The sequence below is a fragment of the Sulfitobacter sp. NFXS29 genome (assembly GCF_040148765.1).
In the GTDB taxonomy this organism is placed as follows: Bacteria; Pseudomonadota; Alphaproteobacteria; order Rhodobacterales; family Rhodobacteraceae; genus Sulfitobacter.
On the sequence record NZ_JAGDED010000002.1, the window covers coordinates 1 to 110,600 of the forward strand.

General features: G+C 62.6%; 117 protein-coding genes, 1 tRNA gene and 1 riboswitch. Of the genes, 58 read left to right on the forward strand and 60 right to left on the reverse strand.

Annotated elements, in window-relative coordinates:
- Window positions 1–486: 486 nt before the first annotated feature.
- Complete coding sequence (locus J3456_RS04735) at window positions 487–1,386, reverse strand: mechanosensitive ion channel family protein (RefSeq protein ID WP_349579141.1); 900 nt, start codon at window positions 1,384–1,386, stop codon at window positions 487–489.
- Window positions 1,387–1,571: 185 nt separating this feature from the next.
- Here J3456_RS04735 and J3456_RS04740 point away from each other — a divergent pair, with 185 nt between their 5' ends.
- The gene (locus J3456_RS04740) at window positions 1,572–1,730 is read left to right on the forward strand and encodes a YqaE/Pmp3 family membrane protein (protein WP_243265093.1); all 159 of its coding nucleotides are present in this window, start codon (window positions 1,572–1,574) and stop codon (window positions 1,728–1,730) included.
- A gap of 63 nt (window positions 1,731–1,793) precedes the next feature.
- Here J3456_RS04740 and J3456_RS04745 read toward each other — a convergent pair whose 3' ends face one another.
- From J3456_RS04745 to J3456_RS04775, 7 genes are all read right to left on the reverse strand, one after another.
- Window positions 1,794–1,967, reverse strand: coding sequence for a CsbD family protein (locus J3456_RS04745; RefSeq protein WP_349579142.1), 174 nt, complete (start codon window positions 1,965–1,967; stop codon window positions 1,794–1,796).
- Between the two features lie 122 nt (window positions 1,968–2,089).
- Window positions 2,090–2,164, reverse strand: a tRNA-Phe gene (locus J3456_RS04750).
- 115 nt (window positions 2,165–2,279) lie between these two features.
- Window positions 2,280–2,471, reverse strand: a complete 192-nt coding sequence (locus J3456_RS04755; protein WP_349579143.1) for a DNA gyrase inhibitor YacG — start codon at window positions 2,469–2,471, stop codon at window positions 2,280–2,282.
- Window positions 2,468–3,502, reverse strand: coding sequence for a ribonuclease E/G (locus J3456_RS04760; protein ID WP_349579144.1), 1,035 nt, complete (start codon window positions 3,500–3,502; stop codon window positions 2,468–2,470). Before J3456_RS04760 ends, J3456_RS04755 begins: the two co-directional genes overlap by 4 nt.
- Window positions 3,499–4,077 carry a Maf family protein gene (locus tag J3456_RS04765; RefSeq protein WP_349579145.1) on the reverse strand — a complete coding sequence of 193 codons (579 nt, stop codon included), beginning with the start codon at window positions 4,075–4,077 and terminating at the stop codon, window positions 3,499–3,501. The genes J3456_RS04760 and J3456_RS04765 overlap by 4 nt, the downstream gene beginning before the upstream one ends.
- A gap of 89 nt (window positions 4,078–4,166) precedes the next feature.
- Window positions 4,167–4,385: a translation initiation factor IF-1 gene (gene infA / locus J3456_RS04770; RefSeq protein WP_005978431.1), complete on the reverse strand. Its 219-nt coding sequence runs from the start codon at window positions 4,383–4,385 to the stop codon at window positions 4,167–4,169.
- Window positions 4,386–4,466: 81 nt separating this feature from the next.
- The gene (locus tag J3456_RS04775; RefSeq protein ID WP_349579146.1) at window positions 4,467–5,342 is read right to left on the reverse strand and encodes a carbon-nitrogen hydrolase family protein; all 876 of its coding nucleotides are present in this window, start codon (window positions 5,340–5,342) and stop codon (window positions 4,467–4,469) included.
- Window positions 5,343–5,533: 191 nt separating this feature from the next.
- Here J3456_RS04775 and J3456_RS04780 point away from each other — a divergent pair, with 191 nt between their 5' ends.
- On the forward strand, window positions 5,534–6,529 hold the full coding sequence (locus J3456_RS04780; RefSeq protein ID WP_349579147.1) for a LysR family transcriptional regulator: 996 nt from the start codon (window positions 5,534–5,536) through the stop codon (window positions 6,527–6,529).
- A gap of 6 nt (window positions 6,530–6,535) precedes the next feature.
- The gene (locus J3456_RS04785) at window positions 6,536–7,234 is read left to right on the forward strand and encodes an NAD-dependent deacylase (RefSeq protein ID WP_349579148.1); all 699 of its coding nucleotides are present in this window, start codon (window positions 6,536–6,538) and stop codon (window positions 7,232–7,234) included.
- A gap of 21 nt (window positions 7,235–7,255) precedes the next feature.
- Here the strand turns inward: J3456_RS04785 and J3456_RS04790 are convergent, their stop codons facing one another.
- Together J3456_RS04790 and rpmB are read right to left on the reverse strand one after the other, a co-directional pair.
- Complete coding sequence (locus J3456_RS04790) at window positions 7,256–8,908, reverse strand: BCCT family transporter (RefSeq protein ID WP_349579149.1); 1,653 nt, start codon at window positions 8,906–8,908, stop codon at window positions 7,256–7,258.
- 256 nt (window positions 8,909–9,164) lie between these two features.
- Window positions 9,165–9,464 (reverse strand): 50S ribosomal protein L28, encoded by a 300-nt coding sequence (rpmB, locus tag J3456_RS04795; RefSeq protein ID WP_067625199.1) that lies wholly within the window; start codon window positions 9,462–9,464, stop codon window positions 9,165–9,167.
- A 268-nt stretch (window positions 9,465–9,732) separates the two neighbouring features.
- Here rpmB and J3456_RS04800 point away from each other — a divergent pair, with 268 nt between their 5' ends.
- Window positions 9,733–10,428, forward strand: coding sequence for a CDP-alcohol phosphatidyltransferase family protein (locus J3456_RS04800; protein WP_349579150.1), 696 nt, complete (start codon window positions 9,733–9,735; stop codon window positions 10,426–10,428).
- Between the two features lie 15 nt (window positions 10,429–10,443).
- On the opposite strand, the gene J3456_RS04805 is transcribed toward J3456_RS04800, so the two are convergent.
- Entirely contained in the window at window positions 10,444–10,899 is a 456-nt protein-coding gene (locus tag J3456_RS04805) for a methylated-DNA--[protein]-cysteine S-methyltransferase (RefSeq protein WP_349579151.1), read from the reverse strand.
- 227 nt (window positions 10,900–11,126) lie between these two features.
- Complete coding sequence (ileS, locus tag J3456_RS04810; RefSeq protein WP_349579152.1) at window positions 11,127–14,048, reverse strand: isoleucine--tRNA ligase; 2,922 nt, start codon at window positions 14,046–14,048, stop codon at window positions 11,127–11,129.
- A 371-nt stretch (window positions 14,049–14,419) separates the two neighbouring features.
- Here ileS and J3456_RS04815 point away from each other — a divergent pair, with 371 nt between their 5' ends.
- On the forward strand, window positions 14,420–15,169 hold the full coding sequence (locus J3456_RS04815; RefSeq protein WP_349579153.1) for a Crp/Fnr family transcriptional regulator: 750 nt from the start codon (window positions 14,420–14,422) through the stop codon (window positions 15,167–15,169).
- Here the strand turns inward: J3456_RS04815 and J3456_RS04820 are convergent.
- From J3456_RS04820 to J3456_RS04835, 4 genes are read right to left on the reverse strand one after another with little or no spacing between them, the layout of a single operon-like run.
- Window positions 15,166–16,323, reverse strand: coding sequence for a glycosyltransferase (locus J3456_RS04820; RefSeq protein ID WP_349579154.1), 1,158 nt, complete (start codon window positions 16,321–16,323; stop codon window positions 15,166–15,168). The two genes, J3456_RS04815 and J3456_RS04820, sit on opposite strands and share 4 nt — an antisense overlap.
- Complete coding sequence (locus J3456_RS04825) at window positions 16,320–17,264, reverse strand: glycosyltransferase family 2 protein (RefSeq protein WP_349579155.1); 945 nt, start codon at window positions 17,262–17,264, stop codon at window positions 16,320–16,322. Before J3456_RS04825 ends, J3456_RS04820 begins: the two co-directional genes overlap by 4 nt.
- Window positions 17,236–18,393: a glycosyltransferase gene (locus tag J3456_RS04830; RefSeq protein ID WP_349579156.1), complete on the reverse strand. Its 1,158-nt coding sequence runs from the start codon at window positions 18,391–18,393 to the stop codon at window positions 17,236–17,238. The genes J3456_RS04825 and J3456_RS04830 overlap by 29 nt, the downstream gene beginning before the upstream one ends.
- The gene (locus J3456_RS04835; RefSeq protein WP_349579157.1) at window positions 18,390–20,441 is read right to left on the reverse strand and encodes an HAD-IIB family hydrolase; all 2,052 of its coding nucleotides are present in this window, start codon (window positions 20,439–20,441) and stop codon (window positions 18,390–18,392) included. The genes J3456_RS04830 and J3456_RS04835 overlap by 4 nt, the downstream gene beginning before the upstream one ends.
- A gap of 146 nt (window positions 20,442–20,587) precedes the next feature.
- Between J3456_RS04835 and J3456_RS04840 the strand changes: the two genes are divergently transcribed.
- Window positions 20,588–21,367 (forward strand): sulfotransferase family protein, encoded by a 780-nt coding sequence (locus J3456_RS04840; protein WP_349579158.1) that lies wholly within the window; start codon window positions 20,588–20,590, stop codon window positions 21,365–21,367.
- Window positions 21,368–21,371: 4 nt separating this feature from the next.
- Here J3456_RS04840 and J3456_RS04845 read toward each other — a convergent pair whose 3' ends face one another.
- From J3456_RS04845 to J3456_RS04855, 3 genes are read right to left on the reverse strand one after another with little or no spacing between them, the layout of a single operon-like run.
- Window positions 21,372–22,376, reverse strand: coding sequence for a YcjF family protein (locus J3456_RS04845; protein ID WP_322344040.1), 1,005 nt, complete (start codon window positions 22,374–22,376; stop codon window positions 21,372–21,374).
- A complete protein-coding gene (locus tag J3456_RS04850; RefSeq protein ID WP_349579159.1) occupies window positions 22,376–22,840 on the reverse strand; it encodes a GNAT family N-acetyltransferase in 465 nt (154 codons plus the stop codon). The genes J3456_RS04845 and J3456_RS04850 overlap by 1 nt, the downstream gene beginning before the upstream one ends.
- Entirely contained in the window at window positions 22,837–24,264 is a 1,428-nt protein-coding gene (locus tag J3456_RS04855; protein WP_349579160.1) for a YcjX family GTP-binding protein, read from the reverse strand. Before J3456_RS04855 ends, J3456_RS04850 begins: the two co-directional genes overlap by 4 nt.
- A gap of 89 nt (window positions 24,265–24,353) precedes the next feature.
- Between J3456_RS04855 and truA the strand changes: the two genes are divergently transcribed.
- Window positions 24,354–25,127, forward strand: a complete 774-nt coding sequence (gene truA, locus J3456_RS04860) for a tRNA pseudouridine(38-40) synthase TruA (protein WP_349579161.1) — start codon at window positions 24,354–24,356, stop codon at window positions 25,125–25,127.
- A 175-nt stretch (window positions 25,128–25,302) separates the two neighbouring features.
- On the opposite strand, the gene gnd is transcribed toward truA, so the two are convergent.
- Window positions 25,303–26,751: an NADP-dependent phosphogluconate dehydrogenase gene (gene gnd, locus J3456_RS04865; RefSeq protein WP_349579430.1), complete on the reverse strand. Its 1,449-nt coding sequence runs from the start codon at window positions 26,749–26,751 to the stop codon at window positions 25,303–25,305.
- A gap of 136 nt (window positions 26,752–26,887) precedes the next feature.
- Between gnd and J3456_RS04870 the strand changes: the two genes are divergently transcribed.
- Window positions 26,888–27,349 carry an NUDIX hydrolase gene (locus J3456_RS04870; RefSeq protein ID WP_349579162.1) on the forward strand — a complete coding sequence of 154 codons (462 nt, stop codon included), beginning with the start codon at window positions 26,888–26,890 and terminating at the stop codon, window positions 27,347–27,349.
- 164 nt (window positions 27,350–27,513) lie between these two features.
- Window positions 27,514–28,995 (forward strand): inorganic phosphate transporter, encoded by a 1,482-nt coding sequence (locus J3456_RS04875; RefSeq protein WP_259948694.1) that lies wholly within the window; start codon window positions 27,514–27,516, stop codon window positions 28,993–28,995.
- Between the two features lie 19 nt (window positions 28,996–29,014).
- On the opposite strand, the gene J3456_RS04880 is transcribed toward J3456_RS04875, so the two are convergent.
- From J3456_RS04880 to J3456_RS04890, 3 genes are all read right to left on the reverse strand, one after another.
- Window positions 29,015–30,049 carry a 2-dehydropantoate 2-reductase gene (locus J3456_RS04880; RefSeq protein ID WP_349579163.1) on the reverse strand — a complete coding sequence of 345 codons (1,035 nt, stop codon included), beginning with the start codon at window positions 30,047–30,049 and terminating at the stop codon, window positions 29,015–29,017.
- A complete protein-coding gene (argF, locus tag J3456_RS04885) occupies window positions 30,046–30,951 on the reverse strand; it encodes an ornithine carbamoyltransferase (protein ID WP_349579164.1) in 906 nt (301 codons plus the stop codon). Before argF ends, J3456_RS04880 begins: the two co-directional genes overlap by 4 nt.
- A 72-nt stretch (window positions 30,952–31,023) precedes the next feature.
- Window positions 31,024–32,199 (reverse strand): aspartate aminotransferase family protein, encoded by a 1,176-nt coding sequence (locus tag J3456_RS04890; protein WP_349579165.1) that lies wholly within the window; start codon window positions 32,197–32,199, stop codon window positions 31,024–31,026.
- Window positions 32,200–32,548: 349 nt separating this feature from the next.
- Here J3456_RS04890 and J3456_RS04895 point away from each other — a divergent pair, with 349 nt between their 5' ends.
- The gene (locus J3456_RS04895; RefSeq protein ID WP_209217338.1) at window positions 32,549–33,163 is read left to right on the forward strand and encodes a GcrA family cell cycle regulator; all 615 of its coding nucleotides are present in this window, start codon (window positions 32,549–32,551) and stop codon (window positions 33,161–33,163) included.
- Between the two features lie 74 nt (window positions 33,164–33,237).
- Here J3456_RS04895 and J3456_RS04900 read toward each other — a convergent pair whose 3' ends face one another.
- Window positions 33,238–34,020 (reverse strand): SseB family protein, encoded by a 783-nt coding sequence (locus tag J3456_RS04900; protein WP_349579431.1) that lies wholly within the window; start codon window positions 34,018–34,020, stop codon window positions 33,238–33,240.
- Between the two features lie 28 nt (window positions 34,021–34,048).
- A complete protein-coding gene (locus tag J3456_RS04905; RefSeq protein ID WP_209217339.1) occupies window positions 34,049–34,648 on the reverse strand; it encodes a uracil-DNA glycosylase family protein in 600 nt (199 codons plus the stop codon).
- 103 nt (window positions 34,649–34,751) lie between these two features.
- Here J3456_RS04905 and J3456_RS04910 point away from each other — a divergent pair, with 103 nt between their 5' ends.
- The 3 genes from J3456_RS04910 to J3456_RS04920 are packed head-to-tail and all read left to right on the forward strand — an operon-like array spanning window position 34,752 to window position 36,257.
- Window positions 34,752–35,093 (forward strand): ArsR/SmtB family transcription factor, encoded by a 342-nt coding sequence (locus tag J3456_RS04910; protein WP_259981992.1) that lies wholly within the window; start codon window positions 34,752–34,754, stop codon window positions 35,091–35,093.
- Window positions 35,086–36,117 (forward strand): permease, encoded by a 1,032-nt coding sequence (locus J3456_RS04915; protein ID WP_349579166.1) that lies wholly within the window; start codon window positions 35,086–35,088, stop codon window positions 36,115–36,117. Before J3456_RS04910 ends, J3456_RS04915 begins: the two co-directional genes overlap by 8 nt.
- Complete coding sequence (locus J3456_RS04920; RefSeq protein WP_349579167.1) at window positions 36,117–36,257, forward strand: hypothetical protein; 141 nt, start codon at window positions 36,117–36,119, stop codon at window positions 36,255–36,257. The genes J3456_RS04915 and J3456_RS04920 overlap by 1 nt, the downstream gene beginning before the upstream one ends.
- 23 nt (window positions 36,258–36,280) lie before the next feature.
- Here the strand turns inward: J3456_RS04920 and J3456_RS04925 are convergent, their stop codons facing one another.
- On the reverse strand, window positions 36,281–37,684 hold the full coding sequence (locus tag J3456_RS04925; protein WP_349579168.1) for a sensor histidine kinase: 1,404 nt from the start codon (window positions 37,682–37,684) through the stop codon (window positions 36,281–36,283).
- A 495-nt stretch (window positions 37,685–38,179) separates the two neighbouring features.
- On the opposite strand from J3456_RS04925, the gene J3456_RS04930 reads away from it, so the two are divergent.
- The 5 genes from J3456_RS04930 (at window position 38,180) to J3456_RS04950 (ending at window position 43,744) form a co-directional block, all read left to right on the forward strand.
- A complete protein-coding gene (locus J3456_RS04930; protein ID WP_317391119.1) occupies window positions 38,180–38,773 on the forward strand; it encodes an acyl-homoserine-lactone synthase in 594 nt (197 codons plus the stop codon).
- 244 nt (window positions 38,774–39,017) lie between these two features.
- Window positions 39,018–39,677, forward strand: a complete 660-nt coding sequence (locus J3456_RS04935; RefSeq protein WP_067628983.1) for an ABC transporter ATP-binding protein — start codon at window positions 39,018–39,020, stop codon at window positions 39,675–39,677.
- Window positions 39,655–41,391 carry a KpsE/RkpR family capsule polysaccharide export protein gene (locus J3456_RS04940; protein WP_349579169.1) on the forward strand — a complete coding sequence of 579 codons (1,737 nt, stop codon included), beginning with the start codon at window positions 39,655–39,657 and terminating at the stop codon, window positions 41,389–41,391. Before J3456_RS04935 ends, J3456_RS04940 begins: the two co-directional genes overlap by 23 nt.
- Complete coding sequence (kdsA, locus tag J3456_RS04945) at window positions 41,388–42,221, forward strand: 3-deoxy-8-phosphooctulonate synthase (protein WP_349579170.1); 834 nt, start codon at window positions 41,388–41,390, stop codon at window positions 42,219–42,221. Before J3456_RS04940 ends, kdsA begins: the two co-directional genes overlap by 4 nt.
- A 26-nt stretch (window positions 42,222–42,247) precedes the next feature.
- Entirely contained in the window at window positions 42,248–43,744 is a 1,497-nt protein-coding gene (locus tag J3456_RS04950; protein ID WP_349579171.1) for a phosphomannomutase/phosphoglucomutase, read from the forward strand.
- A gap of 77 nt (window positions 43,745–43,821) precedes the next feature.
- On the opposite strand, the gene J3456_RS04955 is transcribed toward J3456_RS04950, so the two are convergent.
- The 5 genes from J3456_RS04955 to J3456_RS04975 form a co-directional block, all read right to left on the reverse strand.
- Window positions 43,822–44,469, reverse strand: a complete 648-nt coding sequence (locus J3456_RS04955; protein WP_349579172.1) for a phosphoribosylanthranilate isomerase — start codon at window positions 44,467–44,469, stop codon at window positions 43,822–43,824.
- Between the two features lie 9 nt (window positions 44,470–44,478).
- Window positions 44,479–44,829 (reverse strand): lipopolysaccharide assembly protein LapA domain-containing protein, encoded by a 351-nt coding sequence (locus J3456_RS04960; protein WP_067626059.1) that lies wholly within the window; start codon window positions 44,827–44,829, stop codon window positions 44,479–44,481.
- Window positions 44,829–45,113 carry an integration host factor subunit beta gene (ihfB, locus tag J3456_RS04965; protein WP_067626061.1) on the reverse strand — a complete coding sequence of 95 codons (285 nt, stop codon included), beginning with the start codon at window positions 45,111–45,113 and terminating at the stop codon, window positions 44,829–44,831. The genes J3456_RS04960 and ihfB overlap by 1 nt, the downstream gene beginning before the upstream one ends.
- Window positions 45,114–45,397: 284 nt before the next feature.
- Window positions 45,398–47,341 carry a 30S ribosomal protein S1 gene (gene rpsA / locus J3456_RS04970; RefSeq protein WP_348160585.1) on the reverse strand — a complete coding sequence of 648 codons (1,944 nt, stop codon included), beginning with the start codon at window positions 47,339–47,341 and terminating at the stop codon, window positions 45,398–45,400.
- A gap of 170 nt (window positions 47,342–47,511) precedes the next feature.
- Window positions 47,512–48,273 carry a response regulator gene (locus J3456_RS04975; protein WP_349579173.1) on the reverse strand — a complete coding sequence of 254 codons (762 nt, stop codon included), beginning with the start codon at window positions 48,271–48,273 and terminating at the stop codon, window positions 47,512–47,514.
- A 130-nt stretch (window positions 48,274–48,403) separates the two neighbouring features.
- On the opposite strand from J3456_RS04975, the gene trmB reads away from it, so the two are divergent.
- The 4 genes from trmB to J3456_RS04995 all read left to right on the forward strand — a co-directional run bounded on the left by trmB (window position 48,404) and on the right by J3456_RS04995 (window position 51,696).
- A complete protein-coding gene (trmB, locus tag J3456_RS04980) occupies window positions 48,404–49,105 on the forward strand; it encodes a tRNA (guanosine(46)-N7)-methyltransferase TrmB (RefSeq protein ID WP_349579174.1) in 702 nt (233 codons plus the stop codon).
- A 106-nt stretch (window positions 49,106–49,211) separates the two neighbouring features.
- Window positions 49,212–50,564: a 3-phosphoshikimate 1-carboxyvinyltransferase gene (gene aroA, locus J3456_RS04985; RefSeq protein WP_349579175.1), complete on the forward strand. Its 1,353-nt coding sequence runs from the start codon at window positions 49,212–49,214 to the stop codon at window positions 50,562–50,564.
- A complete protein-coding gene (locus tag J3456_RS04990; protein WP_349579176.1) occupies window positions 50,561–51,064 on the forward strand; it encodes a hypothetical protein in 504 nt (167 codons plus the stop codon). Before aroA ends, J3456_RS04990 begins: the two co-directional genes overlap by 4 nt.
- Window positions 51,061–51,696 carry a (d)CMP kinase gene (locus J3456_RS04995; RefSeq protein WP_349579178.1) on the forward strand — a complete coding sequence of 212 codons (636 nt, stop codon included), beginning with the start codon at window positions 51,061–51,063 and terminating at the stop codon, window positions 51,694–51,696. Before J3456_RS04990 ends, J3456_RS04995 begins: the two co-directional genes overlap by 4 nt.
- A gap of 47 nt (window positions 51,697–51,743) precedes the next feature.
- Here the strand turns inward: J3456_RS04995 and metK are convergent, their stop codons facing one another.
- The 7 genes from metK to J3456_RS05030 all read right to left on the reverse strand — a co-directional run bounded on the left by metK (window position 51,744) and on the right by J3456_RS05030 (window position 57,959).
- A complete protein-coding gene (metK, locus tag J3456_RS05000; RefSeq protein WP_349579179.1) occupies window positions 51,744–52,925 on the reverse strand; it encodes a methionine adenosyltransferase in 1,182 nt (393 codons plus the stop codon).
- 4 nt (window positions 52,926–52,929) lie between these two features.
- A riboswitch (SAM-SAH riboswitch) is annotated at window positions 52,930–52,978 on the reverse strand.
- Window positions 52,979–53,009: 31 nt separating this feature from the next.
- Window positions 53,010–54,509, reverse strand: coding sequence for an apolipoprotein N-acyltransferase (gene lnt / locus J3456_RS05005; RefSeq protein ID WP_349579180.1), 1,500 nt, complete (start codon window positions 54,507–54,509; stop codon window positions 53,010–53,012).
- Window positions 54,506–55,408 carry a hemolysin family protein gene (locus J3456_RS05010; RefSeq protein ID WP_067939931.1) on the reverse strand — a complete coding sequence of 301 codons (903 nt, stop codon included), beginning with the start codon at window positions 55,406–55,408 and terminating at the stop codon, window positions 54,506–54,508. Before J3456_RS05010 ends, lnt begins: the two co-directional genes overlap by 4 nt.
- A gap of 26 nt (window positions 55,409–55,434) precedes the next feature.
- Window positions 55,435–55,980 carry an rRNA maturation RNase YbeY gene (gene ybeY, locus J3456_RS05015; RefSeq protein ID WP_349579181.1) on the reverse strand — a complete coding sequence of 182 codons (546 nt, stop codon included), beginning with the start codon at window positions 55,978–55,980 and terminating at the stop codon, window positions 55,435–55,437.
- Entirely contained in the window at window positions 55,955–56,932 is a 978-nt protein-coding gene (locus J3456_RS05020; RefSeq protein WP_349579432.1) for a PhoH family protein, read from the reverse strand. Before J3456_RS05020 ends, ybeY begins: the two co-directional genes overlap by 26 nt.
- A gap of 147 nt (window positions 56,933–57,079) precedes the next feature.
- The gene (locus J3456_RS05025; RefSeq protein ID WP_386283760.1) at window positions 57,080–57,382 is read right to left on the reverse strand and encodes a hypothetical protein; all 303 of its coding nucleotides are present in this window, start codon (window positions 57,380–57,382) and stop codon (window positions 57,080–57,082) included.
- Between the two features lie 34 nt (window positions 57,383–57,416).
- The gene (locus tag J3456_RS05030) at window positions 57,417–57,959 is read right to left on the reverse strand and encodes an OmpA family protein (RefSeq protein ID WP_386283763.1); all 543 of its coding nucleotides are present in this window, start codon (window positions 57,957–57,959) and stop codon (window positions 57,417–57,419) included.
- Between the two features lie 465 nt (window positions 57,960–58,424).
- On the opposite strand from J3456_RS05030, the gene J3456_RS05035 reads away from it, so the two are divergent.
- Window positions 58,425–58,769, forward strand: a complete 345-nt coding sequence (locus J3456_RS05035) for a hypothetical protein (RefSeq protein WP_349579182.1) — start codon at window positions 58,425–58,427, stop codon at window positions 58,767–58,769.
- Window positions 58,770–58,822: 53 nt separating this feature from the next.
- On the opposite strand, the gene miaB is transcribed toward J3456_RS05035, so the two are convergent.
- The gene (miaB, locus tag J3456_RS05040) at window positions 58,823–60,127 is read right to left on the reverse strand and encodes a tRNA (N6-isopentenyl adenosine(37)-C2)-methylthiotransferase MiaB (RefSeq protein ID WP_349579183.1); all 1,305 of its coding nucleotides are present in this window, start codon (window positions 60,125–60,127) and stop codon (window positions 58,823–58,825) included.
- A 122-nt stretch (window positions 60,128–60,249) separates the two neighbouring features.
- On the opposite strand from miaB, the gene J3456_RS05045 reads away from it, so the two are divergent.
- From J3456_RS05045 to J3456_RS05060, 4 genes are all read left to right on the forward strand, one after another.
- Entirely contained in the window at window positions 60,250–61,119 is an 870-nt protein-coding gene (locus J3456_RS05045; protein ID WP_349579184.1) for a hypothetical protein, read from the forward strand.
- Between the two features lie 275 nt (window positions 61,120–61,394).
- The gene (locus tag J3456_RS05050) at window positions 61,395–62,087 is read left to right on the forward strand and encodes a phosphatidylserine decarboxylase (RefSeq protein ID WP_067627309.1); all 693 of its coding nucleotides are present in this window, start codon (window positions 61,395–61,397) and stop codon (window positions 62,085–62,087) included.
- Window positions 62,088–62,097: 10 nt separating this feature from the next.
- Window positions 62,098–62,877 (forward strand): CDP-diacylglycerol--serine O-phosphatidyltransferase, encoded by a 780-nt coding sequence (pssA, locus tag J3456_RS05055; protein ID WP_259948618.1) that lies wholly within the window; start codon window positions 62,098–62,100, stop codon window positions 62,875–62,877.
- A gap of 1 nt (window position 62,878) precedes the next feature.
- Complete coding sequence (locus J3456_RS05060) at window positions 62,879–63,496, forward strand: class I SAM-dependent methyltransferase (protein ID WP_349579185.1); 618 nt, start codon at window positions 62,879–62,881, stop codon at window positions 63,494–63,496.
- Between the two features lie 31 nt (window positions 63,497–63,527).
- Here J3456_RS05060 and irrA read toward each other — a convergent pair whose 3' ends face one another.
- Window positions 63,528–63,947, reverse strand: a complete 420-nt coding sequence (irrA, locus tag J3456_RS05065) for an iron response transcriptional regulator IrrA (protein ID WP_120350574.1) — start codon at window positions 63,945–63,947, stop codon at window positions 63,528–63,530.
- Between the two features lie 163 nt (window positions 63,948–64,110).
- Between irrA and fabA the strand changes: the two genes are divergently transcribed.
- Window positions 64,111–64,620 carry a bifunctional 3-hydroxydecanoyl-ACP dehydratase/trans-2-decenoyl-ACP isomerase gene (gene fabA, locus J3456_RS05070; protein WP_349579186.1) on the forward strand — a complete coding sequence of 170 codons (510 nt, stop codon included), beginning with the start codon at window positions 64,111–64,113 and terminating at the stop codon, window positions 64,618–64,620.
- Window positions 64,621–64,687: 67 nt separating this feature from the next.
- Here the strand turns inward: fabA and J3456_RS05075 are convergent, their stop codons facing one another.
- Both J3456_RS05075 and J3456_RS05080 read right to left on the reverse strand, forming a co-directional pair.
- Entirely contained in the window at window positions 64,688–65,290 is a 603-nt protein-coding gene (locus J3456_RS05075) for an SDR family oxidoreductase (protein WP_502989491.1), read from the reverse strand.
- A gap of 67 nt (window positions 65,291–65,357) precedes the next feature.
- Complete coding sequence (locus J3456_RS05080) at window positions 65,358–66,737, reverse strand: NAD-dependent succinate-semialdehyde dehydrogenase (RefSeq protein ID WP_349579187.1); 1,380 nt, start codon at window positions 66,735–66,737, stop codon at window positions 65,358–65,360.
- 164 nt (window positions 66,738–66,901) lie between these two features.
- On the opposite strand from J3456_RS05080, the gene fabB reads away from it, so the two are divergent.
- Together fabB and J3456_RS05090 are read left to right on the forward strand one after the other, a co-directional pair.
- Entirely contained in the window at window positions 66,902–68,131 is a 1,230-nt protein-coding gene (fabB, locus tag J3456_RS05085) for a beta-ketoacyl-ACP synthase I (RefSeq protein WP_349579188.1), read from the forward strand.
- A 9-nt stretch (window positions 68,132–68,140) separates the two neighbouring features.
- Window positions 68,141–68,932, forward strand: coding sequence for an enoyl-ACP reductase FabI (locus J3456_RS05090; RefSeq protein ID WP_349579189.1), 792 nt, complete (start codon window positions 68,141–68,143; stop codon window positions 68,930–68,932).
- Between the two features lie 184 nt (window positions 68,933–69,116).
- On the opposite strand, the gene J3456_RS05095 is transcribed toward J3456_RS05090, so the two are convergent.
- Window positions 69,117–70,232, reverse strand: coding sequence for a THUMP domain-containing class I SAM-dependent RNA methyltransferase (locus tag J3456_RS05095; RefSeq protein WP_349579190.1), 1,116 nt, complete (start codon window positions 70,230–70,232; stop codon window positions 69,117–69,119).
- 108 nt (window positions 70,233–70,340) lie between these two features.
- A complete protein-coding gene (locus J3456_RS05100; protein WP_349579191.1) occupies window positions 70,341–70,769 on the reverse strand; it encodes an FKBP-type peptidyl-prolyl cis-trans isomerase in 429 nt (142 codons plus the stop codon).
- Between the two features lie 192 nt (window positions 70,770–70,961).
- Between J3456_RS05100 and J3456_RS05105 the strand changes: the two genes are divergently transcribed.
- From J3456_RS05105 to J3456_RS05130, 6 genes are all read left to right on the forward strand, one after another.
- Window positions 70,962–71,648, forward strand: a complete 687-nt coding sequence (locus tag J3456_RS05105) for a haloacid dehalogenase type II (protein ID WP_349579192.1) — start codon at window positions 70,962–70,964, stop codon at window positions 71,646–71,648.
- Window positions 71,648–72,466, forward strand: coding sequence for an alpha/beta fold hydrolase (locus J3456_RS05110; protein ID WP_349579193.1), 819 nt, complete (start codon window positions 71,648–71,650; stop codon window positions 72,464–72,466). The genes J3456_RS05105 and J3456_RS05110 overlap by 1 nt, the downstream gene beginning before the upstream one ends.
- Complete coding sequence (locus tag J3456_RS05115) at window positions 72,466–73,437, forward strand: threonine ammonia-lyase (RefSeq protein WP_349579194.1); 972 nt, start codon at window positions 72,466–72,468, stop codon at window positions 73,435–73,437. The genes J3456_RS05110 and J3456_RS05115 overlap by 1 nt, the downstream gene beginning before the upstream one ends.
- A 107-nt stretch (window positions 73,438–73,544) precedes the next feature.
- On the forward strand, window positions 73,545–74,348 hold the full coding sequence (gene pcaD / locus J3456_RS05120; protein WP_349579195.1) for a 3-oxoadipate enol-lactonase: 804 nt from the start codon (window positions 73,545–73,547) through the stop codon (window positions 74,346–74,348).
- 159 nt (window positions 74,349–74,507) lie between these two features.
- Window positions 74,508–75,728, forward strand: coding sequence for a TCR/Tet family MFS transporter (locus J3456_RS05125; RefSeq protein ID WP_349579434.1), 1,221 nt, complete (start codon window positions 74,508–74,510; stop codon window positions 75,726–75,728).
- A 72-nt stretch (window positions 75,729–75,800) separates the two neighbouring features.
- Complete coding sequence (locus J3456_RS05130; protein ID WP_348409674.1) at window positions 75,801–76,889, forward strand: zinc-binding dehydrogenase; 1,089 nt, start codon at window positions 75,801–75,803, stop codon at window positions 76,887–76,889.
- Window positions 76,890–76,906: 17 nt separating this feature from the next.
- Here J3456_RS05130 and J3456_RS05135 read toward each other — a convergent pair whose 3' ends face one another.
- The 4 genes from J3456_RS05135 to J3456_RS05150 form a co-directional block, all read right to left on the reverse strand.
- Window positions 76,907–78,184: a glycerate kinase type-2 family protein gene (locus J3456_RS05135; RefSeq protein ID WP_349579197.1), complete on the reverse strand. Its 1,278-nt coding sequence runs from the start codon at window positions 78,182–78,184 to the stop codon at window positions 76,907–76,909.
- 47 nt (window positions 78,185–78,231) lie between these two features.
- Window positions 78,232–79,221 (reverse strand): glucokinase, encoded by a 990-nt coding sequence (locus tag J3456_RS05140; protein WP_349579200.1) that lies wholly within the window; start codon window positions 79,219–79,221, stop codon window positions 78,232–78,234.
- Window positions 79,222–79,343: 122 nt separating this feature from the next.
- Window positions 79,344–79,562, reverse strand: coding sequence for a hypothetical protein (locus J3456_RS05145; protein WP_067935872.1), 219 nt, complete (start codon window positions 79,560–79,562; stop codon window positions 79,344–79,346).
- A 115-nt stretch (window positions 79,563–79,677) separates the two neighbouring features.
- Window positions 79,678–81,036 carry a formimidoylglutamate deiminase gene (locus J3456_RS05150; protein ID WP_349579201.1) on the reverse strand — a complete coding sequence of 453 codons (1,359 nt, stop codon included), beginning with the start codon at window positions 81,034–81,036 and terminating at the stop codon, window positions 79,678–79,680.
- A gap of 86 nt (window positions 81,037–81,122) precedes the next feature.
- On the opposite strand from J3456_RS05150, the gene hutI reads away from it, so the two are divergent.
- Genes hutI through hutU form a run of 4 tightly spaced genes read left to right on the forward strand, consistent with a single transcriptional unit; the run spans window position 81,123 to window position 86,327 of the window.
- Window positions 81,123–82,331 carry an imidazolonepropionase gene (gene hutI, locus J3456_RS05155; RefSeq protein ID WP_349579202.1) on the forward strand — a complete coding sequence of 403 codons (1,209 nt, stop codon included), beginning with the start codon at window positions 81,123–81,125 and terminating at the stop codon, window positions 82,329–82,331.
- On the forward strand, window positions 82,328–83,866 hold the full coding sequence (gene hutH, locus J3456_RS05160) for a histidine ammonia-lyase (protein ID WP_349579203.1): 1,539 nt from the start codon (window positions 82,328–82,330) through the stop codon (window positions 83,864–83,866). The genes hutI and hutH overlap by 4 nt, the downstream gene beginning before the upstream one ends.
- Complete coding sequence (gene hutG, locus J3456_RS05165; RefSeq protein ID WP_349579204.1) at window positions 83,863–84,663, forward strand: N-formylglutamate deformylase; 801 nt, start codon at window positions 83,863–83,865, stop codon at window positions 84,661–84,663. The genes hutH and hutG overlap by 4 nt, the downstream gene beginning before the upstream one ends.
- Complete coding sequence (gene hutU, locus J3456_RS05170; RefSeq protein ID WP_349579205.1) at window positions 84,660–86,327, forward strand: urocanate hydratase; 1,668 nt, start codon at window positions 84,660–84,662, stop codon at window positions 86,325–86,327. Before hutG ends, hutU begins: the two co-directional genes overlap by 4 nt.
- 34 nt (window positions 86,328–86,361) lie before the next feature.
- Here the strand turns inward: hutU and hutC are convergent, their stop codons facing one another.
- Window positions 86,362–87,051, reverse strand: a complete 690-nt coding sequence (hutC, locus tag J3456_RS05175; protein WP_349579206.1) for a histidine utilization transcriptional repressor HutC — start codon at window positions 87,049–87,051, stop codon at window positions 86,362–86,364.
- Window positions 87,052–87,235: 184 nt separating this feature from the next.
- Here hutC and J3456_RS05180 point away from each other — a divergent pair, with 184 nt between their 5' ends.
- Window positions 87,236–87,757, forward strand: coding sequence for a cell wall hydrolase (locus J3456_RS05180; protein WP_349579207.1), 522 nt, complete (start codon window positions 87,236–87,238; stop codon window positions 87,755–87,757).
- Between the two features lie 3 nt (window positions 87,758–87,760).
- Here the strand turns inward: J3456_RS05180 and J3456_RS05185 are convergent, their stop codons facing one another.
- The 6 genes from J3456_RS05185 to J3456_RS05210 form a co-directional block, all read right to left on the reverse strand.
- Entirely contained in the window at window positions 87,761–88,264 is a 504-nt protein-coding gene (locus J3456_RS05185; RefSeq protein ID WP_502989492.1) for a YqaA family protein, read from the reverse strand.
- A 51-nt stretch (window positions 88,265–88,315) separates the two neighbouring features.
- Window positions 88,316–88,480: a hemin uptake protein HemP gene (locus tag J3456_RS05190; protein WP_082849466.1), complete on the reverse strand. Its 165-nt coding sequence runs from the start codon at window positions 88,478–88,480 to the stop codon at window positions 88,316–88,318.
- A gap of 5 nt (window positions 88,481–88,485) precedes the next feature.
- Window positions 88,486–88,662, reverse strand: a complete 177-nt coding sequence (locus J3456_RS05195) for a hypothetical protein (RefSeq protein ID WP_349579208.1) — start codon at window positions 88,660–88,662, stop codon at window positions 88,486–88,488.
- A gap of 163 nt (window positions 88,663–88,825) precedes the next feature.
- Window positions 88,826–89,143, reverse strand: a complete 318-nt coding sequence (gene hmuQ, locus J3456_RS05200) for a heme-degrading protein HmuQ (RefSeq protein WP_349579209.1) — start codon at window positions 89,141–89,143, stop codon at window positions 88,826–88,828.
- Window positions 89,144–89,154: 11 nt separating this feature from the next.
- Window positions 89,155–89,916 carry a ChaN family lipoprotein gene (locus tag J3456_RS05205; RefSeq protein ID WP_349579210.1) on the reverse strand — a complete coding sequence of 254 codons (762 nt, stop codon included), beginning with the start codon at window positions 89,914–89,916 and terminating at the stop codon, window positions 89,155–89,157.
- Entirely contained in the window at window positions 89,913–90,167 is a 255-nt protein-coding gene (locus J3456_RS05210; protein ID WP_349579211.1) for a hypothetical protein, read from the reverse strand. Before J3456_RS05210 ends, J3456_RS05205 begins: the two co-directional genes overlap by 4 nt.
- Window positions 90,168–90,601: 434 nt before the next feature.
- Here J3456_RS05210 and phnC point away from each other — a divergent pair, with 434 nt between their 5' ends.
- The 5 genes from phnC to J3456_RS05235 all read left to right on the forward strand — a co-directional run bounded on the left by phnC (window position 90,602) and on the right by J3456_RS05235 (window position 95,217).
- Complete coding sequence (gene phnC / locus J3456_RS05215; RefSeq protein ID WP_349579212.1) at window positions 90,602–91,396, forward strand: phosphonate ABC transporter ATP-binding protein; 795 nt, start codon at window positions 90,602–90,604, stop codon at window positions 91,394–91,396.
- Between the two features lie 45 nt (window positions 91,397–91,441).
- Window positions 91,442–92,350, forward strand: a complete 909-nt coding sequence (phnD, locus tag J3456_RS05220) for a phosphonate ABC transporter substrate-binding protein (protein WP_349579213.1) — start codon at window positions 91,442–91,444, stop codon at window positions 92,348–92,350.
- A gap of 73 nt (window positions 92,351–92,423) precedes the next feature.
- The gene (phnE, locus tag J3456_RS05225; RefSeq protein WP_349579214.1) at window positions 92,424–93,302 is read left to right on the forward strand and encodes a phosphonate ABC transporter, permease protein PhnE; all 879 of its coding nucleotides are present in this window, start codon (window positions 92,424–92,426) and stop codon (window positions 93,300–93,302) included.
- 65 nt (window positions 93,303–93,367) lie between these two features.
- On the forward strand, window positions 93,368–94,603 hold the full coding sequence (gene phnE / locus J3456_RS05230) for a phosphonate ABC transporter, permease protein PhnE (RefSeq protein ID WP_349579436.1): 1,236 nt from the start codon (window positions 93,368–93,370) through the stop codon (window positions 94,601–94,603).
- On the forward strand, window positions 94,603–95,217 hold the full coding sequence (locus J3456_RS05235; protein WP_349579215.1) for an LbetaH domain-containing protein: 615 nt from the start codon (window positions 94,603–94,605) through the stop codon (window positions 95,215–95,217). The genes phnE (J3456_RS05230) and J3456_RS05235 overlap by 1 nt, the downstream gene beginning before the upstream one ends.
- Here J3456_RS05235 and phnF read toward each other — a convergent pair.
- A complete protein-coding gene (phnF, locus tag J3456_RS05240; RefSeq protein WP_349579216.1) occupies window positions 95,214–95,927 on the reverse strand; it encodes a phosphonate metabolism transcriptional regulator PhnF in 714 nt (237 codons plus the stop codon). The genes J3456_RS05235 and phnF overlap by 4 nt on opposite strands.
- Window positions 95,928–96,028: 101 nt before the next feature.
- Here phnF and phnG point away from each other — a divergent pair, with 101 nt between their 5' ends.
- The 7 genes from phnG to phnN all read left to right on the forward strand — a co-directional run bounded on the left by phnG (window position 96,029) and on the right by phnN (window position 101,134).
- Window positions 96,029–96,487: a phosphonate C-P lyase system protein PhnG gene (gene phnG, locus J3456_RS05245; RefSeq protein WP_349579217.1), complete on the forward strand. Its 459-nt coding sequence runs from the start codon at window positions 96,029–96,031 to the stop codon at window positions 96,485–96,487.
- On the forward strand, window positions 96,487–97,047 hold the full coding sequence (phnH, locus tag J3456_RS05250) for a phosphonate C-P lyase system protein PhnH (RefSeq protein WP_349579219.1): 561 nt from the start codon (window positions 96,487–96,489) through the stop codon (window positions 97,045–97,047). Before phnG ends, phnH begins: the two co-directional genes overlap by 1 nt.
- Window positions 97,047–98,150 carry a carbon-phosphorus lyase complex subunit gene (locus tag J3456_RS05255; protein WP_349579221.1) on the forward strand — a complete coding sequence of 368 codons (1,104 nt, stop codon included), beginning with the start codon at window positions 97,047–97,049 and terminating at the stop codon, window positions 98,148–98,150. Before phnH ends, J3456_RS05255 begins: the two co-directional genes overlap by 1 nt.
- Window positions 98,151–98,197: 47 nt before the next feature.
- Window positions 98,198–99,067 carry an alpha-D-ribose 1-methylphosphonate 5-phosphate C-P-lyase PhnJ gene (locus tag J3456_RS05260; protein WP_349579437.1) on the forward strand — a complete coding sequence of 290 codons (870 nt, stop codon included), beginning with the start codon at window positions 98,198–98,200 and terminating at the stop codon, window positions 99,065–99,067.
- A complete protein-coding gene (gene phnK, locus J3456_RS05265; protein ID WP_007117460.1) occupies window positions 99,064–99,834 on the forward strand; it encodes a phosphonate C-P lyase system protein PhnK in 771 nt (256 codons plus the stop codon). Before J3456_RS05260 ends, phnK begins: the two co-directional genes overlap by 4 nt.
- A 71-nt stretch (window positions 99,835–99,905) precedes the next feature.
- Entirely contained in the window at window positions 99,906–100,589 is a 684-nt protein-coding gene (phnL, locus tag J3456_RS05270) for a phosphonate C-P lyase system protein PhnL (protein ID WP_067935921.1), read from the forward strand.
- Window positions 100,586–101,134, forward strand: a complete 549-nt coding sequence (gene phnN / locus J3456_RS05275) for a phosphonate metabolism protein/1,5-bisphosphokinase (PRPP-forming) PhnN (RefSeq protein ID WP_349579223.1) — start codon at window positions 100,586–100,588, stop codon at window positions 101,132–101,134. The genes phnL and phnN overlap by 4 nt, the downstream gene beginning before the upstream one ends.
- Here phnN and J3456_RS05280 read toward each other — a convergent pair.
- The gene (locus J3456_RS05280; RefSeq protein ID WP_349579225.1) at window positions 101,110–101,787 is read right to left on the reverse strand and encodes a DUF1045 domain-containing protein; all 678 of its coding nucleotides are present in this window, start codon (window positions 101,785–101,787) and stop codon (window positions 101,110–101,112) included. The genes phnN and J3456_RS05280 overlap by 25 nt on opposite strands.
- A gap of 47 nt (window positions 101,788–101,834) precedes the next feature.
- Between J3456_RS05280 and J3456_RS05285 the strand changes: the two genes are divergently transcribed.
- The 5 genes from J3456_RS05285 (at window position 101,835) to J3456_RS05305 (ending at window position 107,715) form a co-directional block, all read left to right on the forward strand.
- Entirely contained in the window at window positions 101,835–102,983 is a 1,149-nt protein-coding gene (locus J3456_RS05285; RefSeq protein WP_349579226.1) for an alpha-D-ribose 1-methylphosphonate 5-triphosphate diphosphatase, read from the forward strand.
- A 208-nt stretch (window positions 102,984–103,191) separates the two neighbouring features.
- Complete coding sequence (locus tag J3456_RS05290) at window positions 103,192–105,591, forward strand: PAS domain S-box protein (RefSeq protein WP_349579227.1); 2,400 nt, start codon at window positions 103,192–103,194, stop codon at window positions 105,589–105,591.
- 61 nt (window positions 105,592–105,652) lie between these two features.
- Entirely contained in the window at window positions 105,653–105,940 is a 288-nt protein-coding gene (locus J3456_RS05295; protein WP_349579228.1) for an SH3 domain-containing protein, read from the forward strand.
- 242 nt (window positions 105,941–106,182) lie between these two features.
- Complete coding sequence (locus tag J3456_RS05300) at window positions 106,183–107,118, forward strand: class II glutamine amidotransferase (protein WP_317389706.1); 936 nt, start codon at window positions 106,183–106,185, stop codon at window positions 107,116–107,118.
- A 30-nt stretch (window positions 107,119–107,148) separates the two neighbouring features.
- Window positions 107,149–107,715 carry a poly-gamma-glutamate hydrolase family protein gene (locus J3456_RS05305; RefSeq protein WP_349579229.1) on the forward strand — a complete coding sequence of 189 codons (567 nt, stop codon included), beginning with the start codon at window positions 107,149–107,151 and terminating at the stop codon, window positions 107,713–107,715.
- Window positions 107,716–107,752: 37 nt separating this feature from the next.
- Here J3456_RS05305 and J3456_RS05310 read toward each other — a convergent pair whose 3' ends face one another.
- From J3456_RS05310 to J3456_RS05320, 3 genes are read right to left on the reverse strand one after another with little or no spacing between them, the layout of a single operon-like run.
- On the reverse strand, window positions 107,753–108,604 hold the full coding sequence (locus tag J3456_RS05310) for an ABC transporter permease (protein WP_349579230.1): 852 nt from the start codon (window positions 108,602–108,604) through the stop codon (window positions 107,753–107,755).
- Between the two features lie 4 nt (window positions 108,605–108,608).
- A complete protein-coding gene (locus J3456_RS05315) occupies window positions 108,609–109,466 on the reverse strand; it encodes an ABC transporter permease (protein WP_349579232.1) in 858 nt (285 codons plus the stop codon).
- Complete coding sequence (locus J3456_RS05320; RefSeq protein ID WP_349579233.1) at window positions 109,466–110,551, reverse strand: ABC transporter ATP-binding protein; 1,086 nt, start codon at window positions 110,549–110,551, stop codon at window positions 109,466–109,468. The genes J3456_RS05315 and J3456_RS05320 overlap by 1 nt, the downstream gene beginning before the upstream one ends.
- Window positions 110,552–110,600: the final 49 nt, after the last annotated feature.

Sequence of the window (110,600 nt, forward strand, 5' to 3'; positions counted from 1 at the left end):
GTGAAGCTGACACTCTATCATCGGGCCTAAACCCTAAGAGCGCGATATACAGACGTTGATCCATCGAATGAACCAAACCGCCCACATATCTCTTCAGATATCAAATTTTCAAACAGCGTTGAGACAAAAGAAACTGAGATGCGCCCTATAACCTTGGCGCGCCCCGCCTCTAGTACCTCGAATTTTCCCGCTTTACCGAACCAAACTTCCGCGTCTCCGCTTCCGTCCGCCCCGTCTGGCGCCCCGTCGCTGCATCTCTGCGCCGCCGGTAGAGGGGGTTCTAAGGTGAGTGACAGAAACCCGCAAGCAGAAAGTTGAGAAAAGTGAGGGTTTTGGGGAACCGTTGGGCAAGTCGCTGAAATGACGCCCTATTTTTGAGCTTCCGAAGGGCAGGATCCGGCCTCCCTGCCCCGCTTCCGACGGGAGATCGGCCAGATTCCAATGAATCACCCAGTTTTCAGAGCCACGAAGCCCCTATTTGGTGAATCAAATGGAATGCGTGCACCCCTTCATAATGCTGTCGTCCTCACCCCTTTGTTCATCATCCTCTGAGCGGCTGAGCGGCAGAGGTTCCTTGAAGGTGAGCGTACGGTAAGGGAATGGTATCTCAAGCCCGGCGTCATCCAACGCCCGCTTCACTGCTGTAACGACCTCATCTCGGGAGCGGCGCTGTTCCACCGGAGCCGAGCCTGTCCACCAAGTCACTTCGAAATTGATCGAGGAATCCCCAAACTCTTGGGCGAAGATCTGAATGGGGTGGTCCCCCTGCTCGACCGTCTCACAGCCCTCGACGGCTTTGGAGATGACAGTGCGCGCTTCATTCAAGTCTACATCATAGGCCACGCCGCAGATCACTGTTTGACGGCGGTGTTTTTGATCCGTGCGAACATAGACAGGATTTTTGAACAGCATCGCGTTCGGGACGATCACAAGTTGCCCGTCCGTCTGGCGAATGTGGCTCTCTCTGATGGCGATATGGGCGACTTTGCCCTCGATCCCCTCACATACGATATGATCCCCCATGCGCATCTCGCGGCGAAAGAGGATGATGATCCCGGCGAGGAAGTTTTCAAAGACATCCTTAAAGGCAAAGCCGATGGCGACCGACCCGATGCCCAGGCCAGCCAGAATGCTGGCGGGGGTAAGACCGGGGAAGACGATCACGGCCGCGACCATAATGCCAAAGACCCAAATGAGTATCGACGTCAGGAGCGTAAAGAGGTCTTGCAGGCTTGGGCGGAGCTTGGTTCGCGACAGGGTTCTAGTGACCAGCGAACGGCCAAGCGCGGCGATCGCCCAAGTCAGTATCAATACAAGGGTGGCAACGGCAATCTGCGGCAATAGCGCAATCGTATCCCGCGCCATCTCCATGATCTGGCGCCACATAATCCTGACTGGCTCCACCCTGCCCCTCCTCCTGCTTTTCGATAGATTGCCGCAAAACCCGTGCTGCGGCGAGTGTTAATTGCCCGCGCCTGTCACGACATCCCTGGCCGCTTGGCCGATGAGGGCTATCTTAGACCATCTACTAACCCACCCAGAAAGGAGCCCGGCGGCCCCGGCGTGACACTATGGACATCATTCGCATTATCATCGCTATTCTATTACCCCCTCTTGGGGTGTTCTTGCAGGAAGGTCTAGGAAAGCACTTCTGGATTAATATCATCCTAACGCTACTGGGCTACATCCCCGGGATCGTCCATGCGATCTATATCATTATCAAGAGGTGAGCGCGCCTAACCTTGCAGGTCAGACAGAAAAGTGCGCCTCCGATCAGAGGCGCGCTTTTGCAATTAGTCTGATAGCTTATCTTTGGCGTCGCCGACGCCCTTTTGCACTTTGCCTTCAGCCTGATCGGCCTGACCTTCGTGCTTGAGGTCGTCGTTGTCTGTGGCATCGCCGGCTTCTTCTTTCAGCTTGCCACCGATGTCTTTCGCTTTGCCTTTAGCTTGGTCGTCATTCGCCATGGTTGCTCTCCTCTATATGGGTAGAGGGACAACGTTAGAAAGCTGGCGGAGGTTCCGAGCCGGGTGCGGAAGTCGCGCGCGCCGCGGGGGCGGAGCCTGCGATTTGTTTGGTTTGGTAAAAGTGGTGCCCGGGGGCGGAATCGAACCACCGACACGAGGATTTTCAATCCACTGCTCTACCCCTGAGCTACCCGGGCACGGGTCACCTCTTTCGAGGTCGGGTGAGCGGGTTCTAGGACCTGTAGCGCAGGGTGTCCAGCCCCATTTTGCCCTGAAACCCACTTCTTTTCACAAAACGCAAATTCTCCTGTCTTAATGGGGCTTTGCGGGGCGGTCTTGCGCTGCTTCGGCGGCCTCGATGGCTGCTTCAACGTCTTCTGGATCAAGCGGGGGGACGGCGTAGCTTCCACTGAACCAACGACCCAGATCGATGTCGGCGCAGCGGCGCGAGCAGAAGGGGCGGTGTGCCTTGACGGTTTCGGCTTTGCAGATGGGACAGCTCATTGCCCTGCCCCTGCAAGCACCTCCGCCAGCACCGGTCGGGCGCGTTTACGCTGCAATTCGTAGTGACCCAAAGGCGTCCAACCGACCAGCGTCGTGTCCACATCATCGGCGCGGAAGGCGGCGCGCAGCGCGCTTTCGAAGGTGCGGCGGTCTTTCTTGGGCATGGGGGCGAGATCGAGTGTGATCTGCCCGCCTAGCCCGCGCAGGCGCAACGCGCGGGGCAGCGCCTTGGCGCAGGCCATATTGGCTTTCACCCCAGCCGCGAGCGAGGCGTCGCTGCCCGTGTTCACATCCACGGCTACCAACGCGCGGGTCGGCTCGACAAAGATCGACGCCCCGCCACCGAGCGACACTTGAGAGGAGGACAGGCGGTCAAGCTCTTCCAATACCCCATGATCGGCAAAGCCCCCGGCATCGGTCACCACCTCGGCGGGCGCGGTCCAATCGCGCCATGCGAGCAGATGCGGCCCGTCGCCTTCGCTCAGCACCTCCATCTCCTGCGCGTCATCATTGGCCACAGTATCCGCAAGCGCCAACATATTCGCGATATCCTCGGCAATATCTTCGCCATCGGCCCCGGCGCAGGAGGACCGCAGGATCAGCCCCAAATCGGCACCGCCCGCGGCCTCATGAGCGATTTCAAGCAGTCGGTCACGTTCTTCTTCGTCTTTGATAGAGCGCGAGATGTTCAGCCCCGGCGCATCTGGCGTTACGATGGCATAGCGCGATTTGAACAGCAGCTTATTGGTCACCGGGATCGCCTTGCCCGGCTCGGCATGACCCGAGACTTGCACGAGGATCGTCTGGCCGGGGGCCAGCCCTTTGATCTGGCGCAGAAAAGCCGGCCCATCAGGGGTCTTGAGGAACATCCCCCCCTGCCCCTTTACCGGGCGGTCGGCAATCGCGCGATATACGGTGCCAACGCGCGGCGCGTCGCTGTCGACCAGAAAATCGTCCAGCTTGCCATCCACCATGAGGGCTGCGGCTTCAACATCGCCAAGATGGTCAAGAATGATTGTACGGCCCTTCATGCGGCACCTCCGTCAAATGGGTAGCCTGCCGCTTGCAGCAGGTTCGCAGCCTCGGCCAATGGCAGGCCGACGATTGCGGTGAATGAGCCGCTGATCCATGGGATCAGCGCGCCAGCGGGGCCTTGGATGCCATATCCACCCGCCTTGCCGCGCCAATCGCCGGTGGCGAGGTAGCGGCGAATCTCAGGCTCAGATAAAGATTTCATCTTCACGTTGCTTTGCACATCGCGCTGCCAGAGCTTTTCACCCCGTTTCACGGCAACGGCAGTGACCACCCTATGCCGACGGCCCGACATCAACCGCAGGAAAGCTTCGGCTTCGGCCTCATCCTCGGGTTTGCCGAGGATGCGCCGCCCGAGCGCCACAGTGGTATCAGCGCAGAGCACGATGTCATCCGCACCAGCGGGCACGGCTGCCACCTTTTCACGTGCCATACGGGCGCAATAGGGGCGCGGCAGTTCGGCCTTGCGGGGTGTCTCGTCAATGTCGGGAGCGCGGATGGCATCGGGGACCACGCCGATCTGGGCCAAAAGCTCCAACCGGCGCGGTGATCCTGATCCGAGAATGAACTGCATCTTATGGGCCTCTTTGCCTGAGGCCGGCAGCCCGGTCGGGGCCGCGCACGGCCCCGCCTGCGCCGCGCAACGCGCGCACGCGGTGCCGCTTACTTGAAGCGATAGTTGATCCGACCTTTGGTCAAATCATAGGGTGTCATTTCCACCTGAACCTTGTCGCCAGCCAGAACACGGATGCGGTTTTTCCGCATCTTGCCTGCCGTATGCGCGATGATCTCATGGCCGTTTTCCAGCTCGACCCGAAACGTCGCGTTAGGCAGGAGTTCCTTCACGACACCGGGAAATTCGAGCGTATCTTCCTTGGCCATGGTCTCTCCTTGAGCACAAAACCCTCCAATTTGAGGGCGCAGGCTTAAATGGGCGCATTTTTGCGCTTTTTCAAGGGGGATTCAGCGCAAAGCGACGTTTATCGCTTTTCCGTCGCGGCCGATCTGGTCTTGCCAGTCCCTTCGGTTCAAAACGATGCCATCTGCGCGCACCTCGGCGACCTGCGCCAAATCAGCTTGTGCAATGGTCCAGCCGGGTGCGTTCACCTCACATAGGCCCAAAATGCCCGTCGGCGGGAAGCCCCGATCCGGCGGGCAGAAAATCCCTCCCGCGCCAAAAGATTGGCCCAAAGCCTCGGACCAATCCGCCGCGCCCACCACCGAAGACATCGCTGTGATGCACTGATTCTCCAGCGCGCGGGCCATGGAGCCGATGCGCACCCGCCAATAGCCCGCCAGCGTTTCGGTGACACTGGGCACGCAGATCACATCGCAATCGCTCAGCGCCCGGCCCAGCAGGGGAAACTCACTGTCATAACAGATCAAAATCCCGATCTTGCCAATCGCCGTCTCGAAAACCTGAAGCGCATTGCCTCCGATCACGCCCCACTCTTCACGCTCGAAACGGGTCATGATCTGCTTGTCCTGCACCCCCACCTGCCCTGTAGGCGTGATCAGCCGGGCACGGTTGACCGGACGGCTGTCGGTCGCCGCGGGGCCAGAGCCTGCCACAATATGCACATTGTGCTCGGCGGCGAGCTTCACATGCAGCCGGTCCGCTTCCTCAAGCTTGTCCGAGACCGAGAAAAGCGAGCGCTCCAAATCGGCGGCCACTTCGACCCCATCCAGCGTGGCCAGTTCCATCGCGGCATATTCGGGAAAGACCAGCAGTTCCGCCCCCTGCACCGCGGCCTCGGCGACCCAATGGGCCAGCTTGTCTTCATACTGCGCCCATGAGGTCAGAACATCGAGCGGATAGGCGGCTGTGGCGATTTTCATTCGGAGAGGCTCCTGAGGGCTGTTTGCCCGCAGTCTGCGCAGCTTTGGCGGCGGCTTCAAGGGGGCGGCCCGTGGGCCCGAAGCGCCTCCCGCCGCTTTTCCGAATGCGACAGATATGCTGCCACTTCCATGGGCAAATGCTTGACCTGAGCCGCCCGTGGTATCACAAGATCCGAAAGAGTTGGGACCACATGCTGAACAAAGGCATCACCCTTCGGGGCATTGAAGTGTTTGAGGCGCTCGCGCGTAGCGGATCGGTGGCGCAGGCAGCAGGGGCCACGGGGCTCAGCCAGCCTGCCGTCAGCCAGCAGATGCGCAACCTCGAAGCCGCCATCGGGGCGGAACTGGTCGATCACACCCGCCGCCCCATGCGATTGACCCAAGCCGGCCAGATGTTTCTGCGCCGGGCCGAACAGGCGCTCAGCGAATTGCGGCAAGCGCAGAGCGAAGTCACGGTGATGGATCTGGCCCATCTGGAGGCGCTGAACCTCGGTGTGATCGATGATTTCGACGATGACCTGACCCCGCGCCTCGCCACAATCCTTGGCGACAGCCTGACCGGGTGCCGCTTTCGCATGATCACCGCAGGCAGCAACGAACTGGCTCAGGCGCTCCGCGAACAAAGCCTGCATATGGCGCTTTCGGCGCAGATCGACGGACCGATTGACGGGGCTTTGGAATACCCACTGGCCCGCGACCCCTTCATCCTCGTCACCCCGGCCGGCGCGCCCTATGCCCCTGAAGCCCTGCTGCACGGCAGCACCGATCTGCCCTTTCTACGCTACGCCGCCGACCAGTTGATCGCGCGACAGTTCGAGGCACATCTTACCGCGCAGGGCCACAACCTACGCGCACGGTTCGAGATCGGCAGCCATCTGGCGCTGATGGCCATGGTGGCACGGGGCATCGGCTGGGCGATGACCACGCCTTTGGGCTACATGCGCGCCGCCCGTTTCCACGACCGGCTGGCCGCGCACCCCCTGCCCGCCCCTGTGGGTGCCCCCGTGCCCGCGCGAACCATTTCGCTCTTTGCCGGGACCGAATGGTCCGGCCCGGTGCCGCGCGACATTGCCCAGACCATGCGGCAGTTGATGCAGACGCATATGATCGCCCCTGCCATCGCGCAGCTGCCGTGGCTGTCGGATGGGTTTCACCTGCTTGAAGCCGAAGACCCGATCGGAGAATAATACCCCATGACCAAGATCGTGATCCTTACCGGCGCGGGGATTTCTGCCGAAAGCGGGCTCGAAACCTTCCGCGCCTCCGATGGCCTTTGGGCGCAGCACCGCGTCGAAGACGTGGCCACCCCCGAAGGCTTCGCCCGCAATCCAAAACTGGTGGTCGATTTCTACAACGCCCGCCGCGCACAGGCGGCCGAGGTGTCACCCAACGCCGCGCATCGCGCCCTCGCCCGGCTAGAGGCCGAGCTTGACGGCGAGGTGGTCGTCATCACCCAGAATGTCGATGATCTGCACGAACAGGGCGGCTCGCGACAGGTGATGCACATGCATGGTGCCCTCAAAGGCGCGCTCTGCGCCGCCTGCGATCACCGCTGGCCTGCGCCCATGGTCATGGCGCCGGGCGATCCCTGCCCCGCCTGCAACGCCCCCGCTGCACGGCCCGATATCGTCTGGTTTGGCGAGATGCCCTATGAGATGGACGCACTTTTTGATCATCTGGCCGAGGCGGATGTCTTTGCCGCAATCGGCACCTCGGGCAACGTCTACCCCGCCGCCGGTTTCGTCGCCGAAGCCCGCCGCGCCCGGGCGCATACGATTGAATTCAATCTCGAACGCTCTGCCGTGGGCAATCAGTTCGCCGAACATCGCATCGGGCCAGCCAGCCAGACGGTGCCCGAATGGGTGGCAGAGGTTTTGGCGGCGCGCCGCTAAGTCACGGCGCGCCAGATAGTCTCAGCGCGGTTCGCTGCGCAGCCCCTTGTAGACCGTATAGCACATCACCAGCATCAAGATCGCAAAGGGCACACCCGTCGCCGTGACCCCGGCCTGCAGGGCCGAGAGCCCGCCGCCGATCAACAGCACGATGGCAATCAACCCTTCGACAATGCACCAAAAGATACGCTGCGGCACCGGCGCGTCGATTTTGCCCCCCGCCGTGATCGTATCGACAACCAGCGACCCCGAATCCGATGAGGTGACAAAGAACACCAGCGCCAAAAGAATGGCGATGGTCGAGGCCACTTTGGTGAAGGGCAGCTCATTCAACATCCCGAAAAGCGACAGTTCCGGCGAATAGCTGTCGATCACATTGGCCTTCACCAACGATGTTTCGGGGCTGGTGAGAATCTGTTCAATCGCGATTCCGCCAAAGACGCCCATCCAGATAAAGATGATCAGGGAGGGGATCAGCAGCACGCAGATGATAAATTCCCGCACCGTGCGCCCGCGCGACACCCGCGCGATGAACATGCCCACAAAAGGCGCCCAAGAGACCCACCACGCCCAATAGAACGCCGTCCACCCTTCGCGGTAGGCATCGTCATCGCGGCCAAAGGGGTTGGAAAGGGGAATGATCTCTTGCGTATAGGCCACCAAGCCGGTCCAGAAGCCATCAAGCCCCACCAACGTTGGGCCCACGAACAGCACAAAGAGGAAGAACAGGACCGCCACGATCATGTTCACCTCCGACAGGATCTTCACCCCGCCATCCAACCCGCGCCAGACCGAAACCAGCGCTACGGCAGTAACCAAAAGGATGATGACCACCTGCACGTTGGTCGAAATCTCAAGTCCGAAGGCAAAGTTGAACCCCGCGTTGGCCTGCTGCGCGCCCAAGCCAAGCGATGTAGCAAGACCAAAGAGTGTTGCAAAAACCGCCAAGATATCAATGATATGCCCCGGCCAGCCCCAGACACGATCGCCCAGAAGCGGATAGAAACAAGACCGGATCGAGAAGGGCAGCCCCTTGTTATAGGTAAACAGGGCCAAGGCCAGCGCCATGATCGCATAGACCGCCCAGCCATGCAGCCCCCAGTGGTAGAAGGTCGCCGCAAGCCCCATGGCGCGGGCCGCCTCGACATTCTCAGGTATGATCGACCCATCTTCGGCAATCGGCAGGGGCACCCCCAACGGGCCAGAGACGTTCATATGATACACCGGCTCAAGCACGCCAAAGAACAAAAGTCCGATGCCCATGCCCGCGGCAAAAAGCATGGCGAACCAAGCAAGGTAGGAATATTCGGGCACGGCCTCTTTCCCGCCCAGCCTGACTTTGGAGATGGGCAAGAAAATCAGCACGATACAAAAGATAACGAAGATGTTCACAATGATCATGAACAGCCAGTCCAGCTTGGTCGTGGCAAAATCCCGAACGGCAAGGAAGACCACCCCGGCTTGATCCGGGAAAAGCATCGTTAGCAGCACAAAGGCCACCGCCGTCAGGCCGGATACCATGAAAACCGGGTTATGGATGTCAAAGCCCAGCGGACCCAAGGTCCCGTCGATGTTGTCTTGGCCAACCTCGAAATCAGTCTCGATCTCATTCGCGTCAGCGGGCGTGCCCGAGGGCGGGCTAGAGTTTGGCGTGCCGGGGGTGGGGTCAGTCATGGAATCTCCGATCTTGATGCACGGTCTGAGCCCCGCTTGGCAGGTAGCATGGCCAGAACAACAAATGTCAGAAGATCAATTAGCGCGCATTTCCAAGGTTTCCCAAATAAAAACATACCCCTGCGCAACAAAACCGCCAATGGCAGCGCGGGGTGCCATCCTGATAGCCCCGAAAACCTTAAGAAAGTTCTAAACCCAAAACGAAAAAGGCCCCGATCCTTTCGGATCGAGGCCCCAATCTGGTTTGTGGTAAGCCTTAGCTCAGCACATCGGCGGTCGCGCTGGTTTTCGCGATGGCCTTTTTGATTTTCAACGCATTGTCGGACAGTTCAACGTCCTTGGCTTTCGCCAGGAACTTGTCCAGACCACCGCGGTGGTCAACGCTGCGCAGGGCCGCGGCAGAGATGCGCAGCTTGAACGCGCGGCCCAGTGCTTCGGACTGCAACGACACGTCGTTGAGGTTCGGCAAGAACCGACGGCGTGTACGGTTGTTGGCGTGGCTTACATTGTTGCCCGTCATCGGGCCTTTTCCGGTCAATTCGCAACGGCGCGACATGGGTTCATCCTTTTGCTGTTGTGTCCTTCCAGCGATCCGGAAAAACACATAACGTGGGGGCCGCGCAGAGCCGACCCTGAATTGGTTCGCTGGCTTTAAGGGGAATCGCGGTAGCCGTCAACCCGAAGCGCGGGACTTGGGCATATTTCCTGCGCAACGCCCGGCCCCGTCAACTGCGCCCCCGCTGACCCGCCTTTGCTACGCTGGTTTTTGCCGCCCGCGCCAGAGTTTCCTTTGCATCCCCCCGGCGGATTTGCGATGCAGACACATGACCATACAGATGCGCGCCCTCTTCGTTCACCTTTTCACTGCCACCGGTGCGGTGCTGGCAATGCTCGCCATGCTCGCCGCCGTGGAAGAGAAATGGGACCTGATGTTCCTTTGGCTGGTGATCGCCTTCTTCGTCGATGGTATCGACGGCCCGCTGGCGCGCAAATACGATGTGAAGACCAACGCCCCCGAATTCGATGGCGTCTTGATGGACCTCATTATCGACTATCTCACTTATGTTTTCATCCCGGCCTTCGCGCTGTTCACCTCGGGCCTGATGGATGGCTGGAGCGGTTGGGCGATGATCATTATCATCACCTTTGCCAGCGTCATGTATTTCTCCGACACCCGCATGAAAACAAAGGACAATTCCTTTAAAGGTTTTCCTGGCTGCTGGAACATGCTGGTGCTGGTGCTCTTTGCGTTGCAGCCCGAATGGTGGATCAGCCTGATTGTGGTCACGATCCTTGCCGCGGCGATGTTTCTGCCGATCAAATTCGTGCACCCCGTTCGGACCGAGCGTTGGCGCCCCGTGACATTGCCCATGGCGCTGGCATGGACCTTCTTCGCGGGCTGGTCGGCTTGGGTGAACTTTCACCCCGAAAGCTGGGCCCACTGGGGTTTGGTTGTGACATCAATTTACCTTGTTTTCGCTGGCGCTGCGCAGCAGTTGATCCCCCTCGTCGAAGACTGAGCCTGCCTCGCGGAGTTAAATCAACAGCCCCGCCGCGCCCTCATGGCGCAGCAGAGCGACTTTGGTTTCGACCGCGCCTGCCCCGCTAAAGCCGGTCAGACCCTTCGCCCCCATCACCCGGTGGCATGGGATAATGACCGGGATCGGATTGCCGCCACAGGCCCCGCCCACGGCTTGCGCAGGCACGCCGAGGTCGCGGGCAATCTCTCCGTAGGTGCGGGTGTAGCCAAAGGGAATCGCAAGAATCGCGGTGCAGACCGCGCGCTGAAAATCGCTCCCCATAACGCGCAGCGGTAGGTCAAAGCTTTGACGCTCGCCGGTCGCGTATTCCTTGAGTTGGCGCAGCGCGACATCAAGCAGGTCCGAGCGTTGCTGCCGCGCTGCCTGCCCCCACCCAAGCGCCGTGATCGCGCCGTCCTCTTCGGTCAGGGTCAGATCGCCGAAGGGCGTGGAGAGGGAGGCTTGTTTCATCGCCCCACTCTGCGCCAGAAATCACACGTGCGAAAGAGCGCTGAGGGCATCGCCTTCCCTAGGGGGCGTTCCTACCTTTCCGGCGGGCATGGGCGTGCAAGAGGCGCTGCAAAATAGCCCACCGGGAGCCCGGCGTGCCACTGGGCAGGGCATATGATCAGGGCCCCGCAAAGAAAAACGGGCGACAGATAAACCGCCGCCCGCCTTTATCAGCACTAATGCGAACCTCAGGCGTCCGCCAAAGCCTCACGCACCGCCTCATCACAGCGCCCGCAAACGCCGGGATGCTCATGGGTACCGACATCCGGCAGCACCTTCCAGCAACGCTCGCATTTGGCGCCTTCGGCCTTTTCGAACACCACGGCGACGCCTTGGGTCTCAGGCATGCGGAACGCCTCAGCCGGGGCGGCATCGCCGGTTACGGTGATGTCCGAAGTGATTGCCACATCCTCGAAAGACACGCTCTGCAACGCCTCGCGCTGCGCCGCATCATCGACATGCACCACGGGCGCGGCTTCAAGCGAGGCACCGATCATCTTCTCGGTCCGCTGCACCTCCAGCGCCGCCGTCACCACACGGCGCGCGGCACGGACCTTGGCCCATTTCGCGGCCAGCTCCGGGTTCAGCCATGCCTCGGGCGTCTCGGGCATATCCACCAAATGCACCGAGGATTCGTCGCCGGGGAACCGCTCCAACCAGACTTCTTCCATGGTGAAGACCAACACCGGCGCCAGCCATGTGGTCAAACGATGGAACAGGATATCCAGCACCGAGCGCGCGGCGCGGCGGCGCAGGGTGTCACCGTCGCAATAAAGCGCATCCTTGCGGATGTCGAAATAGAAGGCCGAGAGATCGACCGTGGCAAAGGTAAAGACCGCCTGAAACACGCCTTGGAAGTCAAAGCGCGCAAAGCCGTCACGCACGACCTTGTCGAGCTCCGCCACCCGGTGCAGCACCCAACGCTCCAACTCGGGCATGTCGGCGGGATCAACCCGATCCGCCTCGCTGAAATCATTCAACGCGCCGAGCATATAGCGCATGGTGTTGCGCAGGCGGCGATAGCTGTCGGCCACGCCTTTGAGGATCTCATCCCCGATCCGCTGGTCGGCGGTGTAATCAGTCTGTGCAACCCAAAGACGCAGGATATCCGCGCCATACTGCTGCACGATTTTCTCAGGCACGATGGTGTTGCCGATGGATTTGGACATCTTCATGCCCTTCGCGTCCAGCGTGAAACCGTGCGTCACCACGTTGCGGTAAGGCGCGCGGCCCGTGGTGCCCACAGACTGCAACAGCGAGGAGTGGAACCAGCCCCGGTGCTGGTCGGTGCCTTCCATATAGACATCCGCGATACCGTCCTCGGTCCCGTCTTCACGGTCGCGCAGGGTGAAGGCATGGGTCGAGCCGCTGTCAAACCAAACGTCGAGGATGTCGGTCACCTGATCGAACTCTGCCGGATCAACGATGCCTTCAAGGAAGCGTTCTTTCGCGCCTTCCGCATACCACGCATCCGCGCCTTCGGCCTCGAAGGCCTCAACGATGCGCTGATTGACATCCGTGTTGCGCAGCAGGAAGTTCTCATCCGTCGGAGCGACGCCCTTGCGCACGAAACAGGTCAGCGGCACGCCCCACGCCCGCTGGCGGCTGAGCACCCAGTCGGGCCGCGCCTCCATCATCGAATGTAGGCGGTTGCGGCCCGATTTCGGCACCCAGTTGACCTTGTCGATGCAGGTCAGCGCACGTTCGCGGATGGTCTTGCCGTTTTGGTCCAGACCGTCGCCCACCTCCTTGTCGATGGCGGCGAACCACTGCGGCGTGTTGCGGTAGATCACCGGCGCCTTGGAGCGCCAGGAATGCGGATAGCTGTGCTTAATCTTGCCGCGCGCCAGCAGACCGCCGACTTCGACCAGCTTGTCGATGATGGCACTGTTGGCATTGCCCTCCTTGCCGTTGGGCTTGAGGATCGCCTTGCCGCCGAAGAACGGCAGATCGTCGCGGAAACGCCCGTCTTCCATGACGTTATAGGTGATGACCTGGGGCAGCATGCCCAGATCGCGGTAGAGCTCATATTCCTCAAGGCCGTGGGACGGCGCACAGTGGACAAAGCCCGTGCCCTCATCCGAGGTCACGAAATCAGCGGCACGGAAATCGCGCAGGTCGTCCCATTCGCCGTCTGCGCCCTCGGCACCCGCCAGCGGGTGCAAGAGCGAGATTTTGGCCAGTTCGTCATTCTCGACACCGCGCAGGCGCTGCCACATGCCGTCTTCCAGACGCGCCCGGGCAAAGACATCCGCCGCAAGATCATCGGCCAGCAGGAAGCGCTCGCCGACACTGGCCCAGCACTCATCCGGTGTGGCGGTTACTTCATAGAGGCCATAGGAAATGCCCTCGCCGTACACCACGGCCTTGTTGCTTGGCATGGTCCAAGGCGTCGTGGTCCAGATCACCACCTGCGCGCCGTCCAGATCGCCTTCGGTACCGACGACCTTGAACTTCACCCAAACGGTGTGGCTTTCCTTGTCGTGATACTCAACCTCGGCCTCGGCCAGCGCGGTTTTCTCAACCGGCGACCACATCACGGGTTTGGAGCCTTGATAGAGCGTGCCGTTCATCAAGAACTTCATGAATTCCTCGGCAATGACACGCTCGGCGTGGAAATCCATGGTCAGATAGGGGTTTTCCCAATTGCCGGTGATGCCCAGACGCTTGAATTCCTCGCGCTGCACGTCGACCCAACCGCGGGCGAATTCGCGGCACTCGGCGCGGAATTCGTTAATCGGCACCTGGTCCTTGTCGCGGCCCTTCTTGCGGTACTGCTCTTCGATCTTCCATTCGATCGGCAGACCGTGGCAATCCCAGCCGGGGATATAGCGCGCGTCATAGCCCATCATCTGATGGCTGCGCACGATCATGTCCTTGATCGTCTTGTTCAGCGCGTGGCCGATGTGCAGATTGCCGTTGGCGTAGGGAGGGCCGTCATGCAGCGTGAAAGGCTGGCGCCCCTCTTTCTCGCGCAGACGGTCATAGACGCCGATCTTCTCCCACCGCTCCAGCCAGCCGGGCTCGCGCTTGGGCAGTCCGGCGCGCATCGGGAAATCGGTCTTGGGCAGGTTCAGCGTGGCTTTGTAGTCGGGGGTCTCGGCGCACATGGGGAGCGTCCTTTAGGCATATGGGGGTTATTCAATCTCGGTCGGTGCGAATGGCTCAAGCACCTCGGCCCGGCGTCTCAATTGCTCAGAGCGCCGGGGATATAATTCGAATAATGATCGCGGTGAGGCGTGTCATAGGGGCGCTTATAAACAGCCCCCCCTGCCCCGACAAGCCCCGGAAGAAGCGCAACAATCCGTGCCGAAAATCCTGCCACTTGCACCGCCCGCCAAACTTAACATTTTTTATGATCCCCGGCCTTCCCTTGAATTTTTCGGCAAAAACAGCATCATAGGCCTTTCGATAAAGCATATAGCCCGCGGACCCTGCATTTAAGGACCCGCGTCATTTTCAATGGGCGAAAGACTTACGTGTGACGATCAAAGACACCTTTTTCAACGATATGTCGGTCAAGCCCTGTGGCATGGTGGACCATCTAAACGGTGCGCAATGGGCGAAGCTTGCGCCGCTGTTGACCCAGCACAAGCAATTCACGCCCGGCGCCGTAATCAGCCGCAGGGGTGATTTCTTGGATCATAGCCTGTTGCTGCTGGATGGGCTGATCGCCCGCAGCGTGCCCCGCGGGCAGCGCGCGCGGAGCACGTTCGTCGCCCTGCAGTTCCCCGGGGAATTCGTCGATCTGCACGCCTTTCCGCTTAAAAAGCTAGACCATGACGTTATTTCACTGACCGATACGCGGGTCGCCATGATTGCGCATGAGCCGCTGCGCGAGTTGCTGAATGGCGATGTGGAAATGGCCCGGAACCTCTGGCTCATGACCTTGGTCGATGCCTCCATCCACCGCCATTGGGTGATGCGCAACAGCGCCATGCGCGCGCTCGCGCGGGTCGCGAATTTTCTGAGCGAGTTTGATGCCCGCATGTCCGCCGCCTACGGTATGGAGCGTCAAAGCTTGCCCTTCAGCCTGCGCCAGACCGACATCGCCGATGCAACCGGCCTCACCTCGGTGCATGTCAGCCGGACATTACGCGAATTGCGCGAACACGGCTGCTGTGTCGTGACAGGTGGCAAACTGCTGATCCATGACCGCGCAGGGCTGCATAAAGTCGGCCAGTTCGAGCCTGCCTACCTCTATATGCCGCAGTCCGAAGCGGCCCTTTAACCCGCCTCTGCCAAAGGCTGTGCCGCCCCCTCTACGTGCAGCGCAATCGACGGATATGTTCTATGCGGCATTGCCGCGTCGCCCTGTGCTAGGGCCGCGTGATAAAGCCACTCGAACTTTGCCACCATCGCCTGCGCGTCAAACAGCCGCGCCACACGGGCGCGCGGCACCTCGGCGGGGATCGCGAGCGCCTGTCGCAGTGCTTCGGCCAAGCCCTCGGGGCTGTCATCCAAAGCAATGACGCCCGCCTCTCCCAACACTTCTTCAACCGCCCCATGCGGCGTTGCGGCCACTGGCAGGCCCGTCGCCATCGCCTCTACCGCCGCGAGGCCAAAGGGTTCCTCCCACTGCGGGGTGAAAAGCGCCACCGACGCCCCGCCATAGGCCTGCCCAAGGGCCTGTGTATTCAAATGCCCAACATAGGCCACATCGCCATAAAGATGCGGTCCTACCATATCGTTAAAGTAGTCCTGATGCTCCACCACGCCGTAGATACGCAGCGGCACTCCTGCGATCTGCGCCGCCTCTGCCGCCAAATGGGTGCCCTTGGTCGGGGTAATGCGCCCGGCCCAGACAGCGCTGCCATCGCCCGGCCCGCCTTGGGGCCATTCGGAAAGGTCGATCCCGTTGTGTACCACATGCGCCGTTTCCGGCGCGCCCTCGGGCCACCAGATACCGCGCTGCCGGGCCGACACCACAGAAGACAGATGCCATGGCGCCGCCCCATCCATCAGCGCGCCGCGCAGCACCTTGAAGGGCGGAATATGCAACGAGGTGACCATCGGCACCCGCTCTGCCCGCGACAGCCGCGGCAAATAGCGGTGCAGCGCGTTATTATGCACCACGTCAAAATGCCCCTCCAGCAGCAGCCTCGCGGCGCGGGCATAGCAGGCATCAAGGTGGTCGTTCAGCGCATCAGTGCCGTGAAACTCATGCCACGGATAGCGCGCGTCGTAATGTGTCTCGCAAAGCGGCAGCAGTTTGACCCCCGGCGGCAGGCCCGCCGCACTATCGCCACTGGCCAACAGGGTCACGTCATGGCCCCGCTCGGCCAGCATACGGGCAAGGCTATGGGTAAAAGCCTCCATCCCGCCTTTGAACGGCGGGGCGATGGGGTGCCGAATATGGCCGACAATGGCGATGCGCAGGGTCATTCCGCCGCGATCCGCTCTTCGCCGCGCAGATAGCGCAGCACACGCGCGGTATTGGCATAGGGCTGGTCCGACTGCTGCTCACAAAGCGCAAAATCATCCGCATCAGGTTCGCGCAGCTGCACCAGCGCATCGCCATCAGCCCCCACCAGCCCCATCAGGCGAAAAGCGGTGAGCCAGTGGTTCATGGTACGGTGGCCCCATTTATCGGCAAAGATCTCGGTATTGCGCAGGATCGATGGGATGTGGTGGATCGGCGGCATGCAATGCGGGTGATGCTGGTGAAAGACCTTCGCCCCCTTCGCCCAGTGGATCGGGACGCCGCGTTCGTCCAATTCGCGGCCAAAGTCGGTATCCTCGCCCCCGTAACCGGTGAAACGCTCATCAAACCCGCCGGAGCGGTCCCAATCCGCGCGGTGGATGGCAAAGTTCAGCGACCAAAAGCAGCGGTAATCGTTGCAGCGCTTCAGCCCTTCGGCGGGCGGGCCTTGGCGGTCGGAATGGCGCACGGCCACGGCTTTGAGCGCGTCATAGCTCCATCCCTCGGTCGCCGTGCCTGCGGGGAGGTAATTAACCTCCCCCATGATCAGCCCGTTGCCCGGCACCGCATAGCCCATATAGTCGGCGATCAGCTCCGGGGCCGGAATGCAATCCACGTCGAGAAAGACAAGACAGTCGCCCATGGCCTCTGCCGCGACGGTATTGCGCGCGCGCGACAGCGGCAGTTCATGGCCCGTGACCTGTACCTGCCGGATCGGGAAATCTGTCTGCGGCAGATCGTCATAAAGCGTGTCTTGCATGACCCCGATCACCAGTTCATCCGGCTGCCGGGTCTGACGGGTCAGGCCGAGGATCACATTGCGCAGATGCGCCGCCCGCCCCCGCGCGAGCGTCAGCGCGCTGACTGTGGTGTTTTCAGGCACGGATGGGGTGAAGGACGTCATGTAAATCTCCGGTTTGTTTAGGTGTTTGTGAAAGCAACTGATCGGTCAGGCCGGTCAGCCAACGGGTGGTCTTAGCCGCGGCATCTTCGTCGACCAAAGCGCGTTGCAGGGCCGGATCATGGGTATCGAACGTGCGTTGGATCGCCGCGCGCCATGCTCCGGCGGAGGAGGGGAAATGCGGCAGATGATGCGCCGCCCCCGCGCGGTGCAGCGCCGCAGCCTTTTCGATCTGTTCATCGAAATAGCGCCACTCAGGCACGGCCAGCCACGGCGTCTCGGCGGCGAGGATTTGATGACAGGTGGTGTTCCCGGTCGAGGCCACGACCATATCCGCCGCCGCCAGATAATCCGCCGCGTTATCGACCCAACCGTGATGGTGCAGGTTCGCAGGTTCGGTCGCGTGCCAATCCCGCGCCATCCGACCGATGGTGACGAATGCCGTCTCAGGCAGCGCCCGCGCCGCGATGCCAAAGGGCGCCGAGGCAAAACCAGTGCCGCCCCCGCCTGACATGACAACCACCATGCGCTGATCCGGTGCGATGCCAAGTTTTTCGCGCAACAGGGCGCGGCGTGCGGGATCGGGCCGTGTTACCTCGACCCCCAAGCCCCCGGCGAAATGCGTCTTTTCCATATGTCGTGCGGGCCAATCAGGCTGCGCCAGCGCCTTTGCAGCGGGGCACAGCAACCCGACCGCCCCGTCATAGGCCGCCTGATGCCCCGGATCGCTGCGCCGGCCGTGTTGCAACACTTTTACATGCGGCACCGAACAGATCCGTGCCAGCTGCCCCACTTCCGCCGAGACATCGCTGATCATCAGCACCGGGTTGGCGCTGGCAAACCAAGAGGCCAGTTGCGCCATGGCCTGCCGAATACCTGGCCAGCCGAGCGGCGCGCAATGCACCGTGTCCGGCGCGCTGGTGGTGTCGTAGATATCTTCGTTTCCCGTGGGCTCAAAGAGCGACGGCAGGGCAATAACCTCAACCTGCCGGGTGAAGGCGGGAAAGATATCGGGCTTGGCACAAAAGACGGTCACCGGCTGGCTTTCCGGCAGCGCGTTGACCACCGCGGCGCAGCGTTCCGCATGGCCCCGGCCCTGATGGTGGACGAAGTAACCGATGGGCCGCGTCATTGCGCCACCATCTTGATCGGCGGCTCCATCGCGTTGAGGGCGAAACCAAAGGTCTCTAGCCCCTCCAAAACCCCCGCCGCATGGGCGGCGCGGGCATGGTAGAGCCGTCTGCCGCTCAGACGTTCGCGCAGCCCGTCCATCGCATTGCCGACCAAGATGCCCCGGCCCGGCCCATCCTCCACGGCCTGCAACATATCGAAATCATTGCCGCTGTCCCCGGCCACCACGACCCGGTCCATCGGCATGCCCAACCGCCGCGCCGCGGCACAGACCGCAGGGCCCTTGCCCGCGGCCAAAGGCAAGACATCGATCAGCCGCCCGTGGGAGGCCACGATCTGCGCCGCCACACCGCGCCGTGCCAGATGCCGCTCTAGCCGACGCGCGGTGCGCATGTCGCCAAAGCCGCTGAGCTTCCAGCGCCGCTGTTCGACCCGCGCCTGCCAGTTAAAGCCGAACTCCTTCAGCGCGCGCTCTACCCGGTCGCGCTGCCATCCGGCGTCAAGTTTCTGGGCGAAACGCTCATCCAGACAAAGCCGCCCTTCCGCATCGGGCAAATAGACCTCAGTGCCGACAGAAGTGATGAAAACACGCGGGCTTGGCAGGTTCCAATCGCGCAGGATGCGGCGGGCCTCCGGCAGGCTGCGGCCCGTGGCCACGGCAAACATCGGACGGTCGCGGGCGATCCATGCGTTGAACAAAGCAGCAGAAGGCGCGCAGCCGGTCAGCGTGTTGTCGATGTCGCTGGCCAGCATGACCGACGCTTGCGCCGTAACCGGCGCGGGGTTGCAGATATTCTCGCAGATATGCTGCACCTCTTCGGCCCATTTCGACCAATCGTAGCGCCCGACATGGGCGTGCCCGGCTTGCGCTGCCTCCGCCCAGAACGCGGGCTCGTCCAAAAGCTTCAACAGCGCCGCCTCTATCGCCTCCACATCGCGGGGCGGCACGCAGATGCCATGGCCAAGGTCCGCCACGATATCGGCAGGCCCGCCCTCTTGCGTCGCCACCACCGGCAACCCATGAGAGGCCGCCTCCAACATGGTCAGGCCAAAGGGTTCATGCAGCGCGAGGTTCACGAAGACCCCGCCCGTTTGCGCCGCGCGGTCATAAAGTGCAGCCACATCGCCCTGAGTATGGCTCGGCGGCAATGCCACCTTGCCCCGCAACGCTGGCACCTCCAGCGTCTCGCGCAGGCCGAGCAGTTCCGCGCGCGCCTCTGCATTCGCCTGTAGCGCATCACCGTGCTGTCCGGCGAGGATCACAAGGTTCGCCCGCGCCTGTAGCGCAGGGCTGTCCGCATAGACCCGCGCCAAGGTTGCAAGGTTCTTGCGGGCGACGGGGCGCGCCACGGCCAGCAGCGTCGGGCGGTCGGGATCGCTCAGCCTATCGGCCAGCAAGGCGCGGCCTGCCCCGGTCTCTGCCGGGCGGCGCAGCGATACGCCGGGAGAAACACGGTGCACCCGCGCCTGCGCATCCGCCCCATAGGCGGCGACCTGCACCTCTGCCTCATCGCGCGAAGACAGCACCACCGCATCGGCCTCTAGCAGCGCGCGCCGTTCCGCTGCGATCCGGTCGGTATCCACCGCAGGCCCCGATTTGCTCAGCGCCAGCGAATGCGGGGTATAGATCACCGGGATCCCGAACCGCGCACGCGCTGCCAATGCCAATTGCGCCGCATCGGCAAAATGCGCGTGGATCACATCCGGCAACCGCTGCGCCTGCGCCAAATCCTCTAGAAAAGCATCCACCAGTGCGGGAATTTCCGCGGCGAGGTTTTCCTTGCTCAGATACCCCCGCTGCGCGGTCCAAAGCCGCCGGATCGACAGGCTGCGGCTGACCTGTTGTTCGGTCTGCGCGTGAACGGCCCCGAGTGTCGGCTCATCGAAAGCACGGGTGACGATCTGCACCATCTCCACATCCCCCCGCGCCGCCTGCGCGCGGGCGGCCCCCAAGATATAGGCGATGTGACCGCCGGTATCCTCGGTCACGCCATAGTTGACAGACGGCGCCGTGAGGCAGCCCCCAAGGGCAATGTGGCAAATGAACATGAACGGGTCTCCTTATGGAAAGGTGACCCCCCTCGCGCCCTCTCCGTTCCGATAACAAATGTTAATGCTTTCATTTCTCGACGGCAGGCATGGCGGTACTAGTTGCTTGCCACTGCACCCTGCCCAGCCCCAATCAGAGCCCGCCAATGCCTTCACAGATCCCTCCGCGCTATCTGTTCATCGGCGGGCTGCACCGCTCTGGCACCTCGCTGGTTAATCGGCTGGCCAATGCCCTGCCCGGCGCAGGCGGCATCACCGGATCGGCAGCGCCTGAGAATGAAGGCGTCTACCTGCAAGGGGCCATCCCCCATACGGCGCAATCCGGACGGCCCATGTATTTCGCAACCAACCCACAAGAACATCTGACCGAGGCCCACCCGCTCAACACTTTGGAGACAAAAACCCGGCTAACGCAGGACTGGGCGCCGTGGTTCGCCCCCGAGCTGCGCTGGCGGGTTGAGAAATCGCCGGTGAACCTGACCCGCATGCGGTTGATGCAGCACCTCTTTCCCATGTCGCAATTCATCGTCGTCCTGCGCCACCCCGAGGCGGTCGCGGCCTCAGTCGCCGCATGGGTCGATGCCCCGCCACAAGCGTTGATCGATCACTGGATCGCGGCGCAGGCGCAGATGCTGGGCGACCTGCCCTATCTCCATGCGGTGATGGTGCTGCGCTACGAGGATATCGTCGCCGACGCCCCCCGCGCCCTGCGCCAAATCGCGCGTTTCATCGACCTTTCCGAAGCGGCGCTGCCCGAAGGCATCGCGGATGGCAATCAAAGCTATACCGGGGCCACGCAGATGACGGCGGAACAGGCGGAGGAAGCCGCGCGGTGGGGCTATGCCCCCGGTTTGCGGGTCTCACCTTGGCCCGGCCTGATCCAACACCCGCTGCGCGCCGTGCGGGAGGCGGTCGCAGCGGCCTGATCTCTTACCCGTTGCCAAACACCCCGGTCAGCGCGCGTTTGACGATGCCCCGCACGCCGGGGCGTTTTTCGCGGGCAAAGGGCAGTGGGCGGCAGACCTCGATCGCGGCCACCCCGACCCGAGCTGTCAGCGCGCCATTTACCAGCCCTTCGCCGAAACGTCGGCTCAGCTTGGCCACGATGGAGCCCCCCAAAAGTGGCTCAATCAGGTCGTCGCCCACCGCCACGGCCCCGGTGGCCACCAGATGCGACAGCACCGCGCGGGTCAGCCGCCACGAGCCGAAAAAGCCCGAACGCCCGCCATAGATCTCGGCAATGCGGCGGATCATCCGCAGGTTGCTGCTGAGCGCCGCGGCCACATCAGCCAGCGCCAAGGGCACCAGCGCGGTGACAGCGGCGACCTGCCGGGCGGCGGCCTCGACCTCGCGGGTGGCGGCGCGGTCCAGAGGGGCCAGAACCTCGCTCTCGGCCAGCCCCAACAGCGCCTCGGCATCGAATTGATCGCCGCGCAGTTCGGTCAGCCGGTCGCGGCCCCAGCGGGTGTCTTCACGGTGCTTGTAAAGCGTTTCCAGCCGATCCGTCACACTGCGTGCGGCGGATAAATCCCCCTGCGCCAGCGCCTCGCCTGCGTCGTGGCGCAGTCCGTCGAGCCGCGCGAGCCGCCCAAAGGCCGCCATTTCACGCAGGGACAGCAGCAGTAGCACCAGCAAGAACGCCCCGATCAGCAGCGTCATCGCCCAGCCCAGCAGCGGGTAGCGCGCCATCAGGTCGGTCACGAAGGTCCAAGCCGCGATTGACACCAGCGCCGTCACCAGCGCCCCGGCCAGCGCCCAGAACATCCGCACCAGCCGCGAGGGTTTGCGCGCGGCGAGCCGTGCGGCGATCTGCATCGCTTGACCCTTGGGCGGCGGCGCTTCCACGTCCAACTCTGGCACGGCAGGCGCGTCGGCGACCGAGGGCTGGGGCTTGGCGTCTTCTTCTAGGTCGAACAGGATCGGTCCCCGGGCCATCAGGCGGCCTCCCTTTGCCAGTGTAATATTAGGTCGGGCAGCCCTTCGTCATTGGCGCTGCCATCGCCGCGTGCGGTTTCGGCAAACCCATGTTGGCGGTAAAAAGCGATGGCCTGAGCGTTGGCTTGAAATGTCCAGCAAGTCAGTGCCTTATGGCGCGTCTTTAACCTTCGCAACAAGGCCGAGCCGATGCCCCGCCCCCGCGCCGACTGCGACACATAAAGCGCATCCAACTCGCCGCCCTCACAGGCCGCGAAACCGGCGATCCGGCCCGCCTGCTCGGCCACCGTGACCCAGCCGCGGGCAATCATCGCGTCTGCGTGGGCGATATCCTCAGCCGCCGTATGAATGCGCGGCAACCAGTTGGTATCGCGGGCAAAATCGCTCATGATGCCGCCCACCGCGCCTGCGTCTAGGGGCTGGGCGGGACGCAGGGTGGCGGGGCGGGTCAGCACCGCGCTCATAGCCGGTCCCCGAGCAAAAATTCCGCCGCGCGGTCGAGCCGGATATGCGGCGGGCCGTCGCCGGGGCGCAGGTCCAACACCGCCGGCGCAAAACGCATGATCTGGTAATCCGCCCCCAGCCATTCCTGCGCGCCCTGCCGGGCGGGGGTCAGCAAATGCGCCGGGTCTTCGGGCAGTTCACCGGGGTAGAATGCCGCTTGCCGCCCGCGTGTTTCATCGTCGTTCAAAAGCGTGCCGCGCACCACGTCGAGCGGTTCTCCGCCATGGGTCATCACGTCTTCGGTCGTGGCGCGCAGGCTGGCGATGGCCATCGCCCGCGTGCCCGCGCCTGCGTATTGCGCCCGGTCCCGCGCGTCTCGGATCAGCGCCTGCATGATGCCACTTAACCGTGGGTGCTGGCTGTGATGCAGGTGGTCCGCCTTGGTGGCCGCAAACAGAATTTTCTCAACCCGTTTGCCGCGCAGCAGGCTGGTCAGGAAGTTGTTTGTCCCCGGACGGAAAGCGCCCAGAATATCGGCCATCGCGCCGCGCAGGTCTTCGACCGCCCGCGGCCCTTGGTGGATCGCGCCAAGCGCGTCAACCAGCACCACCTGCCTGTCGATCCGCGAAAAGTGATCCCGAAAGAAGGGCTGCACCACCTGTTTCTTATAGGCCTCGAACCGCCGCGCCATCTCGCGGATCAGCGATTTACGCGGTGCCCCGTCGGAGCCCGGCAGCGGCGCGAAGGTCAACACCGGTGAGCCTGCAAGGTCACCGGGGAGCAGAAACCGCCCCGGGGTACAGTCGGAATAGCCATTGGCACGGGCGGTTTGCAGGTAGTCGGCAAAACTGTCGGCAAGCCTGCGGGCGGTGGTCTCCTCCAACTCGGCATGGGGGTCGGTCTGTTCGGCCAGCGCGCGGTAGCCCGCCGCCTCCTCACGCGAGGCGATACGCTCAATCACCTGCGCCGACCATTCGGCGTAGGAGACATCCATCAGCGCCAAATCAAGCAGCCATTCGCCGGGGTAATCCACGATATCCAGATGCAGGGTGCGCGGCCCTTGCAGCCCCGCCAGCAGCCCATTGGGCCGCACCTTGAGCGACAGCCGCAATTCCGAGATCGCCCGCGTGCTTTCCGGCCAATGCGGCGTCTTGCCGGTCAACGCGGCGAGGTGGTTCTCATAGTCAAAACGCGGCACGGTATCGTCGGGCTGTGGCTGCAAAAACGCCGCTTCGATCCGCCCTTCAGAGGCCGCCAACAGCCCCGGCATCCGCCCCCGGTCCAGCAGGTTCGCCACCAGCGAGGTGATGAAAACCGTCTTGCCCGAGCGCGCAAGACCCGTGACCCCAAGCCGGATCACCGGCTCGAAAAACGTCTCTCCCACCGTGTCGGTGACAGTCTCAAACTGCCGCCAAATGCCGTCGGCAATGCCTGTGATACCCAAAGCTGCGCCCGTCCCTTTGTCTTTGTCGTTAACATAGGGTCGGCAGCCGGGGATTGCCAGAAGCGCCCGCCCGCGCTAAGGCCCCGTTCATGCCCAGATATGCCTTGAAAATCGAATACCACGGTGCGCCCTTCAATGGGTGGCAACGTCAGGTTGACCAGCCCACGGTGCAAGGCGCGATCGAGGCCGCCTTGGCCAAGTTGGAGCCGGGCGCGCATACCATCGCCGCCGCCGGGCGCACCGATACCGGCGTGCATGGGCTGGCGCAGGTTGCCCACTGCGACATGGCCCGCGACTGGCGGCCCTTTCGTCTGGGCGAGGCGCTGAATTATCACCTGAAACCCCAGCCCATCGCGATCACCGATTGCGTGCTGGCCCCCGAGGATTTTCATGCCCGTTTCTCGGCGCTTGAGCGGCGCTATCACTTCCGCATCCTCAGTCGGCGTGCCCCGGCGGTGCATCAGGCGGGGCTGGTTTGGCAGATTAAACATGGCTTGGATGTAGAGGCGATGCAGGCGGCGGCGGATCTTTTGGTGGGCAAACATGATTTCACTACTTTCCGCTCAACCGTCTGTCAGGCGGAAAGCCCGGTGAAAACACTGGACCGCTTGCAGGTCTCTCAGGTCGAGACCATGGCCGGGACGGAATATCATTTCGACGTGCGCGCGCGGTCTTTCCTGCACAATCAGGTGCGCAGCTTCGTTGGCTCGTTAGAGCGTGTCGGCGCGGGCTCTTGGAGCGTGGCGGATATGGGGGCGGCGCTTGCGGCAAAGGACCGTGCGGCCTGTGGGCCGGTCTGCCCGCCGCAAGGGCTTTATCTGGCGCATGTGAGCTATCCGGTGGACCCGTTCGCTAAGGTGTGACGAGGACCATCGCCTGCCCGCGGGGTGGCGATGCTACGCTATTTTCATGCCACTATATGGCGCAACCATGGGTGGGCTTTTCGTCGTGTTCCGGCCGTTGCTAAATCGCCTCCCCTTCGGGGCGGGCAGGCGATGGTCCGGCGCCTTCGGCTTGTTTCCAGACCTATCAACCCTTTTACGGCAGCGGGTTCCACGTCCCGTGAAACTTGCCTTCCCCTTCTGTCCGCTCAAACCCATGCGCACCAAAGAAATCGCGCTGCGCTTGGATCATATTGGCCGTGCCGCGCGCCCGGCGCATGCTGTCGTACCACGCGAGCGCCGCCGACAGCGCAGGCAGCGCCACGCCGAGCAGCGCGCCCGCCGCCACCACACGCCGTAACGCGGGAACGCTCTCTTCCAGCCGTTTGCGCATGGCGGGGGCAAGGATCAGATGCCCGCCCGGCAGCTCACCCCGGAAAGCATCGGCAAACTCGTCCAACAGCGCCGAGCGGATGATGCAGCCCGCCCGCCAAATCTCGGAAATCCGCGCCATGTCGAGGGACCAGTCAAACTCCTCCGACGCCGCCGAAAGGATGCGAAAGCCCTGCGCGTGGCCGATGATCCGCCCGGCCAAAAGCGCTATCTCCAGATCATCCACCTCGGGCAGTGGCGCGTCTTGCACGCCCTCGGGCAGCAGCGGCTCGGCCATCTCGCGCACGGCCTTTTCGCTCGACCAGCCGCGCGCGCCGACGGCGGCTTCGATGGTATTGGCCGATTGCCCCATCTTGAGCGCTTCGATCAAGGTCCAGCGCCCGGTGCCCTTCTGCCCCGCCTGATCGCGGATCACGTCGACCATCGGCGTGCCGGTTTGGGTGTCGACAGATAAAAGCGCGGCCGCCGACACTTCGATCAGATAGGAGTTCAGCGGCCCATTGCGCCAGTCGGCAAAGAGGTTGCCGATCTCCACCGCGCCCTGCCCGCCTGCATCCCGCAGCAGGCCGTAGACTTCGGCGATCATCTGCATGTCGGCATATTCGATGCCGTTGTGCACCGTCTTGACGAAATGCCCCGCCCCGTCGGGGCCAAGATGCGCCACGCAGGGGGAGCCTTCGAAATGGGCGGCAATCGTCTCGGCCATAGGTTTGAACTGGGTCCACGAATGTTCGCTGCCGCCGACCATCATCGACGGGCCATTGCGCGCCCCGGCCTCTCCGCCTGACACGCCCATGCCGACGAAATGCAGACCGGTGCCGTCCAATGCGGCACTGCGGCGGCGGGTGTCGTGGAAATCAGCGTTGCCGCCGTCGATTAAGGTGTCGCCCTCATCCAGCAGCGGTTTGATCGTCTCGATCATCGCATCGACCGGCGCGCCAGAGGGGATCATGAACAGGATGCTGCGCGGGCGGGCGATGGCGGCGACGAAATCTTCCAGCCGCTCGGCCCCGATCAGACGCTCGGCCAGCGGGCCGGCCTCGTCAAGGAAAGGCGCAATCCACTCTGCTTCACGATTGCTCACCGCCACGGTAAAGCCATTGTCGGCCAAGTTCAGCGCCAGAGCCGAGCCCATGGTGCCCAGCCCGTATACCCCGATATCGGCGCCTGCCCCCCGTGCCGCGCCCCCGTCCGCCTGCGTGCCAGTTGCCATAACGATCATGCCTCATTTCTAGCCGGTCATACTGCCAAGCCCGCCGATCTGGCGCGCCGCAGTTTGATTTGCGTTCGGGAACACTATATAATGCGGGGATAACAAGAAAAACACCCGACCGAGGCATAGTTCTGTAATGACACAAGTATTTAGACGCGCTTGGGAGGATATGGTCCTTCCTATTTTCAAACGTCCCCGCCGCGTGCAGGTTGCGGCCCTTTGCTACCGCGAGTCCGAGGCAGGCAAAAAGGTGCTGCTGATCACCAGCCGTGACACGGGCCGCTGGATTTTGCCCAAGGGCTGGCCGATCGACGGGTTGGACGGTGCCGGAGCCGCCTTGCAAGAAGCATGGGAAGAGGCCGGGGTGACAAAAGCCGACATCGAATCCGATCCGATGGGCATTTTCGACTATGACAAGGGTCTCGGCGAAGGCTTGACCGTGCCCGTGACCACACAGGTCTACCTCACTCGCGTGCGCGATCTGAGCGAGGAATACCCCGAAGCAGGCATGCGCAAGCGCGCGTGGTTCACCCCGCAGGAGGCATCAGAACTCGTGGATGAGCCTGATCTTAAAGCAATCTTGTCTGCCTTTCACTAAAGCCTAACGGCACCGGGTCTCGGCCCGGTGCCCCATTGCCCCTCTCCTACAGCCACTGCCGCCGCCCGCCGAATGTTACAATTTTGTGACAGGGTGACTTGCGCCCTCGATAGCCTTATGTCACCCCCCGCTGAACGTTTGGATCGTTGGGAGATCATACAGGAATGGCAACGGAACCGCAGGGCAGCCAGTGGAAGACGCTGGACAAGGACCTCAACCGCATTTCGCAAGTCGAACTGGCCGCAACCTATGTCGCCCGCCCCCTCGTGGCACCGGGCATTGCGCTGGCCTTTATCGTGGTGGCAGGTGCCGTTGCGGCGGTCTTCTTCGGGCATCAGCCCTCTAGCTTTGTCGTGATCGCGGCGGCGATCTTCGGCGCTTATATGGCGGTGAACATCGGCGCGAACGACGTGGCCAATAACATGGGCCCCGCCGTGGGGGCCAATGCGTTGACCATGGGCGGGGCGATCGTGATTGCCGCCCTGTGCGAATCCGCCGGCGCCTTGCTGGCGGGGGGCGATGTCGTCTCGACCATCTCCAAGGGCATCATCGACCCGGCAAGCGTGGCCGACACGCGCATTTTTGTCTGGGCGATGATGGCAGCGCTGGTGTCTTCCGCGCTTTGGGTAAACCTTGCCACATGGGTCGGCGCGCCGGTGTCGACCACCCATTCGGTTGTGGGCGGGGTCATGGGCGCGGGCATCGCAGCTGCGGGCCTTGGCGCGGTCAACTGGAGCTCGATGAGCATGATCGCCGCAAGCTGGGTAATCTCTCCCGTATTGGGCGGTGCCGTGGCGGCGATGTTCTTGGCCTTCATCAAGGCACGGATCCTATACCAAGACGACAAAATCGCCGCCGCGCGCACTTGGGTGCCGGTGCTGGTGGGTCTGATGGCCGGGGTCTTTGCCGCCTATTTGGCGCTGAAGGGCCTTAAGAAAATCATCAGCATCGACATGCCGATGGCCTTGATCATCGGGCTGGTGACGGGGCTGGTGGTCTATGCCATCTCCGCCCCGCTAATCCGCCGCGCGTCCGAGGGGATGGAGAACCGCAACCGCTCGGTCAAAACGCTTTTTGGCCTGCCGCTGGTCCTCTCGGCAGCGCTTCTCAGTTTTGCGCATGGGGCCAATGACGTGGCCAATGCGGTGGGCCCGCTGGCGGCGATCGTACATGCGACAGAGTTCGGCGGTTTCGAGGATAAGGTCAGCATCCCAACATGGGTCATGATCATCGGCGCCTTCGGCATCTCCTTTGGTCTGTTCCTTTTTGGGCCGAAACTGATCCGGATGGTCGGCAGTCAGATCACCAAGTTGAACCCGATGCGCGCCTATTGCGTGGCCCTTTCGGCGGCGATCACCGTGATCGTGGCAAGCTGGCTGGGCCTGCCGGTGTCCTCCACCCATATCGCCGTGGGCGGGGTCTTTGGCGTGGGCTTTTACCGCGAATGGCATATGGAACGGCGCCTGCGCCGGATCGGCGGCCAAACCAGCGCAGTGAAACGCATCGCCAAGGAAGAGCGCCGCCGCCGCAAGCTGGTGCGCCGGTCGCATTTCATGACCATCGTCGCGGCTTGGGTGATTACCGTGCCCGCGGCGGCCCTGCTTTCTGCCATGGTCTTTTGGGTGCTCAACACCCTCGTGAACTGAGGTCAGGCGCGCCTGCGCCTTACCCCTCTTGCTGGTCCTGCCCTGCTGCCATCTCGGCCCGCAGGGCGGTGACCGGCAAATGCGGCAGCCCCTCGCCTGCAAGCTCTGCCCAGCCCATCACCCGCAAGACCATATCCGTCACAGGCGTCGCCCGGCCAAGCGCCTGTCCGCGCCGTTGCACCTCGCCTTGCAGCGCGTCGATCTCGGTCGGGCGGCAGGCAGCAAGGTCTTGCGCCATGGAGGTCCGCGCCTGCGGATCAATCTGCAACATGGCTGCCGCGATGCGGGTGAACAGCGGCGTCGGCAGGCGCAACAGCGCCGGGACCAGACGCGCCGGGATTGGCGTGGTCATTGCGGGGCGGATCTTCTCCGCCCGCAAAATGGCAAGCGCCTCGGCCCATTGATCGGCCATCAGCCGCCGCCATGCCCGATCCTGCAACTGGGCCTGCAACGGCAAGCCGCTTAGCGCGTTCAGCGCGTTGTTGAGGTTCATCAGGAACTTACCCCATTGCAGGGCCGTGATATCCGCGTGTTCCACCACCTTCAGTTCCGGCAGCGACAGCCGCGCCGCCAGATCCGCCGGTCCGCCCTCAATCACCAAATCGCCCGAGCTTGCCCGGTGGTAGCACCCCTGCCCCATGGCTACGACGTTGAAGGGCACCAGCCCCGCCCGCAGATCATGCTGCGACAGGTGCTGCGCCAAAATCGCCCGGTTGCCCATGCCGTTTTGCAAACTGATAACCTGCACGCCCTGCGCCGTGTGGCGGGCGATCTGCCGGGCGATGTTTTCGGTGTCGCGCGATTTGACCGTGACCAGCACGATATCGGCATCGCGCAGGCAGGTCTCATCGCTCGCGAGGGTCAGATCATCCGCCGAGAGGTAGCGGGCCATGCCGCCAAAATCGGTTAACGTCAGCCCGTGGGTGCGGATCTCGGCCTGAATACGAGGCCGTGCCAGAAGGGTCACGGAATGCCCCGCCCCGGCCAGCAATCCACCTATGAAACAACCGATCGCCCCCGCGCCCGCGACAACGATGCGGGGGCCGTCGCTCATGCCCCCAAGCACCAGCGCATGACGGCTTTTTGAGCGTGGAGACGGTTTTCAGCCTCATCAAAGATCACCGAATGCGGGCCATCCATGACCGAGCTTGTCGCCTCATCATCGCGGTGCGCAGGCAGGCAATGCATGAAGAGCGCGTCGGGCTTGGCCAGCGACATCAGCGCGTCGTTCACCTGATAGCCGCGCAGCTGGTTGTGCCGCCGTTCGCGGGCCGATTGCGGATCATGCATGCTGACCCAAGTGTCGGTGACCACCAGATCGGCGCCCTCGACAGCCTTTTGCGGATTGCGTTCGACGGTATAAAGCCCGTCGAGCGCCGCTTCAGGGTCCAGCGGCTCGGGGCCGGTAAAGACGAGGTCAAAGTCGAACTGCTTCGCCGCATGGGCAAAGCTGGCAAAGACATTGTTGCCGTCGCCCGACCAGACCACCTTGCGCCCCTTGATCGGGCCGCGGTGTTCCTCAAACGTCTGGATGTCGGCCATGATCTGGCAGGGGTGGGTGCGATTGGTCAGCCCGTTGATGACCGGCACGGTGGCATGTTCGGCCATATCAAGCAGGGTTTGCTCTTCGAAGGTACGGATCATGATCATGTCGACATAGCGCGACAATACGCGGGCGGTGTCGGCGATGGTCTCTCCATGGCCAAGCTGCATATCCGCGCCCGACAGCAACATGGTCTGCCCGCCCATCTGCCGCACGCCCACGTCAAAAGAGACCCGCGTCCTTGTGGACGGCTTTTCAAAGATCAGCGCAACCATCTGGTCTTTCAACGGCTGATCATCATCCGGCGCGCCGCGCGGGCGACCTTGGCGCGCGGCCTTCATAGCAGCGGCATTGTCGATAATCTGCCGCAAATCGGCGGGGTCGGTTTGGTGGATATCAAGAAAATGGTTCATCTGTCGTCTCTGTCTTGCGGGTAACGGGAGCAATTGCCCCGATGCCCGAGGAATGTTTTAGGCGAATGGCGCTTAGGCCGGGGTCAGTTCACGCGCGATGGCGTCAAGGCGGGTCACGGCCTCGGCAATCTCATCGTCGGAAATATTCAAAGGCGGCAGCAGGCGGATCACATTGTCGGCAGCGGGCACGGTGATCAACTCATTGGCATAGCCCGCAGTGACCACATCGGCATTCACCACCTTGCACTTTAGCCCCAGCATCAGCCCCGCACCGCGGACCTCTTCAAAAACCTCGGGATGCTCAGCCACCACCCCCTCGAGGCGCTGACGCATCAGCCCCGCCTTGCGGTTCACTTCGGCCAGAAACGCCTCATCGGCTACCACATCCAGAACCGCGCAGCCGACAGCGCAGCCCAGCGGGTTGCCGCCATAGGTCGACCCATGGGTACCTGGGGTCATGCCCGACGCGGCCTTTTCGGTCGCCAACACAGCACCCAAGGGGAAGCCCCCGCCGATGCCCTTGGCGACCATCATGATGTCGGGGGTTACGCCCGCCCATTCATGGGCAAAAAGCCGCCCTGTCCGGGCAACGCCGCATTGCACCTCGTCCATAATCAAGAGCAGCCCGTGCTGATCACAAAGCGCACGCATCTGCTGCAATTCCGCGTCAGGCACGGCGCGGATACCGCCCTCGCCCTGCACCGGCTCGACCATGATGGCGGCAGTCTTATCGGTGATGGCGGCCTCAAGCGCGTCGCTGTCGCCAAGGTCAAGATGCACAAATCCCGGCAACAGCGGACCAAACCCCTTGGTCATCTTCTCAGACCCTGCCGCCGCGATCCCAGCGGAGGAACGCCCGTGGAACGAGCCGCTAAAGGTGATAATCTCAACCCGCTCCGGATGACCCGCCTCATAAAAATACTTGCGCGCCATTTTGACGGCCAGCTCACAAGCCTCGGTGCCCGAATTGCAAAAGAACGCCGTGTCGGCAAAGGTTTCGGCAACCAACCGATCCGCCAGCGCCTCTTGCTGCGGGATATGGTAGAGGTTCGACGTATGCCACAGCGCCTGCGCCTGATCGGTCAAAGCCTTCACAAGCGCCGGATGCGCATGACCGAGCGCGTTCACCGCGATCCCCGCACCAAGATCAAGAAAGCGTCGCCCGTCCGCCTCGATCAGCCAAGTGCCTTCGCCTTTGACAAAGGTCAAAGGGGCGCGGTTATAGGTCGGCAGAACGGAAGCGATCATCTGTTTGTCCTTAGGAAGGGGCCATATCACGCCGGTAAAAGGACATGGGGTTGGCGCCGGGTCAATGGGATTTGGAGGATTTTGAAAGGGTGCAGCAGACATGCTGCGTGATCAGGCCCAACTGGGCCGCGCAGTTATCGGACGGTGCGTCGTCGGATGGAATTTGTGGCGCTTTTGATCATAGGCCTTGCATAGCCGCCCTTCATCCCCCACGTAAAGCCCCAATCGCAGCCTGCCGCCCTTATGGGGATCGGCGCTTGCACCTGCGGCCCCAGAAGATAAAATGGGGGCCGATACACTGACAAAGCGGTCCGGGCTATGGGGCCGCTTTTTAACTGGGGAACCCCGTATGTCCTGGACTGATGAGCGCGTAGAGACACTTAAAAAGATGTGGGGCGAAGGCCAGTCCGCCAGCCAGATCGCGAAAGAACTGGGCGGGGTGACGCGCAATGCCGTGATCGGCAAGGTGCACCGTCTGGGCCTGTCGAACCGCACCGCCGGGGCACCCGCCGCCGCAGCGGCCGCCAAGCCAGAGCCCAAGGCCAAGCCCGCAGCGCCCAAAGCCGAGGCCAAGCCAAAGCCCGCCGCTAAGCCAGCCGCGGAACCCGAGGCCGAAGCCGCCCCTGCGCCCGAAGCCGAAGAGCCCGCCGCAGCCCCGGCGCCCAAGCCCAACCTGCCCGCGCGCAAGCAGATCATCCCCGCAGGCCAACCGCTGCCGCCGCAGCCTTCGGCCAATGAGATCAGCCCCGAAGCGCTCGCCAAGGTCAGCGAAGTCGAGAAGAAGGCCAAGAAGATCGGCCTGATGGAACTGACCGAGCGGACCTGTAAATGGCCCGTCGGCGACCCCGCGACCGATGACTTCTGGTTCTGCGGCCTGCCCGTGCAACAGGGCAAACCCTATTGCGAGGCCCATGTCGGCGTCGCCTTCCAACCCATGAGCGCCCGGCGCGACCGCCGCCGCTAAGACCGGCGCGATGGAATGAAAAAGGCGGGTGGGTGTGATTGCCCTGCCCGCTTTTTCTTTGCCTCAAGGCACAATCAGCGCAGTTTCGGCGGTTTCGCCGGATCGCTCCCCGGTGCCATACGCGGCGTATTCTGCAAGGGCTCCATCTGAGGCAGGTCAAAGCGCAGACCGACGCGGGCAAGTTTCTCCACCACCGCATCATTGGGGCCGAAAAAGCCTACGTCCATCGCGCCTGCCTCAATGCCCGAGAAGGTCAACGCCTCGGACGCCGCCCGCACAAGCGCATCCTGCGCGCGGGGGATCGCCCCGACGAAGGCCAGCAGATGCCCGCGCCCGCCGCCGGTATATTCAACTCCAACAAGGAAAGCCCCCGCCGCCATGCCGGTCGCTGTCGCCAGCTTGGCGTCAATCGCGGCGATCAGCGTCTCTGGCAGCCCCTGCGGGGGGAACACCTGATCGATGCCCGCCTCCACTTCGCCCGGCGCATGGGCCAAGGTGCTGCGCAGCCAGTCCAACGCCTCGGCAGGCAACAGAATTTCCGACGGGGCCACGCCGATGTTCACCGCCATGCCAAGCGGCTGGCCCTCCAACATCGCAGCAATCGCCCGACCCGAAAGCGCCACATAGGGAGACGCCTCCCCCACATGGGCCGAGAGCCGCGCGGCGCGGTCGAAGACCATGACATAGCTCTCCTCAAGCAGCACCGGGCTGATCTGATCGCCCTGCGGCTCATCCTCCAACAACATGAAAAGCTCAACATCCGCGATACGCTCGTAAAAGCGCAGGCGGGCGGCGTCGTCCTCGGGAGCGGCCACCATCGCGGCATGGGCTTGGTCCAGCGGGGTCGGCTCAATCAACCGGGCTGTCTTAAGGTCAGCTTGGGGGTCAGTTTGGCGGTCGGTCATTCATCACCTCGGACACGGCGGCACGCAGACGGGGCAGGACCTCTTCCGCGAACCAGGGATTCTTGTTCAACCATCCGGTATTGCGCCAAGACGGATGAGGCAAGGCAAAGACCCCCGGTGGATGATCCCGCCACCCCGCCACGGCCTCGGTCACATTGCGAAATCCGGGCAGGTGATATTTCATCGCATAGGCCCCGATCAGAACCGTGAGCCGCAGGTCAGGTAACATCTCAAGCACCGGTTTACGCCATGTCTGCGCACAGATACGCGGCGGCGGCAAATCACTGCCCTTGGCGTCATAGCCGGGAAAACAAAAGCCCATCGGCACGATGGCGACCCGGTTGCGGTCATAGAATGTCGCCTCGTCCAAGCCCAACCAGTCGCGCAGACGGGTGCCGGACATGTCCCAAAACGGCTTGCCCGCCTCATGCACCCGTTTGCCGGGCGCTTGGCTGGCAATCAGCAGCCGCGCGCCGGGTTTGAACCAGACGATGGGCCGTGGGCGATGCTGGGTCGCCGTCACGGCAAACCGCTCGGCACAAAGGCGGCAGGCCGCCAGATCATCTCGGATATCCTTCATGAGGAGGAGATAAGCGGTAGGGCCGAAAGATAAAGGGCGGATCACTTCGACAAATATCGAAATAAAGCTTGCACCAGGCTGACATTTCGATATTTCTAGAATCATGAAACAAGAATCCGCAACCCCCGCCCTCACCCTCGCCGCGAGCAGCTTTGCAGCACTTGGATCAGAACAACGTCTATTGGTGCTGCGCACATTGGTGCGCGCCGGATCGGCGGGGCTGAGCATCGGCACGCTGGGCGAACGCACCGGGGTGACCGGCTCGACCCTGACGCATCACCTGAAACTCTTGGCCTCCGCCGGACTGGTGAAACAAGAAAAACAAGGCCGCAGCACGATCTGCGCCGCTGTCGCCTATGAAGAAGTGCGGGCGCTGGCGAATTTCCTGCTCACCGAATGCTGCGCAGACGCAATCAACGAATGTACGGAGCATGACCATGGCTGAAACCACGCAATCCCCTCCCGTGCTCCACCGCTTGGCGTTTTTGAAAGGCGCTTGGGGCATCACATTGGCTCTTCTTGCCCTCATCGCCCTGCTGGATCCCCCGCAAGTCGTGCCGACCGTTGCCTTTACCGCCGAGGCGCTTTTGGGCACCGCCCCGTTCATCGCCTTCGCCGTGCTGGCCGTTGCCTACCTCAAAGCCAGCGGCGCCGAGAGCCTGCTCGCCCGCGCATTTGAGGGCAATCCGGCCCGGATGGTGGTCATGGCCGCCGCCCTTGGCGGGCTGTCGCCCTTTTGCAGCTGCGAGGTGATCCCCTTTATCGCCGCCCTGCTCGCCGTTGGCGCCCCGCTGGGTGCGGTGATGGCCTTCTGGCTGGCCTCCCCCTTGATGGACCCGGCGATGTTCGCGATCACCTCCGGCACGCTGGGGTTTGATTTCGCCGTGGCGAAAACCATCGCAGCACTTGGCGTTGGCATGTTCGGCGGCTTCACCGTCTTGGCCCTGTCGCGGACCCCGCTCTTTAATGAGCCGCTGCGCGCCCAGCCTGCGAAAAGCAGTTGCTGTTCTTCGGCCAAACCCTTCTCCGGTGCGCCGGTTTGGAAGTTCTGGCAAGAATCCGAGCGCCGCGCGAGCTTTAGCGACACGGCGCTGACCAATGCGGTTTTCCTCGTGAAATGGCTTACGCTCGCCTATGTGGTCGAAGCCTTGATGCTGACCTACGTGCCCGCTGAATGGATCGCCAATATCTTGGGCGGCACCGGGATCATGCCCATCATCCTCGGCGCTTTGGTGGGGGCACCGGCCTATCTCAACGGCTATGCCGCGGTCCCCTTGATTGACGCGCTGTTGGCCCAAGGCATGACCCAAGGCGCGGCCATGTCCTTTGTCATCGCAGGCGGGGTCAGCTGCATCCCGGCGGCCATCGCTGTCTGGGCGCTGGTCAAATCGCATGTCTTTGCCGCCTACCTTGCCTTTGCCTTTGTCGGAGCCATCTTCGCGGGCATGGCTTGGCAATTGGTGGCCTAATGGGGCACGGGCATACCCCTGCGCAGGTCCGCGATCAGATCAAAGCGGTGCTGGCAGACCGCTTTGCCCCGCACCACGGCACGCAGGCCACGAAAAACGCACAGCAAAGCGGCGTCGAGCCGAAAGGAATTGGCCACTGACGACGGGCCGGGCCGCCGCGAACCTAAGCCGCGGCCCGATCCCCGGAGGGTTTCTGGGGCTCTTCATCGCCAATAGGCCCGTCCCCGTTGACCATATCTTTGACATGTATCCCATGCGCCAACTCGCGCCCGGACCCATTGCCCAAGGGCATATCGATATAGAACGTCGTGCCGGGGCCCGCGTTTTTGAAGTAGTCGATCTGACCGCCTAAGGCTTCGATGATCCGTTTGGAGATGTTCATGCCCAGACCGGTTCCACCAACGGCGCGCTGGTCAGACGAGTCGATCTGCGAGAATTCGTCAAAGACCTTCTCCCGCTCGGATTCCGCAAGGCCGATCCCCTCGTCGATCACGCTGATCCGCACCTTATCCTCGTGCTTGACGGAGGTGACCTTCACCGTTGACCCCGCGGGCGAGAATTTGGCCGCATTGGACAGAAGGTTGGACATCACCTGCTGCAGGCGTTTTTCATCGGTGGCAATGCCCGCTGCGTCCGAAGGCTTGGCATAGCGCAGCGTCACACCCAAGTTACCCGCAAAGGATTGATTAAGCTCAATTGCGTCTTCGATTATCGTTTGCACTTCAAGCGGTTCGATATCAAAGCTCACCTTACCCGCCTCGAACTTTTGCAGATCGAGGATCTCGTTGATGATCGATGTAAGCCGCGCCGAATTGCGCTGCGCGATCTTCAAGACCTTCTCCATCTGCGGGCTCATGTCACCCAGAACCCCGGCGCAGGCCATATCGAGCGACCCTTTGATCGATGTCATCGGCGTGCGCAGCTCGTGGCTGATGGTCGAGACGAATTCGGTCTTTACCTTAAATGCGATCTTGGTTTTCTCATGCTCTGCTTTCAGCTCTTCCAACTGGCGCAGGTTGGTGCGGTACATTTTCATGAAGATACGCGAGCAATCGACGATAAAATAAAGCACGAAGACCACGGTGAACAACTGGGTCCAAAGCTCGGATTCTATGCTCGCCCCGGTGCGGACGATGTCCCAGATCGGGATGAACAGGAATGTCGCCCCATAGATTGCAAGCCGCAGCATCAGCACCGGCAGGATATGATGGTTGTTCATCGACGCAAAAAGCGCTGCCGCGAATAGGAAGAACAGCGGCAGGAAATGGGTCGTCGCCCCCTGCTGAAGCGCAATCCCAAGCGCGAAATAGCTGATCACCCCGGCGCTTAGCACTGTCCCGATGTAGATGCGGTTCATGAACAACCGCGCCAAACGGGGGCTGCGCCCGCGCCACCGGGTGATGCGCAGGAACAAAAGGTAGTCGTAGGTCTCGGAAATCGCGATCAGGATCAACGTCGTGATCGACAGCCAGAGCTCGTAGTAGAAAGCGGACAGGCAAATGGCCGCCGCAAATATCATTTGCCGCTGCCAAAACAGGTTAACGCCGACCTGGGAATAATCCCGCATCTGCTGCACCTTGGTCGCGTCAGCGAGATGCGGCGTATGAATCGGCCCGTATGTTACTTTTTCCTGCGACATCGCTCTCGTTTTCTTCGGTCGGCTGCTCGAATGTCAGCATTCTGCCGACAAACGCACTTAACATGTTGCATTTCGGCATCGTCGCACATGTTAGACGCGATCTTCCCCCCTTCTACACCCGGAAATGGGACATAAGTATGGCCATTTCATGCAACTAGAGGTTAGCTTCTTGATAAGAAGTATTTTTACAGCGAATTTTCGAGGTCAAACATGAGTCTGCAAGGACGGAGCTTCAGTGGGAAATCTTGGCAGGATGTTCTTCCCGAACTGACGCCACAAGACGCTAAAGCGTTGGAAATTAAAAATAATCGTTTCCCCCGTAAACTCCTTGGCTCCAAAGCGGCTGAACCTGATCCCTACAGCCCAGAGGCCCTCGCCCTGGCCAATCCGTACATGCGTGCCACAACTTTGTCGTTTTTGAACATGCATCAGCACGGTGAGTTATTCGTCAATTTTCTTCGGGCCCGACGCCGAATCTTTATCGATGACAAGCAATGGGATCTCCCTCAGGTTGATGGGATGGAGTTTGACCAGTACGACACGCCCCGCGCGCGCTGGATCGTTCTGCACGAGTATGGAGAGGTCATGGGCGGCGTCCGTCTGATGCCCACCACCTCGACCTGCGCGCAGTACAGCTACATGCTGCGCGATGCGCAGCTCGGGATGCTGCCGGACATTCCGCAGGACGTGCTGTTTTTCAAAGCGCCCGTCCGCGATGACATCTGGGAAGCCACCCGCCTTTTCCTGACCAGCGCGGTCCCCGCGCAGCGCCGCATTGCCGTGCAACGTATGCTTATGAACCAGATGGCCGGTGCCGCCTATGCCATGGGCGCAAGCCACGTTTTGGGCATCGTGCCTGCCACCTTCAGCCGGTGGATGACCCGGCTTGGCCTGATGAGCGCCGTGCCCGTGGGCCCCGTGCAAAACATCGACGGCGACCGCACGCAGGCGGCCTTGATGAACGTCAGCTACATCGGTGAGATGACCCCAACCGAAAGCACCCACACGCTGCACTGACCACCGCACCGACCGCAGCGCAGATAGGCAAGCCGACATCACCCCGGCGGCTTGCCCAGCAACCGCGCTACAGGCGGCGGTTTGAGCCTCCGCAGCCCTTCTCGCGCCCTGCCCGCACGGCGACTTGCGGCGGCCATCGCCTGCATTTCGACATATTGTGGTCAAATTCGGTGAATAAACGGTTAAGGTACCTCTGATACAAGAGGCGCCGAGAGGCCGCGCTCAGCACCAACCGGAGCAGGGAATGCTGGAATTTGAAAATGTGTCCAAGTCCTTTTGGACGGGATCGCAGCACAAGGTCATCCTTGACCGGGTGTCTTTTCGCGTGGAACTGGGCAAGTCCTTGGGCATTCTGGCCCCGAACGGCACTGGCAAAACCACCTTGATCAATATGATGGCCGGGCTGGAGAAACCGGATGATGGTGAGATCAGGCGCAGTTGTAACATCTCGTTTCCATTGGGTTTTATGGGCGGCGTCGTCAACAAAGTCTCAGCCATGGAAAACGCCCGCTATATCGCGCGGCTCTATGGGCTCGACCCGGATTACGTCGAAAGTTTTTGCCGCTGGCTGTGCGGCTTGGGCGAATATTTCGACCAACCGCTTGGCACCTATTCCGCGGGGATGCGGGCGCGGTTCTCTTTCGCGCTGATGTTGGCGCTGGATTTTGATATCTATCTCATTGACGAAGGCATGCCCGGCACGACAGACGTAGAGTTCAACCGCAAGGCGGGCGACATTCTGAAAGAACGGCTGCAAACCACGACGATCATCATCGTTTCGCATCAGGCCCATACGCTTGAAAAGTTCGCCCGCTCCGCCGCTGTCCTTTTGGATGGTAAATTACATATGTTCGACACCTTGGAAGAAGCGAAACAGCTCTATGACTACGAAACCCAAGGCTAGGAAATTCCGCATCCGCAAGGCACCGCCGCCCGCGGCCTCCGGCGCATCGCCGAGCAGTGCCGCGAAAGCGCAGGCACCGCAGACCGATGCCGAAAAGGCCGAGAGAACGGCCAAGCTGCGCGCCGTGGCCGATGCAACGCAGGTAGAGCCGTCGTACAGCAAGGAAGCCTTGGAACATGCCGCGCGCAGCGGCAAAACCTCGGATCCTGAAAGTCCCCGCAGCGGAGAGGTATCCTCGGCCAAGGAAGTGTCGGCCGAGCAGGATATCGACGCGATCCGCCGCGAAGGGTTGACGGGCCGCCAATTGCGCATGGCGCGCCGCGTGGCGCAGAAGCACGGGCTGGCACCGACCTCAGATTTCGATGCGGTGCGCCTTTTGCGCGCTAAGGGGATCGACCCGTTTCAACGGTCCAACATGCTGGAACTTGTGGTGCCGCAATCGGGCGATCAGGGCGGCAACGATCTGCCCGCCACCCGTGGGCAGCCCGGCGACGCAAAGGTGCAGCTGCCGCAGACCACCCCGCGCGGCCCCCGCGGCCTGCCCTCGACCGATGTGAGCCCCGCAGAGCGCCGCCAGCGCGAGATTTCGGATATTCAGCGCGACATCACCCGCCGCCGTCGCCGTAAAGCGGCCATGCTGATGGTGCGGCTCGCCTTCTTTGTCATGCTGCCGACCTTTGCGGCGGGCTATTATTTCTACAAAATTGCCACGCCGATGTATGCCACTGAAAGCCAGTTTCTGATCATCCAGAACGAAGGCGGCGGCGGCACCAGCCCCTTTGGCGGGCTGCTGCCCACGCAATTCGCCAATAGCGCAGACAGCATCGCCACGCAGGCCTATCTGCAATCAAAAGACGCGATGCTGCGCCTTGACGAAGACGCGGGCTTTCGCACGCATTTCGCAGACCCGCAGATCGACGCGATCCAGCGGCTTTCGGAAAACCCCACCAATGAGGAATCCTACAAGACCTACAAAAAGAACGTCAAAATCGGCTATGACCCGACCGAAGGCGTGATCCGGATGGAGGTCATCGCCGCCGATCCAGAGGTGTCGGAAGAATTCTCGAAACGTCTGCTCACCTATGCCGAAGAGCGGGTCAACGACCTGAGCAAGCAAAAGCGCGAAGACGGCATGCGCGACGCGCTCGAAGGCTATGAGACCGCGCAGACAAACCGCCGCGCGGCGCAGGAAGCGCTGATCAAATTGCAGGTCGACAACAACGTCGATCCCGAAGCGATGATCGCCTCAATCCGGACCCAGATCACCAATTACGAAACCCTGTTGATTGAGAAAGAACTCGAACTCGCCGCCCTGCTCGACAACCAACGCCCGAACCAAGCCAAGGTCGATGGCGCGCGCGGCGATGTGCGGCGGCTTCGCGAACAGCTGACCAAACTGCGCGAACGCATGACCGCCGCCAACGAAGGCGAAAACTCGCTGGCGCAACAGGCGGTCGCAGCGCAGCTTGCGCAGGCCGATTTGGCCGCCGCCGACATGGTGCTGCAAAGCGCGCAAACCGCAATGGAGCAAGCCCGAACCGAAGCCGGGCGGCAGGTGCGCTACCTTACCGTGGCCGTAAATCCCGTGGCACCGGACGAGGCGACCTACCCCCGCAAGTTCGAAAACACGATATTGGCTTTCCTTATCTTTGCAGGCATCTACCTGATGTTGTCCCTGACAGCGTCCATTCTAAGAGAACAGGTAACTTCATGACCCAGCTGCGCATTGGCAATCTGACCGTCGGCAACGACCGTCCCCTCACCGTGATCGCTGGCCCCTGCCAGTTGGAGAGCGAAGACCACGCGCAGATGATCGCAGGTATCCTGAAAGAAACCTGTGACGCCGCGGGCGCGCAATTCATCTTCAAGGGCAGCTATGACAAGGCCAACCGCACCTCCCTCTCGGGCAAGCGCGGTTTGGGCATCGAAAAGGGGCTGCAAGTCCTGCAATCCGTGGCCCGCGCCAATGATGTGCCCGTGTTGACGGATGTGCATAACGAAGCGCAATGCGCCCAGGCTGGTGAAGTGGTCGACGTGCTGCAGATCCCTGCGTTTCTCTGCCGCCAGACCGATATCCTGCTGGCCGCTGGCGAGACGGGCAAGGCCGTAAACGTCAAGAAGGGCCAGTTCCTCGCGCCGTGGGAAATGCAGAACATCGTCGATAAGATCGAAAGCACCGGAAACAAGAATATCCTCTTGACCGAACGCGGCACGACCTTTGGCTACAACACGTTGGTTGCAGATATGCGCAGCCTGCCGCAGATGGCACAGACCGGCTATCCGGTGGTGATGGACGCGACACATTCCGTCGCGCAGCCGGGCGGCAAGGGCGGCTCCTCGGGCGGTCAACGCGAATTTGCCCCCGTCATGGCGCGCGCGGCCGCATCCATCGGCGTCGCCGCAATCTTTATGGAGACGCACGAAGACCCCGATCGCGCCCCCAGCGATGGGCCAAACATGATTTACCTCGACCAGATGCCGGGGCTGATCAACCTGTTGATGCAATTCGATGCGCTGGCAAAAAGCCATCCGCTGACTTTCTAAATTTATCCAAAAAGCGAGTATTTGACGTGAGTAAACCGGCCTCCACCGTGACCCCGAACACTTGGGAATTTCTCCGCGATGCGATGATCACCCCGACAGGCTTTCGCGAATATGACGCGCGTTGGAAATATCCCGACGACATCAACCTGCCCGGCATCACGGCGCTTGGCCTTGGCCTTGGCACGCAGATGCACGCGCGCGGGATCGAGCCTGTCATCGCCGTGGGCAATGACTATCGCGACTATTCGCTGTCGATCAAGAATGCCCTGATGCTTGGGCTGATGCAGGCCGGGATCACGGTCAAGGATATCGGCCCCGCCCTTTCCCCCATGGCCTATTTCGCGCAGTTCCACCTTGATGCTCCGGCGGTCGCCATGGTCACCGCCAGCCACAACCCGAACGGCTGGACCGGCGTCAAAATGGGCTTCCAGCGCCCCCTGACCCACGGCCCCGATGAGATGGGCGAGCTGCGCGACATCGTGCTGAACGGCCGGGGCGAGCGGCGTCCGGGCGGTGCCTATGAATTCGTCGACGGCGTGCGCGAAGCCTATCTTGACGACCTCGTGGGAGACTTCAAAATGACCCGCAAGCTTAAGGTCGTCTGCGCCACTGGCAACGGCACCGCCTCGGCCTTCGCCCCTGAGCTGTTCCGCCGGCTGGGGGTCGAGGTTGTCGATAGCCACAACACGCTGGATTACACTTTCCCCCATTACAACCCGAACCCCGAAGCCATGGAAATGCTGCATGACATGGCCGACAGCGTGCGCGCCTCCGGCGCCGATTTGGCGCTTGGTTTTGATGGTGACGGCGACCGCTGCGGCGTGGTGGACGACGAGGGCGAAGAAATCTTCGCCGACAAAATGGGCGTCATCATGGCCCGCGATCTGGTGAAACTCTACCCCAACAGCACCTTCGTCGCGGATGTGAAATCCACCGGGCTTTTTGCCTCTGACCCTGAGTTGCAAAAACACGGGGCCAAGGCCGACTACTGGAAAACCGGCCACAGCCACATGAAGCGCCGCGTCAAAGAACTGGGCGCGCTGGCGGGCTTTGAGAAATCCGGTCACTATTTCTTGGCCGAGCCGATTGGCCGGGGCTATGACTGCGGCATGCGCGTCGCGGTAGAAATCTGCAAGCTGATGGACCGCAACCCGGACATGTCCATGTCTGACCTACGCCGCGCCCTGCCCCAGACTTGGGCCACGCCCACCATGTCGCCCTACGCCGCGGACACCGAGAAATACGACATCCTCGACCGTCTGGTTGAAAAGCTGGTCGCCAAAGCAGAGGCCGGAGACAAGATCGGCGGGCGCGCTATTGCCGAGGTGATCACCGTGAACGGCGCGCGTGTCATGCTCGACAACGGCGGCTGGGGCCTCGTGCGGGCCTCGTCCAACACGCCGAACCTTGTCGTGGTTTGCGAAAGCCCCGAATCCGAAGCCGAAATGCGCGCCATCTTTGCCGATATCGACGCAGTGATCCGGACCGAGCCGGGCGTCGGCGATTACGATCAGTCAATCTGATCCGGCCCTTCGACGGCATGAATAGGAAAGGCCCGGGGCAATGCCACCGGGCCTTTTTTCTTTTGATCTGAAAGAGCTTACTTCAATGCCGCTTCGCAAAAGGCGCGTATGCGCTCCGCATCCTTCACCCCCGGCGCAGTTTCAACGCCAGAGGATACGTCGACCTGCCGCGCCCCGGTAAGGGCAATCGCCTCTCCGACGTTGTCGGCATTCAAACCACCGGCGAGCATCCAAGGCTTCGGCCAGCGCCGCCCTGCGATCAGCCGCCAGTCAAAGGCCAAACCATTCCCACCGGGCAGGACCGCGTCTTTCGGCGGTTTGGCATCGACCAAAAGCTGATCCGCGACCGTCACATAGTCGTTCAGCACCGCCAAATCAGCGCGATCCGCCACGCCGACGGCCTTCATCACCGGCAGCCCATAGCGGGCCTTGACCTCGGCCACCCGCGCGGGGCTTTCGCTGCCGTGAAGCTGTAGCATGTCGAGAAACGGCACCGCCGCGAGCAGCGCATCAAGCGCTGCATCATCCGCGTTGACGGTCAGCGCGACTTTGCAAATGCCATCTGGCACCGCTTCCGTCATATGGGCTGCGGCCTCAAGCGACAGATGGCGCGGGGATTTTTCGAAAAAGACAAAGCCCAGCGTCCGTGCGCCCGCCAAAAGGGCGGCGGGCACATCCGCGGGGTCGGTCAAACCGCAAATTTTTACGTTAACATTCTCGGGCATAGGAGGGGTTTAGCCTGCTTCGTCCAGCAGCGCCAGCACCTCATCCTTGCCCTGATGCTTCTCTTCCTTGAGGCGGATCACTTCGCGCTCTAGGCGACGCCGCTCGCGGGCCTGCCGCGCCAGTTCTGCCCGGTGGCCGTGCTCTCGGATCCATTCCCAGACAAAACCAACCAAGAGACCCACGATGATCCCGCCAAGGATCACGATAAAGAGCGGCAGTTCCACAGATGGGTTCACCGCAAACCAACCTGAAATCTCGGTCGGAAGTACCTGAAGTGTCACGATATTTCGGTTCGCCAAGGCAACGGAAACCAGCGCCACCGCGAACAGCGCGATGCAGGCATAACGAATGTAACGCATCAGCTTTTCCCGTTCAGCCGGTCGCGCAGTAACTTGCCGGTCTTGAAGAAGGGCACGTGCTTTTCTTCGACATTCACTGTCTCACCGGTGCGCGGGTTGCGCCCCACGCGGGCATCTCGTTTTTTAACCGAGAAAGCACCAAAGCCGCGCAGTTCGACCCGGTCCCCACGCGACATGGCGCCCGTGATCTCGTCAAAGACGGTGTTTACGATCCGCTCAACATCACGTTGATAAAGATGCGGATTGTCGTCAGCGATCTTCTGGATCAGTTCCGACCGGATCATGGCACGTCCCCCGAGAATTTATTGATGTCTTAACCGACTATAGGAAATAACGCCCCATACGGGAAGGTGTTCCACCAGCACTGCGATAGATTTTTCGCAGCGAAACCCCTGTTATTTCGGCTCTTTTCCGCCACCTACTGCCCGCGACGGTCCTGATGCACAGGGATTGAGCGCACATTCCTGATCCCACTTTGCGATTCGAATGCGGGGCACGAAGGCAAAAAGGCCCCGCATGTTGCCATGCGGGGCCTTCGTTAAGATCACACATTCAACGTGGAATGTGCTTACTCGTCGTCGCCTTTCAGCGCCGCACCAAGGATATCGCCCAAGCTCGCGCCGGAGTCGGAGGAACCGTACTGCTGTACCGCCTCTTTCTCTTCTGCGATCTCGCGTGCCTTGATGGAGACGCCCAGACGGTGTGCTTTCGCGTCGACATTGGTGATGCGCACGTCAACCTTGTCACCAACCGAGAAACGCTCAGGGCGCTGTTCGGCACGGTCACGGCTGAGGTCGGAACGACGGATGAAGCTCTTCATGCCTTCGTATTCGACTTCGATGCCACCTTCTTCGATAGAGGTCACGTTCACAGTCACGATCGAGCCGCGCTTCACGCCACCAACGGCTTCAGCGAACTTGTCACCGCCAACGTTCTTGATCGAGAGCGAGATGCGCTCTTTCTCAACGTCAACTTCGGAGACGACGGCCTGAACCACGTCACCTTTGCGGTAGTCTTGGATCGCTTCTTCGCCGCGCTGGTCCCAGCTGAGGTCGGAGAGGTGAACCATGCCGTCGATGTCGCCGGGCAGGCCAACGAACAGACCGAATTCGGTGATGTTCTTGACTTCGCCTTCGACTTCGGTGCCCTCGGGGTGTGTTTCAGCGAACACTTCCCATGGGTTGCGCATGGTCTGCTTGAGACCAAGGGAAACACGACGCTTGGCGCTGTCGATTTCCAGAACCATGACTTCGACTTCTTGGCTGGTGGACACGATCTTGCCGGGGTGCACGTTCTTCTTGGTCCAAGACATCTCGGACACGTGAACCAGACCTTCAACGCCCGGCTCCAGCTCAACAAATGCGCCGTAATCGGTGATGTTGGTCACACGACCGCTGTGCACGGAGGACAGCGGGTATTTCGCGCCAACCAGATCCCACGGATCTTCTTGCAGCTGCTTCATGCCGAGGCTGATGCGGTGCGTCTCTTTGTTGATCTTGATGACCTGGACCTTGATGGTCTCGCCGATCGACAGGATCTCAGAGGGGTGGTTCACGCGGCGCCATGCCATGTCGGTGACGTGCAGCAGGCCGTCTACGCCGCCAAGGTCAACAAACGCACCGTATTCGGTGATGTTCTTGACCACACCATCGACGGTCTGACCTTCGGTCAGGTTGCCAATGACTTCGGCACGCTGTTCGGCGCGGGACTCTTCGAGGATCGCACGGCGCGATACAACGATGTTGCCACGACGGCGGTCCATCTTGAGGATTTGGAACGGCTGCTTGAGACCCATGAGCGGGCCCGCGTCGCGCACGGGGCGGACGTCGACCTGCGAACCGGGCAGGAACGCAACTGCGCCGCCGAGGTCGACGGTGAAGCCACCTTTGACACGGCCAAAGATCGCGCCTTCGACACGCTCTTCTGCGGCATAGGCTTTTTCCAGACGATCCCAGGCTTCCTCACGGCGGGCCATTTCGCGGCTGATGACAGCTTCGCCACGCGCGTTTTCGACTTGGCGAAGGAAAACTTCGACTTCGTCGCCAACTTCGATTTTGGGGGATTCGCCGGGATCAGCAAATTCTTTAAGCTCAACGCGGCCTTCCATTTTGTAGCCGACGTCGATGATGGCTTGGCCCGCTTCGACAGCGATCACCTTGCCTTTGACGACTGTGCCCTCTTGGGGCGTGTCCATTTCGAAGCTTTCGTTCAGAAGCGCTTCGAATTCGTCCATTGCTTTAGTCATGTAGCTTTTCGTATCCTTATCAAATGTTTCTGGCCGCGCGGTTGTCTCCGCCGGTCTGGAGTTGCAATTGGTCGTTGTGGTGGCACCGTGCAGATCACGCCGGAGAAACTCCGAAGCAAAGGCACAGCGGTAAACCCGCAGCCGAACGCAAACAAAAGAGGGCCGGTTGGTACCGACCCTGCCCGTTATATCGCGCCCGAAGCTGTAACCGCCCCTTAGACAGGGCGCGTATAGGCCAATTTTGCCGCTCCTGCAAGGGCTATGCATGCGTTTGGCCGGTGATATGCGGGGGTCTGCCGGGTGGAGGCGCTGCGAGGAGTGGCAAAAATCAGAGATGCTCGGCACGATCCGCGAGAGCGGAAAAAACAGACGGGGCCCGGCCCGCCGACGCGACCCCTACGACACCCGCGCGAACAGCTGCACCATGAACAGCCCCGTCACCCGACTGCCCCACCCCATCCGGCACCCAGACCCTGTGTCGGTTTTGGCGGATCGGCAAGATCGCCTTCAGCAAGCTCGCTGCCTTGAAAGCTGGCCAGATCCTCTACAAACTCCCACAGGCGTAGGAAAGTATAATCGATCTTTGCCAGCTCTTCCTCCACCAGCGCCGGGTTCGACCGATCGAGCGCCCGCAGGTCGCGCATCACGTCGCCGACCATCGGCTTTATCTCCTGCGCACATTCCCCAGCAAAGCGCCGCAGAACGCTCTGAACCTCAGAGCGTTTCTGCTCCTGCGTGGTGATGCCCAGTTGCAGTGCTGTCTTTTGCAGGGCGTTGAAAGCCGAGCGCCGCAAAGTGCTTTGCGAAAGCTCATCCTTAGCGATGTAATCGCTACATCCGCCGCGCAGCGCCTCAATTGCCACCTCGGTTTGATCCGTTCCGGTGACCATCACGGTTGCCGCGGCACCGTTTCGCGGATGCGCCCGGATCATCTGCAGCCCGCACAACCCGTCCCCATCGGGCAGGTTGTAATCCAGCAAGATCAGGTCAAACTCCCCCTCATCTAACTGCTGGGCAAGGGCGGCGATACTTTCCGCCTCGGACATTCGGATGGGAAAGTCGAGCCCGCCGCAAAGCCGTTTGATCCGCATGCGATCAAACCGCTGATCGTCCACAATCAGGATGCGCGCCACAGTGCCCGGCGTAGTCGTACCGCCTGCCGTATCGCCCGCGCCAGCCTCATGCCTTGCCACGCTCATCAGCTGTCTCCCTGCATTGCCCCGACATCTAGGCGCATGGAGCCTAACAAAAGATTAACCCCCACCTATTCGACACCGCCCCTGCAGAGGAATGTTGCGGTGGCGCGGCGGGGCGGCTACATGAGCCGCCATGAGTGAAACAGAACGCCCCCGCCGCAACTTCTATGGCCGCCTCAAAGGCAAATCCCTGAAGAAGTCGCAAAAGACCTATATCGACGAGGATCTCGATGCATTGTCGCCGGGGGCCGTTGATTGGGAGAGCAATCCCGACCGCACACCGCTGGACCTCGACACGCTCTTTGACGGACGCAAGGTCTGGCTGGAAATCGGCTTTGGCGGTGGTGAGCATCTGGTGCATCAGGCGGGGCAAAACCCGGACGTCGGCATCATCGGCTGCGAGCCTTACATCAACGGTGTCGCCATGCTGCTGGGCAAAATCCGGCGGGCGGGCGTGGATAACCTCGCGATCCATCCCGGTGACGTGCGCGATATGTTCGACGTGCTGCCCGAAGCCTCGATCGACCGGGCGTTTCTGCTTTACCCCGATCCTTGGCCGAAAACACGCCACCACCGCCGCCGCTTCGTCACGCCCGAGCATCTGGAGCCGCTCGCACGCGTGCTCAAACCCGGTGCGATCTTCCGCGTGGCTACGGATATCGAAGACTACGTGCGCCAGACCCTCGAACAGGTGCCGCAGCACGGGTTTGATTGGCTGGCCGAAGGGCCGGACGATTGGCGTGCGCCTTGGGACGATTGGATTTCCACTCGCTACGAGCAGAAGGCACTGCGCGAAGGGCGCACCCCGCATTACCTGACCTTCCGCAAACGCTAAGCCCGAGCGCCTGATACCACCCTGATTACAATCCATTGCACGCGCGGCGATGGACGCTGCCGCCCGCCTGCGATAATAGGGGCCTCAAGCAGATTAGAGGTACCTCATGTCCAGTCACGGCAGCCCCATTCCCATGTCATCGCGCCCCTGCGGGCCGCTTAGCGGCACCGCCGAGGTGCCCGGCGACAAGTCGATCTCGCACCGCAGCCTGATCCTTGGCGCCATGGCCGTGGGCGAGACCACGATCACCGGGCTTTTGGAAGGGCAAGACGTGCTCGACACCGCCAAAGCCATGCGGGCTTTCGGGGCCGAGGTGATTGACCACGGCGGCGGTTCTTACTCCGTCCACGGCGTCGGCGTCGGCGGCTTTGCCGAGCCTGAAAATGTCATCGATTGCGGCAACTCCGGCACCGGCGTGCGGCTTTTGATGGGGGCGATGGCGACCTCTCCGATCAGCGTGACATTCACAGGCGATGCCAGTCTCAACAGCCGCCCGATGGCGCGGGTGACCGATCCGTTGGCGCTATTCGGCACGCAATCCGTGGGCCGCGCCGGGGGCCGCCTGCCGATGACCCTCGTGGGCGCGGCTGAACCTGTGCCGGTGCGCTATACTGTCCCGGTCCCTTCGGCGCAGGTCAAATCCGCCGTGCTGCTGGCGGGGTTGAATGCCCCCGGCAAGACCGTTGTGATCGAGGCCGAAGCCACCCGCGACCATACCGAACGGATGCTGGCGGGTTTCGGCGCCGAGATCACGGTTGAGGACACGGACGAGGGCCGCGTCATCACCCTGACCGGCCAGCCCGAGCTAAAACCCCAACATATCGACGTGCCGCGCGACCCCTCCTCTGCTGCCTTTCCGGTTTGCGCGGCGCTGATCGTGCCGGGCTCTGACGTGCTGGTGCCGGGCATCGGGCTGAACCCCACGCGCGCAGGCCTGTTCACCACCCTGCGCGAGATGGGCTCGGACCTGACCTATGAAAACGAACGGACCGAGGGCGGCGAGCCTGTGGCCGACCTGCGCGCGAAATTCTCCCCCAACCTCCATGGCATCGAAGTCCCCTCCGAACGCACGGCGAGCATGATCGATGAATATCCCGTGCTCTCGGTCGTGGCGGCCTGTGCCACGGGCGACACCGTGATGCGCGGCGTCAAAGAGCTGCGCGTCAAGGAAAGCGACCGGATCGAGGCCATGGCCTCGGGGCTGCGCGCCAACGGTATCGAAGTCGAAGACGGGCCGGATTGGTGGATCGTCAAAGGGCTGGGCCATGGCAACATCCCCGGAGGCGCGACCTGCCAAAGCCACCTCGATCACCGCATCGCCATGTCTTTCCTGATCCTTGGCATGGTCGCGCAACAGCCGGTGCAGGTGGATGACGGCGGGCCGATCGCCACATCCTTCCCGATTTTCGAGCCGCTGATGGCGTCCTTGGGGGCGCAGATCGAACGGCTGCCTGCGTGATAGGCGACCGGCTCATCTGGCTCAGCCTCTGCGCCGCGCTGGCCTTTGCCGCCCTTGCGGGCTTTGCCGAAACCTACCTACGCGCGGGGGGCATGGGGGTCTTGGATGGGCGGCTTTTGGGCTATGATCTGGCCGAGGCAGGCGCCTATCTCGCCGTCCTCAGCTCGCGCCAAACCGCACTCTATCTCGGCCAATTCCGGCTGGCTGACACGGCCTTTCCTGCGCTTTTGGCGCTGGCGCTGTTGCTGTGGTTTCGGCGTTGGTCGGCGGGCGGGCTTCGGCTGGCGCTGACGCTGGCCGTCGCGCTCTACCTCGGGGCGGATTACACCGAGAACATGCTGATCGGGCGGCTCATTGAACTGGGGCCAGAACGGCTGACTGAACAAGCGGTCGCGACCGCCAGCCTGTTTACGCAGGCGAAATGGATGATACTGGCGGCCTGTTTCGGAGCAGCCCTGCTGCTTGGTCTACGGGCGCGCAACGAAAGGAACCTGCAATGACAAAGACCACAAACAGCGGCATGACCGTCGCCATCGACGGCCCCGCAGCGGCGGGCAAAGGCACGGTCGCCAAGGCCGTCGCGGCGCATTTCGGCTTTGCGCACCTCGACACCGGGCTTTTGTACCGGGCGGTGGCGGCAAAGACCCTCAAGGGAATGAACCCTGAAGAAGCCGCGCAAACCCTCGCCCCTGTCGATCTCGAAGACCCCAGCCTGCGCAACCCCGACGTGGCGCAGGAGGCCAGTAAAGTGGCGGTCATCCCTGCGGTGCGTGCCGCCCTCGTGCGGTTCCAGCGCAGCTTTGCCACCCGCGCGGGCGGTGCGGTGCTCGACGGGCGCGACATCGGCACGGTGATCTGCCCCGATGCACCGGTGAAACTCTTCATCACCGCCAGCCCCGAAGTGCGCGCGCAGCGCCGCTTTGCAGAGCTTGCGGGCAAAGGGGTGGAAATCACCTATGAAACCGTGTTGGAAGACGTCAAACAGCGCGACCTACGCGACATGAGCCGAGACCAAGCGCCGCTGAAACCGGCCGATGATGCCAAGCAGATCGACACGACTGAGATGGCGATTAATGATGCGGTCGCCGCTGCGGTGGCTCTCATTGAGGCCAAACAGGCCGAGCGGGGCTAAGCGCCGCGAAGCCGAGAGGGTGGGCGCGACCGCCCACCCCTATATCTTTATACGGCTGCCTTAAGCTGCTCGACCAGATCACGGCGCTCCCAGCTGAAACCGCCATCCGCATCAGGCGCGCGGCCAAAGTGCCCATAGGCCGCCGTGCGCTGGTAGATCGGCTTGTTCAACTGCAGATGCTCGCGAATGCCGCGCGGGGTCAGATCGATGATCTGGCGGATCGCCTTTTCAATCGCCGCGTCATGCACATCGCCAGTGCCATGGGTGTCGCAATAGATCGACAGCGGCTCGCTCACGCCAATCGCATAGCTAAGCTGGATGGTACATTTTTTGGCCATCCCCGCTGCCACAACGTTTTTGGCCAAATAGCGCGCCACATAGGCGGCTGAGCGGTCAACCTTGGTCGGGTCCTTGCCCGAGAACGCACCGCCGCCATGAGGCGCGGCTCCGCCATAGGTGTCGACGATGATCTTACGGCCCGTGAGGCCCGCGTCGCCATCCGGCCCGCCGATGACAAAAACGCCCGTGGGGTTCACGTGCCAGACGGTGTCATCGTCGATCCAGCCCTCGGGCAGCACTTCGCGGATGTAAGGCTCAACGATATCGCGGATATCGGCGCTGGTCTGGCGTTCGCTCTCATGCTGGGTCGAGAGCACGATGGAGCTGACCCCCACTGGCTTGCCGTTTTCATAGCGCACCGAAAGCTGGCTTTTGGCGTCGGGCCGCAGGGTGGGCTCGGTGCCGTCCTTGCGCACTTCGGCCAGACGCCGCAGCACCGCATGGGCGTAGTGGATCGGAGCGGGCATCAGCTCGGGCGTCTCGTCGGTGGCGAAGCCGAACATGATCCCCTGATCGCCTGCGCCCTCTTCCTTTTCACCCGACGCATCAACGCCTTGGGCGATATGGGCGGACTGGGGGTGCAGCAGGTTGGTGATCTCACATGTCGCGTGGTGGAACTCATCCTGCTCATAGCCGATGTCTTTGATGCAGGCGCGGGCGATGTCTTCGACACCGGCCAGATATTCGTCAAGCTTGGCCTTGTCGGCCAGACCGACCTCGCCCCCGATTACAACACGGTTGGTGGTGGCAAAGGTTTCGGCGGCGACCCGCGCTTCGGGTTCCTCGCTGATGAAAGCGTCGAGGATCGCATCGGAAATCCGGTCGCAGACCTTATCCGGGTGCCCCTCGGAAACGGATTCCGAAGTGAAAGTGTAGTTCTGACGGGACATGTAGTGCTCCAATAAAAATTACGCACCACGTCAGGAAGCCGTTGTGGTGCTCTGCCAACGGCTTAGACAACCGCTGGTGGATGGTCAATCGGCATTCCCGGGGCTGCGGCGGCGGGCCACGGCAAGCCCTGCAAGGCACAGCGCCAAGAGCACAGAAAGCGGCAAATCTCCGCTGCGGCTATAGAGTGTGGGCGGCAGTGGCGCGGGCAGCGGCGCGTCGATAAACCCTTCGGTGTTCAATGCCAGTGATGCGGTCACCCGCCCCTGCGGGTCGATCATCGCCGAGATGCCTGTGTTGGCCGCACGGGCCATGGGCAGCCCCTGCTCAATCGCGCGCATCCGCGCTTGGGCAAGGTGCTGGCGCGGACCTGCGGCCTCGCCGAACCACGCATCGTTGGTGACTTGCATCAGAAACGCGGGCCGCGATGGGGCGGCGTTCACGTCATGGGCAAAGACGGCCTCATAGCAGATCAGCGGCAATGCCGCGCCGAGCGGTCCGATATCAAGAAGCTGCGCGCCCGGCCCGCTGGAAAAGCCGTTGCCCTCCTGCGCCGCGAGCCCGTGGATCCCGAAACGCGCCATCAGATCGCCAAGCGGCATATATTCGCCAAAGGGCACGAGATGGTGTTTGTCATAAAGCTGATCGACCGCACCATCGGCATCCAGCACCACCAGCGAATTGTAGTAGCGCATGTTAGACCGGCGCTGCACACCCAGAACCACTGGCACGTCAGACGCGGCACCAATCTTGGACAGCGCACTGCCCGCCATATCCAGCGCCCACGGGATCGCGGTTTCGGGCCAGATCACCAGATCAGGCGCTTGGCCCACGTCTTGCGGCGCGGCGGCGGTATAGTCGAGTTGCCGTGTGAAAAAGAATTCGAAATTGTCGGCGTTCCATTTCTCCCGCTGGGTCGCATTGGGCTGCACCAACCGCACCACCTGATCGGTCATCACCGCAGGCGGCGCTTGCGGTGGCAGCAGTAAGAGCAGAACGGTCGACAGCGCCAGCGTCCCCTGCCCCAATCGCAGCGCCAAAGGCCCCCGCAGCAACAGGATCGCGGCGATGGCAAAGAGCCAGAGGTTCAGCGCATAGGGTCCAACCCAAGCCAACCCCTGCCCGGCCATCACGCCGACCAGCGCCTGCGCGGGCATGGCCCATGGAAAACCCGTGAAAATATAGGCACGCAGCAGTTCCACCGCCGCCCAAGCCAGCGCCAAGGCCAGCCCGCGCCGTGGGGCAATCCAGCGGGTCAGACCGAATGCCAGCCCCCAAAACAGCGCCATGCCCGCCGCCAACAGGATCAGCGCAAAGGGCGCCATCCAGCCGTGGCGGGCCACATCGACCAAGAAGGGCGACACGATCCAATGCAGGGCGTGCAGGAAATAGCCAAAGCCAAAGCCCCAGCCCAACAGCGCCGCGCGGAACGGGCCGCCAGATTGCGCACGATACAGCCAGAACGCCACCAGCAGCCCGGCAAAGAGCAGCAGCGGCAGCTCATAGGGCGCTTGCCCGAAGGCGGCAGCAGCTCCGGCGACCGGAGCCAGCAACATGCGGCCCCGCATCGCCAGCCGCTGCATCATCCCCCGGCCCCTTGGGTGCGGACCCGTAAGCGTTTGATGCGACGCGGATCGGCGTCGATCACCTCAAACTCAGGGCCGTCGGGGTGCAAAACCACCTCGCCGCGCGCCGGAACCCGGCCCGACAGCATGAAGACCAACCCGCCAAGCGTGTCGATCTCCTCTTCGTCGACGGTCTCATGATCGGTCAGGGAATGGCCAATCTCAGCCTCGAAATCACCCAATGGAGTCTTGGCCAGCGCCAGATAAGTGCCGGGCTTTTCGACCGTCCAATAGGTGCCCTCGTCGACGTCATGTTCGTCTTCGATTTCGCCTATGACCTGTTCGATCAGGTCTTCGATGGTGACAAGCCCGTCAACACCGCCATATTCATCAATCACCAATGCCATATGCCGCCGCTCGGCCTGCATCTTGGTCAGCAGCACGCCGATGGTCATCGACGGCGGCACATAGACCAAAGGGCGCAGCATGGCGCGCAGATCGAACTTGGTGTTTTTGCCATTAAACCCGTGGTTTAGCGCAAGGTCTTTCAGGTGGACCATGCCCACAGGCGTGTCCAGCGTGCCGTCGTAAACCGGCAGGCGGGTCATGCCGCTTTCCTTGAACACCGCCACAAGCTCATCCAGCGTGGCGCTGACCGGCACGGCGGTGATATCCGCCTTGGGCACCGCCACATCATCAACCCGCATCCGGCGCAGGTTGATCATGCCATGCCCAGTAGGCCGCTCGGTCTCTGCCGATGCCTCGGGGGTGTCATCCTCGCTGTCCGATGGGCTCAATGCCTCGAACACCCGAGAAAAGAAATTGCCGGTGCGCATTGCACTATCATCCGGCAGCTCATGTCTATCTTCATCCGCAAGCGCGCTCTGCGCCGCCTCAGATGATCCGTCTGTATCGCCCATTGGGTCCCGTCTGTGTTACAAGCCCCCTAAGGGCCATTTTCCTTATATGGGTCATCATAACCCATTTTGCCAAGTATTTCGCGCTCTAACCCCTCCATCAACATGGCGTCGGGGTCATTTTCGTGGTCATAGCCCAGAAGATGCAACAGCCCATGTACGATGAGATGGGTCACATGTGCATTCAAAGGCTTGGCCGCCGCGTTGGCCTCGGCGGCACATGTCTCATAAGCCATGGCGATGTCGCCCAGTTCAAGCATTCCGTCAATGCCGGGTGCGACGGGCAGCGGATCACCGCCCGGCGCGGCGGCACCGCGTTCCTCCGCAGGCCAGCTGAGCACATTTGTGGCACGCGCCTTGCCACGAAAATCTTCGTTCAGCACAGCAATGCGCGCATCATCGCAGGCCAGCAGGGTCATCTCTGCCGCCTCGGCGTCGAGGCCGAGATGCCCCAGAGTGGCGCGCGCTGCGGCATGGGCGAGCGGTTCAAGGTCGACCGCGTTCCAGCGGTCGTCCTCAATCACGATGTCGAAATCCTCTAGCATCGCATCAAGCGGCACCGCTATCCGCCTCATAAGCCTCGATAATCGCCGCAACCAGCGGGTGGCGTACAACGTCCTTGGAGGTGAAGTAATTGAAGCTAATACTTGGGATCGTTTTCAGCAAACGCTCGGCATCCTGTAGCCCCGATTGCACCCCGCGCGGCAGGTCGATCTGCGTGCGGTCGCCAGTAATTACCATGCGGGAATTTTGTCCCAGACGCGTCAGGAACATCTTCATCTGCATCGACGTGGCGTTCTGCGCCTCATCCAACACGACAAAAGCATTCGACAGCGTCCGCCCCCGCATAAAGGCCAGCGGCGCGATCTCGATGCGCTTTTCCTCTAGCAGTTTTGCCAGTTGCTTGCCCGGCAAGAAGTCGTTCAGCGCATCATAGAGCGGCTGCATATAAGGATCGACCTTGTCCTTCATGTCACCCGGCAGATAGCCCAGCTTCTCTCCCGCTTCGACCGCAGGACGGCTGAGAATAATCCGGTCCACATGGCCACCGATGAACATCGACACGCCCACGGCTACGGCCAGATAGGTCTTGCCCGTACCCGCAGGCCCGATGCCAAAGGCCAGTTCATTGTCAAACAGCGATTGCACATAGGCCTTCTGCGCGTCGGTGCGCGGCTCAACCCGCTTTTTACGGGTCTGGATCTCAATCGCATCGCCCATTGGCATTTCCAGCTGGTCGCCCTGACGCACGCCTGTGCCAGCGCTGGAATTGCCCATGCGCAACATGCCGTCCACATCAGCAGCCTCAACCGAGCGGCCGCTTTCAAGCCGCACATAAAGCGCATTCAGCAGGCTTTCGGCTTTCTCGACGGCCTCGCCCTCACCCAAAATCTGCAGGTGATTGCCGCGCCGGATGATCTGCACCTCGAGCGATTTTTCGATGGCAGCCAGATGCGCGTCATAGGCGCCGCAGAGGTCGATCAAAAGGCGGTTATCGGGAAATTCCACCACCCTTTCCGGTGACATCAGATCAGTTGAAGGCAATGCGCGTATCCTTTGTGAAGCACTAAATGGTGAGATAGTCAGGCGGGCAGGATTTACCAACCCGTAGCGACAAAAAGGGCCGAAGCGCAACGCGCTCCGGCCCGGTGTGTTTGATATGGCCCGCCAAGGTCAGTTCGGGTCTTTGATCTTGGAGCCACCTTTGAAGTGGCCCGCGGTATGTGTCGGCGGCGCCACGCCCGAGCAGACCGGCTTGCCGAATTTATCAAGCCGCGCCGAGAGATAGCCCTCGACCCCGTCATCGATGATCCAGTGGTCGCAGCCGTTTGGATCAACCCAGATGCCCGCTTGAAGGGTGCTGAGGTGCTTGGTGTCGATGCCGCGGTCAACGGTCTTGTCCGAAGGATACCCCCGGCCCAGACCGCCTTCGTAATCGGTACAGGCCGACAGGCCGACGGCACAGGCGGTGACCATGAGAAGTTTCGTCTTAATCACTTTTATGGTCCCTTCAGCGAATGCAGATAATTTCGACACGGCGGTTTTTGGCCATGTTCGCAGCGGAATTGTTCGGCACGGCAGGCATCCGTTCGCCGTAGCCACGCACATCGGCGATCTTGGCCCCGACTTGGTTGGCGACACGCGCTACCGAGTTTGCGCGGTTGTAGGACAGACGCATGTTATAGGCATCCGAGGCACGGCTGTCAGTATGGCCGGTGATGATGTAAGACACCGCCCCGGTCGACTGGAAGAAATTCGCCAAGCGCGCGCGACCCTGGGCCGAGATGTTGTATTTGTCGGTGGCAAAGAACTGGTCCGCCTCCATCACACCGCAAACATCGCCGCGGCGGCACACCGGGATACCCTGACGGGTCGTATGCGGGGTCATATACCCCTCGGCCCCGTCATCCATGACCCAATGTTCACAGCCATCGGGATCGACCCAGATGGTCGGCGTGTAGACGCCCTTGTCGCGGCCCTGTTGCGAGGGTGTCTGCGCATCGGCCGACGTGCTGGCCACAGTCAGCGCCGCCGCCATCGTCAGGCTGGCCATGGCGCGCAGTGCTTTGGAAATAGTGGGTCCCACAGCTTTTGTCCTATTCTAAATATTGGTTCTTATTTTTGGCAAATGCGACCCCTCCCCGGACCCGCGCCTTGTTAGTATAGGGTTAGGTTAGGTAAAAACTGCCCTGCTGTGAAGCTGTGAAGCTGTGAAATCAACATTTTGTGGCCGAGCCTTGACCGATTACAACGAATCCTTCGCGCAATAACGGTGAAACCGATGACTGCGGCGGCCATTTTCTGTCGGGCGGAAAGACTGAAATTACCCTATTGCCTATGCCTTGGCGACAATCCCCCGCAAGCCCTTGAGATTGTTCTCAACCCCCTGACAGTGCCTTCGAATCTTCTTGAAACAAGCACCTTTAGACCTAAACCTCTATCCATCGGATCGCGAGGGTGGGACTTCGCGCGGCTTTGCCGATCTTGATTGCTGCAATGATAACTGGGGGACCAACTCATGATGAAAATGCTACTCGCCACCGCCGTCACCGGCTTGCTGGCCATGCCCGCTTTTGCCGGGGGTGTGAAATACGCCTACCACAACCAAAGCAAGGCGCATCCAACGGGCAATGTGATCCACGTCAGCTGCTACCGCGGCCCGTGGAATGATGTGATCTGGGACCGGCCAAACTCGGTCTTCGTGGATAGCCTCGTGGCCGTCGGCTATGACTTCTCCACAGCCCATGCCGTGGCCGAGCGTGTCTGCCGGGACCACACGCTAGTGGGCAACCCTGAGGGGCTGAAAGCGACGATGAAACGGATCTTTGCGGATGCCGCCTCGCATCGCAAGCACAACTACTGATAAGCTCAGGGTGCGCGGCAACGCGCACCCGCAACGGCCCTAGTGGCGGCCCGTTAGACCAAAACAGCTGCCAAAGAGTTCGTCTTGGCTTCGGTCACTCTTACGCGCTGGATGTCACCGATCTGCGCCGTGCAGTTCTCGATATGAACCGCGTGGAGATACTCTGACTTGCCAAGCATTTGACCGGGCAAACGGCCCTTCTTTTCAACCAGAACCGACACCTCGCGGCCCACCATCGACTGCTGGATTTCTCGTTGGTGCTGGGTGATTAACCCTTGCAGGCGCTGCAAGCGATCGTCGGCCACGGCTGCATCGACCAGCGGGCGTTCGGCCGCCGGGGTGCCGGGGCGGGTGGAATATTTGAACGAATAGGCATAGCCGTAGCGCACCTGCCGGACGAGCTCCATCGTCGCCTCAAAGTCGGCATCGCTTTCCTCGGGGAAGCCGACGATGAAATCGCCCGACAGCACGATGTCAGGCCGCGCCTCGCGGATGCGTTCGAGCAGCTTCAGATAGCTTTCGGCGGTGTGGCTGCGGTTCATCCGTTTCAGGATGTGATCGCTGCCCGACTGTACCGGCAGGTGCAGGTAGGGCATCAGCTCGGGCACCTCACCATGGGCCGCAATCAGATCGTCGCCCATGTCGTTGGGGTGGCTGGTGGTGTAGCGGATACGCTCCAACCCGTCGATTTTGGCCAGCGCGCGGATCAGACCGGCCAACGTCATACCGCCGTGGTAGGCATTGACATTCTGGCCCAGCAGGGTGACTTCGCGCACGCCGCGTTCGACCAGATCGCGGGCCTCTTCCAGCACCTTCTCGGCGGGGCGAGAAACTTCGGCCCCCCGCGTATAGGGCACCACGCAGAAGGCGCAGAACTTGTCGCAGCCCTCTTGCACGGTGAGGAAGGCCGCGGGCGCGCGTTTCATCTTGGGGCGGCCTTTAAGGTGGTCGAATTTGTCTTCTGCCGGAAAATCGGTGTCGAGCGCGCTTTGCCCGCTCTGCACCTTCGCCTCCATCTCTGGCAGACGGTGATAGCTTTGCGGTCCGACCACCAGATCGACAGCCGGCTGGCGGCGCATGATCTCTTCGCCCTCGGCTTGGGCCACGCAGCCCGCCACGCCGATCTTCAGATCGGGGCGCGCGTCTTTCAACGGCTTCAGGCGGCCCAGTTCGGAATAGACCTTCTCTGCAGCCTTTTCGCGGATGTGGCAGGTGTTGAGCAGGATCATATCCGCATCATCGGCCCGGTCGGTCGTGACATAGCCCTGACTGCCAAGGCTTTCGGCCATGCGTTCGCTGTCATAGACGTTCATCTGGCAACCATAGGTCTTGATGAACAGCTTTTTCGGTTGTGTCATGGCGGGCATCCAAGGGTTTTGACGGATTTCGGGCAGATGGCGTCGTCTAACAGCGGTGGCCGCGTCTTGCAATGGACCCGGAATTGACCGACTTTGCGGCAGGGAAATACCAGCGGGGGCCTATGCGGTATCGCGATCTAGACCATCTTATCAAAGAGGCCCGTCCGGCGCTGGAGGCAGGCCCCATCGCCATGATCTTGGTCGAGGATGAGGTCGAGATCGACACCACCCTGCGCCATCACCAGCAAGCGGGCTTTGACAGTGTGGTGGCGCTGATGCCCCCCGCTTTTGACCTGCCCCGCGACTTGCAGGAAAGCGTGCTGCGGGTGGACTATGACACCACCGCCGAAGCCGCGCTGGAGGCGGCGGTGAACCGCATGATTGCCGCGGTGCCGGGGCAATGGCTTTATTACTGCTATAACGCCGAATACCTCTTCCACCCCTTCAGTGAGACGCGCAACGTCAAGGAATTGCTGGCCTTTCACGGAGAAGAGCGGCGCGATGCCATGCTGGCCTATGTCGTCGACCTCTATGCGCTGGACCTCCAAAGGCATCCCGATGCCGTCTCACTCGATCAGGCGCATCTGGACCGCTCAGGCTATTACGCGCTGGCGCGCAAGGATCCGTCGCGGCAGGGGCATCCCAAGGAACGGCAGCTTGATTTCTTTGGCGGGCTGCGCTGGCGGTTCGAGGAACACGTGCCACCGCAGAGCCGCAAGATCGACCGCATCCCGCTGTTTCGCGCCAAACCGGGGCTGCTGCTGCGCGGCGATCACACGTTCAATGACGAGGAATACAATACCTACGCCTGCGAATGGCACCACAACGTAACGGCGGCAATCTGCTCTTTCCGCACCGCCAAGGCGCTGAAGAGCAATCCGGGCAGCCGTTACGATATCCCGACATTTCAATGGCAGAATTCCGAGCCGTTCGAGTGGCATTCCCGGCAGTTGATGGATTTGGGTCTGATGGAGCCGGGGCAGTGGTTTTGAACGGGGCCCGCCGGTTCTAAAGGCGCCGATTGGAGCCGCGACCTATTCAGACTGTCCCGCCCGGTGGCACACCGGGCATCGCCCTCCCTCCCCCCGGAGGGCGACACCCTCAGCGCATGGCAGCTAACCTTTTCGACGCTCGGACAGGACGCCGCCTGTATCCGGTGCTCTCACCGTTCAGCTCGCAACCGCCCAAAACCCGCGCCTGCCCAAAACCTCCTTGCACTCGCCCGCCATGCACCTATGACGGAAGACAGCCTGAACGGGAGGGTCCGATGTCCGTCAACTTGCTCGATACATTCATCAAACCGATGCACCGCGAGGGCATCAAATTCGTGGCGATCTTCGCCGCTGTCACACTGGTGCTCTTCGCCATCGAAGAGGTGCTGGGCTGGATCGGCGTCGGTCTCACCATCTGGTGCTACTACTTTTTCCGCGACCCGGAGCGCGTCACGCCGGATAGGCCCGACCTGATCGTCAGCCCTGCCGACGGCATCGTCTCGCTCATCGAGCCTGCGGTGCCGCCCGCGGAACTGGGCATGCCCGATGTGCCGCTGACCCGCGTCAGCGTCTTCATGAGCGTGTTTAACTGCCACATCAACCGCGCCCCCGTTGCGGGCAAGGTGCAGGCCGTGGCCTACCGCCCGGGCAAGTTCTTCAACGCCTCGCTCGACAAGGCCAGCGCCGACAATGAGCGCAACAGCCTGTGCATCCGCATGGACGACGGGCGCGATCTGGCCGTTGTGCAGATTGCGGGCCTTGTGGCGCGGCGTATCGTTTGTTTCGTCAAATCCGGCGACGGGCTGGAAACCGGCGAACGCTTTGGCTTGATCCGCTTCGGCTCCCGGCTAGATGTCTATTTGCCCGAAGGCGTCGACCCGATGGTGCGCATTGGGCAGACCATGGTCGCCGGGGAAACCGTGCTGGCCGAGTTGAAACAACCGGTGATCGACACCGCCCCACTTTAGGAAAGCCTGCATGCGCCCCCCTTCTGAAAAGACCGGCGCAGACCTTGCGCTGATCCAGCTTCTGCCGAACGCTCTGACGATTACCGCGATTTGCGCAGGGCTTTCGGCGATCCGTTTTGGGGTGCAGGGCAACTATGTGCTGGCGGTGCAGCTGATCTTGCTGGCCTGTGTGCTCGATGGATTGGACGGACGGCTCGCGCGGCTCTTGCGCTCTTCCAGCCCGATGGGCGCGGAACTGGATTCGCTGGCGGATTTCCTGAACTTCGGGGTGGCCCCGCCGCTGATCCTCTATTTCTGGGCGCTGCAAGACATGCGCAGCGCGGCGTGGATTTCCGTGCTGATCTATGCGGTCTGCTGCGTGGTGCGATTGGCGCGCTTCAACGTGAACGACAAAGCCGAAGCCGAAAAGGCCAAGAACGGCGACGCGGTGGGTGAAAGCGGCTCGTTCTTTACCGGCATCCCCTCGCCTGCCGGTGCGTTGCTGGTGCTGCTGCCGATGACTGCCTCCTTTGCCTTTCATAACCGGCCCATCGTGCCGGATTGGTTGATCTGCCTGCATATGGTGCTGATCGGATTCTTGATGATCAGCCGCATCCCCACATGGTCTTTCAAGACCACTAAGGTCTCGCGGCGCCATGTGAAATATCTGCTGGTGGGCGTGGCAATTTTTGCCGCCGCACTGGCGACCTATGCGTGGACCACGCTTGTCGTGCTCTGTGTGGCCTATATCGGCATGGTGATCTGGGGCCTATTGCGGGCGAAGAAAACGAATAAAACCAAAAGGATTTAAGATGGATATCAAGGCGGTCGAGACTTCTTATGCCCGCTGGGCGCCGATCTATGACAAAACCTTTGGCGCGCTGACCAGCGGCGGTCGCCGCCATGTGGTCGCCCATATCAACAAGGGCGCAGGCTCGGTGCTGGAAGTGGGCGTTGGCACGGGCCTCTCCCTGCCTCACTACGCGCCGCATCTATCGGTCACCGGCATTGATTTCAGTGATGAGATGCTCGCCAAGGCCCGCCAGCGCGTGACGCGGGAAGGGCTGAAACATGTGTCAGACCTGCGCCAGATGGATGCGCGCGCCCTTGATTTCCCCGACGCCAGTTTCGACACCATCGCCGCCATGCATGTTCTGTCGGTCGTGCCCGAACCTGAGCGCGTCATGGAAGAGATCGCCCGCGTGCTCAAACCCGGCGGTCAGGTGGTCATCGCCAACCACTTCATGCGGACCACCGGCGTGTTGGGCTTTCTTGAAAAGGTCTCGGCCCCCTTTGCCAATACGCTTGGCTGGCATTCGGATTTCGAGATGGAGACCGTGTTGCAACAAGACGCGCTGCAGGTCGAAGACGAACGCGCCTTGCCGCCGATGGGCATGATGACGTTTCTGGTGCTGCGCAAACGCGGCTGATCGCTCAGGCGGCGGGGCGTGCCCCGCCCGTTCAGGATTTCCGGCGCAGGCGGATCACCACATCGACCGAGGCAATCTCGGCCCCATCGGGCGCATCGGGAAGCTGCGCGATCACCAATTGCTCAGAGGGCGCGTCGGTCAGCTTGCTGTCGTCTTCCCAAAAGAAATGCGGGTGATCGTGGGTGTTGGTGTCGAAATAGCTTTTCGAGCCATCCACGGTCACTTCCTGCAACAGCCCCGCATCACAAAAGGCGCGCAGCGTGTTATAGACCGTGGCCAGCGACACGGCCTCGCCCTGCCCCTTTGCGGCCTCGAACAGGCTTTCGGCAGTGACATGGCGGTCTTGGCCATCGCCCACCAAAAGGCTCGCCAGCGTGACACGTTGGCGCGTAGGGCGCAGCCCGGCCTGAGCCAGCCAGCGCGTTCCGACCTCTTGTTCCTGTTCGGACATCAGTTCCCTGCCTTTCAGGGTCATATAAAGGAGGAAATCCCCGGTTTTCAATTGAAAACCTCAAACCAATCGTTGCAGCCCCCCGCGCCCGGGTCTTGCAGCAGCCCGGAACGCGGTGCTAAACCGGGCCGGTAATATAACAGAGCAGCAGGAGAGCCGCAGGATGGCCGACTACCCCACGAGTTTCGACAAGGAAGATCTGCTGAAATGCGCCCGCGGCGAACTTTTCGGCCCCGGTAACGCACAGCTTCCCGCCCCGCCGATGCTCATGATGGACCGGATCACCGATGTATCCGCCGATGGCGGCGCCCATGGCAAGGGCCATATTACCGCTGAGTTCGACATCACGCCCGACCTGTGGTTTTTCGAATGCCACTTCCCCGGCAACCCGATCATGCCCGGCTGTCTGGGTCTTGACGGTCTGTGGCAGTTGACCGGTTTCAACCTCGGCTGGCGCGGCTGGAAGGGGCGCGGCTATGCGCTTGGCGTGGGCGAAGTGAAGCTGACGGGCATGGTACGCCCTGAGCGCAAGATGCTGACCTACAAAATTGATTTCACCAAGGCGATCCAGACCCGCCGCCTGACCATGGGCGTGGCCGATGGCATCGTCGAAGCCGATGGCGAGGTGATCTATCAGGTAAAAGACATGAAAGTCGCGCTGAGCGAAAGCTGAGCCGAGGCGACATTCCGACAAGAAAAAGGGGGCCCGCGTGGCCCCCTTTTGCGTTTGCATCACCCGTTCAGAGCGTCTGCATCTCTTGCACCTTGCCATCGTGGCGCCCGGTCACTGCCGCCTCGGCCAATACAGCGGCCACATCGGCGCGATGCGCTTCGCCTTTCTGGTCCACCCCTTCGCCCAGATTGATCGCATTGGTCTTGGGGTCATCGGTCAGCGCCACAGGCCGCAGGATCGAATGGGTCAACCCAGAGGCTTGCAGATGCGCGTCTGCCGCCTGCTTCGCCTTCAGGTAATGAGTCATCTCATGGTCTTCCGGCGGATTGTCGGCACCGACGGAGCTCAGCATGACGAAACGCTCAACACCCGCCTCGCGCGCCAGATCGACCAGATGTTGCGCGCCCTCGCGGTCGACCTTCTCGGTCATCTCGGGCCCTGTGTTGCCGCCAGACCCGGCTGCAAAGACCACCGCATCGACGCCGTCACAGACGCCCGCCTGCAAATTGGTCAAATCACCCTTCCGCTGCTCGGTGCCCTCAGGCAGAACAGACGTGTCAGAACCGTCGCGCACCAGCGCGATGGGCACGGCCCCTCGGTCTTTCAATTCACTGACGAGCAAACGCCCGGTTTTGCCGGTCGCACCGGCGACAAGTACTTTCATAGTCATCTAGAACCTCTTGGAAACTATCGTTCAAATTGGCGAGCGGCGTGCACCACCGCCCGCCCTTTGCCACTTAGGACGGCAGGAAAATCGCCTTGGCGTTGACAAATTCGCTCATGCCAAAGCCGCCATGTTCGCGGCCATAACCGGAGTTCTTGACCCCGCCGAAGGGCATATTCGGATCCGCCAAACCAAAACCGTTGATCCGGATCATCCCAGTGTCAAACTCGGCTCGGGCCAACTCCAACGCGCGGTCCTCGTCTTTCGAGAAGATACCGCCGCCGAGACCATAGCGGCTGTCATTGGCAATACGCATCGCATCTTCGTCATCCTTGGCGCGGATCACCGAGGCAACGGGGCCAAAAATTTCGTCGTCATAAGCAGGTGAGCCGGGCTTCACATTGCCCAACACGGTCGATGGATAGTAAGCCCCCGTGCGGTCAGGCACTTCGCCGCCACAGAGCAGTTCGCAGCCCTTTTCGACGCTTTCCTTGACCTGATCGCGCACCGTCTCGAACTGTTCTTGGCTCGACAGCGGGCCAAGGCCGGTGCTCTTGTCCATCGGGTCGCCCATCTCGATTGATTTCATCTGCTCGACAAAGGCTTTCACGAAGGCGTCGTAGTTCTTGTCGGTCACGATAAAGCGCTTTGCCGAGATGCAGGTCTGGCCATTGTTGTAGATCCGACCAGCAGCAGAGAATTTCACCGCCGTGTCGATATCCGCGTCATCCAGCACGATAAAGGCATCGTTCGAGCCCAGTTCCAGCACCGATTTCTTGAGATGCTTTGCTGCCAGCGACCCGATGTGGCTCCCCGCTTTGTCCGAGCCGGTCATGGTCACGCCGCGCACCAGATCATGGGCGATCAGCTTGTCGCTGGTGTCATGGTCAATAATGACGACGTTAAACAGGTCTTTCGGCAGGCCCGCCTCTTCGCAGATTTCCTTAAGACGCAGCGCGCTGCCGGTACAAATTTGGGCGTGTTTCAACACGTTGCCATTGCCTGCCATCAGGTTTGCCGCCAGAACGCGGACCGGCTGGTAAAAAGGGAAGTTCCACGGCTGGACCGAATAGATCACGCCAATCGGCTGATAGGTCACCACGCCGTTTTTCTTGCCATCCATCAACTCGCGGGTTTCGTCCTTGAGCTTTTCCGGGCCCGCATCGGCGGTCCAGTCAAAGATCGCGGCGCAGAGGTCAACTTCGTCAAGGCTGTCTTTGTACAACTTACCAACCTCGCGGGTCATCAACTCGGCCAGTTCCTCCTTATTATCGCGAAGCTTTTCGGCGATCTTTTTTAGATAGGGCGCGCGCTCATCATGGGAGAACTTGCGCCAGTCCTTAAAAGCCTCATGCGTGGCCTCGACCGCGCGGATCGCTTCAGCTTCGGACATCACGGTGTAGGTGTTCAGGACCTCTTCGGTGGCGGGGTTTACCGTCTTGATCTCGGGCATTCTGTTCTCCTTTATGTCTCGTTGGGCAAACACCGCCCGTCCTCCGCGCGTTCCATCACAGAACCTTGACCGGCAACTTCCGCCCGGGTGGTTTTGGCAAACCGCTTGCGCCGTCCCGCTGTGCTGTCATACACCGGGGCTGATAAAACAAAGGAGTGCTGCCCATGCGCCGCGTCGTCGTCACAGGGTTGGGAATTGTCTCATCCATCGGAAATAACGCCGAAGAAGTGCTAGCCGCGCTGAAGGACGGCACCTCCGGGATCGAAGCAAGCCCGGAGATGGCCGAACACGGGTTCCGCAGCCGCGTGGCCGGGACGCTTAAGATCAATCTGGCCGACCATATCGACAAGCGCACGTTGCGCTTCATGGGTCCGGGCGCAGGCTATGCCTATGTCGCGATGGATCAGGCGATCAAGGATGCGGGTCTGGACGAGAGCCAGATCAGCAACCCGCGCACGGGTCTGGTGGCAGGCTCGGGCGGGCCGTCGACAAGCGCCATGTTCGCCGCGCATAACATCGTCAAGGACACCGGTGCGACCAAGCGCATCGGGCCGTTTGCCGTGCCGAAGTGCATGTCCTCGACAGTCAGCGCGAACCTTTCGACCGCTTTCAAGATCAAAGGCATCAACTATTCCATCACCTCGGCCTGCTCCACCTCGCTGCACTGCATCGGCAACGCGGCTGAACAGATCATGCTGGGCAAGCAAGATGTGATGTTTGCCGGTGGCGGCGAAGAGTTGGACTGGACGCTGTCCTGCCTCTTTGACGCAATGGGCGCGATGTCGTCCAAGTACAACGACGCCCCCGAAACAGCGAGCCGCGCCTTTGACGCGGACCGCGACGGTTTTGTGATCTCTGGCGGCGGCGGCATGCTGGTGCTCGAAGACCTCGACCACGCACTGGCGCGCGGCGCGAAAATCTACGCCGAGGTGACGGGCTATGCCGCCACCAGCGATGGGCACGACATGGTAGCGCCTTCCGGAGAAGGCGGCGAGCGTGCGATGCGTCTGGCGCTCGACACGCTGCCCGAGGGCCGCAAGGTCGGCTATATCAACGCACACGGCACCTCCACCCCCGTCGGCGATGTGGGCGAGATCGAAGCGGTCCGCCGCGTCTTCGGTAAAGGCAGCACGCCGCCCGTTAGCTCGACCAAATCGATGACAGGCCACGCCCAAGGCGCCGCCGGTGCGTTGGAGGCAATCTTTAGCCTGCTGATGCTTGAGAATGATTTCATCGCCAAGTCGATCAACGTGCAAAACCTCGACCCGGCGCTTGATCCTTCCGAGATTGCGCTGGAGCGCGTCGACAACGCGGGCCTCGATTCCGTGATGACCAACTCCTTCGGATTTGGTGGCACCAATGGGTCGATGATCCTGTCAAAGTATAAGGGCTGAGGGCGCGATATGTCAGGAATGCTCGCAGGAAAACGCGGCCTTATCATGGGTGTGGCCAATGAACGCTCCATCGCTTGGGGCATCGCCAAGGCGATGGCCGAGGCCGGGGCCGAACTGGCCTTCACCTATCAGGGCGAGGCCTTTGGCAAGCGTCTTGAGCCGCTGGCGGAGAGTGTCGGGTCGGACTTCATGGTCGATGTTGATGTAACCGATGACGCCTCGCTCGACCGCGCGTTTGAGGAATTGGGCGCGCGCTGGCCGACGATTGACTTCGTCGTGCATGCCATTGCTTTCTCGGACAAATCCGAGTTGACGGGACGCTTCTTGAACACCAGCCGGGCGAACTTCAAGAACTCGATGGATATCTCGGCCTATTCCTTCATCGACGTCGCGCGCCGGGCGCATCCGCTGATGGTGGAGAACGGCGGCACGCTGCTGACGTTGACCTACATGGGGTCGAACCGCGTGACGCCGAACTACAATGTGATGGGTGTGGCCAAGGCGGCGTTGGAAAGCGCCACGCGCTATCTGGCGAACGATCTGGGGCCGGAGGGGATCCGCGTGAACGCAATTAGCCCTGGGCCGATGAAGACGCTGGCGGGGGCTGCCATTGGCGGCGCGCGCAAGACCTATAAGCACACGGATCAGAATGCGCCGTTGCGGTCGAATGCGACGTTGGAGGCTGTTGGTGGGACGGCGGTTTATCTGGCGTCTGATGCGGGCGCTTGCACGACGGGGGAGATTGTCCGTGTGGATGGTGGTTTCCACGTGTTGGGGATGCCGCAGGCTGAGAACCTTTAAGGGTTTAACTACCTCGGCCCGGAATCAAGCCGTAGGCGCCGGGCCATCGCCTGCCCGTCCCCACGGGGAGGCGATTTGGTGAGGCTGGGCGCGCCTTTTCGAGGGTGCGCTAAAGCCGCACCATAAAGTGGGACGGATGAACGCTGCAATCGCCACCCCACGGGCGGGCGCTGACCCTCGGTCTCTATCGCAGCGCATCCGTTTGCCAGAGCCATATCTTCATCCCACCATGCGCAATCGCTGGCCCCTGCGGTTTCCACGGCAGCCCGGTCGCCCGCGCCAAGGGTGGCTCTGACGTGACAAGCCCCACACGCCAGCCTCGGAACCGCGACTTCAAGGTCTCACCAAGAGTCCCATACAACGGATACAGCAGCTTCTTATTCCCAATCCGCCCCCCATAAGGCGGGTTCACGATCACCAGCCCCGGCGGACCCTCTGGCGGCTGCACCTCCCCTGCCCCGTGGCAGGCGAAATGGCACCACGCACCCACACCCGCACGCTCAGCATTGGCCGTGCTCATGCGGATTGCGCCCGCATCCCGGTCCGAGCCGTAGAACCGCGCCGACGGGGGCGATACATCCCCACCGCTGCGCATCTCGTCCCACGCGAGGGCATCAAAGCTCGCCAAATCTTCAAACGCAAAGCTCCGGCTGCGCCCCGGCTTCAGCCCCGCCGCAATCTCTGCGGCTTCGATCAAAAACGTCCCCGAGCCGCACATCGGGTCCACCACCGGCTCGCCCGGCGTGTACCCACATGACCGCAGCATCAGCGCCGCCATATTCTCGCGCATCGGTGCCTTGCCCACCGCTTCCTTGTGGCCGCGCTTGTGCAACGCCTCGCCGGAGGTATCGATGCTGAACATCACCGCGTTGTCGTCGATCCGCACCTTCAGGACCAAGGCCGCCTCCGCATCCACCGTAATCCCGTGGCTTTCACGCAGCGCGGTCTCAACCCGCTGCTGCGCGGCCCCGGCGTGGTAAATTTTTGACGCCTTCGTCGTCACCTGCACCTTCACCGGCACATCGGCGCGCAGCACGTCACCAAAGGAAAACTTGCGGCAGCGCTTGTCCAACTGCGCCAGATGGAAGGCCATAAACCCACCGATCCGCGCCAGCACCCGGCCCGCGCCGCGCAGTTCCAGGTTCGCGCGCCAGACCTCGGGCCAACCGCCCTGAACGGTCACGCCACCGGGCTGCGCCTGCGCTTCGGCAAAGCCTTTTTCCTGCGCCTCGGCGCAGAGCAAATCCTCAAGCCCGGGCGGGCAGACAAGGAAAATCTCGAATGTATCTGGGGTATCCATGGCCCCTGCATAAGCGCCTGCGCGCTGCGGTGCGAGGGGAAAAAGACGCGCATCGCGCCTTGTCGGGTCACCGGGGGGATTGCCCCCCCGGTACCATTGTCAGATCGCTTAAGCGATCTTAACCAATTCGATATCGAACTGCAGGTCTTTGCCCGCCAGCGGGTGGTTGGCGTCGAGCGTCACGGTGGTCTCGTCCACTTCCACCACGGTCACCGGCAGCGCCTGACCTTCGGGGGTCTGCATCTGCAGCTGCGTGCCGGGATCGAGCGGGATGTCCGCCGGAATGCCTTCGCGCGGCACCGATTGGCGCATCTCAGGGTTTACCGGGCCGTAGGCGTCGTCGCTGGGCACCTGAACGACCTTCTTGTCGCCCTCAGCCATGCCGGGCAGCGCGCTGTCGAGGCCGGGAATGATCTGGCCGGAGCCCACAACGAACTCCAACGGGTCGCGGCCTTCGGAGCTGTCAAAAGTGGTACCGTCCTGCAGGGTGCCGGTATAGTGAATCTGTACTGTGTCGCCGGATTTGACCTCAGCCATTGTTGTCTCCAATTTGTCAGGGGAAAAGGGAAGGAGGCCGCGTATCTGCGCGGGTGCTCCAAATTCCGCGACAGCATGAAGATTGTGATCCCGAGAGTAAACCCCCAGTCCCGGCCGATTGGGGAATTCGCCCCTTTTCGCCGCTTCGCCCGCATGCCACTCTGCCGCGACATATGAGGGAGAGCCAGCCAGATGCCCATTACCACCTGTGTTTTCGACGCCTATGGAACCCTGTTCGACGTGGCCGCCGCCGCCCGCGAGGCCGCGCGGGAGCCCGCCTTTGCCGCCATCGCCGACACTTGGCCGCAACTGGCAGAACACTGGCGCCTCAAGCAGTTGCAGTATTCCTGGCTGCGCGCCGTGACCGGGGCGCATGACGATTTCTGGCAGGTCACCCAAGAGGGTTTGGACTGGTCGTTGGAGAAGATGGGTGTCGCTGACGACCCTGCCCTGCGCGAGCGCCTCTTGGCGCTTTATTGGGAGCTTCAGGCTTTTGCGGAGGTTCCCGCCATGCTGCGCGCGTTGAAAGACGGCGGCCTGAACACCGCGATCCTATCCAACGGCTCGCCCGCCATGCTGGAGGGGGCGGTGCAATCCGCGGGAATCAGTGACCTATTGGATGTGTCGCTCTCGGTCGAAAGTGTTGGGGTCTTCAAACCGCATGCATCGGTCTATGATTTGGTCGGACAGCACTACGGCTGCGCTAAGGATGAAGTGCTGTTCGTCTCCTCCAACGGCTGGGATGCAGCGGCGGCGACGGGCTATGGTTTCACAACCGCGTGGGTCAACCGGGGCGGCGATCCGGTGGACCGGCTGCCATGGACACCTGCGCATCAGTTGCGTGAACTCAGTGGCATCCCTGCATTGGCCGGCCTCTGATGGCGCGTTTCACCACCTCCGACGGGCTGTCCCTGCATTACACGGATGAAGGCGACGGGCTGCCGATCCTCTGCCTTGCGGGCCTTACCCGCACCGGCGCGGATTTCGACTATCTGGCCCCTCATTTGGCGGGCCATCGCCTGATCCGCATGGACCACCGGGGCCGTGGTCGGTCGGACTTCGACAAGAACTGGAAGAACTATAGTCTGCCGGTGGAATGCCGCGATGTGCTGGAACTGCTGGCGCATCTGGGGTTGGACAAGGTCGCCATCATCGGCACCTCGCGCGGCGGGCTCAATGCGATGGGGCTGGCGATGATCGCCCATGATCACCTGCTGGGCGTGGCGCTGAATGATGTCGGGCCAGAGCTGGACGCCAAGGGGATCGAGTTCATCATGGGCTATCTGGGCCGCAACCCCGCCGCCAAGACCTATGAAGAGGCCGCCGCCGCCATGGCCCGGGCCTTTCCCGAATTTCGCGGCGTGCCGGAAAGCCGCTGGCTGGAAGAGGTGCAGCGCCATTACACAGCCACCGACGACGGGCTGAAAATCACCTATGACCCGCATCTGCGCGATGCCATCGCCACAGCGGGGCAGCCGACTCCCGACCTCTGGCCGTTTTTCGATGCGCTCCAGGGCATGCCGCTGGCCGCGATCCGAGGGGCCAATTCGACCCTGCTCAGCCGCGAAACGCTGATGCAAATGCAGGCGCGGCGGCCGGATATGATCGTGGCCGAGGTGCCGGATCGCGGCCATGTGCCGTTTCTCGACGAACCCGAGGCGCTGGCCGCGCTGCACGAATGGATAGGACAATTGTAATGAACATCGACATGATCCGCGCCGCCGCCGTCCGTGCAGAGGGCCATGTGAGGCGCACGCCCCTGTTGAACTCGCCCTTTCTGGACGAGATCGCGGGCCGTCGCATTTGGGTCAAGCCAGAGTGCTTGCAACATACCGGCAGTTTCAAGTTTCGCGGCGCGTGGTCGGCCCTGTCATCACTGGATCCTGAAGCGCGGGCGAAAGGCGTCATCGCCTATTCCAGCGGCAACCACGCGCAGGGCGTGGCGCTGGCGTCGAAAATGCACGGTGCCCCCGCCGTGATCGTCATGCCCAAAGACAGCCCGCGCCTGAAAATCGCCAACACCCGCGCCTATGGGGCCGAGGTCGTGCTCTATGACCGCGCGAATGAGAGCCGCGAGAAGATCGGCGCGCAACTGGCCGAAGAACGCGGCCTCACGCTGATCAAACCCTATGACGAGCCGCAGGTGATCGCGGGCCAAGGCACCACAGGGCTGGAGATCGCGCAGCAGGCAGCCGAGGCGGGGATCAACTCTGCCGAAGTCATCGTCTGCTGCGGCGGCGGTGGCCTGACCTCTGGCATCGCCTTGGCGTTGGAGGCCGAGGCCCCCGCCCTCCGCGTGCGCCCGGCAGAGCCGGAAGGCTTTGACGATGCGGCCCGGTCGCTGGCCTCTGGCAAGATCGAGCAGAATCCGAGCGCCTTGGGATCAATATGCGACGCCATCGTCACACCCGCGCCGGGCGAGCTGACCTTTCCGATCATGCAACGGCTTGTCGGCCCGGGCCTGGTGGTGAGCGACGACGAGGCGCTGCAGGCGATGGGCCATGCCTTTAACCGGCTGAAGGTCGTGGCCGAGCCGGGCGGTGCCGTGGCGCTGGCGGCGGCACTGTTCCGTGGGGCTGAGATTGAGGGCGACGATGTGATCGTCACTATTTCTGGCGGGAACGTGGATGCGGATATGTTCGCGCGGGCGCTGCAGATGTTGGGGTAAAGACAAGGGCAGCGCCGGCCTAGAGGGCATTTTTGATCTGTCCCGCCTTTGACCTTGGCCCCTCGCGCGATATGCTGGCCACCACCGCCGCTTACAGGAGAGCCCCAATGCAGATATTCGACACCGGTGACGTCCAACTTCACTACCGCGTCGATGGCCCCGAAGACGGCGCGCCTGTGGTCTTTGCCAATTCGCTCGGCACCGACATGCGCCTGTGGGATCCTATTCTGCCACTGCTCGCCCCCGGTCTGCGCATCATCCGTTTTGATAAACGCGGCCATGGCCTCTCGTCCTGCCCGCCCGCACCCTATTCGATGGGGTCGCTGATTACCGATACCGAACGGCTGCTCGATCACCTGCAGGTGCGCAACTGCGTCTTCGTCGGGCTCTCGATCGGCGGCATGATCGCGCAGGGGCTGGCGGTGAAACGGCTTGATATGATCCGCGCGCTGGTGCTCAGCAACACCGCCACCAAGATCGGCAACCGCGACATCTGGGACACGCGCATCGCCGCCGTGGAACAGGGCGGCATCGAAAGCCTTGCCGATGCGGTGATGGAGCGCTGGTTCTCCGCAGAATTCCGCGCCACGCCGGAAATGGCGCTCTGGCGCAACATGCTCACCCGCCAGCCGGACGCGGGCTATGCGGGCTGTTCGGCGGCGATCTCGCACAGTGATTTCATGACCCCCACCTCCGGCCTGCGCCTGCCCGCGCTTGGCATCGCAGGGTCCGAGGACGGCTCCACCCCGCCCGATCTGGTGCGCGAGTTGATGGACCTGATCCCCGCCTCAAAATTCAAGCTGATCCGCCGCGCGGGGCACCTGCCTTGTGTCGAGCAGCCGCAAGAATACGCCGAAGTGCTGAACGAATTCCTCGCCAACGTCGGGCATATTCCCAAGGCGCAGGGCTGAGCATGGTGCCATGTGATCACGGCACCCCGGCTTTCCGCGACGGGCAGGCCAATCGCGCCCAGCTGACTGGCCCCAACCGCACCCGGACCGATGCGCAGCCGCGTCTCCTTGCACCGGGCGCCCTTGCCTTTGCCCCTCACGCGGACCACATCTGACCGGATGCCGCTGCCGCTGATCTTTATTCTTGTGACGGTGATGATCGATGCCATGGGCGTCGGTCTGATCCTGCCCGTGATGCCCGACCTGATCCGCGAAGTGCGCGGCGGGGGGCTGAGTGATGCGGCCCTTTGGGGCGGCGTGCTGGCCACGGGGTTTGCCGCGATGCAATTCCTTTTCGGCCCGGTTTTGGGTGGCCTGTCCGACCGTTTTGGCCGCCGTCCGGTGCTGCTGCTGGCGTTGGTCGTGATGACGGTGGATTACGGCGTCATGGCACTGGCGGGCAGCGTATGGCTTCTGCTGATCGGGCGGCTGGTGGGCGGTGTGACGGCGGCAACCCATGCCACGGCCTCGGCCTATATGGCCGACATCTCTCCGGCGCAGGACCGCGCGGCGCGTTTCGGGCTGATCGGCGCGGCCTTTGGCGCGGGCTTTGTTCTGGGGCCGCTGATGGGCGGCATCTTGGGTGAATATGGCACCCGCGCGCCGTTTTGGGCGGCGGCGGTGCTGGCGGCAGGCAATGCGGCCCTCGGCTGGGCCGTGCTGCGCGAAACCCTGCCCCAGACGCAGCGCCGCGCCTTTGACTGGCGGCGGGCCAATCCGCTGGGTGCGCTGCGTGCCCTTGGCCGCCTGCCCGAGATCGGCAGGCTTCTGGCGGTCTATTTCATCTACCACGTGGGCTTTGCCGCCTATCCGGCGGTCTGGGCCTATTTCGGCGTCGAGCGGTTTGGCTGGTCCCCCACGATGATCGGCCTGTCGCTGGGTCTTTTTGGCGTGCAAATGGCCCTTGTCCAAGGTGCGCTGATCGGCCCCGTGATCCGCCGCTTGGGCGCGCGTGCCACGGTGATCTTGGGCCATGTCTTTGCCCTTGCCGCCTTTGCCGCGCTGACCGTGCTGACCTCAGGCACCTGGGCGCTGATCATGACCCCGCTTGCCGCCCTTGCCGGGGTCATCCCCCCGGCACTTCAAGGCATCATGTCGGCCCGCGTCAGCGCCGATGCCCAAGGCGAGCTGCACGGCGCGCTCAGTTCCTCCACCGCGCTGGCGATGATCATCTCTCCCTTGGCGATGACCGCGGTCTTTGCCTATTTCACGGCGCCTGATACCGCGCTTTACCTGCCCGGCGCGCCCTTCTTGCTGGCGCTGCTTCTGACCCTCGGCGGGCTGGTGATCTTTGCCAGCCGCCCTCTCCTCACGTCACAAACCGGCACTTCGCCGCATTAGACCCATTCCCCGCCTTGCACCACCGGCCCTTCCGCGTCAGGCTGGCGAAAACCAAGTGAAAGGGACAGGCCATTGCAAACCATCAAAGCCGCCGTCTGCCATGCCTTTGACAGCCCGCTGAGCGTCGAAGACATCCGCCTGCAGGCACCACAATCCGGCGAGGTCGAAGTGACCTTGGATGCCGTGGCGATCTGCCACTCCGACATCCTGTTTGCCGAAGGCGGCTGGGGCGGCACCCTGCCTGCCGTCTATGGCCATGAGGCCGCAGGTCGGGTCAGCGCCGTGGGGCCGAATGTACAGGGGCTGGTCGAGGGCGACAGCGTGGTGGTCACCCTGATCCGCGCCTGCGGCAGCTGCCCCAACTGTGCCTCGGGTCAGCCGACGATCTGCGAAACACCGCAAGCGCCCGAAGGGCCGCTTCAGACCGCAGAGGGGGCGCCGCTTTTTCAAGCCATGAACACCGGCGGTTTCGCCGAAAAAGTGGTGGTCGACCGCTCGCAGGCCGTGAAAATCTCGCATGACATCCCCAAAGACGCCGCCTGTCTGATCGCCTGCGGCGTAATCACCGGCGTGGGTGCCGTGGTCAATGCAGCGGGGCTGCGCGCAGGCCAAGATGTGGTGGTGATCGGCGCGGGCGGGGTCGGCCTTAATGCCATCCAAGGGGCGCGCATCGCGGGCGCACGGCGGATCGTGGCGGTGGACATGACCGAAGAAAAGCTCGCCATCGCCCGCGAATTCGGCGCGACCGACACCGTGCTCGCGACCGAGGCGAAGCCGTGGCGCGCGGCCTTCAAGGCCATGGGGCGCGGGGCGGATGCCGTGATCGTCACCGTGGGCGCGATCCCCGCCTATGAAACCGCGCCGCGCTACCTTGCCGCCGGGGGCCGGGTGATCATGGTTGGCATGCCCCACAGCGGAGCCGAGGCCAGCTATGAGCCGGTGGTCCTTGCCGCCTTGGGGCAAGGTATGGTCGGCTCCAAAATGGGCGACGTGGTGATCCAGCGCGATATCCCGTGGATGGTCGACCTTTACCTTCAGGGCCGCTTGCAACTCGACAGCCTGATCTCCGGGCGCTGGCGGCTGGATCAGATCAACGAGGCGATAGCCGACACCAAGACCGGCGCTGCGAAGCGCAACGTGATTATCTTCGACCGCACCTAGGCGGACCCAGAACCGGCTCAGTTATTGGGTAGATCGCCGATCAGCAGGGCGCGGAAATCATTCACATTGGTCCCGGTGGGGCCGGTGTGAAACAGGGCGTCTACCGCCGCAAACGCACCGTAGGCATCGTTGTGCTGCAAGGCGCGGCGTGGGTCCACCCCTGCCGCGCGCATCGCGCCCGCCGTGCCCGGCGCGACGAATGCGCCCGCGTTATCCTCTGACCCGTCGATGCCGTCGGTGTCCGCCGCCAAGGCGGTGATGCCTTCCTGCCCGTCGAGTGCCAGCGCCAAGGACAGCGCGAATTCACTGTTGCGCCCGCCGCGCCCCTTGTGGCGCAGGGTGACCGTCGTCTCTCCGCCTGAGAGCAGCACCAGCGGCGCGGGATGCGGGTAACCACTTCGTTGCGCCTGCCGGGCGAGCGCGGCATGCACCAGCGCCACCTCGCGCGCCTCGCCTTCGATCGCGTCCGACAGTATCCATGCGGTCACCCCCCGCGCCTGTGCCGCCTTGGCCGCCGCGGTGAGGGACAGACCCGCAGAGGCAATAACATGCGTGGCCGTCTTGCTGGGCGCGTCTTGCGCAGGCTGCTGCGCGGCCATTTGCAGAAAAGCCATGCAACGGGGCGGCAGTTCCAGCCCCCGCGCGGCCACCTCCTCCAAAACCTCCGCCGCGGCCCTACGCCCCGGCACCGTGGGGCCAGAGGCCACGGCACCGGGATCATCCCCCGGCACATCCGAGACGACAAGGCTCACCACCTGCGCAGGATAGGCCAGTTCCGCCAGCCGCCCGCCGTTGACCGTGCTGAACTGCTTGCGAATGTCGTTCATGACAGAGATCGGCGCGCCGGAGGCTAGAAGCGCAGAGTTCAGGGCCTGCAAATCCTCCAGCGTCAGCCCCTCGGGCGGGGCGGGCAAAAGCGACGACCCGCCGCCGCAGATCAGCGCGATCACCTGATCCTCCGGCCCCAGCCCGCGCAGCGCATCCTGCAAGGCGCGGGCGGCCACGATCCCGGCCTGATCGGGCACCGGATGGGCGGCCTCCAACACCTTGATGCGCTCACAAGGCGCACCATAGCCATAGCGGGTGACCACGACACCGTCATAGGGATGCGGCCAGAGCGCCTCGAACGCCTGCGCCAATTGCGCCGCCCCTTTGCCCGCGCCGATCACCACCGTGCGGCCCTTGGGCGGCGGCGGCAGCCTGTCTTTCAAGATCAGCCCCGGATCGGCGGCGGCGACGGCGGTGTCGAACAGCTCCGCTAAGAACTGGCGTTTTGGATCATTAAGGTTGGACATAGGGCACTCCGGCTGCTGCGGCGATCATGGCGGCGCGGAGCCTGCTGTCAATCCGGCAGGGGGCGGTCGTGCTGCACAAACAGACAGTTGCGCGCCCCCATGAGGCCAAAGTCGGGGTCATTGCACAGGCCCAAGGGGAGCGCCGCGCGCCATTTGCTGTGCCGCCCGCCCGCGTTGAAGGCAGCGAGGAAGGCCTCATCCAATATCCAAGGGTTCTGCTGCGCCACGCCCCCCGTGATGAAAACCCCACCGCGTGCGCCCAAGACCAGACCCAAATCCCCCGCGACTCCCCCAAGATATCGCGCCATCAAGGCCACCGCCCGGCAGGCACTCGCGTCCTCCTCAGCCTTGGCCGCGGCAAAGATCGCCGCCGCCCCCTCCAGATGCGCCGCCTCGCCGCGTGCGGTTGCGATGGCGCGGTACCAATAGGGGATGCCGGTGCCCGACAGGATCGCCTCGGCCTCGACCGCCAGCGCGTCGCCCATCTGCACCTCGGGCCAAAGCGCGATCAGGGCTTCGAAATAGGCCACTTCCTCGGCGCTATGGGGGGTGAGCCGCAGATGCCCGCCTTCGCCCGGCACCGCCGTGGGCTGCGCCCCTTGCCAGACCAAAGACCCCACGCCCAAGCCCGTCCCCGGTCCAATGATCACCCGCGCGCCCGGTTGCGGCGCAGGGCCGCCCTGAAGAAAGCTCACCTTGGCCGCGTCCAGCGTGGCCAAGGACCAGGCCGCCGCCTCGAAATCATTGAGCAACAGCACCTTGCAGGAGGCCACATCACAGGCCCGCGCCAGATCATCGCGCGAGATGCTGCGCGCGGCGTTGGTCATGCGCACCTGCCCGTCGACAACCACCCCGGCCACCGCCACCGCGACCCCCTCGGGTGCGCCGCCCATCTCGCGACAAAGCGCCGCGCAGGCGTCTGGCAATGTGGTCAGCCCATCGGTGCGATGCGTGCAGCGCCGCAGCACCGCGCCCGCCGGGTCCACCGCCGCAAGCCGCAGGTTGGTGCCGCCGATGTCCCCTACAAGATACCACATAGTTCTGCCCCGATGCCCATGATACCGCTGCAAGATGGCCCGCCCGTGCGGCAGAGGCAAACAACAAAAAACCCGGAAGCAGAGGCTTCCGGGTCTTGGCGGTCAATACTGTTGGCTTGGGGTCAATCGGGTGCGACAGGCACGGTTGCCGTGTCGTCGCCTTCAATCGCGGTGCCATCGTCGACGATGACCTCGTCTTCGGTACCGGGGGCGGTGGCGACTTCCTCGCCCGTCCAGAAGACGATGATGCCGATGCCAAAGATCACGACAATCGCCATGCCGATCAGCGGCCATTTGTGACGGCTTTCCTGCTTCTTCAGATTTGTGTCTGGTGGACTCATGATCCGCTTCCTTTCGCTGGCTTCGGGCTATGCCGCACAACACCACGCCGCGCGCGGCCCTTGTTAGGGGGCAAACCCGGCAGGCCGCGGCAAAGTTCCCGAAGGCTGGAAGGTTTCACAAAAGCGCCGTCAACTCGGCCATGGCGCGCCGGTAGCCCGCCACGATCCGGTCACGCTGCCGGTGCCGCCCGCCCGTCACCGCATGGCGCCCCGCCGACCACAGATCCGTCACCACCCGATCCTTCGCTGCAAAGACCAGACCGTCGAGCAGTTGCGCGGGCCGCAGCGCACAAAGCGCCGGGTCTTGGCTGTCGATTGCCATCAGGTCGGCCCATGCGCCCACTGCAATCTCGCCCGCTCCCCGGCCAAGCGCCTGCGCACCACCGCGCGCGGCCCCGGTATACAGCGTCTCCCCGACCGAGCCTTCGCCCGGCACCATCACGTTGCGCGCCAAATCGCGCAGGCGTTGGGAGTACTCCAAGGTGCGCAACTCTTCGGTCAATGAAATTAACACGTTGGAATCCGACCCAATGCCAAACCGCCCCCCAGCAGCGAGGTAGCCCGGCCCATTGAACGGCCCATCGCCCAAGTTCGCCTCCGTCACCGGGCAGAGCCCCGCGACCGCGCCGGTGCGGGCCATGGCCGCCGTCTCTGCCTCGGTCATGTGGGTCGCATGGATCAGGCACCAGTTCTCGTTCACCTCAGCGTTCGCCAGCAACCAGTCCACCGGCCGCGCGCTGAGCCAGTCCGAGATGTCTGCGACCTCCTTGGGCTGTTCGGCGATGTGGATATGGGTCGGCACCTCGGGATGCGCGGCCAGCACCTCGGTCAGTTCCGCCGGGGCTGTGGCGCGCAGCGAATGCGGCGCGATGCCCACACGGCAGTCTGGGGGGAGATCAGCCACCGCCCGTTTCGCCCGCTCTATCAGCGCATTGAACTGCGCCACCCCATTGCCAAAACGCGCCTGCCCCGCCTGCAAGGGCACCTGCCCCGCGCCGCCGTAGGTATAGAGCACCGGCAAATGCGTCAGCCCGATCCCCGTCTCCGCCGCCGCCGCCGCGATCCGGGTCGAAAGCTCCCCTAGATCATCGTAGGGCGTGCCGCCGGGCTGGTGATGCACGTAATGAAACTCGCCCACGCTGGCAAAACCCGTCTCTTGCATCTCAAGGAAAACAAAGGCGGCGATGGCCTCAATATGCGTGGGCGTGAGATGGGCGGTGAAGCGATACATCAGGTCCCGCCACGTCCAAAAGCTGTCTTTCCCCGCCATGCGCACTTCGGTCATCCCGGCCATGGCGCGTTGGAAGCTGTGGCTGTGCAGATTGGCGAGCGCAGGCAGCAGCGTATCGGCGCGGCTGTCGTCAGGATGCGGCGACTGACCGGTCTGCACCGCCGTGATGCGGCCCTCTGCCACCGTAATCCGAACGTCCCGCGCCCAGCCCTGCGGCAGTTTTGCGTGTTTTGCGAAAATCATTTGACGGCCTTTCGGTTTTTTATGTATAGACATATAACAATTAAAACCGCGTTAGAAAAGTGAAACCTTAGGAGGAGGCGATAGAGATGGCAGAGCACGAACGGGTCTTGATCGACCTCACCGCCGCGACCCTAGACGGCACAGAGCCCTATGGCATGATTGAGAATGCAGCGATTGCGATTGCCGGGAGCGAGATCGCATGGGTCGGCCCGCGCACTCATCTGCCGCGTGCCTTTCGCGACCAGCCGGCAGAATCGCTGGGCAACCGCCTCGTCACCCCCGGTCTGATCGACTGCCACACCCACATCGTCCACGGCGGCAACCGCGCGCGGGAGTTCGAAATGCGCCTTGAAGGGGCCAGCTACGAAGAGGTCGCCCGCGCCGGGGGCGGCATCGTCTCAACCGTCACCGCCACCCGCGCCGCCAGTGAGGCCGACCTGCTGGCGGATGCCCTGCGCCGCGTCGATGTGTTGATCGCCGAAGGCGTCACGGGGATCGAGATCAAATCCGGCTATGGCTTGGACATTGAGACCGAGCTGCGCATGCTCCGCACCGCCCGCGCCGTGGGCCAGCAGCGCCCGATCCGCGTGCGGACGACCTTCCTCGGTGCGCACGCCACGCCAGTCGAATACGCAGGCCGCGCTGACGCCTATATCGACGAAGTCTGCCTCCCCGCCCTACGCGCCGCCCATGCCGAGGGGCTGGTCGATGCGGTGGATGGGTTCTGCGAAGGCATCGCCTTTCAGCCCGCCCAGATCGCGCGGGTCTTTGACGTGGCGCAGGAACTCGGCCTGCCGGTGAAGCTGCATGCCGAACAACTGTCGAACCTTGGCGGCGCGAAACTCGCGGCCTCCTATGGCGCGCTCTCGGCGGATCATATCGAGTACCTTGACGCGGACGGCGTGAAAGCGATGGCCAAGGCGGGCACCGTCGCCGTCATCCTCCCCGGCGCCTTTTATACCCTGCGCGAAACCCAAGCGCCCCCGATTGATCTGCTGCGCAAACACGGCGTGCCGATGGCGCTGGCGACGGATATCAACCCCGGGTCGTCGCCGCTGAACTCGCTGCTGCTGACGCTTAACATGGGCTGCACCCTGTTCCGCATGACCCCCGAAGAGGCGCTCCGCGGGGCCACGCACCATGCCGCCCGCGCGCTTGGGCTAGAGGGGTGCGGCATGATCCGCCCCGGCCTGCGCGCCGACCTTGCGGTCTGGAACATCAAACACCCCGCCGAGCTCGCCTATCGCATCGGCTTCAACCCGCTTCATTCTCGCATTTTCGGAGGCCAATCGTGACCACCCTGACCCTCACCCCCGGCGCGGCCACCTTGGACGATCTGGCCCGCATTTACCGCGAGGAGGCCGCGGTAAAGCTTGCCCCCGCCTGCCGCCCGGCGATTGAACTGGCCCATGCGCGCATCGCCAAAGCGGTGGCGGGCGAGGATGCCGTCTACGGCGTGAACACCGGTTTCGGCAAACTCGCCTCGGTCAAGATCGCTTCGGAAGACACGGCTACCTTGCAACGCAACCTGATCCTGTCGCATTGCTGCGGCGTCGGCCCGGCGATCTCGCGCGGCCATGCGCGGCTCTTGATGGCGCTCAAACTTCTGAGCCTCGGACGCGGCGCCTCGGGCGTGAGGCTTGAGGTCGTCGATCTGATCGAAGCCATGCTGGAGCGTGGCGTGACCCCGGTGATCCCCGCGCAAGGATCGGTCGGTGCCTCGGGCGATCTGGCCCCCTTGGCCCATATGGCCGCCGTGATGATGGGCCACGGCGAGGCGGAGTTTGAGGGCCGCGTCATGCCCGGCGGAGAGGCGCTGGCCGCCGCTGGTCTCACCCCGCTGGAGTTCGGCCCCAAAGAAGGGCTGGCGCTGATCAACGGCACGCAATTCTCGACCGCTTTCGCGCTGGCGGGGCTGTTTGACGCATGGCGGGCGGCAAACTCGGCGCTTGTGATCTCGGCCCTGTCCACGGATGCGATCATGGGCTCCACCGCGCCGCTGCAACCCGAGATCCACGCCCTACGCGGCCATCGCGGCCAGATTGAAGCAGGCGAGACCATGCGCGCCCTGCTCAACGGCTCGGATATCCGCGAGAGCCACGTGGCGAATGACGCCCGCGTGCAAGACCCCTATTGCATCCGTTGCCAGCCGCAGGTGACCGGGGCCGCGATGGACGTGCTGCGCATGGCCGCCCGCACGCTTGAGGTCGAAGCCAATGCCGCCACCGACAACCCGCTGGTGCTTGTGGGCGCGGACCTGATCGTCTCAGGTGGGAATTTCCATGCCGAACCCGTGGGTTTTGCCGCCGACATGATCGCCCTCGCCGTGGCCGAAATCGGCGCAATCGCGCAGCGCCGCGTGGCGTTGATCGTGGACCCGGTGCTCAGCTTCAACCTGCCGCCCTTCCTCACCCCGAACCCCGGCCTCAACAGCGGCTATATGATCGCCGAGGTCACCACCGCCGCGCTGATGAGTGAGAACAAACACCTCGCCAATCCGTGTGTCACCGACAGCACGCCGACCTCGGCCAACCAAGAGGATCATGTCAGCATGGCCGCCCATGGCGCGCGGCGGCTGGGGCAGATGATCGACAACCTGAACCGTATCTTGGGGGTCGAGTTGCTCTGCGCCGCGCAGGGCATCGACTTCCGCGCGCCGCTGACGACCAGTGAGACCCTGCAGCGTGTGGTGACACGGGTCCGCAGGGATGTCGCGACGCTGGATGAGGACCGCTACCTCGCCCCCGATCTGGAACGCGCGGCACAGATGGTAGCGCAAGGCGAGATCACCCGCGCCGCCGCCATCGAGATGCCGGAGCTTTCCGCATGACCCCCGTAGAGATCACCCGCAGCGACAGCCCCATCGTGCTTGGCCTGCCGCATACCGGCACCGATCTGCCCGACACGGTGCGCCGCGATCTGAACCCGCGTGGGCGCGAATTGGCGGATACCGACTGGCATATTCACCGGCTTTACCAAGGGTTGCTGCCCGGCGCGACCACCGTGCGCGCGACCTTTCACCGCTATGTGATCGACGCCAACCGCGACCCTTCGGGCGCATCGCTCTACCCCGGCCAAAACACCACCGGGCTGGTGCCGCTGACGGATTTCGACGGGCAGGACATTTGGACAACCCCGCCCGACGAAGCCGAGATCGAGACCCGCCGCGAGACATTCCACGCGCCCTATCACGCGGCGCTTGCGGCGGAACTGGCCCGCGTCCGCGACCTGCATGGCGTGGCGATCCTCTATGACTGTCACTCAATCCGCTCCCTGATCCCCTTCCTGTTCGACGGCCCCTTGCCCGATTTCAACATCGGCACGAACCTCGGCACCACCTGCGCACCTGAGATCGCAGCCGCCGTCGCGGACATCTGCACCGCCGCGCCCGGCTATACCTCCGTCACCAACGGGCGTTTCAAAGGCGGCTGGACCACCCGCCACTATGGCCGCCCCACCGAAGGGTTTCACGCCATCCAGATGGAACTGGCGCAAAGCAGCTACCTCAGCGCCGAAGCCCCGCCTTGGCCCTATGACACTGAAAAATCTGCGCGCCTGCGCGTGCACCTGACCGATATCCTAACCACTCTGGCCGCGATGGCCCCTACCTTGAAAGGCACATCATGAGCGATCCGCGCAAGAACACCCGTGACATCTATCCCGCCACCGGCACCGAGCTTTCGGCGAAAAGCTGGCTCACCGAAGCGCCCCTGCGGATGCTGATGAACAACTTGCACCCAGACGTGGCCGAGAACCCCCATGAGCTGGTCGTCTATGGCGGAATTGGCCGTGCGGCGCGGACGTGGAAGGATTATGACCAGATCGTCGCCTCGCTCCGCGCGCTCGAAGACGACCAAACGCTACTGGTGCAATCGGGCAAGCCAGTTGGCGTCTTTCAGACCCACAAAGACGCCCCGCGCGTACTGATCGCCAACTCAAACCTCGTGCCGCATTGGGCGAATTGGGATCACTTCAACGAACTGGATAAGAAGGGTCTGGCGATGTACGGCCAGATGACCGCGGGCTCGTGGATCTACATCGGCTCCCAAGGCATCGTGCAGGGCACCTATGAGACATTTGTCGAGGCGGGCCGCCAGCATTACGGCGGCGATCTGACCGGCAAATGGATCCTCACCGGCGGGCTTGGCGGCATGGGCGGCGCGCAGCCCTTGGCGGCGGTGATGGCAGGCGCTTGTTGCCTCGCGGTCGAGTGCAATCCCGACAGCATCGATTTCCGTCTGCGTACAAAATACGTCGACGAAAAGGCCGAAACGCTCGACGAAGCGCTGGAGATGATCGAGCGTTGGACCGCGGCAGGAGAAGCGAAATCCGTGGCCCTCTTGGGCAATGCCGCCGATGTCTTCCCCGAACTGGTGAAACGCCGCGTGCGCCCCGATATCGTCACCGACCAGACCAGCGCCCATGACCCGGTGAACGGCTATCTGCCGCAGGGCTGGAGCATGGCCGACTGGCGCGAGAAGCGCGAGAGCGCCCCCAAGGCGGTCGAAAAAGCCGCCCGCGCCTCGATGAAAGTGCAAGTCAAAGCGATGGTCGATTTTCACGCGGCGGGCATCCCCACGGTCGACTATGGCAACAACATCCGCCAGATGGCGCTGGAGGAAGGGTTGGAGAACGCCTTTGATTTCCCCGGCTTTGTCCCCGCCTACATTCGTCCGCTGTTCTGCCGGGGGGTGGGGCCGTTCCGCTGGGCGGCGCTGTCGGGCGATCCGGAGGATATTTACAAGACCGATGCCAAGGTGAAGGAAATCTTGGCCGAGGATACGCACCTGCACAACTGGCTCGATATGGCCCGCGAGCGTATTTCCTTCCAAGGTCTGCCTGCACGCATCTGCTGGGTGGGTCTGGGTGTGCGCCACAAGCTCGGTCTCGCCTTCAACGAGATGGTCCGCACTGGCGAGCTAAGCGCGCCCATTGTGATCGGGCGCGACCACCTCGACAGTGGTTCCGTCGCCTCGCCCAACCGCGAGACGGAGGCGATGAAAGACGGCTCGGACGCCGTGTCGGATTGGCCGCTGCTGAACGCGCTTTTGAACACCGCCTCGGGCGCGACATGGGTATCTCTGCACCACGGCGGCGGGGTCGGCATGGGCTTTTCGCAGCACTCCGGCATGGTGATCTGCTGTGATGGGTCCGAAGACGCCGACCGTCGCATCGAACGGGTGCTGTGGAACGATCCGGCGACGGGTGTGATGCGCCATGCGGATGCGGGCTATGACGAAGCGCTTGATTGCGCCCGCGCGCATGGGCTGGACCTGCCGGGCATTCTTTGAGCACCACGCGCCGCCGCCCTCACGTGGCGGCGCATCAATAGCGCGTGGTCAGCCGGTGACCGGGGCGATGGGACAGACGCACATAGGTCACCGCCTGCCCCTCCCACCAGGTTGACCGCTCAACCGTGAAAACCGGATCGCCCAAAGCACAGGCCAGATACTCGCTCAGCCGCTGATCGGCCAAACCGGCGGAGAGGCTGATCTCAACATCCGAAAACGGTATTGCCGAGATCAGCCATTCGTTCGGCCCCACCTCTGCGAAATCCTCCTCCCGCGCCTGCGGCAGGGTCGCAAGATTGATCCAGCGGTCTTCATATTGATAGGGATCGCCGTCGGCGTAATGCATACAGACCAGATGCAGCGCCTCGCTGCCTGCGGTCAGTTTCAGCCGCGCGCGCAGCCAGTCCGGCGCAGGCTCGATCGCGTGGCTCACCAGCGAATAGCGATAATCAGCGCCCTTCTCTTCGATCTCTGCCCGGACCAACGGAATGTCGAAGCGCGCCTGCCGCACCGGGGCCATGCGCACCCGCGTCCCGGCTTTGCGGCGGCGTTCGATAAACCCTTCGTCGGCCAATTCGCGCATGGCACGGTTGACCGTCGCGCGGGCGCAGCCATAGGTCTCGGCCAGATCGACTTCATTGGGCACAAGACTGCCCAGAGGCCATTCCCCCTTGGTGATCTTTGACAAGATGTCGGTTTTGACATCCCGGTAGGTGACTTTCATAAGGGCGGCCCTGCTGGGTTCATGACTGTTTTATCAAGCATTACACTAGATCAATCGTCAGCCCAAGCGCCCCCGCGCGCCCCGCCCGGAGAGAAACCGCCTGAGCCGGGGCGCGGGTCTTGCCTCGCCCCGCGTTTGCTGGAAAATTACGCGCCACCTGCCCCCTCACCCAGAAAGGCCGCCCATGCGCGTTCAGCTCCCGAAAATCCGCACCGCCGCTTTGATGCTGGGCCTTGGCCTGCTCGCCGCTTGTGGCGGTAAGCAGACCGAAGTGGTCGCGGTCCCGGTGGGTGAGGTGGAGTGTATGGCGCGGGCGATGTATTTCGAATCCAACCGCTCCAGCCGCGACGGGATGGTTGCCGTGGGCACAGTGGTGTTGAACCGCGTCCATTCCGAAGCCTTCCCCGATACGGTCTGCGGGGTGGTCGGCCAGCGCAATCAGTTCGCACCGGGCGTGATGACGAAACCGATGAGCGACCGCGGGGCCCCGCTGGCCCGCGCCACGGCGCTGGCGGTGCTTCAGGGTGAGCGGCACCCCAAGGTCACCCGCGCGAAATTCTTCCACGCGGCGTGGTACAACGCCAATTACAACAACATGCATTACGTGGTGACCGCAGGCGGCAATGCCTTTTACGAAAAGCGCCGCCCCGCCCTTGTGACCACGCCCAACCCGCTGCCGCCGCTCGAAGGGATCACCCCGCTCTGAGCGTCACAGAACCCCGCGCGCGAGCAGGATCAGCACCAGATAGCGCCCGCCTTTGGCAAGGGTGACAATCAGCAAAAAGCGCCAAAGCGGTTCGCGCATCATGCCCGCGGCCAAGGTCAGCGGATCGCCAATGATCGGCACCCAACTGGCCAGCAGGCTCCAATAGCCCCAGCGTTGATACCAGCCAGAGGCCCGCGCCATCTGCCGCGCCGAGAAGGGAAACCAGCGGTGATCGGCAAAATGGCTGAGGTAGCGCCCGAGGAGCCAGTTCAGCAGCGAGCCCAGCACATTCCCCAGCGTTGCCACCAGCCACAACAGCGCCTTGGCATGGGCACCCGACCACATCAGCCCCAAAAGCACCGCTTCGGATTGCGCAGGGATCAGCGTCGCCGCCAACAGGGCCGCGAAGAACAGGCTCAGCAGGGCCAGCATGTCAGCGGCGAAGGACGGAAAAGGCAAAAAGGCCGGGCATGCCGCGTCAGTAAAGACGCCGTGGCGTGAGGGCAAGCCGCAGCCGAGCCTTAGGCGTTCCGCACCACACTTGGGGAGCCGCGCGGCCTATTTCGTCAGGATCAATTTCCCTGCCCGCGTGATGCGCAGCGTATAGGTTTGGCCGTCCAGCACGATATTGGCCGTCGAGCCATTGGGCACCAAGGCACGCGCATCATGCACGGCGTCTTCGACCGGTTGGCCTGCGGGCGAGGGATCGGGCAGCTTTTGCATCAGGCTCATCCTGCGCCCCCCATCCGGCGGGCGCGTTTCAGATCAATGAGATGCTCAAGGCCAAAGCCATCGCAGGGCGCGGTATCGTTGCTGCCAAGCGCGATATCGCGCCAGCTGTTGTTGGATTGCGTCTGTAGCCGAGCATGGGCCATTGGCTCGGGCGTGGTCACGGGTGTCCTCACGGGGGCGGGCTCCTTTCCATTGACATCCGGGCTTCCGACGCGCGGTGGCTTGGACGGTTTCGGCGTAAAGTCGTTCATACCCCGGCCAAAATACCGGGCTCTTATAACGGCTACTTAATCCGATTATTTTAGTCAAGTATAGAAAGGTCCGGCCTGCCCCGCGTCAGACTGCTTCGATTTGGTGGATGGTCCGAAAGCCTTCGAACCGTGGGGCGCCTTCGTGCAGCTTGCGGGTTTGCCCCGCCCGCGCATGCGCCGCGCGAAAGGCGTCGCTGGTGGTCCATGCCCGAAATTGCGCTTCGCTTTCCCAAATGGTGTGCGAGGCATAGAGGATCGTCCCCTCCTCCTCTGGCCCTTTGAGCATGTGGAAGGACACGAACCCCTCTGTCTCTTTCAGATGGCTTTCGCGGTTCAGCCAAAGCTCTTCGAAAGCGGCGGCATTCTCGGGCAGTACGGTGAAACGGTTCATGGCAAGGTACATGGGCGGGTCCTTTAATTCTTGGTCAGGGCGCTACAGGGGTCTTCGCGCTTGGTGGGCGGGATCAGGTGTGTCTCGTCAAAGGGCATCTCTGTCTCAGCCTCAACAAAGCCGATGGCATGGGTCGTGACCTCGGGGGCTGCTTGCGCGATCAGCGCGGGAATGCCCCAATCGGTGCGGGCATGGCCGTTGCCGGTGATCACGGCCACGGGCGGGCCGTAGGTCTCGAGCGCTTCGAGCGCCGCGCGCGCGAATGTGGCGTCGCGGTAGCGTTGCACTGCGACCATGCCGCCCATCATGTCGCGCGGCATGGCCCGGCAATGGGCGGCGAACTGCACCTCGATGCGCGCTGCCTGCTGATCGTCCGGCAGCGGTTGATCAAGGCCAAAGCGCGCCGCCTCCGGCCCGAAAAGCGCGGCTGCGCCCTCAAGATACACGCTGCGCACCGCTTCGCGGGGGGCGGCGGCACCGATGATCCGGGCTTCGCCCAAAGCATCGAAGATCGGCGCGTAGATGTCGAAATCCTGCCAACCGCTTGCCGCCCAAGCCTGCGCGATCTGGCTGCGATCGGCATCGGCCTTTGCCCCTTGCGCGGCGGTGAGCATCTCGAACACGACGGCAGTGGGGCGCAGCGTCTCCAGCGCGGCGGCCTGTTCGAGATGGGCATGGGGGTTGTCATGTACCTCCCCCAAGATCACGATCTCTGCGAGGGGGTCGGCGCCCGCGGGCAGCGCGAGCCAGAGCAGCAAGGCGGCGCTGCGGGTCTTACCGCTCACGATTTGCGCTCATCCGTGTCGGTTTTCACTTCGGGATCGTTATAGTCGTTGGGGTCAAAATCGCCGGGGTCGAAGGGGTCTTCGTCTTCGGCGATGCCGCTGACATGGGTGGTGCCGCTTTCCTCATCGAAAACCAGCCCATAGTTCGCCTTGCCCTCGCTTTTGTAGCGCCGGAACTCGTGGATGCCTGCGTAGACAAAAACCAATGTGATCGGCAACAGAATCAAAAATGCGATAATCTGGGCGTCCATAAACGCGCTCCTTTAGATGCTTGTCGGGGGCCTGTATCACCGAAGGGGGCGCGGCTGGATGGCGCTGCGCGACCGGTGATCCGGCCAGAGATATTGCGGTCCGCCGCGCAGGGCGGCGCGGTCTGACCCGATGCGGCCCTATCGGAACCGCCCTGTAAGAGAAAGCATTAATCCGGGGGCTTTGTTCCGCAAGCTCTATTTCACTGGCCCTTGTTCTATTAAGGTTAGCTGGCCCTCGCGCCGCACATTCCCCAGCCTACGGACTGCCCCGCGCGGGGGCAGCCGCGCTGTGCAACCGCCTATAAAACCAGCACAAACGCCCGCCCCGGGGCAGCCGTTCCCGAAAAAACCGCGCGTTACAAAAGCTTCGTCAAACTTAAACATTCGTGACATTCACCGCTGCGATAGCTCGCCCCGCAAACCCCGGGGGACTTATGCTCGTCATTTCTGAACTGACCAAAACATTCGGCGCGAACACAGCGGTGGCCCGCGCCAATCTGCAGGTCGACAAGCCGCAGATGATCGGAATCATCGGCCGTTCCGGCGCGGGGAAATCCACGCTGCTGCGGATGTTGAACCGGCTGACCGATGCCTCCTCTGGGCAAATCCTGTTTCAAGGGCGCGATGTGACCGACCTGCGCGGCGCGGCCCGGCGTGGCTGGCAGGCGGAATGCGCGATGATCTTTCAGCAGTTCAACCTCGTCCCGCGGATGGATGTGGTGTCGAACGTGCTGCACGGCACGCTCAACCGCCGCTCGACGCTCAGCAGCATCTTCAACCTCTATCCCGATGCCGACATCACCCGCGCGATCGAAATCCTCGACCGTCTGGGCATCGCGCAGCACGCGCCCAAACGGGCCGAGGCGCTGTCGGGTGGCCAGCAGCAGCGCGTCGCCATCGCCCGCGCCCTGATGCAAGACCCGCAGATCATTTTGGCGGATGAACCCATCGCCAGCCTCGACCCGATGAACGCGCAGGTGGTGATGCAATCGCTGCGCCGCATTCACGAGGAAGACGGCCGCATGGTCATCGCCAACCTTCACACGCTGGATACTGCGCGCCGCTATTGCGACCGCGTGGTGGGGATGCGCGACGGCAAAATCGTCTTTGACGGCACGCCCGCGCAGCTGACCACCAGCATGGCCCGCGAAATCTACGGTGCAGACAGCAGCTTCTCCGAAGCCGCCACCTCAACCGAGATCGAAACGCTGGACAAGGTGCCAGCCTGACACGACCCGCCCCAATGGGCATATTTTCAAACTGGAGACGACAAAATGAAGAAGCTCATCGCCGCCGCACTGGCAACCACGGCCCTGACCGGCGCTGCACTGGCTCAATCCGCAGATGTCACCGAATTTCGCATCGGCATCCTTGGCGGGGAAAACGCGCAGGACCGGATGAACTCCTACGAATGTCTGCGCAGCTACACCGAAGAACGCCTTGGCGTTCCGGCCAAACTCTTTGCCCCTGCCGACTATAACGGCGTGATCCAAGGTCTGCTGGGCGGCACGCTCGACATGGCATGGCTCGGTGCCTCGGCCTATGCCGCCGTTCACCTGCAAGACCCCGAAGCGGTCGAGCCGGTTCTGGTCAAGATCAACCTTGACGGCTCCTACGGCTACCACTCCATCGGCTTCGCGCGCAAAGATGCGGGCATCAACACGCTGGAAGACATGCAGGGCAAGGTCTTTGGCTTTGGTGATCCGAACTCCACCTCCGGCTACCTGATCCCCTCCATCGAAATCCCCCAGACAACCGGTGCCACCATGGAATCCGGCGACTACTTCGGCGAAGTGAAATTCACCGGCGGTCATGAGCAGACCATCGTCGCGGTCAACAACGGTGATGTGGCGGGCGGCGTGACATGGGCCGACGGTCAGGGCAACTGGGAAGACGGCTACAACTCCGGCGCGCTGCGCAAAGCCGTGGACGCGGGCCTGATCGACATGAACGATCTGGTGGAAATCTGGCGCTCCAAGCCGATCCCCGAAGGCCCGGTCGTGCTGCGCAAAGATCTGCCCGAAGAAGTCAAAGCGACCATGACCGCACTGGTGGATGAGCTGCACGAGATGGACGCCGACTGCGCCTATGGCGTGGCCGCGGGTGAGAGCCTTGGCTTCGATCCGATTGCCCATGACGCCTATGTCTCGATCGTCGAAGCGCGCAAGGCGAAATCCAACTGATCCTGAGGGACAAAAGACATCTGGCAGGTCCCGGCAACGATTGTCGGGGCCTGTCGTCATAGGGGGACGACAGATGCACCAGACCACCACCGCGCCGCAGATCACGGCGGATTACCTTGCCCACACCCGACAAAAGCGGGTGATGAATATGATCCTGCTGGTCGTTTTCTTGGCCCTGCTGATCGGCGGCTTCGGCACCGCCAATGCCCGTAACGCAGGCGGGTTCTGGAACGGGCTGCCCAACGTCTTTGACTTCCCCGCCGATGTGCTGAGCGAGGCTTGGGAGCGCGTCCATCTGCTGCCCGGCTATTTCGTGAAATACCTCCCCTCTCTCATCGAGACGGTAAACATCGCCGGGGCCGCGACGCTGATCGGCGCGCTTTTCGCCTTCTTCGCCGCCCTGCTGGCCACCCGTGGCCTTGCCCCCGCGCCATGGCTCGTCGGCCCGCTGCGCCGCCTGCTGGATGTGCTGCGCGCCGTGCCCGAGATTGTTGTCGCGCTGGTGCTGATCTTCCTGCTCGGCGGTGGCCCGGTGCCTGCGATGATCGCCATCGCGCTGCACACCGTGGGCGCGCTTGGCAAGCTCTTCTCTGAGGTGAACGAGAACGCATCGCTCAAGCCCGTCGAAGGGCTTGCCTCTGTCGGGGCGGGCTGGCTGCAGCGGATGGTCTTGGGCGTCGTGCCGCAGGTCGCGCCCAACTACCTCTCCTACGCACTGCTGCGGTTCGAGATCAACATCCGCGCCTCGGCCATCCTCGGCTTCGTCGGCGCAGGCGGCATCGGCTATGACCTGCGCAACACGATGTCTTGGGGTCAGGGCAAATTCGACGAGGCGGCGGCGATCTTTCTGTTGCTCTTCGGCACCATCATCATCGTTGACCAAGTCTCAAGCCATTTCCGCGACCGGCTGACCCATGGCCGCGCCTATAAGGACAAGGGAGCCATCCTGTGACCGACCTTACCGCTTCCACCCTCCCCGCCCAGCAGGTCGCCAGCCGCAGCTTCCGCCGCAAGCGGATGGCAAGCCTCGCCGCGCCGGTGCTGATCATTGTCTACCTCACCTACGTCTTCTTCGCCTTCGACGTGGCCGGGCTGGGCGATCGGATTAATGTCTCGAACATGAAGACGCTGGTCGCCGATAGCTACAGCTACAAAACCCATGTCGCCCGCGACAACCGCAACGGCGAGATGGAGATCGCTATCGAAGGCGAGCGCAAAGGCCGCTATGCCCCCGGCACCGCGCCCGATTGGGTCACTTTGGGCGAGACGACCCGCGTCGAGCTGGGCGACGGCCATACCGTCGAACTTGGCCCCGAAGTGCGCTATGACGTGCCCGGCTACGGGCTGATCACCGCCACGCCGGGGCGCAGCGGCGTCAATGCCACCCTGCCGGGTGGCCCCCTGCCCGAGTGGATCAACGCCTCCAAAAACCGTCTTGCCGTGACCACGGATGCAGGCCGTTTGACGATCACCCGCAACCGGGCCGAAGTGTTCCGCTATTTCAACGGGTGGGAGCTGTTCTTCTTCACGCTCGACAGCCCCTATCACGGCATGTCCCCACTGGAACTGCTGCGCAGCGGTGAATACGGCGCGATCTGGCAGGATTTTTGGACCAACAAAATGTGGCGTCACGGCGATGTCGCTTGGGCGCTGGTTGAGACCGTTCTCATGGCCTTCCTCGGCACCTTTGGCGCAGCGATGATTGCCCTGCCGCTGGGGTTCCTCGCAGCCAAGAACTTCTCACCCTTAGGCGGCCTGCGCTTCACCGCGCGACGGTTATTCGACTTCCTGCGCGGGGTCGACGGGCTGATCTGGACCATCGTCCTCTCCCGGGCTTTCGGCCCTGGCCCGCTGACCGGATCGCTCGCGATCCTGCTGACCGACACCGGCACCTTCGGCAAAATCTTCTCTGAAGCGCTGGAGAATGTGGACGACAAGCAGATCGAGGGCATCGCCTCCACCGGGGCAGCACCCGTGCAACGCTACCGCTTTGGCGTCATCCCGCAGATCACCCCGGTGCTGCTGAGCCAAGTGCTCTACTATCTGGAATCCAACACCCGTTCAGCCACCATCATCGGCGCGATCACCGGCGGCGGGATCGGCCTGCTGTTGACCCAAGCGATCATCACCCAGAAAGACTGGGAGGAAGTGAGCTATTACATCGTGCTGATCAGCCTGATGGTCGTGGCGATGGACAACTTCTCAGGCTGGCTGCGCCGCAAGCTGATCGCGGGCACCGAGGCGGGTCACTGATGGCGCGTCTTAAACCCGACGCGCCCTTCCTCCACCCCGACTGCGAAATAACGGACACGCAGTTCGGGCGCTATGTCGAGATTGGGCGCGCCAGCCGCCTCGCCCATTCCGAGATCGGCGACTACTCCTATTGCGACCGCTGGTGCGACATCGCCAACACCCAAGTCGGCAAGTTCAGCAATATCGCCGCCAGCGTGCGCATCGGGGCCACGGATCACCCGATGGAGAAGGCCAGCCTACACCACTTCCACTACCGCGCCGGAGACTACTTTGACGGGGCTGAGGATGACGCCGATTGGTTCGCCCTCCGCCGCAGCCGCCGCACGGCAATCGGTCATGACACATGGCTAGGCCACGGCGCGCAGGCCCGACCCGAGGTGACGATCGGCCATGGCGCGGTGGTCGCGGGCGGGGCCATCGTCACCCGCGATGTCGCCCCCTATATGATCGTCGCCGGTATCCCCGCCAAACCGCTGCGCCGCCGCTTTTCCGACAGCATCGCCGCGCGGATGGAGGAATTGGCGTGGTGGGATTGGCCCCATGCGCAGTTGCAGGCATCGCTCAAAGATTTTCAGACCCTGCCTGCCGAAGCGTTTTTGGAGAAATACGGCTAGTCGCCGGGGTTGAGGGTCAGCGTCACGCGGTCACCCGCGAACCACGTCACCCCGTATTCCACCGGCACCCCATCCGAGTCCACGTTGATCCCGGCAGACCGCAAGATCGGCGCGCCTTCGGTCAGCCGCAGATGCAGCGCTTGCGTGGCACTGGCCAGTTTCGCCGTCAGCCGGGTCGAGGCGCGGGTGTAATCCGCCACCCCGCCCTGCCCCAAGGCCGAGGTGACCGAACGGCTGGTCTCAAGCGCCTTCAACAGGTCCGGAAACCGCGCGGCAGGAAACAGGCTGCGGAAAATCGCGATGGGCTGGTCATCGGCCAGCGACAGCCCCTCATAGACATGCACGAGCGCCTCTCCCCCTAGCCCAAGCTGCTCGGCTTCATGAGCCGACGCCGCGCGGGTCTCCAACATCAAGATTTCTTTGGCCGGCACCCGCCCCGCCGCCGCAAGGTTCTGGTGGAACCGCACCCTTTTGCCGATGGGGTAATCCGTGGGCCGCTGCGCCACGAAGACCCCCGCGCCCCGGCGGCTATAGGTCAGCCCGCCCTCGTTCATATCGCTGATCGCGCGGCGCACCGTGTGGCGGTTCACCCCGAACCGCGCGGCCAATTGCGCCTCGGTCGGGAGCCGGTCGCCGGGGGCGTATTTCCCCGTGGCGATGTCATGGGTGAGCGTGGCGGTGATGGTTTTCCAGATCGCAGTACGGGCCATGTCGCAGAAGTTTCACATATCCAAGCTTGCGCCAGCGTGAGGCCAGCGGCTAATACTTGTCTAGTTGTATAGTAAATTAGACAAATGCACAAGGTGTCTAGATGACGGTTGAAACCAAAGAAAAGACCCGCGACCGGCAGGCTTGGATGGGGCTGCTCGCGCGGGCCGAGGCCGCTGATCTGGCCCGGCTCTGGGCGCGCTACGGCGCGGCTCCCGCCCATGACCTGCTCCGCGCGCCCGAGATCGGCGGCGTCATGCTGCGGGGCCGGATGGGCGCCGTGGGCGACGCCTTTAACATGGGCGAAATGTCGGTCACGCGCTGCTCGGTGCGGCTGGCGGATGGCCCTGACGGCCACGCCTATGTGCAAGGCCGCAGCCGCGACAAGGCGCTGCAGGCCGCCCTCGTCGACGCGTTGATGCAAAGCGAAGCCGCCGATGAGGTCCGCGCCAAACTGCTCGACCCGCTGGCTGAGATTGAGGCCCAACGCCGCGCCGGCCGCGCCGCCAAAGCCGCCGCCACAAAGGTCGATTTTTTCACCATGGTCAGAGGAGAAGACTGATGCAGACCCTATCGCTGACTGGCGGGTTTCGCGACGCGCCCAAAGACGCCGCTTTTGCCTTTCGCGCCGTGATGAACGCCATGGCCAAACCGGGGGAGATCAACAGCGTTGCCGGAGCCGAACCGCCCGCGGGCCTGTCCATCGCTGCCGGGGTCGTCTTGCTAACGCTCTGCGACCCCGAAACGCCGCTCTACCTCGCCCCCAGCCTCGACCGGCCCGAGCTGCGTGACTGGATCACCTTTCACACCGGCGCGCCCTTTGTCGCGGCCAGCGCCGCGCAATTCGCCTTGGGCACTTGGGACGAACTGCCCCTCAGCGACTTCCCCCTCGGCAGCGCCGCCTACCCTGACCGCTCTGCCACGCTGATCGTCGAAGTGGATGATCTACGCGCCGAGGGCGCAACCCTCTCCGGCCCCGGCATCAAAGAAAGCGCAGCGCTGTCGCTGCCCGACCGCGCAGCCTTCCAACGAAATGCGGCGCTCTTCCCGCGTGGTTTGGATTTCATTTTCACCTGCGGCGACCGACTGGCGGCGCTGCCCCGAAGCACAAAGGTGTCCTGATGTATGTAGCGGTAAAAGGCGGCGAGCGGGCGATCGACAACGCCCACGCATGGCTTGCCGAAGAGCGGCGCGGTGACGCAAGCGTGACCGAACTGAGCGTTGCACAAATTCGCGAACAGATGACGCTGGCGGTGAACCGGGTAATGGCCGAAGGCTCGCTTTATGATCCCGACCTCGCCGCGTTGGCGATCAAACAGGCGCGGGGCGATCTGATCGAAGCGGTGTTCCTGATCCGCGCCTATCGCACCACCCTGCCGCGTTTCGGTGCCTCGCGCCCGATGGAGACTGGCACAATGGCCTGTGACCGCCGCGTGTCGGCCACCTTCAAGGATGCGCCTGGCGGTCAGGTTTTGGGGCCGACCTTCGACTATACGCACCGTCTGCTGGATTTCAAACTGGCCGCCGATGGAGAGGTGTCCCCCGCCCCCGAGGTGACCGATGCAGAGCCGCCCAAGGACACGCCGCACATCATGGAGTTCCTCGACCGCGAAGGGCTGATGCAGCGCGACACGGACAGTCAGACTCCGCCGCGCGACTTAACCCGCGAACCGCTGGAACTGCCCGCCACCCGCGACCTGCGGCTGCAAGCGCTAACCCGCGGCGACGAAGGTTTCGTGCTCGGCATGGCCTACTCCACCCAGCGCGGCTATGCGCGCAACCACGCTTTCGTCGCGGAACTGCGCATCGGCAAGGTCGCGGTGGAAATGGACATCCCCGAACTGGGTTTCGCCATGGAGATCGGCGAAGTTGAGCTAACCGAATGCGAAACGGTGAACCAATTCACGGGCTCCAAAACCGAACCGCCACAGTTCACCCGCGGCTATGGGTTGGTCTTCGGCATGTCCGAGCGCAAAGCGATCTCCATGGCGCTGGTGGACCGGGCGCTGCGCTGGGAAGAACTGGGCGAAGACAACCTCGGCGCGCCTGCGCAAGACGCGGAATTCGTGCTTTATCACGCAGATAACATCCAAGCGACGGGGTTCTTGGAGCATATCAAACTGCCCCATTACGTCGATTTCCAATCCGAACTCGAACTGATCCGCAAGCTGCGTCGCGAGGCGACGGCGGCGTCCCAAGACGCGCCCCGGGAGGCCGCAGAATGAGCCCCACCATGACCGAAAGTGATCAAGACACGAATGAGGATAGCGGCATGAACGACTACAACTTTGCCTATCTGGATGAGCAGACCAAGCGGATGATCCGCCGCGCGATCCTGAAAGGGTTGGCGATCCCCGGCTATCAGGTGCCCTTTGCCAGCCGCGAAATGCCGATGCCCTACGGCTGGGGCACGGGCGGGGTGCAGGTGTCTGCCGCCGTTCTGACGCCCGAGGATACCTTCAAGGTGATCGACCAAGGGGCAGACGACACGACCAACGCCGTCTCGATCCGCCGCTTTTTCCAGAAGACCGCCGGGGTCGCCGTGACCGAAGCCACGACCGAGGCCAGCGTCATCCAAACCCGCCACCGCATCCCCGAAGCCGCGCTGCGCGAAGATCAAGTGCTGGTCTATCAGGTGCCAATCCCCGAACCGCTCCGCTTTCTAGAGCCTTCAGAAGTCGAGACCCGCAAGATGCACGAGCTGGAGGAATACGGGCTGATGCATGTGAAACTCTACGAAGACATCGCCCAACACGGCGCGATTGCCACGGCCTATGCCTATCCGGTCAAGGTCGAAGGGCGCTATGTGATGGACCCTTCGCCGATCCCGAAATTCGACAATCCCAAACTGGAAATGGCGGCGATCCAGCTCTTCGGCGCGGGGCGCGAGCAGCGGATCTATGCGCTGCCGCCCTATACGCAGGTCGTGTCGCTAGATTTCGAGGACTACCCCTTTGAGGCCAGCAAAGCCGATCACCCCTGCGGCCTCTGTGGGGCCGAGGACAGCTATCTGGATGAGTTGATCGTCGATGACGCAGGCGGGCGTTTGTTCATGTGCTCCGACACCGATTATTGCGCGGCGCGTCAGGCGGCTGGGCATCGCGGCGCGGATGCGGCCCCTGTGTTGGAGAGCGTGGCATGACCCCCTTGTTGCAAGTTGAAAACATCGCGAAATTCTATGGTGCGCGGATTGGCTGCACCGATGTCAGCTTTGATCTCTACCCCGGTGAGGTGATGGGCATCGTCGGCGAAAGCGGGTCGGGCAAGTCGACGCTGCTGAACACGCTGGCGGGGCATCTGACGCCGGATCGTGGGGCGGTGCGTTTTGACACCCGCGCCGATGGGCTGCGCGACACAGTGACGATGAGCGAGCCGGAGCGTCGGATGCTGTCGCGCACCGATTGGGCCTTTGTGCACCAACACGCCCGCGACGGGCTGCGCATGAACGTGAGCGCGGGCGGCAATGTGGGCGAGCGGCTGATGGCCGTGGGCGCACGGCACTACGGCGACATCCGCGCCAGCGCCACCGATTGGCTGGGCCGAGTGGAGATCAATGAGGATCGGATCGACGACCGGCCTTCGGCCTTTTCAGGCGGGATGCAGCAGCGCTTGCAGATTGCCCGCAACCTCGTGACCGGGCCGCGACTGGTGTTCATGGACGAACCCACCGGCGGGCTGGATGTGAGCGTTCAGGCGCGGCTGCTCGACCTCTTGCGCGGGCTTGTGCGCGAGATGGGGCTGAGCGCCATCATCGTGACCCATGATCTGGCGGTGGTGCGGTTGCTGGCGGACCGGCTGATGGTGATGAAGGACGGCCATGTGGTGGAAACCGGGCTGACGGATCAGGTCTTGGACGACCCGCAGCATGGCTATACGCAGCTTTTGGTCTCTAGCGTGCTACAGGTTTGACGGTGCAGGGAAATGTTTCGCACGCGAAACAAATGACAAACGTTAACAATAGGTTAAACAAGGCTGAACACATGATACGCGTGGAAAATGTGAGCAAATCCTTCACCCTGCACAATCAAGGTGCGGCGGTGATCCCGGTGATGCGTGGCGGTGAATTGACCGTGGCGCGCGGCGAATGCGTGGCGCTGACCGGGGCCTCGGGGGCCGGGAAATCAACGCTGATGCGGATGATCTACGGCAATTATCTGACCGCTTCGGGCCGGATCATGGTGGGCGATCTGGATGTCGCCCGCGCCGCCCCGCGTGAGATATTGGACCTGCGCCGCAATGTGCTGGGCTATGTCAGCCAGTTCCTCCGGGTGGTGCCGCGGGTGGCCACGCTTGACGTGGTGGCCGAACCGCTCCGCGCGGTGGGCAGCAGCGAAGCCGACGCACGGGCGCGGGCCGGAGAGTTGCTGGCGCAACTCAACATCCCCGAGCGGCTTTGGCAGCTTAGCCCCACGACCTTCTCGGGCGGGGAGCAGCAGCGGGTGAACATCGCACGCGGCTTTGCACATCCTTACCCCGTTTTGCTGCTGGATGAGCCGACGGCGAGCCTTGATGCCACCAATCGCGCCACGGTGCTGGCGCTGATCGAAGAAGCCAAAGCGCGCGGCACGGCGATCTTGGGCATTTTCCATGATGAGGCCGCCCGCGACCAAATCTGCGACCGCGAGGTGGATGTCACCCGTTTCACCCCCGGACTGGCCGCATGAGCGGGCGCTTTATCGCGGTGGTGGGACCCTCAGGCGTGGGTAAGGACAGTGTGATGGAAGCGCTGGCGGAAGCACAGCCCGACCTCTTCCTCGCCCGCCGCGCCATCACCCGTCCAAGTGCTGCGGGGGGCGAAGACTTTGACGGGATCGATGAGGCCGCGTTCCTGCGGTTGGAGGCGGAGGGCGCCTTTGCCCTGAGTTGGGCTGCGCATGGGTTGCGCTATGGCATCCCCATCGCGGTTGAGTCGGCCCTTGCCGAGGGGCGCGACGTGCTGGCGAACCTCTCTCGCAGCATGCTGACCCAAGCAAAGCTGCGGTTTGCGGGGTTGGAAGTCCTATCGCTGACCGCTTCGCCAGACGTATTGGCGGACCGGCTGCGGGGCCGTGGGCGCGAAACCGAAGCGGAAATCACCGCACGGCTGGCCCGGGCCGACCGCGCCCTGCCGGACCATATCGCGGCGATCGAGATTGATAACTCCGGCCCGCTCAAGCAGACCGTGGCGCAGGCGTTGGCGGCGCTTTATCCCGAGAGGGCGGCGCGGTGAACCTCGTGGAACATACCGTCTTCGGCCTGCCCCACCAGCGTCAGGCTGCTCAGCACAAAGGGCTGTGGCAGATGCGGCGCGATATAGGGGGCCAGCGCTGCGGTGACCTGTGGCAGATCGCTTTTCGGCAGTTTGCCGGTCAGGGTGATGTGAAAGCGAAACGCCTCCATCACATAAGGATAGCCCCATTTCGTCAGGTTCGCCTCTTGCGCCGGGGTCAGGTTGGCTTGACGTCGGCGGGCCAAATCCGCCTCTGCCGGGGGCGCGCGGAAGGTATCGAGGCCACGCACCACCTCGGCGGCCATGGCGTTGAGCGCGGCGGTGTCACTCTCAGGCGTCAGCGCCAGAAAGCGACCCAGCGGGGTCAGGCTGAGACCATCCAGCGTGACGGGGGCAAGCTGCGTGCACAATGTCTCGAACGCGGATTGCAGGCCGTCAGCCGTAGCCCCCTCGGCCAAAACGAAAGGCGGCTTGATCGTCGCATGCAGCCCGTATTTGCGCGGCGTTTCGGTCAGGGCGGCCACGTCCAGCCCGGCGATCTCCGGATGCGCCACGGCCTGCCCGCGCGCCACATCCCAGCCAAGCCAAGCGGCTCCAGCCTCGGCCAGACTGCCCTGCGGCGTGTAATAGATCGCGTAGCGGTCGAACTTCATTCATCTTCTCCCTGCATCCATGGATGCGCAACAAGCGTGACGTTCACATGACAAAAGAAACCATTCTCGCCAATGCCAAAATCATCCTGCCCGATGCGGTGATCCCCGGCAGCGTGGTGCTGCGCGACGGGATGATCGCCGATATCGCCGACGGCACCGCCGTGCCACAGGGGGCGGTCGATTGCGAAGGCCGCTACCTCGCCCCCGGTCTGGTGGAACTGCACACCGACAACCTTGAACGCCATATGAAACCGCGCCCCAAGGTGGATTGGCCGCATCGCGCGGCGATCATCGCCCATGACCGCGAGTTGGCGGGCACCGGGATCACCACGGTTTTCGACGCGATCCGGGTCGGGTCGATCCTGTCGGACGCGGGGCGCAAGCGCTATGGCAAATATGCCCGCGACATGGCCGATGAAATTCTAATGATGCGCGACAGCGGGGCGCTTGCGATCAGCCACCATATCCACCTGCGCGCCGAGATCTGTTCGGAAACGCTGGAGGAAGAACTGGCCGAGTTTGGCCCCGACGACAAAGTCGGCATCGTCAGCCTGATGGACCACACGCCGGGCCAGCGGCAATTCCGCGATGTGCAAAAGTTCGAGGATTACGTCTGCGGTAAAAACGGTCTCCCGCGTGAGGACTTTGGCGATTACGTCACCTTCCTGCATGGGCTGCAAGAACGGCTGGGCGCGAAACATGAGGCGGCAGCGGTGGCAGCCGCCGCGCATTACGGCGCCGCACTGGCGAGCCATGATGACACCACGGCAGAACAGGTCGCGACCAGCCACGCCCACGGCGTGCGCTTGGCTGAATTCCCCACCACCCGCGCGGCGGCAGCGGCCTGCCACGCCCAAGACATCGCAACGATCATGGGCGCGCCGAACCTCGTGCGCGGCGGGTCGCATTCGGGAAATGTGGCGGCAAAGGAATTGGCGGAACTGGACCTGCTTGATATTCTGTCGTCTGACTATGTCCCCGCGGCCCTGCTGTTGGGCGCCGTGCAACTGGGCAATCTATGGGGCGATATGGCGCGGGGGCTGGCGACCGTCACCCGCACGCCCGCGCATCACGTAGGCCTGACCGATCGGGGCGAGATTGCCTTGGGCGCGCGGGCCGATCTGATCCTGTTCGAGGTGATGAAAGACGCGCCGATCCTGCGGTCGGTCTATGCCATGGGCCATCGCGTCGCGTAGCCTCTCATCCTCTCCGGCATCCGCCAGCTTGGCGGGGGCTGGCCCGCGTTTTTCTGCGCGAAAACCCGCCCCTTGAAAGAATGTGCTTTTTGCGCTCGTCTTGCCGCTTCATAAGACTAGGTTACATATACCCTGCAACTTGCAGGTCGAATTTAGCCGGGTCCAGCGACCGACAAGCTTGAGGAAAATAGTGCAAGAAGCATTGAGATTGGCGAGCGATCGCCTTGGGCAGATCGTAGAAGACGCGGCAAGCGAAGTTTACCTGTTTTCAGTCGAAGACTTTACCTTCACCCTCGCCAATCGCGGCGCGCGGGAGAACCTTGGCTATTCGATGGAAGAGCTGCGCGGCATGGCGGCGTGGGACATCAAGCCCGAACTGACGCGCGAGGCGTTTCTAGACCTCGTTGAGCCGCTGATCAACGGCGAGACGACAACGCTTGAATATGAGACGGTCCACCAGCGCAAGGACGGCTCGCGGTATTGCGTTCTGACCCATTTGCAGCTGATCTCAACCGAGGGCGAAAAGGTCCTTTATGCGGCCATTCAGGACATCACCAAACAGAAAGAGACCAACGCGGCGCTGACCAAAGTCTCGGCCCGGCTGGACGCGATCCTGAGCAACACCACGATGGCCATCTTCATGATGGACGACAAACAGCAATGCGTCTTCATGAACCGCGCAGCCGAAGAGTTGACCGGATACAAGTTCGAGGAAACCGTCGGCAGACCGCTGCATGACGTGATCCACCACACCCACCCCGACGGGCGGCATTTCCCGATCGAAGACTGCGCCATCGACCGCGCTTTTCCGGAAAACCACCAGACGCAGGGTGAGGAAACCTTTGTCCATAAGGACGGCAGTTTCTACCCCGTGGGCTTCACCGCCTCGCCGATGAAGGATGAGACGGGCAAGACCGTGGGCACCGTGATCGAGGTCCGCGACCTGCGCGAAGAACTGCGCGCACGCAACGCCGAGATTGAGTTCAACAACGCGCTGAAAACCAAGGTCGAAGAGGCCATGGCCGAACGGGACCGGCTTGAGGCGCAGTTGGTACAGGCGCAAAAGATGGAAGCCGTGGGCCAACTCACTGGCGGCATTGCGCATGACTTCAACAACCTGCTTCAGGTGGTGGGCAGCAACCTTCAGCTATTGTCAAAGGAACTGGCCGAGGGCGACGCCAAGCGGCGGTTTGTCGACAACGCCATGGCGGGTGTGTCGCGCGGCGCAAAGCTGACCGCGCAGCTGCTCGCCTTTGGTCGCCAGCAACCCTTGGAGCCGAAGCCGCAGAACCTTGGCCGATTGGTGCGGGGCATGGACGACATGCTGCGCCGCACCCTTGGCGAGGGGATCGAGGTCGAGACGGTGATCTCGGGCGGGCTGTGGAACTGTCTTGTCGATCCGGCGCAGTTGGAAAACGTGATCCTGAACCTTGCGATCAATGCGCGCGACGCGATGGCCCACCATGGCAAGCTGACAATCGAAGTGGGCAACGCCGCACTTGACGATGCCTATGCCCAAAGCCACCCGAATGTGGCCCCCGGTCAATATGTCATGCTGGCGATCACCGATACCGGCGCAGGCATCCCGCCCGAGATTATGGAAAAGGTCTTTGATCCTTTCTTCACCACCAAAGAGACGGGCGAAGGCACGGGGCTTGGCCTCAGCATGGTTTACGGCTTCATCAAACAGTCCGGCGGGCATATCAAACTCTACAGCGAAGAGAACCAAGGCACGACCGTGCGGGTCTATCTGCCGCGCACGCAGCGCCAGGAAGAAAGCGCCCCGTTGCCTGCCACCACCGAAACGCCCACGGGCAGCGGTGAGGTGATCCTCGTGGTCGAAGACGACGCCGCCGTGCGCGAGACCGCCGTCGATCAGCTGCGCGATCTTGGCTATGGCGTGCTGACTGCCGAGAACGCCGATAGCGCGCTGGCGATTGTCAAAAGCGGTGTGCAGATCAATCTGCTCTTTACCGATGTGGTCATGCCCGGCAAAATCCGCAGCCCCGAGCTTGCCCGCGAGACCAAGGCGCATCTGCCGAATGTCGGCGTGCTCTTTACTTCGGGCTATACCCAGAACGCGATTGTCCACGCCGGGCGGCTGGACGAAGGGGTCGATCTGCTGAGCAAGCCCTACAACCGCGAGCGGCTGGCCCTGAAAATTCATGAGATTCTCTCTCGCCAATCCGGCAGCTATGCCGCCCACGGGGCGCAGGAAGACGCGCACAGCGCCCCCGATGACGCACCTAAAATTTTGCTGGTCGAAGACGATGCGCTGATCAGCATGGCGACCGCGGATATGCTTGCCGATCTGGGCTACGCCGTGACCGAAGCCGACAGCGTCGCCGCCGCCGAACGTAGCCTAGAGGCCGAGCGGTTCGACATCATGTTCACCGATCTCGGCCTGCCCGACGGCTCTGGCATGGATCTGGTGCAGCACGTCACGCAACTGCGCCCCGAGATCGCGGTTATCATCGCCTCTGGGGCCGATCCGCGAGAATATGCCGAAGGCGAGACCGAGCCCTCGCGCTATGTCAGCTTGATGAAACCCTATGACGAGCATTCTTTGAAACGCGCCTTGGAGCAGTGCAAAGAGCCCACGGGATAAGGCGGCTAGGATCAGCCCCGTTTTCGATCTATGACATGAGAAAACAAAAGAGAGGCAGATCATGCGCAGGATCACATTTGCAGCCGTTTCCACCCTTATTTTCGCCGCAGGTTGTGCGGGCATCGCCGCCGATCAGGTGATGGTTCACCGCACCGGACCGGATGAGCTTTTGAAGCTGCGGTCTGGGCCCGGGCTTGATTTCGGGGTCATCATGGGGCTGCCCGATGGCACCATCTTGAACCGTCGCGATTGCGTGACCGAGATTGGCCAGCTTTGGTGCCGGGTGTCCTTGGCCGATGCGCCAGAGGTGCAGGGCTATGTCTCGGCGGACTATATCTCTGACATCTGATCTATAGGTCAGACTACGGGTGGCGCGCATTTGGTGCCGCCCGCGACGCCCTTCGGGCAATCCACCGCGCCCCGGCCCAGTTAGCGGCGCCCTTCGTAGACCGGGCGCGGCATTCGCCCCCTACAAGCCCCCTGTCGCCCCCCCCCTGTTCGGCCACCTGTCGATTTCCGCGTGCACCGCTCTATCTCAGCCCTTCACACCCTTCGTGAAACCGCTGAAATATCTCAAGAGTAAGGAAAACCATGTGCCGCTTCCTCGCCTATATCGGACCTGAACTGCCAATCGAGTCGCTGCTCCTTGCGCCTGAGAACAGCCTGCTGAATCAGAGCCTTGATCCGGAACTTCACCCCAGCCTGCAACTGGCCGGTTGGGGCTTTGCCGCCTGGAGCGCGCATCTGCTGAAACCCGACGCGCCGCTGCTTTATCACCGGCCCAAAGCGGCCTTTCACGACGACAATGCCAAGACCCTGATCCCCAGCCTACAGGCCCATACGATGCTGTCGCATATCCGCGCGGCCTCTTATGACGCCAGCGTCGTGCAGGCCGATGAAAACTGCCACCCGTTTTCCTTTGACCATACCCCGTGGATCATCGCGCAGAACGGTGCCCTGCCCCATTGGCGGCAGTTGCAACGTGAGCTCTTGCCCCATTGCAAAGATCAATACCTCACCCAGATGCGCGGCACGACGGATACGGAATTTCTCTATGTGCTGCTGCTGTCATTGCTGGAAGGCGACAGCGATGACGATGTGCAGCGCGGGTTTGAAAAACTGCTGAAGGTGATTTGCAAAGCTGCGCGCGACCTCGATCTTGCGGCGCTGACCAAACTCAAGATCGCGCTTGTCAGTTCGGATCGGATCATCGGCGTGAACTTCGGCTGCGGCCATGAAGGCGAAACCGATGTGACGGGCGATTGGAAAAAGCTGCGGGAGGAGGACCTGCCCCTTTCGATGCTGCTTGAGCCGATCTACCTCCTTACCGGCGCGAATTTTGAGGACCATGCGAATTCTTATGACATCGACCCCTGCCCCGAGGGGGAGGCCACCTCGGCCATACTCGCGTCAGAGCCGCTGACCGAAGACGGGGACGAGTGGCTGAAAATCGAATTCGGTGAGATTGTCCTTCTGGAGCGGAAAGACGGGCGGATCAGCAAGACGGTGCGCAAGCTCGACGTCTAAGCGCCGCCCCCAACTGATAGGAGCCAGTCCATGACAGATCGTTTCGACAATTTCGCCGACCTCTCTGCCGAGATGACAGCGGATCTCGACTACCGCATCCGCGCCGAGGATCGGGGCAGCGCGGTGGTCATTCTGGCGCCCCACGGCGGCACGATTGAGCCTAAGACCAGCCTGATCGCCGAGGCCATCGCGGGAAGCGACTATTCCTACTATCTGTTCGAGGCGTTGAATGCCGGGGCGCATGGGGATTTCCACATCACCTCGCACCGCTTCGACGAGCCGCAGGCGTTGCAGCTTGTGGCGGAGGCGACGCTGGCCGTGGCGATCCATGGGCGCAAGGATGATGGCACCGAAACGGTCTGGCTTGGTGGGCGTGCCGAGGCGCTACGCGATGCCATCGGCGCGGCCCTGCGCGACGCGGGCTTTGACGCGGCGCCCAACACTACCCTGCCCGGCGTGCATGAGACGAACATCTGCAACCGCACCCGCTCTGGCGAGGGGGTGCAGCTTGAACTGCCTCGGTCGCTGCGGCGCACCCTCGCCGAGGATGCGGATATGTTAGAGAGGTTTAGTCTAGCGGTGCGCGGGGCGCTTTAACCAAACGCAGCAGGCCCAGCGCGGGCCTGCCGAGGTCTTAGCTTCGTTTTTGAAACAGGATCACCATCAGCGCCAAAAGCGATGAGCCCAGCATCAACAGCAGTGACACGGCGTTCAGCAGCGGGGTTGAGCCTTCTTTCAACCGGTCGAACATCGCAATCGTCAGCGGCGCGTCAGAGCCCACCAGCATCAGCGTGGTGTTGAAGTTCTCAAAGCTCATGAGAAACGCCACCACGACCGCGCCAATCATCGCAGGTGCAAGGAACGGCAGCGTGATCGTGCGAACGGCGGTCAGCCGATCAGCACCAAGGTTCAGCGCCGCCTCTTCCAGGGTGCGGTCAAACTTCTGCAAGCGGGCCGAGATGACGAGTGTGGCGATGGTAGTGATAAAGCTGAACTGCCCTAAGATCACCAAAAGCAGACCGGGGCGCAGCGCCTGAATGTCAATCTGCGCCACGTCCCAGACGCCATTGGCCAGCGTGGATGAGAACACCAGAACCGAGATGCCCAGCACGATGCCAGGGATCACCAGCGGCAGCAGCATCAGCACATAGAGAAACCCTTTGCCGCGAAACTCATAGCGGTTGAACAAAAAGGCGTTCGTCGTGCCAACGCAGACCGACATGGTCGCCACGCAAAGCGCCACGAATGCCGATGTGCCGACCGACCGCAGAATGCCGCGTTCATGAAAGACGCCGATCTGCGGGCGTTCCTCGCCAAAGAACCAGTTCCATGTGAACCCCTCCCACGGGAGGGAGGGGAACTGGCTGTCGTTGAAGGCAAAGACTGCGACCACGGTGAGTGGGAGGGCCAAATAGAGAAAGAACAGCGCCACATAGCCGCCATAGAGGATGCGAAAGCTGCGCGATTGCGGGATTGTCGGGATCATTGGATCACCCCATCGTTTCCTTGAGGGTCCGGCCTGTCAGCCAGAGCATCCCCCAGACGATCACCGAAGACAGCACCAACAGCATAAAGCCAAAAGCGGCGCCAAGCTCCCAATTGGAGCGCACGATGAACTGGTTATAGATCATTTCGGTGAACCACAGGCTGTCCTTGCCACCAAGCATTGTCGGCGTCAGGTAGTTTCCCAAGCTCAGCATAAAGACCACGATACAGCCCGAGACGATGCCGGGCATGGCGTGGGGGATGATGATCTCTCGCAAGACAGACAGACCGCTGCCGCCCAGATCATAGCCCGCCTCAATCACACTGTCGTCGAGGCTTTCCAGTGTGGTGACAAGCGGCACCACCATGAAAAGCATAGAGGTATAGACCAGCCCCACCATCATCGTGGCATCGGTATAGAGCATCTCAACCGGTCGATCCGCCAGCCCCGCCCATTGCAGCAGGCTCGAGACGAGACCCGTCTCGCGCAGCAGGATCATCCAGCCAAAAGTACGCACCAGCTCAGAGACATAGAACGGAATCAAGCAGAGCAGGAACAACACCTGTTGCAAGCGCCCCTTGGCCATCTTGGCGATGTAATAGGATACCGGAAAGGCGATCAGCAGCGTCAGCGCGGTTGCCAGAACCGACATCACCGCCGTGCGCCAGAAGGTGCGTAGGTAGAGCGGTTCGGTCAGCGCCTTTTCGTATTGCGCTAAGCTGGTTTCATAGACGCCAAAGCTGATCCGTTCGCGCAACGAAATCAGCAGCATGTCGATATGCGGGATGATGATGAGCAGACCCAGCCAGAGCACCAAAGGCGTCAGCAGCAGGTAGAATGTAATGCGGGATTGGCTGCGCATCAGGCGGCCCCAAAGCAGGTCGCCTGCCCCGCGCCCCAGCCGATATGCACCGCGTCACCGCGTTGCAGGCTTGAGAATTCTCCCGATTGCGGCAGCGTGACTTCGAGCGTCTCGCCAACATCGTCCTGCACCAACACACGCGAGGCCGCGCCGTTAAACAGCAGGCTCGTGACAGTGCCCGTCAGTTGATTGTCGAAGCCCGAGAGCGCATCGGCGCTGGCGGCAAGGCGAATGGATTCAGGTCGTACGAAAATCTCGGCCCGTGCGCCTTGGACAAGGCCCGCGCCCGTCGCCCGCATCGCGAGCCCGCTGTCGGTGCGCAGTTGCAGCGCGTCGCCCTCAACCCGCTCGATCCGGCCTTTCCAGCGGTTTGATTCCCCGATGAAGCCTGCCACGAATGGCGTCTCGGGGCGGTAGTAGAGGTCTTGCCCTTTGCCGACCTGCTCAAACTGGCCGTTGCTCATGACAGCGATTTGGTCGGACATCACCAGCGCTTCGGACTGGTCGTGGGTAATATAGACGAATGTCGTATCAAAGGCGGCTTGCAGCGATTTAAGCTCAACCTTCATATGTTCGCGCAGTTTCAGATCCAGCGCGCCCAGCGGCTCGTCCAGCAGCAGCACGTCAGGCTCCAACACCATGCAGCGCGCGATGGCGACCCGCTGTTTCTGCCCTCCCGAAAGCTCATCCACCTTGCGGGCGCCGATCCCCGGCAGGCCGATCCGGTCGAGCGCCTCATCCACTTTGCGCGCGATCTCTCCCTTGGCCATGCCACGGCGGCGCAGGCCATAGCCGATATTCTCGGCAATCGTCATCATCGGGAAAAGCGCCAGATGCTGGAACACCATGTTCACGGGCCGCTTGTTCGGCGGCGTATCAAGCACCGATCCGCCCTTGATCCGAATGTCGCCCGAGGTCGGGTCAAGAAACCCCGCGATCATCCGCATGATCGTCGTCTTGCCGCAGCCCGAAGGCCCGAGGATGGAGAAGAAACTGCCCGGCGGCACCGTGAAGGAGACGTTGTTAACAGCGGTGGTATCGCCGAACCGCTTAACGAGGTCGACGCATTCCAGATCTGGGGTCATGTGAATTCCGTGTAAAGGAGCGACACCCCCGAGATGAGGGTGCCGCCCG

Bases quoted from the DNA above. Each gene is read 5' to 3' on its own strand.
- J3456_RS04735 (WP_349579141.1), bottom strand. From the start codon at position 1,386: ATGTGGCGCCAGATCATGGAGATGGCGCGGGATACGATTGCGCTATTG.
- J3456_RS04740 (WP_243265093.1), top strand. From the start codon at position 1,572: ATGGACATCATTCGCATTATCATCGCTATTCTATTACCCCCTCTTGGG.
- J3456_RS04745 (WP_349579142.1), bottom strand. From the start codon at position 1,967: ATGGCGAATGACGACCAAGCTAAAGGCAAAGCGAAAGACATCGGTGGC.
- J3456_RS04755 (WP_349579143.1), bottom strand. From the start codon at position 2,471: ATGAGCTGTCCCATCTGCAAAGCCGAAACCGTCAAGGCACACCGCCCC.
- J3456_RS04760 (WP_349579144.1), bottom strand. From the start codon at position 3,502: ATGAAGGGCCGTACAATCATTCTTGACCATCTTGGCGATGTTGAAGCC.
- J3456_RS04765 (WP_349579145.1), bottom strand. From the start codon at position 4,077: ATGCAGTTCATTCTCGGATCAGGATCACCGCGCCGGTTGGAGCTTTTG.
- infA (WP_005978431.1), bottom strand. From the start codon at position 4,385: ATGGCCAAGGAAGATACGCTCGAATTTCCCGGTGTCGTGAAGGAACTC.
- J3456_RS04775 (WP_349579146.1), bottom strand. From the start codon at position 5,342: ATGAAAATCGCCACAGCCGCCTATCCGCTCGATGTTCTGACCTCATGG.
- J3456_RS04780 (WP_349579147.1), top strand. From the start codon at position 5,534: ATGCTGAACAAAGGCATCACCCTTCGGGGCATTGAAGTGTTTGAGGCG.
- J3456_RS04785 (WP_349579148.1), top strand. From the start codon at position 6,536: ATGACCAAGATCGTGATCCTTACCGGCGCGGGGATTTCTGCCGAAAGC.
- J3456_RS04790 (WP_349579149.1), bottom strand. From the start codon at position 8,908: ATGACTGACCCCACCCCCGGCACGCCAAACTCTAGCCCGCCCTCGGGC.
- rpmB (WP_067625199.1), bottom strand. From the start codon at position 9,464: ATGTCGCGCCGTTGCGAATTGACCGGAAAAGGCCCGATGACGGGCAAC.
- J3456_RS04800 (WP_349579150.1), top strand. From the start codon at position 9,733: ATGACCATACAGATGCGCGCCCTCTTCGTTCACCTTTTCACTGCCACC.
- J3456_RS04805 (WP_349579151.1), bottom strand. From the start codon at position 10,899: ATGAAACAAGCCTCCCTCTCCACGCCCTTCGGCGATCTGACCCTGACC.
- ileS (WP_349579152.1), bottom strand. From the start codon at position 14,048: ATGTGCGCCGAGACCCCCGACTACAAAGCCACGCTGAACCTGCCCAAG.
- J3456_RS04820 (WP_349579154.1), bottom strand. From the start codon at position 16,323: ATGACCCTGCGCATCGCCATTGTCGGCCATATTCGGCACCCCATCGCC.
- J3456_RS04825 (WP_349579155.1), bottom strand. From the start codon at position 17,264: ATGACGTCCTTCACCCCATCCGTGCCTGAAAACACCACAGTCAGCGCG.
- J3456_RS04830 (WP_349579156.1), bottom strand. From the start codon at position 18,393: ATGACGCGGCCCATCGGTTACTTCGTCCACCATCAGGGCCGGGGCCAT.
- J3456_RS04835 (WP_349579157.1), bottom strand. From the start codon at position 20,441: ATGTTCATTTGCCACATTGCCCTTGGGGGCTGCCTCACGGCGCCGTCT.
- J3456_RS04840 (WP_349579158.1), top strand. From the start codon at position 20,588: ATGCCTTCACAGATCCCTCCGCGCTATCTGTTCATCGGCGGGCTGCAC.
- J3456_RS04845 (WP_322344040.1), bottom strand. From the start codon at position 22,376: ATGGCCCGGGGACCGATCCTGTTCGACCTAGAAGAAGACGCCAAGCCC.
- J3456_RS04850 (WP_349579159.1), bottom strand. From the start codon at position 22,840: ATGAGCGCGGTGCTGACCCGCCCCGCCACCCTGCGTCCCGCCCAGCCC.
- truA (WP_349579161.1), top strand. From the start codon at position 24,354: ATGCCCAGATATGCCTTGAAAATCGAATACCACGGTGCGCCCTTCAAT.
- gnd (WP_349579430.1), bottom strand. From the start codon at position 26,751: ATGGCAACTGGCACGCAGGCGGACGGGGGCGCGGCACGGGGGGCAGGC.
- J3456_RS04870 (WP_349579162.1), top strand. From the start codon at position 26,888: ATGACACAAGTATTTAGACGCGCTTGGGAGGATATGGTCCTTCCTATT.
- J3456_RS04875 (WP_259948694.1), top strand. From the start codon at position 27,514: ATGGCAACGGAACCGCAGGGCAGCCAGTGGAAGACGCTGGACAAGGAC.
- J3456_RS04880 (WP_349579163.1), bottom strand. From the start codon at position 30,049: ATGAGCGACGGCCCCCGCATCGTTGTCGCGGGCGCGGGGGCGATCGGT.
- argF (WP_349579164.1), bottom strand. From the start codon at position 30,951: ATGAACCATTTTCTTGATATCCACCAAACCGACCCCGCCGATTTGCGG.
- J3456_RS04890 (WP_349579165.1), bottom strand. From the start codon at position 32,199: ATGATCGCTTCCGTTCTGCCGACCTATAACCGCGCCCCTTTGACCTTT.
- J3456_RS04895 (WP_209217338.1), top strand. From the start codon at position 32,549: ATGTCCTGGACTGATGAGCGCGTAGAGACACTTAAAAAGATGTGGGGC.
- J3456_RS04905 (WP_209217339.1), bottom strand. From the start codon at position 34,648: ATGAAGGATATCCGAGATGATCTGGCGGCCTGCCGCCTTTGTGCCGAG.
- J3456_RS04910 (WP_259981992.1), top strand. From the start codon at position 34,752: ATGAAACAAGAATCCGCAACCCCCGCCCTCACCCTCGCCGCGAGCAGC.
- J3456_RS04915 (WP_349579166.1), top strand. From the start codon at position 35,086: ATGGCTGAAACCACGCAATCCCCTCCCGTGCTCCACCGCTTGGCGTTT.
- J3456_RS04920 (WP_349579167.1), top strand. From the start codon at position 36,117: ATGGGGCACGGGCATACCCCTGCGCAGGTCCGCGATCAGATCAAAGCG.
- J3456_RS04925 (WP_349579168.1), bottom strand. From the start codon at position 37,684: ATGCGGGATTATTCCCAGGTCGGCGTTAACCTGTTTTGGCAGCGGCAA.
- J3456_RS04930 (WP_317391119.1), top strand. From the start codon at position 38,180: ATGCATCAGCACGGTGAGTTATTCGTCAATTTTCTTCGGGCCCGACGC.
- J3456_RS04935 (WP_067628983.1), top strand. From the start codon at position 39,018: ATGCTGGAATTTGAAAATGTGTCCAAGTCCTTTTGGACGGGATCGCAG.
- J3456_RS04940 (WP_349579169.1), top strand. From the start codon at position 39,655: ATGACTACGAAACCCAAGGCTAGGAAATTCCGCATCCGCAAGGCACCG.
- kdsA (WP_349579170.1), top strand. From the start codon at position 41,388: ATGACCCAGCTGCGCATTGGCAATCTGACCGTCGGCAACGACCGTCCC.
- J3456_RS04955 (WP_349579172.1), bottom strand. From the start codon at position 44,469: ATGCCCGAGAATGTTAACGTAAAAATTTGCGGTTTGACCGACCCCGCG.
- J3456_RS04960 (WP_067626059.1), bottom strand. From the start codon at position 44,829: ATGCGTTACATTCGTTATGCCTGCATCGCGCTGTTCGCGGTGGCGCTG.
- ihfB (WP_067626061.1), bottom strand. From the start codon at position 45,113: ATGATCCGGTCGGAACTGATCCAGAAGATCGCTGACGACAATCCGCAT.
- rpsA (WP_348160585.1), bottom strand. From the start codon at position 47,341: ATGCATAGCCCTTGCAGGAGCGGCAAAATTGGCCTATACGCGCCCTGT.
- J3456_RS04975 (WP_349579173.1), bottom strand. From the start codon at position 48,273: ATGAGCGTGGCAAGGCATGAGGCTGGCGCGGGCGATACGGCAGGCGGT.
- trmB (WP_349579174.1), top strand. From the start codon at position 48,404: ATGAGTGAAACAGAACGCCCCCGCCGCAACTTCTATGGCCGCCTCAAA.
- aroA (WP_349579175.1), top strand. From the start codon at position 49,212: ATGTCCAGTCACGGCAGCCCCATTCCCATGTCATCGCGCCCCTGCGGG.
- J3456_RS04995 (WP_349579178.1), top strand. From the start codon at position 51,061: ATGACAAAGACCACAAACAGCGGCATGACCGTCGCCATCGACGGCCCC.
- metK (WP_349579179.1), bottom strand. From the start codon at position 52,925: ATGTCCCGTCAGAACTACACTTTCACTTCGGAATCCGTTTCCGAGGGG.
- lnt (WP_349579180.1), bottom strand. From the start codon at position 54,509: ATGATGCAGCGGCTGGCGATGCGGGGCCGCATGTTGCTGGCTCCGGTC.
- J3456_RS05010 (WP_067939931.1), bottom strand. From the start codon at position 55,408: ATGGGCGATACAGACGGATCATCTGAGGCGGCGCAGAGCGCGCTTGCG.
- ybeY (WP_349579181.1), bottom strand. From the start codon at position 55,980: ATGAGGCGGATAGCGGTGCCGCTTGATGCGATGCTAGAGGATTTCGAC.
- J3456_RS05020 (WP_349579432.1), bottom strand. From the start codon at position 56,932: ATGTCACCGGAAAGGGTGGTGGAATTTCCCGATAACCGCCTTTTGATC.
- J3456_RS05025 (WP_386283760.1), bottom strand. From the start codon at position 57,382: ATGGTCACCGCCTGTGCCGTCGGCCTGTCGGCCTGTACCGATTACGAA.
- J3456_RS05030 (WP_386283763.1), bottom strand. From the start codon at position 57,959: ATGGCCAGCCTGACGATGGCGGCGGCGCTGACTGTGGCCAGCACGTCG.
- J3456_RS05035 (WP_349579182.1), top strand. From the start codon at position 58,425: ATGATGAAAATGCTACTCGCCACCGCCGTCACCGGCTTGCTGGCCATG.
- miaB (WP_349579183.1), bottom strand. From the start codon at position 60,127: ATGACACAACCGAAAAAGCTGTTCATCAAGACCTATGGTTGCCAGATG.
- J3456_RS05045 (WP_349579184.1), top strand. From the start codon at position 60,250: ATGCGGTATCGCGATCTAGACCATCTTATCAAAGAGGCCCGTCCGGCG.
- J3456_RS05050 (WP_067627309.1), top strand. From the start codon at position 61,395: ATGTCCGTCAACTTGCTCGATACATTCATCAAACCGATGCACCGCGAG.
- pssA (WP_259948618.1), top strand. From the start codon at position 62,098: ATGCGCCCCCCTTCTGAAAAGACCGGCGCAGACCTTGCGCTGATCCAG.
- J3456_RS05060 (WP_349579185.1), top strand. From the start codon at position 62,879: ATGGATATCAAGGCGGTCGAGACTTCTTATGCCCGCTGGGCGCCGATC.
- irrA (WP_120350574.1), bottom strand. From the start codon at position 63,947: ATGTCCGAACAGGAACAAGAGGTCGGAACGCGCTGGCTGGCTCAGGCC.
- fabA (WP_349579186.1), top strand. From the start codon at position 64,111: ATGGCCGACTACCCCACGAGTTTCGACAAGGAAGATCTGCTGAAATGC.
- J3456_RS05075 (WP_502989491.1), bottom strand. From the start codon at position 65,290: ATGACTATGAAAGTACTTGTCGCCGGTGCGACCGGCAAAACCGGGCGT.
- J3456_RS05080 (WP_349579187.1), bottom strand. From the start codon at position 66,737: ATGCCCGAGATCAAGACGGTAAACCCCGCCACCGAAGAGGTCCTGAAC.
- fabB (WP_349579188.1), top strand. From the start codon at position 66,902: ATGCGCCGCGTCGTCGTCACAGGGTTGGGAATTGTCTCATCCATCGGA.
- J3456_RS05090 (WP_349579189.1), top strand. From the start codon at position 68,141: ATGTCAGGAATGCTCGCAGGAAAACGCGGCCTTATCATGGGTGTGGCC.
- J3456_RS05095 (WP_349579190.1), bottom strand. From the start codon at position 70,232: ATGGATACCCCAGATACATTCGAGATTTTCCTTGTCTGCCCGCCCGGG.
- J3456_RS05100 (WP_349579191.1), bottom strand. From the start codon at position 70,769: ATGGCTGAGGTCAAATCCGGCGACACAGTACAGATTCACTATACCGGC.
- J3456_RS05105 (WP_349579192.1), top strand. From the start codon at position 70,962: ATGCCCATTACCACCTGTGTTTTCGACGCCTATGGAACCCTGTTCGAC.
- J3456_RS05110 (WP_349579193.1), top strand. From the start codon at position 71,648: ATGGCGCGTTTCACCACCTCCGACGGGCTGTCCCTGCATTACACGGAT.
- J3456_RS05115 (WP_349579194.1), top strand. From the start codon at position 72,466: ATGAACATCGACATGATCCGCGCCGCCGCCGTCCGTGCAGAGGGCCAT.
- pcaD (WP_349579195.1), top strand. From the start codon at position 73,545: ATGCAGATATTCGACACCGGTGACGTCCAACTTCACTACCGCGTCGAT.
- J3456_RS05125 (WP_349579434.1), top strand. From the start codon at position 74,508: ATGCCGCTGCCGCTGATCTTTATTCTTGTGACGGTGATGATCGATGCC.
- J3456_RS05135 (WP_349579197.1), bottom strand. From the start codon at position 78,184: ATGTCCAACCTTAATGATCCAAAACGCCAGTTCTTAGCGGAGCTGTTC.
- J3456_RS05140 (WP_349579200.1), bottom strand. From the start codon at position 79,221: ATGTGGTATCTTGTAGGGGACATCGGCGGCACCAACCTGCGGCTTGCG.
- J3456_RS05145 (WP_067935872.1), bottom strand. From the start codon at position 79,562: ATGAGTCCACCAGACACAAATCTGAAGAAGCAGGAAAGCCGTCACAAA.
- J3456_RS05150 (WP_349579201.1), bottom strand. From the start codon at position 81,036: ATGATTTTCGCAAAACACGCAAAACTGCCGCAGGGCTGGGCGCGGGAC.
- hutI (WP_349579202.1), top strand. From the start codon at position 81,123: ATGGCAGAGCACGAACGGGTCTTGATCGACCTCACCGCCGCGACCCTA.
- hutG (WP_349579204.1), top strand. From the start codon at position 83,863: ATGACCCCCGTAGAGATCACCCGCAGCGACAGCCCCATCGTGCTTGGC.
- hutU (WP_349579205.1), top strand. From the start codon at position 84,660: ATGAGCGATCCGCGCAAGAACACCCGTGACATCTATCCCGCCACCGGC.
- hutC (WP_349579206.1), bottom strand. From the start codon at position 87,051: ATGAAAGTCACCTACCGGGATGTCAAAACCGACATCTTGTCAAAGATC.
- J3456_RS05180 (WP_349579207.1), top strand. From the start codon at position 87,236: ATGCGCGTTCAGCTCCCGAAAATCCGCACCGCCGCTTTGATGCTGGGC.
- J3456_RS05190 (WP_082849466.1), bottom strand. From the start codon at position 88,480: ATGCAAAAGCTGCCCGATCCCTCGCCCGCAGGCCAACCGGTCGAAGAC.
- hmuQ (WP_349579209.1), bottom strand. From the start codon at position 89,143: ATGTACCTTGCCATGAACCGTTTCACCGTACTGCCCGAGAATGCCGCC.
- J3456_RS05210 (WP_349579211.1), bottom strand. From the start codon at position 90,167: ATGGACGCCCAGATTATCGCATTTTTGATTCTGTTGCCGATCACATTG.
- phnC (WP_349579212.1), top strand. From the start codon at position 90,602: ATGCTCGTCATTTCTGAACTGACCAAAACATTCGGCGCGAACACAGCG.
- phnD (WP_349579213.1), top strand. From the start codon at position 91,442: ATGAAGAAGCTCATCGCCGCCGCACTGGCAACCACGGCCCTGACCGGC.
- phnE (WP_349579214.1), top strand. From the start codon at position 92,424: ATGCACCAGACCACCACCGCGCCGCAGATCACGGCGGATTACCTTGCC.
- phnE (WP_349579436.1), top strand. From the start codon at position 93,368: ATGGCAAGCCTCGCCGCGCCGGTGCTGATCATTGTCTACCTCACCTAC.
- J3456_RS05235 (WP_349579215.1), top strand. From the start codon at position 94,603: ATGGCGCGTCTTAAACCCGACGCGCCCTTCCTCCACCCCGACTGCGAA.
- phnF (WP_349579216.1), bottom strand. From the start codon at position 95,927: ATGGCCCGTACTGCGATCTGGAAAACCATCACCGCCACGCTCACCCAT.
- phnG (WP_349579217.1), top strand. From the start codon at position 96,029: ATGACGGTTGAAACCAAAGAAAAGACCCGCGACCGGCAGGCTTGGATG.
- phnH (WP_349579219.1), top strand. From the start codon at position 96,487: ATGCAGACCCTATCGCTGACTGGCGGGTTTCGCGACGCGCCCAAAGAC.
- J3456_RS05255 (WP_349579221.1), top strand. From the start codon at position 97,047: ATGTATGTAGCGGTAAAAGGCGGCGAGCGGGCGATCGACAACGCCCAC.
- J3456_RS05260 (WP_349579437.1), top strand. From the start codon at position 98,198: ATGAACGACTACAACTTTGCCTATCTGGATGAGCAGACCAAGCGGATG.
- phnK (WP_007117460.1), top strand. From the start codon at position 99,064: ATGACCCCCTTGTTGCAAGTTGAAAACATCGCGAAATTCTATGGTGCG.
- phnL (WP_067935921.1), top strand. From the start codon at position 99,906: ATGATACGCGTGGAAAATGTGAGCAAATCCTTCACCCTGCACAATCAA.
- phnN (WP_349579223.1), top strand. From the start codon at position 100,586: ATGAGCGGGCGCTTTATCGCGGTGGTGGGACCCTCAGGCGTGGGTAAG.
- J3456_RS05280 (WP_349579225.1), bottom strand. From the start codon at position 101,787: ATGAAGTTCGACCGCTACGCGATCTATTACACGCCGCAGGGCAGTCTG.
- J3456_RS05285 (WP_349579226.1), top strand. From the start codon at position 101,835: ATGACAAAAGAAACCATTCTCGCCAATGCCAAAATCATCCTGCCCGAT.
- J3456_RS05295 (WP_349579228.1), top strand. From the start codon at position 105,653: ATGCGCAGGATCACATTTGCAGCCGTTTCCACCCTTATTTTCGCCGCA.
- J3456_RS05300 (WP_317389706.1), top strand. From the start codon at position 106,183: ATGTGCCGCTTCCTCGCCTATATCGGACCTGAACTGCCAATCGAGTCG.
- J3456_RS05305 (WP_349579229.1), top strand. From the start codon at position 107,149: ATGACAGATCGTTTCGACAATTTCGCCGACCTCTCTGCCGAGATGACA.
- J3456_RS05310 (WP_349579230.1), bottom strand. From the start codon at position 108,604: ATGATCCCGACAATCCCGCAATCGCGCAGCTTTCGCATCCTCTATGGC.
- J3456_RS05315 (WP_349579232.1), bottom strand. From the start codon at position 109,466: ATGCGCAGCCAATCCCGCATTACATTCTACCTGCTGCTGACGCCTTTG.
- J3456_RS05320 (WP_349579233.1), bottom strand. From the start codon at position 110,551: ATGACCCCAGATCTGGAATGCGTCGACCTCGTTAAGCGGTTCGGCGAT.